This is a genomic window from Streptomyces sp. NPDC051907 (assembly GCF_040681075.1).
Taxonomy (GTDB): Bacteria; Actinomycetota; Actinomycetes; order Streptomycetales; family Streptomycetaceae; genus Streptomyces.
This window is the reverse complement of sequence record NZ_JBFAYB010000028.1, coordinates 1-83,141: the sequence shown is the minus strand read 5'-3', so window position 1 is coordinate 83,141 and position 83,141 is coordinate 1. Positions and strand designations below refer to the sequence as shown.

At 71.3% G+C, this 83,141-nt stretch carries 71 protein-coding genes, 2 pseudogenes and 1 riboswitch; of the genes and pseudogenes, 20 read left to right on the top strand and 53 right to left on the bottom strand.

Features of this window, described 5'->3' with window-relative positions; genetic code table 11:
* From AB0M39_RS17545 to AB0M39_RS17510, 8 genes are all read right to left on the bottom strand, one after another.
* The coding region (locus tag AB0M39_RS17545; RefSeq protein ID WP_365365132.1) for a flavodoxin-dependent (E)-4-hydroxy-3-methylbut-2-enyl-diphosphate synthase at nt 1-231 on the bottom strand (231 nt) is incomplete at its 3' end.
* Between the two features lie 164 nt (nt 232-395).
* Nucleotides 396-1,697 carry a site-2 protease family protein gene (locus AB0M39_RS17540; protein WP_365365130.1) on the bottom strand — a complete coding sequence of 434 codons (1,302 nt, stop codon included), beginning with the start codon at nt 1,695-1,697 and terminating at the stop codon, nt 396-398.
* Nucleotides 1,694-2,956, bottom strand: a complete 1,263-nt coding sequence (gene dxr, locus AB0M39_RS17535) for a 1-deoxy-D-xylulose-5-phosphate reductoisomerase (RefSeq protein ID WP_365365128.1) — start codon at nt 2,954-2,956, stop codon at nt 1,694-1,696. Before dxr ends, AB0M39_RS17540 begins: the two co-directional genes overlap by 4 nt.
* Before the next feature lie 46 nt (nt 2,957-3,002).
* Nucleotides 3,003-3,770, bottom strand: a complete 768-nt coding sequence (locus AB0M39_RS17530; protein WP_365365126.1) for a hypothetical protein — start codon at nt 3,768-3,770, stop codon at nt 3,003-3,005.
* 188 nt (nt 3,771-3,958) lie between these two features.
* Nucleotides 3,959-5,905 (bottom strand): acyl-CoA dehydrogenase family protein, encoded by a 1,947-nt coding sequence (locus AB0M39_RS17525; protein WP_365365124.1) that lies wholly within the window; start codon nt 5,903-5,905, stop codon nt 3,959-3,961.
* Nucleotides 5,906-6,101: 196 nt separating this feature from the next.
* Nucleotides 6,102-7,547, bottom strand: a complete 1,446-nt coding sequence (locus AB0M39_RS17520) for an aldehyde dehydrogenase family protein (protein ID WP_365365121.1) — start codon at nt 7,545-7,547, stop codon at nt 6,102-6,104.
* A 156-nt stretch (nt 7,548-7,703) separates the two neighbouring features.
* On the bottom strand, nt 7,704-9,269 hold the full coding sequence (locus AB0M39_RS17515) for a PucR family transcriptional regulator (protein WP_365365119.1): 1,566 nt from the start codon (nt 9,267-9,269) through the stop codon (nt 7,704-7,706).
* A gap of 261 nt (nt 9,270-9,530) precedes the next feature.
* A complete protein-coding gene (locus AB0M39_RS17510; protein WP_365365117.1) occupies nt 9,531-11,933 on the bottom strand; it encodes an ATP/GTP-binding protein in 2,403 nt (800 codons plus the stop codon).
* A 308-nt stretch (nt 11,934-12,241) separates the two neighbouring features.
* Here AB0M39_RS17510 and gabT point away from each other — a divergent pair, with 308 nt between their 5' ends.
* Nucleotides 12,242-13,576 carry a 4-aminobutyrate--2-oxoglutarate transaminase gene (gene gabT / locus AB0M39_RS17505; RefSeq protein ID WP_365365114.1) on the top strand — a complete coding sequence of 445 codons (1,335 nt, stop codon included), beginning with the start codon at nt 12,242-12,244 and terminating at the stop codon, nt 13,574-13,576.
* A 101-nt stretch (nt 13,577-13,677) separates the two neighbouring features.
* On the top strand, nt 13,678-14,508 hold the full coding sequence (locus AB0M39_RS17500) for a phosphatase PAP2 family protein (protein ID WP_365365112.1): 831 nt from the start codon (nt 13,678-13,680) through the stop codon (nt 14,506-14,508).
* Nucleotides 14,509-14,539: 31 nt separating this feature from the next.
* Here the strand turns inward: AB0M39_RS17500 and AB0M39_RS17495 are convergent, their stop codons facing one another.
* The 6 genes from AB0M39_RS17495 to AB0M39_RS17470 form a co-directional block, all read right to left on the bottom strand.
* Nucleotides 14,540-15,952, bottom strand: a complete 1,413-nt coding sequence (locus tag AB0M39_RS17495) for an FAD-dependent oxidoreductase (protein WP_365365110.1) — start codon at nt 15,950-15,952, stop codon at nt 14,540-14,542.
* A 23-nt stretch (nt 15,953-15,975) separates the two neighbouring features.
* Nucleotides 15,976-16,770, bottom strand: coding sequence for an ABC transporter permease (locus AB0M39_RS17490; RefSeq protein WP_365365108.1), 795 nt, complete (start codon nt 16,768-16,770; stop codon nt 15,976-15,978).
* On the bottom strand, nt 16,770-17,687 hold the full coding sequence (locus tag AB0M39_RS17485) for an ABC transporter permease (protein ID WP_365365106.1): 918 nt from the start codon (nt 17,685-17,687) through the stop codon (nt 16,770-16,772). The genes AB0M39_RS17490 and AB0M39_RS17485 overlap by 1 nt, the downstream gene beginning before the upstream one ends.
* Nucleotides 17,684-18,850 (bottom strand): ABC transporter ATP-binding protein, encoded by a 1,167-nt coding sequence (locus tag AB0M39_RS17480; RefSeq protein ID WP_365365104.1) that lies wholly within the window; start codon nt 18,848-18,850, stop codon nt 17,684-17,686. Before AB0M39_RS17480 ends, AB0M39_RS17485 begins: the two co-directional genes overlap by 4 nt.
* A gap of 135 nt (nt 18,851-18,985) precedes the next feature.
* Nucleotides 18,986-20,233, bottom strand: a complete 1,248-nt coding sequence (locus tag AB0M39_RS17475; RefSeq protein WP_365365102.1) for a spermidine/putrescine ABC transporter substrate-binding protein — start codon at nt 20,231-20,233, stop codon at nt 18,986-18,988.
* A gap of 46 nt (nt 20,234-20,279) precedes the next feature.
* The gene (locus tag AB0M39_RS17470) at nt 20,280-21,794 is read right to left on the bottom strand and encodes a gamma-aminobutyraldehyde dehydrogenase (protein WP_365365100.1); all 1,515 of its coding nucleotides are present in this window, start codon (nt 21,792-21,794) and stop codon (nt 20,280-20,282) included.
* A gap of 175 nt (nt 21,795-21,969) precedes the next feature.
* On the opposite strand from AB0M39_RS17470, the gene AB0M39_RS17465 reads away from it, so the two are divergent.
* Complete coding sequence (locus AB0M39_RS17465; protein ID WP_365365098.1) at nt 21,970-22,518, top strand: NADAR family protein; 549 nt, start codon at nt 21,970-21,972, stop codon at nt 22,516-22,518.
* A gap of 429 nt (nt 22,519-22,947) precedes the next feature.
* Here the strand turns inward: AB0M39_RS17465 and AB0M39_RS17460 are convergent, their stop codons facing one another.
* Nucleotides 22,948-23,691 (bottom strand): DUF4190 domain-containing protein, encoded by a 744-nt coding sequence (locus AB0M39_RS17460; protein WP_365365096.1) that lies wholly within the window; start codon nt 23,689-23,691, stop codon nt 22,948-22,950.
* 112 nt (nt 23,692-23,803) lie between these two features.
* On the opposite strand from AB0M39_RS17460, the gene AB0M39_RS17455 reads away from it, so the two are divergent.
* From AB0M39_RS17455 to AB0M39_RS17440, 4 genes are all read left to right on the top strand, one after another.
* Nucleotides 23,804-24,832 carry an adenosine deaminase gene (locus AB0M39_RS17455; protein ID WP_365365094.1) on the top strand — a complete coding sequence of 343 codons (1,029 nt, stop codon included), beginning with the start codon at nt 23,804-23,806 and terminating at the stop codon, nt 24,830-24,832.
* A gap of 169 nt (nt 24,833-25,001) precedes the next feature.
* Nucleotides 25,002-25,703, top strand: coding sequence for a glycerophosphodiester phosphodiesterase (locus AB0M39_RS17450; RefSeq protein ID WP_365365092.1), 702 nt, complete (start codon nt 25,002-25,004; stop codon nt 25,701-25,703).
* Nucleotides 25,704-25,759: 56 nt separating this feature from the next.
* On the top strand, nt 25,760-26,584 hold the full coding sequence (locus tag AB0M39_RS17445) for an SAM-dependent methyltransferase (protein WP_365365090.1): 825 nt from the start codon (nt 25,760-25,762) through the stop codon (nt 26,582-26,584).
* 150 nt (nt 26,585-26,734) lie between these two features.
* Entirely contained in the window at nt 26,735-27,988 is a 1,254-nt protein-coding gene (locus AB0M39_RS17440) for a serine hydrolase domain-containing protein (RefSeq protein ID WP_365365088.1), read from the top strand.
* 53 nt (nt 27,989-28,041) lie between these two features.
* On the opposite strand, the gene AB0M39_RS17435 is transcribed toward AB0M39_RS17440, so the two are convergent.
* A complete protein-coding gene (locus AB0M39_RS17435; RefSeq protein ID WP_365365086.1) occupies nt 28,042-28,599 on the bottom strand; it encodes a hypothetical protein in 558 nt (185 codons plus the stop codon).
* Between the two features lie 140 nt (nt 28,600-28,739).
* On the bottom strand, nt 28,740-29,900 hold the full coding sequence (locus AB0M39_RS17430) for a spermidine/putrescine ABC transporter substrate-binding protein (protein WP_365365140.1): 1,161 nt from the start codon (nt 29,898-29,900) through the stop codon (nt 28,740-28,742).
* Between the two features lie 176 nt (nt 29,901-30,076).
* Here AB0M39_RS17430 and AB0M39_RS17425 point away from each other — a divergent pair, with 176 nt between their 5' ends.
* Both AB0M39_RS17425 and AB0M39_RS17420 read left to right on the top strand, forming a co-directional pair.
* On the top strand, nt 30,077-30,439 hold the full coding sequence (locus AB0M39_RS17425) for a DUF1304 domain-containing protein (RefSeq protein ID WP_365365084.1): 363 nt from the start codon (nt 30,077-30,079) through the stop codon (nt 30,437-30,439).
* Entirely contained in the window at nt 30,436-31,014 is a 579-nt protein-coding gene (locus AB0M39_RS17420; protein ID WP_365365082.1) for a TetR/AcrR family transcriptional regulator, read from the top strand. The genes AB0M39_RS17425 and AB0M39_RS17420 overlap by 4 nt, the downstream gene beginning before the upstream one ends.
* Nucleotides 31,015-31,694: 680 nt before the next feature.
* On the opposite strand, the gene AB0M39_RS17415 is transcribed toward AB0M39_RS17420, so the two are convergent.
* Complete coding sequence (locus AB0M39_RS17415) at nt 31,695-33,134, bottom strand: gamma-aminobutyraldehyde dehydrogenase (protein WP_365365080.1); 1,440 nt, start codon at nt 33,132-33,134, stop codon at nt 31,695-31,697.
* Between the two features lie 166 nt (nt 33,135-33,300).
* On the opposite strand from AB0M39_RS17415, the gene AB0M39_RS17410 reads away from it, so the two are divergent.
* The 6 genes from AB0M39_RS17410 (at nt 33,301) to AB0M39_RS17385 (ending at nt 39,965) form a co-directional block, all read left to right on the top strand.
* A complete protein-coding gene (locus AB0M39_RS17410; protein WP_365365078.1) occupies nt 33,301-33,822 on the top strand; it encodes an Lrp/AsnC family transcriptional regulator in 522 nt (173 codons plus the stop codon).
* A complete protein-coding gene (locus AB0M39_RS17405; protein WP_365365076.1) occupies nt 33,807-35,186 on the top strand; it encodes an aspartate aminotransferase family protein in 1,380 nt (459 codons plus the stop codon). Before AB0M39_RS17410 ends, AB0M39_RS17405 begins: the two co-directional genes overlap by 16 nt.
* Before the next feature lie 457 nt (nt 35,187-35,643).
* Nucleotides 35,644-36,372 (top strand): ATP-binding cassette domain-containing protein, encoded by a 729-nt coding sequence (locus AB0M39_RS17400; protein WP_365365074.1) that lies wholly within the window; start codon nt 35,644-35,646, stop codon nt 36,370-36,372.
* The gene (locus tag AB0M39_RS17395; RefSeq protein WP_365365072.1) at nt 36,354-37,478 is read left to right on the top strand and encodes a hypothetical protein; all 1,125 of its coding nucleotides are present in this window, start codon (nt 36,354-36,356) and stop codon (nt 37,476-37,478) included. The genes AB0M39_RS17400 and AB0M39_RS17395 overlap by 19 nt, the downstream gene beginning before the upstream one ends.
* A gap of 192 nt (nt 37,479-37,670) precedes the next feature.
* The gene (locus tag AB0M39_RS17390; RefSeq protein ID WP_365365070.1) at nt 37,671-38,807 is read left to right on the top strand and encodes an LOG family protein; all 1,137 of its coding nucleotides are present in this window, start codon (nt 37,671-37,673) and stop codon (nt 38,805-38,807) included.
* Between the two features lie 225 nt (nt 38,808-39,032).
* Nucleotides 39,033-39,965, top strand: coding sequence for a hypothetical protein (locus AB0M39_RS17385; RefSeq protein WP_365365068.1), 933 nt, complete (start codon nt 39,033-39,035; stop codon nt 39,963-39,965).
* Nucleotides 39,966-39,968: 3 nt separating this feature from the next.
* Here the strand turns inward: AB0M39_RS17385 and AB0M39_RS17380 are convergent, their stop codons facing one another.
* From AB0M39_RS17380 to rpsB, 9 genes are all read right to left on the bottom strand, one after another.
* On the bottom strand, nt 39,969-40,997 hold the full coding sequence (locus tag AB0M39_RS17380; RefSeq protein WP_365365066.1) for an ABC transporter ATP-binding protein: 1,029 nt from the start codon (nt 40,995-40,997) through the stop codon (nt 39,969-39,971).
* The gene (locus tag AB0M39_RS17375; protein ID WP_365365064.1) at nt 40,997-42,613 is read right to left on the bottom strand and encodes an iron ABC transporter permease; all 1,617 of its coding nucleotides are present in this window, start codon (nt 42,611-42,613) and stop codon (nt 40,997-40,999) included. Before AB0M39_RS17375 ends, AB0M39_RS17380 begins: the two co-directional genes overlap by 1 nt.
* A gap of 56 nt (nt 42,614-42,669) precedes the next feature.
* Nucleotides 42,670-43,767, bottom strand: a complete 1,098-nt coding sequence (locus AB0M39_RS17370; RefSeq protein ID WP_365365062.1) for a thiamine ABC transporter substrate-binding protein — start codon at nt 43,765-43,767, stop codon at nt 42,670-42,672.
* 68 nt (nt 43,768-43,835) lie between these two features.
* A riboswitch (TPP riboswitch) is annotated at nt 43,836-43,957 on the bottom strand.
* A gap of 30 nt (nt 43,958-43,987) precedes the next feature.
* Entirely contained in the window at nt 43,988-45,094 is a 1,107-nt protein-coding gene (rlmN, locus tag AB0M39_RS17365) for a 23S rRNA (adenine(2503)-C(2))-methyltransferase RlmN (RefSeq protein ID WP_365365060.1), read from the bottom strand.
* A 338-nt stretch (nt 45,095-45,432) separates the two neighbouring features.
* The gene (locus tag AB0M39_RS17360) at nt 45,433-46,545 is read right to left on the bottom strand and encodes a phosphatidate cytidylyltransferase (RefSeq protein ID WP_365365058.1); all 1,113 of its coding nucleotides are present in this window, start codon (nt 46,543-46,545) and stop codon (nt 45,433-45,435) included.
* Nucleotides 46,545-47,102: a ribosome recycling factor gene (gene frr / locus AB0M39_RS17355; RefSeq protein WP_365365056.1), complete on the bottom strand. Its 558-nt coding sequence runs from the start codon at nt 47,100-47,102 to the stop codon at nt 46,545-46,547. The genes AB0M39_RS17360 and frr overlap by 1 nt, the downstream gene beginning before the upstream one ends.
* 137 nt (nt 47,103-47,239) lie before the next feature.
* The gene (pyrH, locus tag AB0M39_RS17350; RefSeq protein ID WP_365365054.1) at nt 47,240-48,022 is read right to left on the bottom strand and encodes a UMP kinase; all 783 of its coding nucleotides are present in this window, start codon (nt 48,020-48,022) and stop codon (nt 47,240-47,242) included.
* 159 nt (nt 48,023-48,181) lie between these two features.
* A complete protein-coding gene (gene tsf, locus AB0M39_RS17345) occupies nt 48,182-49,018 on the bottom strand; it encodes a translation elongation factor Ts (RefSeq protein WP_365365052.1) in 837 nt (278 codons plus the stop codon).
* Nucleotides 49,019-49,126: 108 nt separating this feature from the next.
* Nucleotides 49,127-50,047: a 30S ribosomal protein S2 gene (rpsB, locus tag AB0M39_RS17340; protein ID WP_365365049.1), complete on the bottom strand. Its 921-nt coding sequence runs from the start codon at nt 50,045-50,047 to the stop codon at nt 49,127-49,129.
* Nucleotides 50,048-50,303: 256 nt separating this feature from the next.
* Between rpsB and AB0M39_RS17335 the strand changes: the two are divergent.
* A pseudogene (locus AB0M39_RS17335) lies at nt 50,304-51,029 on the top strand (M23 family metallopeptidase); the annotation flags it as partial.
* 295 nt (nt 51,030-51,324) lie between these two features.
* On the opposite strand, the gene AB0M39_RS17330 reads toward AB0M39_RS17335, so the two are convergent.
* From AB0M39_RS17330 to proS, 18 genes and pseudogenes are all read right to left on the bottom strand, one after another.
* Nucleotides 51,325-51,882 carry a helix-turn-helix domain-containing protein gene (locus tag AB0M39_RS17330; protein ID WP_365365138.1) on the bottom strand — a complete coding sequence of 186 codons (558 nt, stop codon included), beginning with the start codon at nt 51,880-51,882 and terminating at the stop codon, nt 51,325-51,327.
* A 70-nt stretch (nt 51,883-51,952) separates the two neighbouring features.
* The gene (gene whiG / locus AB0M39_RS17325) at nt 51,953-52,789 is read right to left on the bottom strand and encodes an RNA polymerase sigma factor WhiG (protein ID WP_365365047.1); all 837 of its coding nucleotides are present in this window, start codon (nt 52,787-52,789) and stop codon (nt 51,953-51,955) included.
* A gap of 243 nt (nt 52,790-53,032) precedes the next feature.
* Nucleotides 53,033-54,235, bottom strand: a complete 1,203-nt coding sequence (dprA, locus tag AB0M39_RS17320) for a DNA-processing protein DprA (RefSeq protein ID WP_365365045.1) — start codon at nt 54,233-54,235, stop codon at nt 53,033-53,035.
* A complete protein-coding gene (locus AB0M39_RS17315) occupies nt 54,232-55,848 on the bottom strand; it encodes a YifB family Mg chelatase-like AAA ATPase (RefSeq protein ID WP_365365043.1) in 1,617 nt (538 codons plus the stop codon). The genes dprA and AB0M39_RS17315 overlap by 4 nt, the downstream gene beginning before the upstream one ends.
* A complete protein-coding gene (locus AB0M39_RS17310) occupies nt 55,849-56,220 on the bottom strand; it encodes a YraN family protein (RefSeq protein WP_365365042.1) in 372 nt (123 codons plus the stop codon).
* A gap of 118 nt (nt 56,221-56,338) precedes the next feature.
* On the bottom strand, nt 56,339-56,647 hold the full coding sequence (locus AB0M39_RS17305) for a DUF2469 domain-containing protein (RefSeq protein ID WP_003965949.1): 309 nt from the start codon (nt 56,645-56,647) through the stop codon (nt 56,339-56,341).
* A gap of 55 nt (nt 56,648-56,702) precedes the next feature.
* On the bottom strand, nt 56,703-57,215 hold the full coding sequence (locus AB0M39_RS17300; RefSeq protein ID WP_365365040.1) for an NUDIX hydrolase: 513 nt from the start codon (nt 57,213-57,215) through the stop codon (nt 56,703-56,705).
* A gap of 127 nt (nt 57,216-57,342) precedes the next feature.
* Entirely contained in the window at nt 57,343-58,107 is a 765-nt protein-coding gene (gene lepB / locus AB0M39_RS17295) for a signal peptidase I (protein WP_365365038.1), read from the bottom strand.
* Between the two features lie 71 nt (nt 58,108-58,178).
* Nucleotides 58,179-59,102, bottom strand: coding sequence for a signal peptidase I (gene lepB, locus AB0M39_RS17290; RefSeq protein WP_365365136.1), 924 nt, complete (start codon nt 59,100-59,102; stop codon nt 58,179-58,181).
* A pseudogene (lepB, locus tag AB0M39_RS17285) lies at nt 59,023-60,076 on the bottom strand (signal peptidase I); the annotation flags it as partial. The gene lepB (AB0M39_RS17290) and the pseudogene lepB (AB0M39_RS17285), both read right to left, overlap by 80 nt.
* Nucleotides 60,069-61,040, bottom strand: a complete 972-nt coding sequence (lepB, locus tag AB0M39_RS17280; RefSeq protein WP_365365036.1) for a signal peptidase I — start codon at nt 61,038-61,040, stop codon at nt 60,069-60,071. The pseudogene lepB (AB0M39_RS17285) and the gene lepB (AB0M39_RS17280), both read right to left, overlap by 8 nt.
* Nucleotides 61,041-61,097: 57 nt before the next feature.
* On the bottom strand, nt 61,098-61,448 hold the full coding sequence (gene rplS / locus AB0M39_RS17275; RefSeq protein ID WP_365365034.1) for a 50S ribosomal protein L19: 351 nt from the start codon (nt 61,446-61,448) through the stop codon (nt 61,098-61,100).
* 131 nt (nt 61,449-61,579) lie between these two features.
* Nucleotides 61,580-62,401: a tRNA (guanosine(37)-N1)-methyltransferase TrmD gene (trmD, locus tag AB0M39_RS17270; protein WP_365365032.1), complete on the bottom strand. Its 822-nt coding sequence runs from the start codon at nt 62,399-62,401 to the stop codon at nt 61,580-61,582.
* On the bottom strand, nt 62,401-63,030 hold the full coding sequence (gene rimM / locus AB0M39_RS17265; protein WP_365365030.1) for a ribosome maturation factor RimM: 630 nt from the start codon (nt 63,028-63,030) through the stop codon (nt 62,401-62,403). Before rimM ends, trmD begins: the two co-directional genes overlap by 1 nt.
* Before the next feature lie 89 nt (nt 63,031-63,119).
* On the bottom strand, nt 63,120-63,359 hold the full coding sequence (locus AB0M39_RS17260; RefSeq protein WP_003980229.1) for an RNA-binding protein: 240 nt from the start codon (nt 63,357-63,359) through the stop codon (nt 63,120-63,122).
* A gap of 2 nt (nt 63,360-63,361) precedes the next feature.
* Complete coding sequence (rpsP, locus tag AB0M39_RS17255) at nt 63,362-63,802, bottom strand: 30S ribosomal protein S16 (RefSeq protein ID WP_365365027.1); 441 nt, start codon at nt 63,800-63,802, stop codon at nt 63,362-63,364.
* Between the two features lie 284 nt (nt 63,803-64,086).
* Nucleotides 64,087-64,680 carry a hypothetical protein gene (locus AB0M39_RS17250; RefSeq protein WP_365365024.1) on the bottom strand — a complete coding sequence of 198 codons (594 nt, stop codon included), beginning with the start codon at nt 64,678-64,680 and terminating at the stop codon, nt 64,087-64,089.
* Nucleotides 64,681-64,981: 301 nt separating this feature from the next.
* Entirely contained in the window at nt 64,982-66,394 is a 1,413-nt protein-coding gene (gene proS, locus AB0M39_RS17245; protein ID WP_365365022.1) for a proline--tRNA ligase, read from the bottom strand.
* Nucleotides 66,395-66,612: 218 nt separating this feature from the next.
* On the opposite strand from proS, the gene AB0M39_RS17240 reads away from it, so the two are divergent.
* Entirely contained in the window at nt 66,613-67,491 is an 879-nt protein-coding gene (locus AB0M39_RS17240) for a methyltransferase domain-containing protein (protein WP_365365020.1), read from the top strand.
* A 218-nt stretch (nt 67,492-67,709) separates the two neighbouring features.
* Here AB0M39_RS17240 and ffh read toward each other — a convergent pair whose 3' ends face one another.
* The 5 genes from ffh to AB0M39_RS17215 form a co-directional block, all read right to left on the bottom strand.
* Nucleotides 67,710-69,260, bottom strand: coding sequence for a signal recognition particle protein (ffh, locus tag AB0M39_RS17235; protein ID WP_365365018.1), 1,551 nt, complete (start codon nt 69,258-69,260; stop codon nt 67,710-67,712).
* A gap of 238 nt (nt 69,261-69,498) precedes the next feature.
* Nucleotides 69,499-71,958, bottom strand: a complete 2,460-nt coding sequence (locus AB0M39_RS17230; RefSeq protein ID WP_365365016.1) for a [protein-PII] uridylyltransferase — start codon at nt 71,956-71,958, stop codon at nt 69,499-69,501.
* 24 nt (nt 71,959-71,982) lie between these two features.
* Nucleotides 71,983-72,321, bottom strand: coding sequence for a P-II family nitrogen regulator (locus tag AB0M39_RS17225; protein WP_365365014.1), 339 nt, complete (start codon nt 72,319-72,321; stop codon nt 71,983-71,985).
* Nucleotides 72,318-73,685: an ammonium transporter gene (locus tag AB0M39_RS17220; RefSeq protein ID WP_365365011.1), complete on the bottom strand. Its 1,368-nt coding sequence runs from the start codon at nt 73,683-73,685 to the stop codon at nt 72,318-72,320. The genes AB0M39_RS17225 and AB0M39_RS17220 overlap by 4 nt, the downstream gene beginning before the upstream one ends.
* A 314-nt stretch (nt 73,686-73,999) precedes the next feature.
* On the bottom strand, nt 74,000-75,496 hold the full coding sequence (locus AB0M39_RS17215; protein ID WP_365365009.1) for a hypothetical protein: 1,497 nt from the start codon (nt 75,494-75,496) through the stop codon (nt 74,000-74,002).
* Between the two features lie 422 nt (nt 75,497-75,918).
* Between AB0M39_RS17215 and AB0M39_RS17210 the strand changes: the two genes are divergently transcribed.
* Entirely contained in the window at nt 75,919-76,584 is a 666-nt protein-coding gene (locus AB0M39_RS17210) for a bifunctional DNA primase/polymerase (protein ID WP_365365007.1), read from the top strand.
* Nucleotides 76,585-76,753: 169 nt separating this feature from the next.
* Here AB0M39_RS17210 and ftsY read toward each other — a convergent pair whose 3' ends face one another.
* Nucleotides 76,754-77,950, bottom strand: coding sequence for a signal recognition particle-docking protein FtsY (gene ftsY, locus AB0M39_RS17205; protein WP_365365134.1), 1,197 nt, complete (start codon nt 77,948-77,950; stop codon nt 76,754-76,756).
* A gap of 150 nt (nt 77,951-78,100) precedes the next feature.
* On the opposite strand from ftsY, the gene AB0M39_RS17200 reads away from it, so the two are divergent.
* Together AB0M39_RS17200 and AB0M39_RS17195 are read left to right on the top strand one after the other, a co-directional pair.
* Nucleotides 78,101-79,546: a cytosine permease gene (locus tag AB0M39_RS17200; protein WP_365365005.1), complete on the top strand. Its 1,446-nt coding sequence runs from the start codon at nt 78,101-78,103 to the stop codon at nt 79,544-79,546.
* Nucleotides 79,547-79,604: 58 nt separating this feature from the next.
* Nucleotides 79,605-80,576 carry an LLM class flavin-dependent oxidoreductase gene (locus tag AB0M39_RS17195; protein ID WP_365365003.1) on the top strand — a complete coding sequence of 324 codons (972 nt, stop codon included), beginning with the start codon at nt 79,605-79,607 and terminating at the stop codon, nt 80,574-80,576.
* A gap of 39 nt (nt 80,577-80,615) precedes the next feature.
* On the opposite strand, the gene AB0M39_RS17190 is transcribed toward AB0M39_RS17195, so the two are convergent.
* Entirely contained in the window at nt 80,616-82,037 is a 1,422-nt protein-coding gene (locus AB0M39_RS17190) for a sugar porter family MFS transporter (RefSeq protein ID WP_365365001.1), read from the bottom strand.
* A gap of 271 nt (nt 82,038-82,308) precedes the next feature.
* On the bottom strand, nt 82,309-83,141 hold an 833-nt coding region (locus tag AB0M39_RS17185; RefSeq protein WP_365364999.1), incomplete at its 5' end, for an AAA family ATPase.

Below are 83,141 nucleotides of genomic sequence, written 5' to 3'. Positions count from 1 at the left end.
GTCGTCCTGCGTCGGACACGCCACCCGCACGATCTGACAGCCCGACGCCGTCAGCTCCGCGATCTGCTGCAACGTCGCACCGATGTCCGACGTCCTGGTCGTCGTCATCGACTGCACGGACACGGGAGCGTCCCCGCCCACCGCCACCGAGCCGACCTGGATCTTCCGGCTGACCCTCCGGTCGGCGAGCTTCGTCGGAACGGACGGCATTCCGAGAGAAATTGCAGTCATCTGCTGTGCAACCCCAAGGTGTGGATCGTGGTCCCGAGATCGGCGGGCTCCAGCCTTCGAGGTTACGGCACCGGCCGGGGCGGGATCACATCGCGCCCGGTGAGTCCACCCAAAGGAGAGCGGCCGGACACCCAGGGCGCCCGGCCGCTTCGCTTGGCGTACGCCTATGAGATCTTCACCGGGTTGACGATGTCCGCGACGAGCACGAGCAGCGTGAAGCAGATGAAGATCCCCGCCACCACATAGGCGACCGGCATCAGCTTGGCCACGTCGAACGGGCCCGGGTCGGGGCGCCGGAACAGCTTCGCCACATTTCGGCGTACGGACTCCCACAGCGCGCCCGCGATATGGCCGCCGTCGAGCGGCAGCAGCGGCAGCATGTTGAACAGGAACAGCGAGAGGTTGAAGCCCGCGAGCAGCATCAGGAACGTCGCGATGATGTTCTGCGTGGGGACGTCGAGGTTGAGCACCTCGCCGCTGATCCGGGCCGCGCCGACGACGCCGACCGGGGAGTCGTCCTTGCGCTCGCCGTCGCTGAAGGCCGCGTTCCACAGGTCGGGGACCTTGGCCGGCAGCGCGATGATCGACTCGGCGCCGTTCTCGAGCATGTCGCCCATGCGGTCCACGGACTGGGGCACGGTCAGCGGCAGGATCTCCGTCTTGGCCTCGAATCCGAGGTAGCCCGCCTCGACGAACTTCTCGGGGACGACCTCGCCGTCCGAGTCCTTCCGGGCCACCATGTTCTTGGCCAGGGTGGCCTTGAGGACCTGCTCCTGTCCGTCGCGCTCGACCGTGATCGTGGCCGGGCCGATGGTGTCGCGGATGTGGTCCGACAGCGAGGCCCAGTCGGCGACGGGCTCGCCGTTGAAGGCGACGATCTTGTCGCCCTTCTTCAGGCCGGCGGCCTGGGCGGGCGAGACCGGGTCGGACTTCTTGCAGGTGCCGCGGTTCTCGCTCTGTGCGATGACGCACTTCTGGACGCCGGCCACCTCGGTGGTCTGCGTCGGGAAGCCGAAGGACAACGCGACGCCGAGGAAGATCGCGACGGCGAGGACCAGGTTCATGAACGGTCCGGCGAACATCACGATGACGCGCTTCCACGGCTTGCGCGTGTAGAAGAGCCGCTTCTCGTCGCCCGGCTGGAGCTCCTCGTAGGCCGCCGAGCGGGCGTCCTCGATCATCCCGCGCCAGGGCGAGGTGGAGCGCGCCTCGATCTTGCCGTCCTCGCCGGGCGGGAACATCCCGATCATGCGGATGTAGCCGCCCATGGGGATGGCCTTGACGCCGTACTCCGTCTCGCCCTTGTGCCGCGACCACAGAGTCGGGCCGAAGCCGACCATGTACTGCGGCACGCGGATGCCGAAGAGCTTGGCCGTCGAGAGATGGCCCAGCTCGTGCCAGGCGATGGAGAACAGCAGTCCCACGGCGAACAGCGCTATGCCGAGGACCGTCAAGAGAATCGTCATGCGCGCGCCTCCGCCGGCCGTACTTCACTGAATTTCGCAGCCGTCTCGCGAGCCCTGGCCCGAGCCCAGGTCTCGGCCTCCAGGACGTCGGCCACCGTGAGCGAGGTTCCCGCGGCGGGCACTCCGTGCTCGGCGACGACTTCCGTGACCGTATCCATGATTCCGTTGAACGGCAGCCGACCGGCGAGAAAAGCCTCCACGCACTCCTCGTTGGCGGCATTGAACACCGCCGGAGCCGTCCCGCCCAGCTCCCCCACTCTCCGGGCGAGTCCCACCGAGGGGAACGCCTCCGTGTCGAGCGGGAAGAACTCCCAGGCGGAGGCCTTCGACCAGTCGAAGGCGGGCGCCGCGTCCGGGACCCGCTCGGGCCAGCCGATGCCGATGGCGATGGGGCCGCGCATGTCGGGCGGGGTGGCCTGGGCCAGGGTCGAGCCGTCGGTGAACTCCACCATGGAGTGGACGTACGACTGGGGGTGGACGACGACCTCGATGCGGTCGAAGGGGATGTCGTACAGCAGATGCGCCTCGATCACCTCGAGGCCCTTGTTGACGAGGGTCGCGGAGTTGATCGTGATGACCGGGCCCATGGCCCAGGTGGGGTGGGCGAGGGCGTCCTTGGGGGTGACGCCCGCCAGCTCGGCTCGGGTACGGCCCCGGAAGGGGCCGCCGGAGGCCGTGACGACGAGCTTGCGCACATCGGCCCGCGTCCCCGCCGCCAGCGCCTGGAAGAGGGCGGCGTGCTCGGAGTCGACCGGGATGATCTGGCCGGGCTTGGCGAGGGCCTTCACCAGCGGCCCGCCGACGATGAGCGACTCCTTGTTGGCCAGCGCCAGGGTGCGGCCGGCCCGGAGCGCCGCGAGGGTGGGGGCGAGGCCGATGGAGCCGGTGATGCCGTTGAGCACCGTGTGGCAGGGGGAGGCTGCGAGGTCGGTCGCGGCGTCGGGGCCGGCGAGGATCTCCGGGAGGGGCTCGGCGCCGTACTGGGCCGCGAGGGCCTCGCGCAGGGCGGGGACGGCGTCCTCGCGGGCGACCGCGACCGCCTCGACGCGCAGCTGCCTCGCCTGCTCGGCGAGGAGTCCGACGCGTCCGCCGGCGGCGGAGAGCGCGGTGACGCGGAAGCGGTCGGGGTTGCGCAGAACCAGGTCGACGGCCTGCGTGCCGATGGATCCGGTGGCGCCGAGGACGACGACGTCCCGGCGGCCTTCGGCCGGATCGAAGGCGATGTGCGGGTCCGCGAGGGGGGATGGGCTGTCGCTCATCCCCCCATTGTGGCCGTTGCCGCCGTCCGGCCGGACAGTGCGCCCCCTATGCGCCGCCGTCGCGGCCCGCGTCGAACTTCTTCCACTGGGCCTCGACGACCTCGTCCGGGACGGCGCCGATGTCCTCCGTGCCGAGGAAGTCGGCGCGGAAGGAGAGCGTCGTCGAGCCGGAGCGGATGACGGTCAGATACTCGTAGAGCCGCAGCCTGCCCTTCACGTCCAGGACGGTGTAGCGGTACGACTGCGCCTCGTCGCCGAGGTCGGGCGCGGGGACCGGCTCGACCTTGAGGATCTTCGCCTTCGCGATGGCGCGCTCTTCGAAGTAGCCTCCGGCGCACCGGGCGCCGGCGGTGGAGAGGCCCTTCATGACGTCGGCGGCCCGACCCTTCTCGTACGAGCGCAGCTGGACGAGCACCCTGAGGCCGAGGAGCTCGTCGGCGACGTCGACCTCGCGGTTCGCCTCGGCGGCCGGGTCGTGCGCGGTGAGGCCCTCGGCGACGCTGACGAGGGGCTGACAGCGTCTGGGGTCGGCGGTGTAGTCGTCGCCGAGCGGCACGCCGTCCGTGCGCGTGACGGTATATGGGCCGATCGTCTCCCCGGCGCTCAATGCCAGGGCGTCGAGCTGCTCCTCGGTCATCGCCCCGGAGCCGGAGGCCGGGGCGGTGGGCTTGTGGTCGCTCGTGCCGTCCCCGCCCCCGCACCCGCCGGCGCCGACGAGCAGCGCACCGGCGAGGCCGACGCTCGCCGCCCCGCGCCATGGGCGCCTCCTCCCCGCTCCGAACCTCTTCTCCGCCGGCCTCCGCGCCCCGTGCATCGCCGCCCCGCCTCTCGTGAACCGTCGTCGACGAACCGTGATCATCGAACCGGAGTCCGATTCTGCGGCATGAGAGGACGGCGAGGGGTGCTTTCGCCGGCAAGAGCGTTGCGATCGGAAAGATTGGCGAGATGGGAGTCGCGGAAGGGAGTCCTGGGGCGCACCCAGCGGGTGCGCCCCAGGCGGCGTCAGTGGATGGGCCGGTGGACGTTCTCCCGGACCGCGGGGCCCGGGGTCGCGTCGGCGATCCAGGGGCCCTCGCCGCTCGGGTCGACGATTCCCTCCTCCAGCCAGGTGTACGTGCCCGACAGGACGCCCTTGACGATCTTGCGGTCGACGTCGTCGGTGTTGGTCCACAGCCGGTTGAAGAGCTCCTCGACCCGGACGCGGGACTGCCGGCAGAAGGCGTCGGCCAGCTGGTACGCCTCGCGGCCGTGGCCCTCGGAGGTGCGCAGCAGCTCCGCTCGCACGCAGGCCGCGCTCATCGCGAAGAGCTCCGCGCCGATGTCGACGATCCGGCCCAGGAAGCCCTGCTTGGTCTCCATCCGGCCCTGCCAGCGGGACATCGCGTAGAACGTCGAGCGCGCCAGCTTGCGCGCCGAGCGCTCGACGTAGCGCAGGTGTCCCGAGAGGTCCGCGTGGCCGGCCGGGTGGAACTCGTTGTAGGTGCGCGGGAGCTGACCCGGTCCCGCCACCAGCTTGGGCAGCCAGCGGGCGTAGAAGGCCGCCGCGTTCGCGCCCGCCTTCGCCTTCGCCTTGAGCGGCTTGTCCGGGTCGATGATGTCTCCGGCGACCGCGAGGTGCGCGTCGACGGCCTCGCGGGCGATCAGCAGATGCATGATCTCGGTCGAGCCCTCGAAGATCCGGTTGATGCGCAGGTCGCGCAGCATCTGCTCGGCCGGCACGGCCCGTTCGCCGCGCGCGGCCAGCGAGTCCGCGGTCTCGAAGCCGCGTCCGCCGCGGATCTGGACCAGCTCGTCGGCCATCAGCCAGGCCATCTCGGAGCCGTACAGCTTGGCCAGCGCCGCCTCGATGCGGATGTCGTTGCGGTCCTCGTCGGCCATCTGCGACGACAGGTCGAGCACGGCCTCCAGGGCGAACGTCGTCGCCGCGATGAAGGAGATCTTGGCGCCGACCGCCTCGTGCTGGGCGACCGGCTTGCCCCACTGCTCGCGCACCGCCGACCACTCGCGGGCGATCTTCAGGCACCACTTCCCCGCGCCCGCGCACATCGCGGGCAGCGAGAGCCGGCCGGTGTTGAGCGTGGTGAGCGCGATCTTGAGGCCCGCGCCCTCGGCGCCGATGCGGTTCGCGGCGGGGACGCGCACCTGGTGGAAGCGGGTGACGCCGTTCTCCAGGCCGCGCAGGCCCATGAACGCGTTGCGGTTCTCGACGGTCACGCCCTCGCTCGCCGCCTCGACGACGAAGGCGGTGATCCCGCCCTTGCGGCCCTCGGACTTCGGCACCCGGGCCATCACGACCAGCAGGTCGGCGACCACGCCGTTGGTGGTCCAGAGCTTGACGCCGTCGAGGATGTAGTCGTCGCCGTCCGGGACCGCCGTGGTGGCCAGGCGGGCCGGGTCGGAGCCGACGTCGGGCTCGGTGAGGAGGAAGGCGGAGATGTCGGTGCGGGCCAGGCGCGGGAGGAAGGCGTCCTTCTGCTCCTGCGTGCCGAAGATCTTCAGCGGCTGCGGCACGCCGATCGACTGGTGCGCGGAGAGCAGCGCGCCGAGCGCGGGGCTCGCGGAGCCGACCAGGGCCAGCGCCTTGTTGTAGTACACCTGCGTGAGGCCGAGGCCGCCGTACTTGATGTCGATCTTCATGCCGAGCGCGCCGAGCTCCTTGATCCCGTTGATCACCTCGTCCGGGATCTTGGCCTCGCGCTCGATGAGCGCGCCGTCGATCTTCGTCTCGCAGAACACCCGCAGCTTCGCGAGGAACTCCTCGCCGCGCTGGGCGTCCTCGAGGGCGGGCAGCGGATGCGGATGGATCAGGTCGAGCCGGAAACGGCCGAGGAAGAGCTCCTTCGCGAAGCTGGGCTTGCGCCAGTCCTGCTCGCGCGCGGCCTCGGCGACCTGTCGTGCTTCACGCTCTGTGACCTTCGGGGGCCGGGTCTTGTCGAGTGGTGCGGTCATGAGGCTCACCTCGCCGCGAGTCGGGAAATTCCGGGCGTCCGGCCAGTGCGCACAGATCGTCGTACCGGCCGGTGCTACTCGTCCGTACTACCCGATTCCAGGCCGCTCCACCAGTCTCCGTACGGCAGTGGAGCGACGGAGACGGCCGGAGCCCCCGCACAGCGGGCTCCGGCCGTCTCTCCTGTGGTACAGGCGTCTACAGCGCGAGGCCGGTCAGGACCAGCACCCGCTCGTAGGTGTAGTCGTCCATGGCGTAGCGCACGCCCTCGCGGCCGACGCCGGACTGCTTGGCGCCGCCGTACGGCATCTGGTCCGCGCGGTACGAGGGCACGTCGCCCACGATCACGCCGCCGACCTCGAGCGCGCGGTGGGCGCGGAAGGCGGTCTGCACGTCGTGCGTGAAGACGCCCGCCTGCAGGCCGTACTTGGAGTCGTTGACCGCGGCGAACGCCTCGGCCTCGCCGTCGACCTTCGTCACCGTCAGGACCGGTCCGAAGACCTCCTCGCAGGCGAGGGTGGTCTCGGCGGGGACGTCGGCGAGGACGGTGGGCGCGTAGGACGCGCCGTCGCGCTTGCCGCCCGCGAGCAGCTTGGCGCCGGCCTGCACGGCCTCGTCCACCCAGGTCTCGACGCGCTTGGCGGCGTCCTCGCTGACCAGCGGGCCGACGTCGGTGGCGGAGTCGGACGGATCGCCGGTGACCTGGGCCTCGACGGCCGCGACGATCTTCGGCAGCAGGCGGTCGTACACCGACGCGTCGGCGATCACGCGCTGCACGGAGATGCAGGACTGGCCGCCCTGGTAGTTGGAGAAGGCAGCGATGCGGGTCGCCGCCCAGTCCAGGTCCTTCTCGCTGGAGAAGTCGGGCAGGACGACGGCCGCGCCGTTGCCGCCGAGCTCCAGGGTGCAGTGCTTGCGCGGCACGGAGTCCATGATCGCGTAGCCGACCTTGTCCGAGCCGGTGAAGGAGATGACCGGCAGCCGCTCGTCCTGGACCAGGGCGGGCATCTGGTCGTTCGGGACCGGGAGCACGGACCAGGAGCCGGCCGGCAGCTCGGTCTCGGCGAGCAGCTCGCCGAGGACCAGGCCGGAGAGCGGGGTCGCCGGGGCGGGCTTGAGGATGATCGGCGCGCCGACCGCGATGGCCGGGGCGATCTTGTGCGCGCACAGGTTCAGCGGGAAGTTGAACGGCGCGATGCCCAGAACCGTGCCCTTGGGGAAGCGGCGGGTGAGCGCGAGGCGGCCCTGGCCGCCGGCGTCGGTGTCCAGGCGCTGGGCCTCGCCGCCGTTGAAGCGACGGGCCTCCTCGGCCGCGAAGCGGAAGACGGACACGGCCCGGCCGACCTCGCCGCGGGCCCACTTGATCGGCTTGCCGTTCTCGGCGGAGATCAGCTGGGCGATCTCCTCGGTGCGCTCGGCCAGGCGCCGGGACACATGGTCGAGGGCGGCGGCGCGCACATGCGCCGGGGTGGCGGCGAACTCGTCCCGTACGGCGTGGGCGGCCGCGACGGCCTCCTCGACCTGCGCCTCGGTGGGGACGGAGACCTGTCCGACGAGCCGGCCGTCCCAGGGGGAGGTGACGTCGAAGGCGGTCTCGCCGGTCGCCTGACGGCCGGCGAGCCAGAAGGCGTGGGTGGAAGTCATCAGTCCCCGGCCCTTCCGAAGTAGTGGGGTTGTCTGGCCCCACCGTAGGACCGCCGAGCCGTCTGTGTGGTTGTCCGCGATGGAGCGTAGGAAACCGGGGCCGCGCCCATTTGTCGTACGCGCGCCCCCCGCTTGTCGTACGCACGCCCCCCGCGGCTACTCCTGCGTCGTCGCCGACGTCGTCTTCAGCGCCAGCCACAGCTCCATCCGCACGTCCGGATCGTCCAGGGAGCGGCCCAGGATCTCCTCGACCCTGCGCATCCGGTAGCGCAGCGTGTGCCGGTGCACGCCGAGGTCGGCGGCGGCGGCGTCCCACTGGCCGTGGCGGGAGAGCCAGGCGTGCAGGGAGGCGACGAGGTCGCCGCGGCCGGTCGCGTCGTGCTCGTACAGCGCGCGCAGCATGCCGTCGGCGAACGCGCGCACCGCGTCGTCCGCGAGCAGCGGCAGGATCGAGCCCGCGGCCAGCTCCTCGTGCTCGACCAGGGCGCGGCCGCGGCGCCGGGCGACCGAGAGGGCCTGCTCGGCCTGCTTGTACGCGCCCGCAGCGGCTATGGGGCCCGTCGGCGCGGAAAGCCCGACGACGATCGCGGCGTCCTCGGCCTCCTTCGCGCCGTACTCGGCGGCGCAGGCCGCGACGACCGCCCCGCCGTCGGCGGCGAGCACGACCTGCCGCTCGTCGCTGTCCGGCACGACCAGCACGGCCTCGCCGGCCCGCGCCGCCGCCGACTCCATGGCCTCGGCGAACGCGTGCAGCGGGGCTTCGGCCGCGGGGTCCGGCTCGGAGGCGGGCTCGGCGATCAGCAGCCGGAAGGGGGCGTCGAGCAGCCCTCCGTACAGATCGCCTGCGACCGCGCGGGCGTGGTCCTGCTGGCCGGAGAGCAGCATCCGCAGCACCGCGGCGCCGAGCCGCTGCTCGGCGGCCTGGAGGGAGCGCGAGCGCTCGGTGGTCAGCGTCAGCAGGGCGACGGCGGAGTGCACGGCGTACCGCTCGGCGGTGCCCAGCGGCGCGCCCGTGCCGACGGCCAGCGCGCCGCGGACCCGGCGGCCGGTGCCCAGGGACTGCAGCTCGACCCGGTCGTCGTCCGTGTCGCCGACGACCGCGCTGGCGGGCGCGGACCGCTCCCGCAGCCGCTCCACGTCGCCGCTCAGCCGTGCGGCCCGGCGGGCGGCCCACTCCGGGGAGGCGGCGACGACGGCGCCGGACGCGTCGTACAGCGCCGCCCAGCCGTCGACATGGGCGGCGAGGCGGACGACCACCCCGTCCGGGCCCTCGGCGAGCGCGGCGCGCGTCAGCTCGCGCTGGGCCTCGAATCCTGCGGTCACCGCGCGGTACTGGTCGGCGGCGTTCGCGGCCGAGACGGCCTTGCTGATCGCGAGGAAGGGCGTGCGGCGCGGGACGGCGAGCAGCGGGAGCCCCTCCTCCTTCGCCGCCTCGACGAGCGCGTCGGGGACGTCCTCGTAGTAGACGCCGACCGCGAAGCCGAGCCCGACCACCCCGGCGCCGACCAGCCGCCGCACATAGCGGCGCATGGCCTCGCGGTCCTCGGCGTCCAGGGTCATGGCGGTGACGAGCAGCAGCTCGCCGCCCTCCATGTACGGGACGGGGTCGGCGAGCTCGCTGACGTGCGCCCAGCGCACGGGGGTCTCGAGCCGGTCCTCCCCGGCGCGCACGGTGAGTTTGAGCGCCGAGTGCTGGACGAGCGAGGCGAGCGTGGGCGGCATGGGGACCGGGGGCCCTTCGAGCGAGGTGCGGAGGCAGAAGCGCGAGTGGTGCGCCGTCTTGTGGGACGAGGTGTCGCCGTCCTGCGGGACGGGTCTTCGCCGCCTACGGGACGAGGTTTTCGCCGCCCTCCAGGGCGAGGATTTCGCCGTCCCGTATGAACGGCCTACGTCGATTCTGCCATCGCGTAGCAGTGCGGGCCCCGGCCCGGCGCCCTCTCCCCCGCACGCCCCGCCTCCGGCCCCCCGCCCGACCGGGTCTCCTCAGGTCCGCAGATCGACCAGCAGGGGCGGCGCGTGCTCCCCTCGTACGCTCGTCAGCGAGAGCACCGCATGCCCGGCGGGCACCCCGTGCGCCAGGTCGGAGGCGGACCAGCGGGCGCGCTCGACCTCCCGCACGGTCACGGCCTCGGCCGTCGCCGCCTTGCCGGTGACCAGCCTGCGCATCAGGTGCAGCGCCTTGGTCAGCGGCTCGTCGGAGATGATCTGCCGGTTGGTGACGTCCCGGGTCTGCACCCATTCGGTGCCCCAGGTCTCGGCGAACCGGCCGCCGTCCCAGGGAGCGAGCCCGGCGAACGCCATCCGGCAGCCGACCGCGCCCAGCAGCGGCCCGCGCAGCGGCTCGGGCACGTCCTCCAGGGTGCGCAGCGCCAGCACCACGCCCGCGTTGGCGGAGCGCAGCCGCTGCATCGCGCGCACCGAGTCGGCGGTGACGGTGTACGTCGCGTCGTCGAGGACCAGCGCGGCGAACAGCGACCGGTCGGAGCGGGTGAGCGCGGCCTCGGTGAACTGGGCGAGCACCAGCCTCGCGACGATCCGCGAGGCCTCGGCGTGGCCGCGCTCGGGCAGGTCGACGCGGACCCGCAGCGGATGCTCGATGGCGCGCAGCGAGAACTGCCGTCCGCCGCCGTCGGTGCGGAAGAAGTGCGCGAACGCGGGCCGGTCGAGGAAGGCGATCCGCTCGGCGAGCAGCACGCCGATGTCGTCGCCGCGCGCGGACTGGCGCTCCCGGGCGTCCAGTTCGCGCAGCTGGGCGGCCGCTCCGGGATCGTCGGAGGCCTCCAGGGCGGTGCGCAGCGCGCCGACGGCGGCCGGTGCGCCGCTGAGCAGCTCGCGCAGCTCGGGCACGGCGGGGAAGCGGCCGTGGACGCAGTCGTACGGGCCGATGAGCTGGGCCAGCGCGGTGGCCGCGCGCCGGCTGTCGCCGCCGGGGAGCGTGGCGGCGAGGTCGCCGACGAGCGCCTCGGCCAGCATCCGGGCGGCCTCGTCGGGGTCGTCGGCGCCGCCGTACAGGTCGAGGTCGTGGGTGGAGTCGGCGCGGCCTACGGAGACGACGAGGTCGAAGTCGTCGTCGGGGGCTGCGGCCGCGCCCTGCGGGGTGACGGCGACGACGGCGGCGCGGTTGGCGAGGGCCTGGAGGCACAGGGACTCGACGACGGGACGTACCAGCCGCACGCTCTTGCCGGCCCCGGAGGGTCCGACGGCGAGCAGCGAGGTCCCCAGCAGCGCGGGCTCCAGGGCGACGCCGGTGGTGCGGCGTGCGTAGGGATTGCGCGGGTCGTCGACCGCGGTGCCGATCTTGACCTGTGCGGTGGCGAGGTCGTGGGTCGCGCTGCGCACGGGCAGGTCCCGCACGCCCGACGGGTGGGCGCAGGCGGCCGCGCCGTGCTTGCGGACGGTCTCGGCGAAGGCGGCCAGCCGCTCGGGCCTGGCGTGCACCCCCTGCCAGGCGCGTCGGATCCGGGCGTAGTCCACGTCCCCGAGCGTTCCGCGTGCCGTGGCGTCGGCGAGCCGGTCGGCGGCCGCGCCCAGACCGGCGGCGCGCAGCTCGGGCCAGTCGGCGGGGTCGGCCTCGGAGGGAGGCTGCGGCGCTGTCGCGGGCTCGGCGGCGCCCAGTCGGCGCCGTACGGGAGGCCATGAGCCGATGCGTCCCACGGCCGCGATCACGGCGGCCACGAGCAGCACGTAGTAGATATTGGACACCCAGGTGGTCCAGGTGACGGTGCGGGGCATGTCGCGCCACACGCCGGGCAGCAGCACGAAGAGCGGCCATACGGGCACTCCGTAGCGCTGCCAGACCTCGCGCCAGTTGCCGATCCGCCCGAAGCCGACGGCGAGCAGCACCAGGACGAGTGCGTAGTAGACGTAGATCGCGGCGACGAAGAGCTCCGCGTCGTCGCTGCCCGGGGCCTTCCAGTCGTCCGGGACCAGCCACAGCATCGGCAGCAGCCACCAGTCCTTGACGAAGATCCACCAACCGCTCAGATAGCCGTTCCACAGCAGCGACCACAGCAGCCAGCCGCAGAGATAGGCGATGAAGGCCCCGCTGAACAGCTGGCGGGCGGGCACGACGTCCGGCGCCTCCAGCGGCCGCTCGCGGTGGCCGAGCCGCCAGATGCCGGGGGCTGCCGCGGGCCGCGGGGTGCGCAGCCACTCGACGACGGCGGGCCGGGTGACCGGCGCGTGCTCAGGCAGCGCGGGGGTCCCGAACGGCACGGAGGGCGGCGGGCCGGGCGGCGGCCCGGCGGGGCGTGGCACGGACGGGCCGTGCGCGTCGGGCGCGTGTCCGGCCCCCGCGGCCCCGGACGTCGAGGCCGCGCCCGCCGCTCCGGACGCCCCGGACCCGCGTCCCGTGCCGCGTGCATCGAATGTGCCTTCGGATTCCATGAAACCGCTGCCCCCTGACCAGCCAGGCCCGCTCTGTGCACCCGTCAATCTAGTGCCACGGCTATGGGAGTTCGGTGATGCGCGCCCCCTCGGCGGCGGTGTTCTACCGCGTCCTGGCCCGTTGTCCCCGCCGGAGGCACAGCGCCCCCCGCACGCCTGGCTCACCACCGCCCCGAGCGCCGTTGTCCGTCGGGGACAACGACACGCCCCCAATACTCCCGAACGGAGCATGCCCGGGCCTTGTCCCCGCGCCTAGCCTGCGGAGAAAGAGAAGCAGCGTCCGTTTCACCCACCCCCAGGAGCCCCTCATGACCGCAATCCCGCAGGAGCGCCGCGTCGTCACCGCCATCCCCGGCCCGAAGTCGCAGGAGCTGCAGGCCCGCCGCCTCAACGCGGTGGCCGGCGGCGTGGGCTCCGTGCTTCCCGTCTTCACGGCCCGCGCGGGCGGCGGCATCATCGAGGACATCGACGGCAACCGCCTGATCGACTTCGGCTCCGGCATCGCCGTGACCTCGGTGGGCGCGTCCGCCGAGGCCGTCGTACGCCGTGCGTCCGCGCAGCTGGCGGACTTCACCCACACCTGTTTCATGGTCACGCCGTACGAGGGGTACGTCGAGGTCTGCGAGGCGCTCGCCGAGCTGACCCCGGGCGACCACGCGAAGAAGTCCGCGCTGTTCAACTCCGGCGCCGAGGCCGTCGAGAACGCGGTCAAGATCGCCCGTGCGCACACCAAGCGCCAGGCCGTCGTCGTCTTCGACCACGGCTACCACGGCCGCACCAACCTCACGATGGCGCTGACCGCCAAGAACATGCCGTACAAGCACGGCTTCGGCCCGTTCGCGCCCGAGGTCTACCGCGTCCCGGTCGCCTACGGCTACCGCTGGCCGACCGGCCCGGAGAACTGCGGCCCCGAGGCCGCCGCCCAGGCCATCGACCAGATCTCCAAGCAGGTCGGCGCGGAGAACGTCGCCGCGATCATCATCGAGCCGGTCCTCGGCGAGGGCGGCTTCATCGAGCCCGCCAAGGGCTTCCTGCCCGCGATCTCGCAGTTCGCCAAGGACAACGGCATCGTCTTCGTCGCCGACGAGATCCAGTCCGGCTTCTGCCGCACCGGCCAGTGGTTCGCCTGCGAGGACGAGGGCGTCGTCCCCGACCTGATCACCACCGCCAAGGGCATCGCCGGCGGCCTCCCGCTCGCCGCCGTCACGGGCCGCGCCGAGATCATGGACGCCGCGCACGCGGGCGGCCTCGGCGGCACCTACGGCGGCAACCCGGTGGCCTGCGCCGCCGCGCTGGGCTCCATCGAGACGATGAAGGAGCTCGACCTCAACGCCAAGGCCAAGCGCATCGAGGAGGTCATGAAGGGCCGCCTCGCCGCGATGCAGGAGAAGTTCGACATCATCGGCGACATCCGCGGCCGCGGCGCGATGATCGCGATCGAGCTGGTCAAGGACCGCGCCGCCAAGACGCCGAACCCGGAGGCGACCGCCGCGCTGGCCAAGGCGTGCCACGCCGAGGGTCTGATCATCCTGACCTGCGGCACCTACGGCAACGTGCTGCGCTTCCTGCCCCCGCTGGTGATCGGCGAGGACCTGCTCAACGAGGGTCTGGACATCATCGAGCAGGCGCTCGCGAACGTCTGACCGAGTGAACGGTGAGGGCCTGTGAAGAAGCTGTGGGGGGCCGATGGCGGGATGGAGATCCGCCTGTCGGTCCCCCAGCCCCTGCCGTACGGTTTCTGCAGATGAGAGAAACACCCCGCTCGCAGGGGACTGCGAGCGACCCCAGGGCGGAGCCTCCCCAGCCTCGTCTTGGTCGTGCCCTCGCGCACACCACTGGAGCCCATGGCTCCGGAACTCCTCACCGATCGGATGGCCGCCCGCCCCAAACCCCCCGGGGCGCGCGGCACACCGGTCCGGCCGGCCTTCTCGGAACCACCCCCCCTGTTCCGGGAAGGCCGGCTCCTCCTTTTCTCCTCTCTCTTTCCCTGCTGGCGCTGTGCGCCGTTCTCTTCGCGCTGATCACCTGGCAGACGGCCGCCGACGGTCCGCTGCGCGCCCTGGACGAGCGCGCCGGCCGGGCGGCGATCGGGCGCGGACCGGTCCCTCTGGCGGAGCTCTTCGCCGACCTCGGCAACCTGGCCGTCGCGCTGCCGGTGCTCGCGGCGGCGATCGGGTACGCGGTGTGGCGACGGTGCCGCCGCGACGCGCTGGCGTTCGCGCTGGCCATGGCGCTCGTCCCGGCGCTGGTCGCCCCGCTCAAGGCGTGGGTGGACCGGGTGGGCCCGCTGACCGCCGAGACCGGCTACTACCCCTCGGGGCACGCGGCGACCGCGATGGTGGCGTACGTCGGCGCCGCCCTGCTCGTCGGCGGAGCGCTGGGCAGACGGCTGATGCCCGTCGCCGTGCTGCTGACGGCGGCGACGGGCATCGGGCTGGTGCTGCGCGGCTACCACTGGCCTCTCGACGTGGTGGGCAGTTGGTGCCTGTGCGGGATGCTGCTCCTGGCCTGCTCGAGCCATTCGCGTCGACGTTCTTCGACAACTCCCTGCTCTTCGACGACTGCCGCTGACTGAAGGTCGTCAGCCCGCGCAGCGCCGGCCGCGGCTAGCTGTCGAAGCCGAGGCCGAGCCGGTCCATCGCCTTCAGCCACACATTGCGCCGCCCGGCGTTGGCGTCCGCCCTGGCCAGGGACCGCTTGGTGAACTCGATGCCGGCCCAGGCGAGCGGCTCGGGCGGGAACGGCAGGGGCTTCTTGCGCACCATCTCCAGCTCCGTGCGCTCGGTCTGCTCGCCGGACAGCAGGTCGAGCATCACCTCCGCGCCGAAGCGGGTCGCGCCGACGCCGAGCCCGGTGTACCCGGCCGCGTAGGCGACCCGGCCGCCGTGGGCGGCGCCGAAGAAGGCGGAGAACCGCGAGCAGGTGTCGATCGCGCCGCCCCAGGCATGGCTGAAGCGCAGGCCCTCCAGCTGGGGGAAGCAGGCGAAGAAATGGCCGGCGAGCTTCAGATACGTCTCCGGCCGGTGGTCCATCTCGGCGCTGACTCTGCCGCCGTACGGATAGATCGCGTCGTAGCCGCCCCAGAGGATGCGGTGGTCGGCGGTGATACGGAAGTAGTGGAACTGGTTGGCGACGTCGCCGAGCCCCTGCCGGCTCTGCCAGCCGATCGAGGCCAGCTGCTCGGCGCTCAGCGGCTCGGTCGTCAGCGCGTAGTCGTAGACCGGGACGGTGTACGGACGCACCCGCTTGACCAGCGAGGGGAAGACGTTGGTGCCGAGTGCGACCCGCTCGGCGAAGACCCTGCCGTACGGCGTGCGCACGACCGTCTGCGCGCCGGAGTCGGCGAGCTCGAGGCCGGCGGTGTTCTCGTAGACGCGCACGCCCAGATCCAGGCAGGCCTGCTTGAGGCCCCAGGCGAGCTTGGCCGGGTGCAGCATGGCGACCCCCCGGCGGTCCCACAGGCCGCCGAGGAAGGTCGGCGAGTTCACCTCGGCGCGCACCTGGTCCTGGTCGAGGAGTTCGAGGCCGGTGAAGCCGAGCTCGGTCGCCTGCTCGTACATCTCGCGGATCTCGTCGACCTGGTACGGCTCGGTGGCGACGTCGATCTCGCCGGTGCGCTCGAAGTCGCAGTCGATGCCGTACGCGGCGACCGCCGCCTCGATGGCGTCGAGGTTGCGCGCGCCGAGCTCCTCCAGCTTGACGAGCTCGCCCGGCCAGCGGGCGAGTCCGTTGCCGAGGCCGTGGGTGAGGGAGGCGGCGCAGAAGCCGCCGTTGCGGCCCGAGGCGGCCCAGCCCACCTCGCGCCCCTCGATCAGTACGACGTCCCGGCCGGGGTCGCGCTCCTTGGCCAGCAGCGCGGTCCACAGTCCGCTGTAGCCGCCGCCCACCACGAGGAGGTCGCAGCGCTCGTCGCCGGTCAGCGCCGGCAGCGCGCCCGGCTTTTCGGGGTCGTCCAGCCAGAAGGAGACGGGCTGGGCGTCGGAGAGTGATGAGGCAAAGGTCATGGCAGCTGGGGCCATGGTTTCCACTCCTTCAAGGGGGTCTAGGGCTGTGCCTTCTGCTTCCGCCGGCTGCTGACGACCTGGCCGGCGACGACGATCAGTACGGCGATGGCGAACATGGCCGTGCCGATGACGTTGATCTGGACGGGCGTGCCGCGCTGGGCCGAGCCCCACACGAACATGGGGAAGGTGACGGTGCTGCCCGAGTTGAAGTTGGTGATGATGAAGTCGTCGAAGGAGAGCGCGAACGCGAGCACCGCGCCCGCCGCGATGCCGGGGGCGGCGATCGGCAGCGTGACCCGCAGGAACGTCTGCACAGGCCCCGCGTACAGATCGCGCGCGGCCTCCTCCAGACGCGGGTCCATCGACATCACGCGCGCCTTGACGGCGACGACGACGAAGCTCAGACAGAACATCGTGTGGGCGATCAGGATGGTCATATAGCCCAGCTGCGCGCCCAGGTTGAGGAAGAGGGTCAGCAGCGATGCGGCCATGACCACCTCGGGCATCGCCATCGGCATGAAGATCAGCGAGTTGATCGCGCCACGCGCCCGGAAGCGGTAGCGGACCAGCGCGAACGCGATCATCGAGCCGAGCACCGTCGCTCCGACGGTCGCCCAGAAGGCGATCTGGAGGGAGAGCGTCAGCGAGCCGCACAGGTCGGCGACGCCGCACGGGTCCGTCCATGCCTCGGTGGAGAACTGCTGCCAGCGGTAGTTGAACCGCCCGGCCGGCTTGTTGAACGAGAACACCATCACGACGATGTTCGGCAGGATCAGATACGCGAGCGTGAGCAGGCCCACGATCACGACGAAGTTGCGCCTCAGCCAACGCATCAGACGAGATCCTCCGTTCCGGCCCGGCGGATGTAGACGGTCACCATGATCAGAACGACCGCCATGAGGATGAAGGACAGCGCGGCCGCGGTCGGGTAGTCGAGCACCCGCAGGAACTGCGACTGGATGACGTTGCCGACCATGCGCGTGTCGGTGGAGCCGAGCAGTTCGGCGTTCACGTAGTCGCCGCTGGCCGGAATGAAGGTCAGCAGCGTCCCGGAGACGACGCCCGGCATGGAGAGCGGGAAGGTCACCCTGCGGAAGACCGTCCTCGGCTTGGCGTACAGATCGCCGGCCGCCTCGTGCAGGCGCGGGTCGATCCGCTCCAGCGAGGTGTACAGCGGAAGCACCATGAACGGCAGGAAGTTGTACGTCAGACCGGTGACCACCGCCAGCGGCGTGGCGAGCACCCGGTCGCCCTCGGTCATCCCGAGCCAGCTGGTGACGTCGAGGAAGCCGATGGTGTTGAGGACCTCCACCACCGGTCCGCCGTCCGCGAGGATCGTCTTCCAGGCGAGGGTGCGGATCAGGAAGCTGGTGAAGAACGGCGCGATGACCAGGACGAGCAGCAGATTGCGCCAGCGGCCCGCCTTGAAGGCGATCAGATAGGCGAGCGGATAGCCCAGCAGCAGACACAGGACGGTGGCGGTGCCCGCGTACAGCAGGGACCGCAGGAAGTGCGGGTAGTACTCGGCGATGGCGTCCCAGTAGGTCTGGAAGTGCCAGGTGACCTCGAAGCCCTGCTCCAGAGAGCCGGTCTGCACGGAGGTCGACGCCTGGTAGACCAGCGGCAGGGCGAAGAAGACCAGCAGCCACAGGATGCCGGGCAGCAGCAGCCAGTACGGCACGAGCTTGCGCCGCACGGACGGCTTGCGGAGCACCGGCTCGGCGACCGGCGGGGTCTCGGTGGCGGTCATGCGCCCTCCTTGACCGTCTCCACGCCCGCGTCGCCCATCGTCCCTGCAAGCATGGACTGTGCGGCGTCGAGTCCAAAGGTGTGCGCAGGGTTCCAGTGCAGGACGACCTCGGCGCCGGGGGTCAGGCTCGCGTCGCGCTCGATGTTCTGTACGTACACCTCCAGCTCGGGGCAGACCGGGCTGTCGACGATGAACTGCGTGGAGACTCCGATGAAGCTGGAGTCCACGATCCGGCCGCTGACGGTGTTGCGGCCGTCGGCGATGGCGCCCGCGTCGGCGGCGTGCGCCAGCGAGACCTTCTCGGGACGGACGCCGACCAGCAGCTTCCCGCCGGTGCGGGGCTCGGTGGCGCAGCGGTCGGCGGGCAGCCGCAGCTTGGCCCCGGCCGCCGTGACGATCACGTCGTCGCCGGTCCGCTCGGCCACCTCGGCCTCGATGAGGTTGGAGGTGCCCAGGAAGTTGGCGACGAAGGTGGTGTGCGGGTGCTCGTACAGCTCGGCGGGCGCGCCCAGCTGCTCGACCCGTCCGCCGTTCATGACCGCGACCGTGTCGGCCATCGTCATGGCCTCCTCCTGGTCGTGGGTGACGTGCACGAAGGTGATGCCGACCTCGGTCTGGATGCGCTTGAGCTCCAGCTGCATCTGGCGGCGCAGCTTGAGGTCGAGGGCGCCGAGCGGCTCGTCGAGCAGCAGCACCTGCGGGTGGTTGATGAGCGCGCGGGCCACGGCGACGCGCTGCTGCTGGCCGCCGGAGAGCTGGTGCGGCTTGCGCTTGGCGAAGTCGCCCAGCTCCACGAGGTCGAGCATGTCGCCGACCTGCTTCTTCACCGACGTGACGCCGCGTCGGCGCAGCCCGAAGGCGACGTTCTCGTAGACGTCGAGATGCGGGAAGAGCGCATAGCTCTGGAAGACGGTGTTGACCGGGCGTTTGTGCGGCGGCAGGGAGGTGACGTCCGTGTCGCCGAGGAACACGGCGCCGGTGGTGGGCTCCTCCAGACCGGCGATCATGCGCAGGGTCGTCGTCTTGCCGCAGCCGGACGCGCCCAGCAGCGCGAAGAAGGAGCCCTGCGGAATGGTCAGGTCGAGCGGCTGTACGGCGGTGAAGGAGCCGTAGGTCTTGCTGATACCAGCGAGGCGGACGTCGCCGCCGGTGGTCTGTGTCATTGATGGCTCCCGGGTTGGGGGCGAAGGGGCTTACGTCGTGGCGGCTCTGCGGCGCCGAGAGGGCGGCGCCGCTCGCCCGGCTTCGTCCGGTGAACTGCGCGGCGCCCCGCTCCTCGGGGGCTTGGCCGCGAGGGGCTACGCGCCGATGAGCTTGGCGAACTTCTCTTCGTACGCCGTCTCTTCCTCGGAGCTGAGCGAGCGGAAGGAGTGGGACTTGGCCGCCATGGCCGCGTCCGGGATGATCAGCGGGTTCGCGGCCAGAGCCGGATCGATCTTGGCGAGCTCGGGGCCGACGCCGTTGACCGGGCTCACGTAGTTGATGTACGCGGCGAGCTGGGCCGCGACCGGGAGCTCGTAGTAGTAGTCGATCAGCCTGGTGGCGTTCTTCTGGTGCCTGGCGTTCGCCGGGACCAGCAGGTTGTCGGTCGCCGTCATATAGCCGGCGGCCGGGATCGAGAACTTGACGTCCGGGTTGTCGACCTGGAGCTGGATGAGGTCCCCGGCCCAGGCCACACAGGCGGCGATGTCGCCCTTGTCGAGGTCCGAGGTGTAGTCGTTGCCGGTGAAGCGGCGGATCTGCTTCTTGTCGACGGCCTTCTGGAGCCGGTTGATGGCGGCGTCGTAGTCGGCGTCGTCGACCTTGGCCGGGTCCTTGCCCATGTCGAGCAGGGTCAGTCCGACGGTGTCGCGCATCTCGGTGAGGAGGCTGACCCGGCCCTTGAGGGTGGGGTCGTCCAGCAGCTGGGTGATGGAGTCGACCTTGCGGCCCTTGGTCGCCTTGACGTTGTAGGCGATGACGGCCGGAATGCCGGTCCAGGGGTAGGAGTAGGCGCGTCCCGGGTCCCAGTCGGGGCTGCGGAACTGGGAGGAGAGGTTGGCGTACGCGTGCGGCAGCAGCGAGGCGTCGAGCTTCTGCGCCCAGCCGAGCCGGATCATCCGGGCGGCGAGCCAGTCGGTGACGTTGATCAGGTCGCGGCCGGTGTCCTGGCCGGCCGCCAGCTGCGGCTGGATCTTGCCGAAGAACTCGACGTTGTCGTTGATGTCCTCGGTGTACCGGACGGCGATCCCGGTGCGCTTGGTGAACGCCTGGAGGGTGGGACGGGTCTTGCCGTCCTCGCTGATGTCCATGTACTCGGTCCAGTTGGAGAAGTTGATCTGCTTCTCCTGGTCCGAGTGGTCGTCGGAGGCCGCCGCGCCCTCCTCCCGCTTGGCGGGCGGGATGCCGCAGCCGCTCAGAATGCCGGCGCCGCCGACCGCGAGCGCGCCGACGCCCGACGCACGCAGCAGCGAGCGGCGGGAGAGTGCGCCTCGCCCGTTCGTCAAGCTGCGTCGCACGGCGGCCAGTTGGGCCGCGGAGAGGCGGTCGGGCTCGTTGTGCTTCATGCGCTGTGCCCTTTCGGGATGGTGCCGCCGGTCGGGCGGCTACTGGCTATCGGTCCCCGAAGATCGTGCGGTGCCAGTCCTTGGCCGCCACCGCTGTGTTGTCGAACATCACGTGCTTGACCTGCGTGTACTCCTCGAAGGAGTAGACGGACATGTCCTTTCCGAAGCCCGATGCCTGGTAGCCGCCGTGCGGCATCTCGCTGATGATCGGGATGTGGTCGTTGACCCAGACGCAGCCCGCCTGGATCTCGCGGGTGGCGCGGTTGGCGCGGTAGACGTCGCGGCTCCAGGCGGAGGCGGCGAGGCCGTAGGGGGTGTCGTTGGCGAGGGCGATGCCCTCGTCGTCGGAGTCGAAGGGGACGACCACGAGGACCGGCCCGAAGATCTCGGACTGGACGACCTCGCTGTCCTGCGCGGCGCCGGCGATCAGGGTGGGGAGGTAGTACGCGCCGTCCTTCAGCTTGCCCCCGGGGGCCTCGCCGCCGGTGACGACGGTGGCGTAGGCCCGGGCCCGGTCGACGAAGCCCGCGACGCGGTCGCGCTGGAGGTGCGAGACCAGCGGGCCGAGGTCGGTCGACGGGTCGAAGGGGTCGCCGAGCCGGACGGTCGCCATCAGATCGGCGACGCCGCTGACGAAGGCGTCGTACAGCGGGCGCTGGACGTAGGCGCGGGTGGCGGCGGTGCAGTCCTGGCCGCTGTTGATGAGCGAGCCGGCGACCGCGCCGTGCACGGCGGCCTCCAGGTCGGCGTCGTCGAAGACCACGAAGGGCGCCTTGCCGCCGAGCTCCAGGTGGAGGCGCTTGACGGTGGCGGTGGCGACCTCGGCGACGCGCTTGCCGACGGGGGTGGAGCCGGTGAAGGAGGTCATGGCCACGTCCGGGTGGCCGACGAGGTGCTCGCCCGCGTCGCGCCCCGCGCCGGAGATCACGTTGACGACGCCGTCGGGGATCCCTGCCTCCTGCGCCGCCTGCGCGAACATCAGCGAGGTCAGCGGGGTGATCTCGGCGGGCTTGAGCACGATGGTGTTGCCCGCGGCGATGGCCGGCAGGACCTTCCAGGCGGCCATCTGGAGCGGATAGTTCCAGGGGGCGATGGAGCCGACGACGCCGATCGCCTCACGCCGTACGTACGAGGTGTGGTCGCCGCTGTACTCGCCGGCGGACTGCCCCTGGAGATGGCGGGCCGCGCCGGCGAAGAAGGCGGTGTTGTCGACGGTGCCGGGCACGTCGAACTCGGTGCTCAGCTTGATGGGCTTGCCGCACTGGAGGGACTCGGCGTACGCGAGGTCGGCGGCCTGGTCGGCGAGGACCGAGGCGAAGGCGTGCAGGGCGTCGGAGCGCTCGCCCGGCGTCGCGCCCGCCCAGCCGGGGAAGGCCGCGCGGGCGGCGGCGACGGCCGCGTCCACGTCGGCGGCCCCTGCGAGTTCATAGGTGTGGACCGTCTCGCCCGTCGCCGGGTTCACGATGTCCTGTGTGCGTCCTGCGGAACCGGGCCGCAGCCGCCCGTCGATGTACTGTGCGCCGGCCGCGAAGCGGTCGTGCACCTGGAAGCGGTTGCCCATGGCGCTCTCCGTTGTTCCCGCTCGATTTGAGTGCCGATCCTGACAGAGGGCTACTTCCTCAACAAGTGATTCCGTTGTTGCCTTTTGGTTACGCAACGGAATCGGTCGACCATGTGTCGCGTCCCGCGGGAAATACCCGTACGGAGTGTCAGTGGTGGATGTCAGACTCGCGTGCATGGGGATGAAAGAGCTGATGAAGCAGGTCAGCATGGATCAACGCATCAAGTATCTGCATTTTTGGGGCCATGCGCCGCGCCGGGACGGCACTATCGGCTCAAGCTGCCTCAGCCAGTGGTGGCCGTCGCCGTTCGTGGTCGACGGAGTGCGCTATGCCACCGCCGAGCACTGGATGATGGCGTCCAAGGCACGCCTCTTCGGCGACGCGGAAGCCGAGCAGAAGGCCCTGGAGGCGCCGAACCCGGCTCTGGCGAAGAGGGCGGGCCGCCTGGTGCGCGGCTTCAAAGACGAGACCTGGGTCCGCGAGCGCTTCGCGATCGTGCGCGAGGGCAGCATCCACAAGTTCGGCCAGAACGAGGAGCTGCGGACCTTCCTGCTCAACACTCAGCAGCGCGTCCTGGTCGAGGCGAGCCCCCTCGACCGCATCTGGGGCATCGGCCTGGCAGCAGACGACCCCCGCGCCCAGGACCCCACCCGCTGGCGCGGCCAGAACCTCCTGGGCTTCGCCCTGATGGAGGCGAGAGAGGCGCTCAGGGAGGGGGCGTGAGGGTGGGGGCGCCGGGCGCGGCCGGGTTCTGAGTCGCGGCCCCTCGGGCCCGGCTGGGGCTTGGGGCGCCTACCGGCCCGGCCGACGACAGAGGAGCCATCCCTTGAACCCGGCCGAGCTCTGAGGCGCGAACCCCGGCACCCGGCTGACGCTGGGGGCCCACCCAGCCTCGCCGGCGTTTGAGGCGCAACCCAGCCCGGCCGGCGCCTGAGGCGCAACCCAGCCCCGTGGGGGTCCCCCCGGACGAAGTCTGGGGGAGCTTGAGGCGCGGGGGTCCCGGGGGCAGCCCCCGAATCCAGCCCCGCCAGCGCTTGAGGCGAAACCCAGCCCCGTGGGGGTCCCCCCGGACGAAGTCTGGGGGGAGATTGAGGCGCGGGGTCCGGGGCAGCGCCCCGCAGGAGACCCGCACCCGCTCCACCCCCGCCCCGCCTACCCCCGCCGCTCGACGACCAACGTGTTCGAGTAGTCGTCGTACCGGCTCTTCCGCCGCTCCTCCCTCTTCTCCTCCTCGTCGATCGCCATCGTGATCCCCCACGCCAGCAGCACGATCACCACCGCGCCGATCACGATCCCGATCGTGCCGAGGATGATGCCCGCCAGCGCCATCCCGCCGTTGGTCGCCTCCCCGCGCTGAGCGCGCTTACGGCCGAGGATCCCGAAGATCAGGGCCAGTACGCCGAGGACGACGGCGACGACTCCGTAGAGGCAGAACAGGCAGACGGACAGGATGCCGAGCACCAGCGCGGTGATGCCCATGCCGTTCGCGGGGCCGGGCTGCCAGGCGGGCTGGGCGTAGGAGGGGTACCCGGGGTAGCCCGGGTAGCCGGCCCCGTACGCACCGCCGTAGGAACCGCCCGGCGGCGGGGTGGGCTGAGGGGCCACGGGGGCCGCGGGGTAGCCGTACGGACCGGGCGCCGGCTGGGCCGGTCCGCCCGGGGCTATCGGGGGCGGCGGCACCGCGCCCGCACCCACGTCCGGCGTCGACCCCGGCATCGAGGTCACCGTCAGCTGGTCGTGCACCCCCGCACCCGATCCGCCCCCCGGCGCGGCCGCGGGCGCGTCCGTCGGCGGCTTGTCCAGCGGCACCCTGCTCTGCGCCGCGCTGCTCGCCGGCGGGGCCCACGGATCGCGCGGCTCCGGCCCGCCGGACGGCTGGGCCTGATTGTCAGACATGGATCTCCCCCATCAGGTCGTCCGGTCATGCTACGGCCTGCGTCCCAGGCCGGACCTGGGCGGCCTACGATGATCCCCTGACCCGAACGGCTTACCGCACACGGAGGACCCGATGACCGATCTGAGCCCCTTCATCGCCGGGCTTCCCAAGGCGGAGCTCCATGTCCACCACGTCGGCTCGGCCTCGCCGCGCATCGTCGCGGAGCTGGCCGCCCGCCACCCCGACTCGAAGGTCCCGACCGACCCCGACGCGCTCGCCGACTACTTCGTCTTCACGGACTTCGCGCACTTCATCGAGGTCTACCTCTCGGTCGTGGACCTGGTCCGCACCCCGGAGGACGTACGGCTGCTCACCTTCGAGGTCGCGCGCGACATGGCGCGGCAGAACATCCGCTACGCCGAGCTGACCGTCACCCCGTTCTCCTCGACCCGCCGCGGCATCGACGAGAAGGCGTTCATGGACGCCATCGAGGACGCCCGCAAGGCGGCCGAGGCCGAGCTCGGAGTGGTGCTGCGCTGGTGCTTCGACATCCCGGGCGAGGCCGGACTCGAGGCCGCCGAGGAGACCGTGCGGCTCGCGGTGGACCTGCGCCCCGAGGGCCTGGTCTCCTTCGGGCTCGGCGGTCCCGAGATCGGGGTGCCCCGGCCGCAGTTCAAGCCGTACTTCGACCGCGCGATCGCCGCGGGCCTGCACTCCGTGCCGCACGCCGGCGAGACGACCGGTCCGCAGACCATCTGGGACGCGCTGAACGACCTGCGCGCCGAGCGCATCGGCCACGGCACCAGCGCCACACAGGATCCGGCGCTGCTCAAGCACCTCGCGGAGAACCGGATTCCGCTGGAGGTCTGCCCCACGTCGAACCTCGCCACCCGCGCCGTCCTCGACCTGGACGAGCACCCCATCAAGGAGATGGTCGCGGCGGGCGTGCTGGTGACCATCAACAGCGACGACCCGCCGATGTTCGGCAGCGACCTGAACAACGAGTACGCGGTGGCCGCCCGGCTGCTGGAGCTGGACGAGCGCGGCGTCGCCGAGCTCGCCAAGAACGCCGTGGAGGCGTCCTTCCTCGACGCGGCCGGCAAGGCGCGGATCACGGCGGAGATCGACGCGTACACCGCCGACTGGCTGGCGGCCCGCTGAGCCCGGCGCGGTAGCGCTGCCGAGTTCGCCATAGCGCTGCCGAACTCGCCGTAGCAACGCCGTAGCACCGCCGAGCTCGCCGTCGTACGCCCTGGTGTACACCCCGCCGAGCAAGCGCCGCGGGCACGGCGCGTCGCGCCGCGGCCTCTGCGCCGCAGACAATGACCCCATGCGCACTCCTACTGCCGTGGGCCACCGCGGTGACCCCTACCGCATCCGCGAGAACACCCTCCCCTCGATCCGCTCGGCGATCGGACTGGGCGCGGACGCGGTCGAGATCGACGTACGCCTCACCCGCGACGGCGAGCCCGTGCTGCTGCACGACGACTCGCTGAAGCGGCTGTGGGGCCATGACCGGCCGCTCTCCGGGCTCACCCTCGCCGAGGTCCGCGCGCTCAGCGGCGAGGGGGTGCCGACGCTGCACGAGGCGCTGGCCGCGGCCGGATCGCACCGGCTGATGCTCGATCTGCCGGGGGCGTCGAAGGCGTCCGTGCGCACGATCGTCGGCGCCGTGCGCGAGTGCGGCGCCGCGGAGCGGGTGTACTACAGCGCGGGCGCGACGACCATGCTCCACGTACGGGCCGCGGACCCGTCCGCCGAGCTCGCGCTGACCTGGACGACGCTCGCGCCGCCGCGCCCGGTGCTGCTGGAGGCGGTACGGCCGCGCTGGCTCAACTACCGCTTCGGCCTGCTCAGTCCGGAGCTGACGGACCGTCTGCACCAGGACGGGCTGCTGGTCTCGGCCTGGACGGCGGACACCCGGCGCACGATGCGCCGTCTGCTCCGGTACGGCGTCGACTCGATCACCACGAACCGGGTGGCCGCCCTCCACGCGATCCTGGGCGACTCCGCCCGCGGCACGGCCCCTTGACCACAGCTCCTTGACCAAAGGCCACTTGGCCACGGCCTCTTGATCCTTCCGGCAAGATGGGCCGTACGCAGCCGCCCGTCGAGGAGCGAGAAGTGAACGACAGGATCCGCACGGACATAGCCCACAACGCCCGGGTCTGGAACCACTGGCTCGGCGGCAAGGACAACTACCCCGTCGACCGCGAGGTCGGCAACCACGTCACCGGCCTCTACCCGAGCATCGGCCTGGTGGCGCGGGCGGACCGGGCGTTCCTGGGCCGTGCGGTGACGCTGCTCGCCGGCGAGCTGGGCATCCGGCAGTTCCTCGACGTCGGCACGGGTCTGCCGACCGCCGAGAACACCCACGAGGTCGCCCAGCGCATCGCGCCCGACTCCCGGATCGTCTACGTCGACAACGACCCCATCGTGCTGGCGCACGCGCGCGCCCTGCTCACCGGCACGGCGAGCGGCGCGACCGAGTACATCGACGCGGACGCCCACGAACCCGAGGCGATCGTCCGGTCGGTCTCGCCGACGCTGGACCTGGAGCGGCCGGTGGCGGTGATGATGCTCGGCATCCTCAACTTCGTCCTCGACACGGACCACGCCCGGTCGATCGTGCGGACCCTGATGGACGCCGTTCCGTCCGGCAGCTACCTCGTTCTGACGCATCCGACGCTGGAGCTCGGCGGCGAGGGCAACGCAGAGGCCATGCGGTTCTGGAACGAGAACGCGACTCCGCCGATCAGGACGCGCAGCCGGGAGGAGTTCGTCTCGTTCCTGGACGGCCTGGAGGTGCTGGAGCCGGGGGTCGTCTCCTGCGCCCGCTGGCGGCACGACCCGGCGACGGAGGGCCAGTCGCCGACGGTCGCTCAGTTCGGCGCTGTGGGCCGCAAACCCTGAGACGCGAGGGGCGGGCGGGGCGGGGAACCCTCAGGGGATCACCCTGACAACACCGGGGCAGCTGTTGGTACTTGACGACGATCCGGGTCGGCGCGGAGATCAACAGGATGGGTGGCGTCGCAGAGAAACGCTCATCCCCTGGAGTCAGCAGTGAACACTCGTACCCGCACTGTCCTCGCCGCGGCCCTCGTGCTCGGCATCGCTGCGGGCCCGGCCGCCCCGGCTTTCGCCGCTGCCTCACCCGCTTCCCACGGGGGCGCCGCTGTCTCCGCCTCTCAAGGAGCAGCCTCGCAAGGAGCAGCCGACCGTCGCGCCCCCGTCCCCGAGCCCGTGGCCAAGGCTCTGCGCGACGCGATCAACGGGCTGCCCGACGACAAGGCGACCGCCGCGCTGGTGCGGGTCTCCGGCACGGACGGCCAGTGGCGCGGCAGCTCCGGCGTCCACGACCTCCCGTCGGGCCGCGGCGCCGACCCCCGGGCCCGCTTCCGGGCGGGCTCGGTGACCAAGGTCTTCGTCGCCGCGATGGTCCTCCAGCTCGCCGCCGAGAAGAAGGTGGACCTCGACGCGAGCGTCCGGGACTATCTGCCGGACGTGATCCCGGCGGCGTACGAGGACGTCACCGTACGGCAGTTGCTCAACCACACCCATGGCATACCGTCTGCCGACTTCCCGGGGAAGGACGTCGGCGACTGGTACGACCTCCGCTTCCAGATCCACGACCCGCACGCCATAGTCGCCTCGGCCACCTCCCCCGCGAAGAAGAAGGAGAGCACGGTCCCGGGCGAGCGGCAGCGCTACAGCAACATCGGCTACACCATCGCCGGGCTGCTGATCGAGAAGGTCACCGGCGACTCGTACGAGAACCAGCTCGCGCAGCGCATCACCAAGCCGCTCGGCCTGTGCGACACGTACGCCCCGGGCGAGAGCCCCCGGATCCGCGGCCCGCACAACCGCGGCTACCAGGTCTTCCCGCTCCCCGGCGGCGGCTCCGAGCTGCGCGACGTCAGCGTCTGGAGCGTGACGGACGGCTGGGCCGCGGGCGACCTCGTCTCGACCACGGCCGATCTGGAGCGCTTCACGCACGCGCTGTTCGCGGGGAAGGTGGTGCGCGGACCGCTGCTGGAGGAGATGTTCACGCGGCCGGAGGTCAAGGAGGGCTCGGCGGACTACAGCGTGGGAATGACCAGGTGGGAGGTGGGCGGCAAGGAGGTCTGGGGCAAGACCGGCGGCCGCTGGGGCTACAACGCGGGCATCGGCGCCACCCGCCCCACCCGCGACGCCCATGGTCTGTCGTCCCGGACCCTCGTCTACAGCATCAACTCCACGGACGCGAAGGGCCAGGGCTCCAATGCGATCGTGATGCGTCTGGTGAACGCGGCGTTCGAAGCCCCCAAGCAGCCCTGACGCCCGGCCTCGGCCGTCGCTGGGCCTCGGCCGTCGCCAGGCCGCGACTGTCGCTAGGCCGCGCTCGGCGCCGGATCCCGCGTGGGGTCCGGCGTCGTCAGCCGCTCCAGCTGCTCCAGCTGCTTGATCTTGCGGCGTACGACGTAGAGCGGGATGACCCCGAAGACGCCGAACGACATGTCGATCACCGACCACCAGAAGGGGATGCCCCGGATGGGACCGCAGATCAGCGCGAGCGGGATGATCCCGGCGCAGGCGATCATGCCGAACTCGATGACCCAGATGTTCCGCACGGGATCGCGGTACGGGCCGTAGAAGGCGACCGCGATGACCAGGTGCGCGAAGGCCAGCCAGTCCGTTCCGTACAGCACGAAGGGGTACTTCGCGTCGGTGGCGTCGAGACCGTCCCGTACGCGCTGGATCCACTCCATCAGGCCCGGGAGGGCGTCGGCGACCGGGGACGCCCAGGACGTCAGGGCGTCCTCGAGCAGGTGCAGTTCGGTGACGAGCGGGAAGGCCGTCACTCCGCTCAGCACCAGGCAGACGATGAAGACGACCAACCACACGCGGATGCGCCGCAAGAGGGCCGCGGGCCCGTTCTTCTCGCTCATATCCGCAGCGTACGCCCGGGTTTTCGGCTCCTTCGGCGGGCCCCCGGCGACGGTGCGCGCGCAGGCGTGCGGGACAATGGCGGCGGCTATGGCCGCCTCCGGAAGCGGCGCTTTTCGCGCTCCTGTGACGCGGGCCGGGGTCACAGACCGACGATCGCGTTCCACCGCTTGGCGAACGGGCTGCGCTCCGTCGAGGTGATGTCGCGGGAGATGGCCAGTCGCTCGCGCATCGCGTCGTCGGGAAAGATCAGCGGGTCCTCGGCCAGCGCCGCCAGCTCCTCGTCGTCGGAGTCGGCGAGCACGTCGCGGGCGGCGGGCACCGGGCAGACGTAGTTCACCCAGGCGGCGAGCTCGGCGGCGACCTCGGGGTCGTAGTAGTGGTCGATCAGGGCCTCGGCGTTGCGCTTGTGGCGGGCGAGGTTGGGGATCATCAGGCTCTCGGCCCAGAGCTCCGCACCCTCCTCCGGCACGACGAACTCGATGTCGGGGTTGTCGGCCTGGAGCTGGATGACGTCGCCGGAGTACGCCTGACAGGCCAGCACGTCTCCGGTGGACAGGTCCTTGATGTAGTCGTTGCCGGTGAAGCGGCGGATGTGCCTCTTGCGCACCAGCTTCTCCACCTGCTCGCACATGGCGTGGAAGTCGTCCTCCTTCCAGCGGGTGACATCGACGCCGTTGCCCTGCATCAGCAGCGCGAAGGACTCGTCGAGGCCGGAGAGGAGGGTGACCCGGCCGCGCAGGTCGTCGGCCCACAGATCGCCGGTGGACTTGATCTCCCGGCCGAGCTTCCCGCGGTTGTACGCGATGCCGGTGATGCCGGACTGCCAGGGCACGCTGTGGCGCCGGCCCTCGTCGAAGGCGGGCGAACGCAGCTGCGGATCCAGGTACTTGGCGACGTTCGGCTGCCGCGCGCGGTCCATCTCCTGCACCCAGCCGAGGCGGGTGAACCGGGCGGCCATCCAGTCGCTGACGACGATCAGGTCCCGGCCGGTCTCCTGGTGGTTCATCAGGGCCGGGCTGATCTTCCCGAAGAACTCGTCGTTGTCGTTGATCTCCTCCGTGTAGTGGACGGAGATCCCGGTGCGCTCGGTGAACGCGTCGAGGGTGGGGCGCTTGGCGGCGTCCTCGTCGTCGGTGTCGATGTAGAGCGGCCAGTTGGCGAAGTCGAGGGTCTTGTCGCGCCCGGACTCGTCGCGCCGAGCGCGGTCGCCGGGCTGGACGTACGCCGCCGGCACTCCGCAGCCGGCGAGCGCGGCGCCGGCGCCGACCGCGAGGCCGAGCAGAAGGGACCGCCGGGACATGGGGTTCATCCGGATCGCTGACACGTCGGAAGGATGCCGGGCTGGGCGGGGGCGCGGCAATGGACGCTGCGTCGATCCGTACGCGGTGCGGGCGACACCCTGTCGATCATGGACATGTGTCTATACTTCACAGACACCTGTCCATGAAATCATGCTCCATGAAGTGAGGGACCCTCGTGACCGCGACGGCGAACGTGCTGGTCGGCCTGGTGGCCGCGCTGCATGTGTACATCCTGGCTCTGGAGATGTTCCTGTGGGAGCGGGCGCCCGGTCGGGGCCTGTCCGGCTTCGACGCGGAGATGGCGCGCGCGACGGCGCCGCTCGCGGCCAACCAGGGCCTGTACAACGGTTTTCTGGCGGCGGGGCTGATCTGGGGCCTGATCGCCGCGGACCCGACGGGGTACCGGGTCCAGGTCTTCTTCCTGTGCTGCGTGGTGGTCGCGGGCCTGTACGGAGGCCTCACCGCGAACCGCCGCATCCTCGTGGCGCAGGCGCTTCCGGGCGCGCTGGCCCTGACGGCGGTCGTGGTGGCGGGATGACGGACCGGACGGCCGACCGGATGAGCGACCCGCGCGCGGAGCGCACGAGGGCGAAGCTCCGTCAGGCGCTGCTCGCGGAGTGCGAGGAGCGCCCGTTCGAGGAGGTCAGCGTGGCGGCGCTGGTCCGGCGGGCGGGGGTGGGCCGGGCGACGTTCTATCTGCACTACGCGGACTTGAGAGCGCTGGCGGTCGACGCGTGCGCGACGGTGGTACGGGACGCGGTGGAGGCGCTCCACGCCTGGCGCGGCACCCCCACCCCGGCAAACGTCCCCCCGGCCCTGACGGACTTCTTCGCCTCGCTGCCCGCCCACGCCGGCCTCTACCGCACCCTCCTCCACGAGGGCGGCAGCGGCCCCCTCGGCGACCTCCTCCACCAACGACTCCGCACCCGCAGCCACCACGAACGCGCCCTAGCGGGCGCCCCGGCCCCGGAGCTGATCGCCTCGGCGGTGGCCTCGACCTTCGCAGGCGTCCTGGCGGACTGGCTCCACGCCCGCATCCCCGCCACCCCAGAGGAAATCGCGACCCAGACCTGGCGCCTGCTCTTGGCGCTGCACGGGACGCGGTTGTCGTGAGGGGGACGGGTGGATGCGGGGTCGCGCACGATCCCCGACAGCCACCACACTCTTGGCACCGCGCCCGAAGCACCACGTTCAAGGGGGCCCGGAAAGGCCGGGGCGCCCCGGGGAACCGCGCGCGCAGCGCCGCGCACAGGGTGCGCGGCGCCAGCGACACCGGCTCAAGGAACAAGCGCGCAAAGCGCCACGGTCAAGAAGGCCCGGAAGTCCGGGCCGAAGCCCCGACGCGCAGGCGCACATCACCACTGCGCGCAGCGCGGCACCCCAGAGGGCCGAGCCCCACGGCCTACGCACACACGAAGTGCAACGCTCAAGACCGCTCAAGGACCCGGAGCCCGAGCCCGACGAACACCCGCCACCCGGGCCAAGCCCCACCCAGCACGCGCACGCGCATGCGAAGCGCCACGCTCAATACCACCCGAGGACCGGGGCCGAGCCCCAACGAACACCCACCGCACCCCAAGGCGCGCATCGCCGCGACCAAGACGCCGGGATACCCGGACACCCGCCCCGCCCCGGCCACCGGCCGGGGCAAGGGCGCACCGGACACCCCGTCACCACCGCGCGCGCAGCGCCGCGCCCCCCAAGCTCGGGGCCCGGGGCCCGGGGCCCGGGGGCATCGCCCCCGGTTACGGGAAGGGGCGGGGCGGGGAGAGAGACCCCCACCCCACCCACCCTCACCCGTCCAGCGACGTCATCACGTGCTTGATCCGCGTGTAGTCGTCGAACCCGTACGACGACAGGTCCTTGCCGTAGCCCGACTTCTTGAAGCCGCCGTGCGGCATCTCGGCGACCAGCGGGATGTGCGTGTTGATCCACACGCAGCCGAAGTCCAGCGACTTCGACATCCGCATCGCCCGGCCGTGGTCCTTCGTCCACACCGACGACGCCAGCGCGAACTCGACGCCGTTCGCCCACTCCAGCGCCTGGGACTCGTCCCGGAAGGACTGGACCGTGATGACCGGGCCGAAGACCTCGTTCTGGATGATCTCGTCGTCCTGCTTGAGGCCGGAGACGACGGTCGGGGCGTAGAAGTACCCCTTCTCGCCGACCCGGTGCCCGCCCGCCTCGACCTTCGCGTGCGCGGGCAGCCGCTCGATGAAGCCCGACACCTGCGCCAGCTGGTTCGCGTTGTTCAGCGGGCCGTACAAGACGTCCTCGTCGTCCGGCGCGCCCGTCTTCGTGTCCGTCGCCGCCTTCGCCAGCGCCGACACGAACTCGTCGTGGATCGACTCGTGCACGAGCACGCGCGTGGCCGCCGTACAGTCCTGGCCCGCGTTGAAGTACCCCGCGACCGAGATGTCCTCGACGGCCTTGGCGATGTCCGTGTCCTCGAAGACGACGACCGGCGCCTTGCCGCCCAGCTCCAGGTGGACCCGCTTGACGTCCTTGGCCGCCGACTCCGCGACCTGCATGCCGGCCCGTACGGAGCCGGTGATCGAGGCCATCGCCGGGGTCGGGTGCTCGACCATCGCGCGGCCCGTCTCGCGGTCGCCGCAGATGACGTTGAAGACGCCCTTGGGCACCACGGAACCGATGATCTCGGCGAAGAGCACCGTCGACGCCGGCGTGGTGTCCGACGGCTTCAGCACGACGGTGTTGCCCGCCGCCAGCGCCGGCGCGAACTTCCACACCGCCATCATCATCGGGTAGTTCCACGGCGCGACCTGCGCGCAGACGCCGACCGGCTCACGCCGGACGATCGAGGTCATGCCCTCCATGTACTCGCCGGCCGAACGGCCTTCGAGCATGCGGGCCGCACCCGCGAAGAAGCGGATCTGGTCCACCATCGGCGGGATCTCTTCGGTACGGGTGAGGCCGATCGGCTTGCCCGTGTTCTCCGACTCCGCCGCGATGAGCTCCTCGGCCCGCTCCTCGAAGGCGTCCGCGATCTTCAGCAGAACCTTCTGGCGCTCGGCCGGAGTGGTGTCCCGCCAGCCCGGGAAGGCGGCCGCGGCAGCGTCCATGGCGGCGTCGACGTCAGCCTGCCCGGAGAGCGGCGACGTGGCGTACACCTCGCCTGTGGCCGGGTTGACCACGTCGATGGTCCGGCCGTCGGCGGCGTCCCGGAACTCCCCGTTGATGTAGTTGCGCAGACGACGCAGCTCGGTGGTCACTGTTGCCACCCCTCCTGTCAGATGTCCGATGGGTGAGACACTCCAACCCTAATCGCTCAGGTAACGCTTTCGACAGGTCCAACCCTCCACAACTTCGGATTCAGTGAGATCTTGACCCTTGAACAACGAATTTCATTGAATAGGGCTTGCGAGACTGTCAGTCCCGGTGCAGAGTGAGCCCGTGGCCAGTCGTAGCGCAGACCCCAGGATCGGAATCAGTCCGTCCGCATCGTCATCGTCCCCGACGATCGACGCCGTGTCCCTCGCGATCATCGAACAGCTCCAGGAGGACGGGCGCCGCCCGTACGCCGCGATAGGCAAGGCCGTCGGCCTCTCCGAAGCGGCCGTGCGGCAGCGTGTCCAGAAGCTGCTCGACCAGGGCGTCATGCAGATCGTCGCCGTCACCGACCCGCTCACCGTGGGTCTGCGACGCCAGGCGATGGTCGGCATCAGCGTCGAGGGCGACCTCGATCCGGTGGCCGAAGCGCTCACCGCCATGGCCGAATGCGAGTACGTGGTGATCACCGCGGGCTCCTTCGACCTCATGGTGGAGATCGTCTGCGAGGACGACGACCACCTGCTCGAAGTGATCAACAAACGGATCCGCACGCTCCCCGGCGTGCGCTCCACCGAGAGCTTCGTCTACCTCAAGCTCAAGAAGCAGACCTACATGTGGGGAACCCGATAGCCGTGAGCAAGGACCTCTCGCAGACCGCCTACGACCACCTGTGGATGCACTTCACCCGCATGTCGTCGTACGAGAACGCACCCGTGCCCACCATCGTGCGTGGTGAGGGCACCTACATCTACGACGACAAGGGCAAGCGCTACCTCGACGGTCTCGCCGGCCTCTTCGTGGTCAACGCCGGCCACGGCCGCCACGAGCTCGCCGAGACCGCCTACAAGCAGGCCCAGCAGCTCGCCTTCTTCCCGGTGTGGTCCTACGCCCACCCGAAGGCCGTCGAGCTGGCCGAGCGGCTGGCCAACCACGCCCCCGGCGACCTCAACAAGGTCTTCTTCACCACCGGCGGCGGCGAGGCCGTCGAGACCGCCTGGAAGCTGGCCAAGCAGTACTTCAAGCTCAAGGGCCAGCCCACCAAGTACAAGGTCATCTCCCGCGCGGTGGCGTACCACGGCACCCCGCAGGGCGCCCTGTCCATCACCGGGCTGCCGGCCCTCAAGGCCCCCTTCGAGCCGCTGGTCCCGGGCGCCCACAAGGTCCCGAACACCAACATCTACCGCGCCCCGCTCTTCGGCGACGACCCCGAGGCCTTCGGCCGCTGGGCCGCCGACCAGATCGAGCAGCAGATCCTCTTCGAGGGGCCCGAGACGGTCGCGGCGGTCTTCCTGGAGCCGGTGCAGAACGCCGGCGGCTGCTTCCCGCCGCCGCCCGGGTACTTCCAGCGGGTCCGCGAGATCTGCGACCAGTACGACGTGCTGCTCGTGTCCGACGAGGTCATCTGCGCCTTCGGCCGCCTCGGCACGATGTTCGCATGCGACAAGTTCGGCTACGTCCCGGACATGATCACCTGCGCCAAGGGCATGACCTCGGGCTACTCCCCGATCGGCGCGTGCATCATCTCGGACAAGCTCGCCGAGCCGTTCTACAAGGGCGACAACACCTTCCTGCACGGCTACACCTTCGGCGGCCACCCGGTCTCCGCCGCGGTGGGCCTGGCCAACCTCGACATCTTCGAGAAGGAGGGCCTCAACCAGCACGTCCTGGACAACGAGGGCGCCTTCCTCTCGACCCTGCAGAAGCTCCACGACCTGCCGATCGTCGGCGACGTACGCGGCAACGGCTTCTTCTACGGCATCGAGCTGGTGAAGGACAAGAACACCAAGGAGTCCTTCACCGACGAGGAGACCGAGCGCGTCCTCTACGGCTTCCTGTCCAAGGCGCTCTTCGAGAACGGTCTGTACTGCCGTGCCGACGACCGCGGCGACCCGGTGGTGCAGCTGGCGCCGCCGCTGATCGCCGACCAGTCGACGTTCGACGAGATCGAGGGGATTCTGCGCCACGTCCTGACGGAGGCGTGGACGAAGCTCTAGGCCTCGGGCGCGGTCTGAGTCTCGCGTGTGCCTGAGTCTCGCGTGTGCCTGAGCCTTGCGCGTGCCTGCGCCTCGGGCGCGCCTGAGCCTCGGGCTTCGCGAGGCTCGCGGCTTCAGCCTCGCGTGCGCCTGAGGCTCGCGCTTCTGAGCCTTCGCGCCCTTCAGCCTCGCGCCACGATCCGTACGTCCGGGCCGCCGCACGGCCGCCCGGACTCCTGGTCGCCGCCATGCGTGCGTCCCGGTCGCCACACGGCCGGGACTTCCGGTCGCCACACGGCCGGAACGCCTGGCCGCCACACGGCCCGGATACGCCCATCCGAGTGAGATGGGGGTATCCGGGCCGTGTGCTTCCCAGGACCCCGGTTCTGGCTGCCTAGCGTGCCGAGTGACCGATCGGCCCCGCCTTCGTTCCCCCGTACGGGGGAGGGGCAATCTGATCAGAACCGAGGTGTACGCCATGGTGGCTCCGCCGGACAACGACGTGCTGTGGGCGCGCTCCCTGCACCACTCCCACTGGGGTTCGCCCGCCCTGGTCGGCGTCTCCCTGGGGGTGCGGGAGGGCGAGATCCTCGCCGTGAGCGGACCGCGCGGCAGCGGCAAGACCACGCTGCTGCGGTGCCTGTCGGGGCAACTGGTCGCCCAGGAGGGCGAGGTCTGGTTCAACAGCGCCCCCGTGCACACGATGAGCCCGGTGCTGCGGGAGCGGCTGCGGCGCGACCGCTTCGGCTGGATCGACCCCGCGCCCACGCTGGTGCCCGAGCTGACGGCCTGGGAGAACGCGGCGCTGCCGCTGATGCTGCGCGGGGTCTCCCACCGGGCCGCGAAGAAGGCCGCTATGGAGTGGCTGGAGCGGCTCGACATCGGCGCGTGCGCCCGACTGCGTCCGCACGCGCTGCTCCAGGCGCAGCGGCAACGCGTCGCCACTGCGCGGGCGCTGGTCACCACTCCGTCCGTGCTCTTCGCGGACGAGCCGACCGCGTCCCTCCACCAGGCCGACCGGGCCCATCTGCTGCGCACGGTGACGGCTGCGGCGCGCTCGCACCGGATCACCGTCGTACTGGCCACCCATGACGCCGAGGTGGCCGCGCTCGCGGACCGTACGCTCACGCTCGTCGACGGCCGCCGCGTCAGCTCGCTCACCGGCGCGGACGCGGAAGGCCAGGCGGCGTGCTCGCTCTCCGCCTAGCCCTCGGCACCCACCCGCTGGTCCAGCTGCGCCGGCTCATGGTCGCGGCCGCTTCGGCAGGGGTCGGCTTTCTGCTGCTGTGCACGCTGACGTACGCGCTGGCCCATCCGACGGACTCCGGGGCGTCCACCCTGCGGCTGCTGTGGTGCGCGATCCCGCTGGCCACGACGGTGTACTTCGCGGTGGCGGTGGCGCGTACGGACCCGAGTACGCGACCGCGCACCGGGCTGTCGGCGGTGGGGCTGGGGCCGGCGCGGATGGCGGTGCTCGCGGCGAGCTCCACTGCGGTGTCGGGAACGCTCGGCAGCATGGTGGCGCTGCTGTTCTTCCTGCATCTGCGGGGCGATCTGACGGGGTTTCCGTTCGACGGGGCAGCGGCGGGACTGCTCGCGGCGGAGCAGCAGCTGCCGCTGGCGGGACTGCTGACGCTGCTCGCGCTGACGCCCCTGGCGGCGACGACGGCCGTCGCGGTGGCCATGAGGCCCCACCGCGAGCCCCAGCAGCCGAGCGCGCCCAGCGCGGAGCCGTCGGGGCTGCCGTGGGGCGTCGCGCTGATGGCGGCGGGCCTGGCGGCGGAGACGTACGCGAGCAGCGGCCCGGTGGACTCGCCGCTGTCGGTGCCGACGGGCGTGCTGGTCAGCGGCGCCCTGACGACGGTGGGCCTGGCGCTGGCGGGCCCGGCGATCACCCATCTGTGCGGCCGCCTCCTGCAAGCCTTCCGCCCGGGACCGACCCGACTCCTGGCAGGCCGCGCCCTGATGGAGGAGTCCCGCCGCATCGGCCGCCCGCTGGGGGTCCTGTGCGCGGTGGCCTCGGCGCTGCTGACGGCGTCCATGCTCTCCACGGCGACGAGCCAGCGTCCGCTGGGTCCGCTGACCGGGCTGGGCGCGACGCTGGTCATCGCGTGCACGACGGCGACGCTGCTGACGGCGGTCCTCGAGTCCAAGCACGCCCGAGCGGCGACGACGGAGGAACTCCTCCGGCTGGGCACCCCGTCGTCGATGCTCCACAACGCGATGGCGCTGCGCATGACGACACTCCTACTGGTCTTCGCACCGCTGACCTGGGCGATCTCGACACTGGCAGCCATCCCCCTGACCCGCTGAAGTCGGGGGGGCGGCCTACAGCGCGAAGCCGCCGCGCCGGTGCGGGGTCGGGGGCAACTTGAGCCCGTCCTGGGGGCGCCTCTCAGCGGTAGCCGGGGGAGATTGAGGACAGGCCGAAGGCGTACGGGTACGGCAGCCGCGCAGAACCACCCGCCCTGCCTGCTCCCCCCGCCCAGGCCCTATCGTGGCCGCATGGTGCACGCAGACGGACACGGACACGGACCGCAATCCCCCGCCGAGGACTTCGAGATCGAGACCCTCGAGGAGTTCGATCGCGTCGTCTCGCGGGGCTCCCTGTCCGGGTACCGCGTGCAGTCCGTCGACCTCGCCGACCGGACCTTCGCGCTGTTCTCCGTCGACACCTCCACCACCGTGTTCCTCGGCTGCCGCATGGAGCCCGACGCCGCCGCGAAGATCCGTACCGACGGCGCGCTCGTCTTCCCGCCGGTGCCCGACCTCCCCTTCGACCCGTATCGCGGGCTGCTGTACTCCCCCGCCGAGCTGTTCGACGGCCTCTCGCACGGCGGTTACGAGGCAACCCTCGACGCCCGCGCCTACGAGTGGTTCCAGGAGACCAAGTCGGACGGCGACATCTTCGCGTCGATGCTCCGCTCGATACACGACGACGCCATCTCCGACGCGCTCGACGAACTCCTCGTCGGCGCACGCGTCGTGGGCGTCATGGGCGGACACGCCATGGCCCGCGGCACCGACGAGTACGCCGGCGCCGCCCGCCTCGGCCGGGCTCTCGCGCGCGCCGGGTTCACCGTCGCGACCGGCGGCGGACCCGGCGCCATGGAGGCCGCCAACCTCGGCGCGTACGCCGCCCCGCACCCGGACGAGATGCTCGACGAGTCGCTCGAACTCCTCGCCAAGGCACCGTCGTTCACCCCGTCGATCTCCGACTGGGCGAGCGCCGCCTTCGAGATCCGCGACCGCTGGCCCGGCGGCGGCGACTCCGTCGGCATCCCCACCTGGTTCTACGGCCACGAGCCGCCGAACGCCTTCGCGGGCCATATCGCCAAGTACTTCGCCAACGCCGTCCGCGAGGACGGCCTCCTCGCCCGCTCCAACGCCGGCGTTATCTTCCTGCCCGGCGCCGCAGGGACGGTCCAGGAGGTCTTCGACAACGCGACGCCGAACTACTACGAGTCCCGTGGCGAGCCGACGCCCATGGTGCTCGTCAACCGCTGGCACTGGACGGAGAAGCTCCCCGCCTGGCCGCTGCTCCAGTCCCTCGCCGCGGGCCGCTCCATGGAGTCCCGCATCGCGCTCGTCGACTCGGTCGACGAGGCGCCCGCGGCGCTTCAGCGGCTGATCGGCGCATAGGCCCGACTGCCGGCCGACGGGGGCGTCGACCTCCGTCGGCCGAGCCCTGGCCGATCCGCACCGGCGGCCCCAGCGGAACACGCCCCGGCTGACGGAATCGCACCCGCGGCCCCACCGGAAGGCCCCCGCCCCATGCTCATCTCGCCCATGAGGCAACTTCTCGGGCCGAACTCACGTCTGGCAGTCAGTCGGAGCGAAACTGCCTATCTGTGAACGGAGCCCCGCGTGCTCATCGGCCTACTGACCGCTGTCGCGGCCTCGATCTGCTACGGCACGGGGTCGGTGCTGCAAGCTGTCGGATCCCGTAAGTCCGCCCGCCGCGAGGCCGCCGCGACCGGAGTCACCCAGCACGGCGGGCCGAGTCTGTCCTCCACCGCCAAAGCCGCGATGACCTGGGAGTTCATCGTCGGCACCATCCTCGACTTCGTCGGCTTCGGCCTGGGCGCGCTGGCCGCGCGGATGCTGCCGCTCTTCCTCTCGCAGACCGTGATCAGCGCCAACCTGGTGATCACGGCGGTGCTGAGCGTGCGGATGCTGGGCATCCGGCTGACCCGCGCGGAGTGGACCTCTATAGCCGTCGTCTGCTCCGCCCTGGTGCTGTTGGCGACCGCCGCCGGTCCGGAGGGCAGCGGCCACACGCCGATCTCCACGCACTGGTGGCTGCTGGCGATCTCCGTGCTGCTGATGGTCGGCGGCACCTTCGTCGTACGCCGCCTGGGCTCGCGGGCGGCGATCCTGGCGGGTCTGCTCTCCGGCCTCGGCTTCGGCGCGCTCGGCGTGGGCGTACGCATCCTCAACGGCATCGACCCCTTCGACCTGGGCGCTCTGCTGTCCGACCCGGCGCTGTACGCGATCCTGGTCGCGGGCTTCGGCGGGATGTACCTGCACACCGTCGCGCTGCAGATCGGCTCGGTGAACGGCGCCACGGCGGCTCTGGTGGTCGGCGAGACCGTGCTGCCGGGCATGATCGGCGTCCTGTGGCTGGGCGACACCTCGCGGCCCGGATTCGCCTGGGTGGCGATCCTCGGGTTCCTGATGGCGGTGGCGGGAGCGGTCGCGGTGGCCTGGTTCGGCGCGCCGGAGGCCCACGGCTCGGGGGCCGAGCCGGAGGCGGAGCCGCAGCCGGAGGAGCGGGAGAAAGCCGTCTCCCTCAGCTGACGGCTATAGCGAGTCCAGCACCACCACGTCGTCCGCCGCGAACACGACGCCCACGTCGGCCCCCTCGTGCGGAGCGTCCCGCAAGGAGCACTCCGCCTCCAGGGGCGGGCCGTCGAGGGGGCGCAGCCGTACGGCGACGTGGTTGCCCCGGAACGTACGCCCCTCGACCGTGCAGGGCAGCCCGTCGGCCACGCCGACCAGCCGTACGCCCGCCGGCCTGACCAGCACCTCGCGCCCGCCCTGCGGCGAGCCGTCCGGGACGGGGATCTTGCCCCAGACCGTGTCGGCGGCCGTGCCGCTGACCGTCGCCGCGACCACGTTGTCGAAGCCGAGGAAGCGGGCCACGAACGCGGAGGCGGGCCGCTGCCAGACCTCCAGCGGCGTGCCCGCTTGGGCGATGAGGCCGTCCCGCATCACGACGACGCGGTCGGCGAGGGCGAAGGCCTCGCCCTGGTCGTGGGTGACGGCGAGCACGGTCGTGCCCAACCGCCCGAACAGGGAGCGCAGTTCGACCACGAGCCGCTCCCGCAGTCCCCGGTCCAGTTGGCCGAGCGGCTCGTCCAGCATCAGCAGCCGGGGCTCGGGGGCGAGCGCCCGGGCCAGCGCGACGCGCTGCTGCTCGCCGCCGGAGAGCGAGGCCACGGCCCTCTTCTGCGCGCCGGGCAGGCCGACGAGGTCCAGCAACTCCCCCGTGCGCGCCGACTGCCCGGCCCTGGACACACCGCGCATGCGCAGCCCGAAGGCGACGTTGCCGCCCACGTCCCGCTGCGGGAAGAGCTGGTGGTCCTGGAACATCAGGCCGACCCCGCGACGGTGCACCGGCACACCGGCCTGGTCCGCGCCGGACAGGAGCACGCGGCCGCTATGGACGTCCTGAAGGCCCGCGACGACCCGCAGCAGCGTGGACTTGCCGCTGCCGCTCGGCCCGAGCACACAGACGATCTCGTGCTCGGCGACCTCCAGGTCCACCGAGTCGAGCGCCGCCCGCGCCCCGAACCGCACGGTCACGTCCTCCAGTCGCAGCAAGGCCATCAGAACTCCCCGGAGGTCTTGTCGGTGCGGATCCGCTCCAGCAGCAGCAGCGCCGCCGCGCAGACGGCCATCAGGATCGTGCTCAGTGCCATCGCCTGCCCGTAGTTGAGCTCGCCGGGGCGGCCGAGCAGCCGCGCCACGGCCACCGGCAGCGTGGGATTGTCGGGCCTGGCGATGAAGACCGTCGCCCCGAACTCGCCCAGGGACACGGCGAAGGCGAACCCCGCGGCGATGAGGACGGCCCGCCGCACCAGCGGCAGATCGACCTCCCGCCAGGCCCGCAGCGGAGACGCGCCGAGGACCGCGGCCGCCTCGCGCAGCCGGTCGTCGACCGCCCGCAGGACGGGCAGCATCGTCCGTACGACGAAGGGGACGCCGACCAGCGCCTGTGCCAGCGGCACCAGGATCCAGGTCGCCCGCAGATCCAGCGGCGGCTCGTCGAGCGTGATCAGGAAGCCGAAGCCTACGGTCACCGCGGAGACGCCGAGCGGCAGCATGAGCAGCGCGTCGAAGCCGCGTACGAGCCGGCCGGCCCGCCGGGTCAGCGCTGCCGCGGCCAGTCCGCCGACGACGAGCGCTATAGCGGTCGCGACCAGCGCGTACTCCAGGGAGTTCCACACCGCTTCGATGGGCGGCACCAGGAACGCCCCGCCGCTCACGTCCATCTCGCCGAGCGCCCGGTAGTAGCCGAGGCCGTACCCGTCGGGCCCGTCGAAGGAGCGCTCGACCAGGACGCCCAGCGGCACGAGGATCAGCAGCACGATGGTGAGCAGCACCCCGCCGAGCAGCGCCCACTGGCCCGGGCCGCGCGGCCGGCGCGCGGTCTGCGCCGGGTCGACCAGCCGCAGTGCGCTCTCTCGGCGCCGCACGGTCCACGCGTGCACGGCGAGGATCGCGCCCACCGCGGCGAACTGCGCGATCGTCAGCACGGCCGCCGTGGACAGGTCCAGCAGCTGGGCGGTCTGCCGGTAGATCTCCACCTCGAGCGTGGAGAACGTCGGTCCGCCGAGGATCTGCACGATGCCGAAGGAGGTGAAGGTGAAGAGGAAGACCATCAGGGCGGCGGCGGCCACGGAGGGCCCGAGCGCGGGCAGCGTCACCCGCCGCCAGGCCGCCAGGCGCCCGGCGCCCAGCACGCGGGCGGCCTCCTCCTGACGTGGGTCGAGCTGCGACCACAGGCCGCCCACGGTCCGTACGACGACGGCGTAGTTGAAGAAGACGTGGGCGAGCAGGATCGCCCACACCGTGGTGTCCAGCCGTACGCCCCACATCTCGTCGAGCAGCCCGCCGCGCCCGAGCAGCGCGAGGAACGCCGTGCCGACGACGACGGTCGGCAGGACGAACGGCACGGTGACCACCGCCCGCAGCAGCTGCTTGCCGGGGAACTCCAGCCGGGCGAAGACGTACGCGCCGGGCAGGGCGATCAGGAGGGTGAGCGCGGTCGAGGCGAGCGCCTGCCAGGCGGTGAACCACAGGACGTGCAGGATGTCGGAGCGGCCGAGCACCTCGCCGATCCGGCCGAACTGCCATACCCCGTCGATCTGGAGGCCGCGGGCGACGATCGCCGTGACGGGGTAGGCGAAGAAGACCGCGAAGAACGCGACGGGCCCGGCCATCAGCCCGAGCCGCGCCGCGCTCCCGCGCGGGGATCTCGTCCCTCGGGGGGACTTCGTTACTTCAGGACGAGCGAGGACCATGACTGGATCCACTGCTCACGGTTCTTGGCGATCTTCTCCGGGTCCACGGTCTCCGGCTGGTCGACGACCACGCCGTGCTTGGCGAACAGCGCGGGCAGCTTCGCGTCCTTGAGCACCGGGTTGACGAACATGTTCAGCGGCATGTCCTCCTGGAACTGCTTGCTCACCAGGAAGTCCAGCAGCGCCTTGCCGCCCTCCTCGTTCTTCGCGCCCTTGAGCAGGCCCGCGAACTCGGTCTGGCGGAAGCATGTGCCGGTGGCGACGCCCGTGGGCGCCTCGGCCGGCTGCGGCTCGGAGTAGAGGACCTCGACCGGCGGGCTGGAGGCGTAGGAGACGACCAGCGGGCGGTCCCCCTTGGCCTTCTTGCCGCCGGCGGAGCCGGAGAACTCCTCGTTGTACGCCTGCTCCCAGCCGTCGACGACCTTGACGCCGTTGTCCTTGAGCTTCTGCCAGTAGCCCTCCCAGCCGTCGTCTCCGTAGGCGGCGACGGAGCCGAGCAGGAAGCCGAGGCCGGGCGAGGAGGTCGCGGCGTTCTCGACGACGAGCAGGTCCTTGTAGGCGGGCTCGGCCAGGTCGTCGAAGGTCTTCGGCGGTGCGAGCTTCTTGTCGGCGAAGTACTTCTTGTCGTAGTTGACGCAGACGTCGCCGGTGTCGACGGGCGTGACGCGGTGCTGTCCCCTGTCCAGCTGAGCCGCGTCGGCGACCTGGTCCAGGCCCTTGGCCTCGTACGACGTGAACAGGTCGTTGTCGAGGGCGCGCGAGAGCAGGGTGTTGTCGACGCCGAAGAAGACGTCGCCCTGCGGAGAGCCCTTGGTGAGGATCTCCTTGTTGAGGGCTTCGCCGGCGTCCCCGCTCTCGAGGACCCTGACCGTGTAGCCGGTCTCCTTGGTGAAGGCCTTCAGCACGGCGGGGGAGGCGGCGAAGGACTCGTGGCTGACCAGGGTCACGGTCTTGGACTTCGTCGAGGAGCCGGCGTCCGACGAGTCCTTGGACTCGCCTCCGCAGGCGGCGAGCGTGCTCACGCCCAGCGCCGCGGCCAGCGCGGCGCCGACGATCTTCTTGGTACTGCTCACTGAGATTCCTCCTGGAGTGACCAGGAAGAGACGCGGCCCTGCTCACGGAAGTGAGCAGGGCGCAACAGCTTGAGTGGTGACCGAACTTCCTACCCAGAATGACCTGGGCAAGGTTCAGAGGGTCTGCGACCAGTGCTCTTTCAGAGCTGTGCCGCACTCTCAGCGCTGTGGCGCTCCCCTGTCGGAATATGCAGATGTTCGAGCCCAGATTACATGGGCCCTACCTCTCCGAAGCGGCCAGCTGACCGCACGCTCCGTCGATCTCCTGGCCACGGGTGTCACGGACGGTGACCGGCACTCCGTGCGCGGCGATGGCCTCCACGAAGGCCTTCTCGTCCTCGGGCCGCGAGGCGGTCCACTTCGACCCCGGCGTGGGGTTGAGCGGGATGAGGTTCACATGGACCCTCTTGCCCTTGAGCAGCCGGCCCAGCAGGTCGCCTCGCCAGGCCTGGTCGTTGATGTCCCTGATCAGCGCGTACTCGATGGAGATCCGGCGGCCGGACTTCTCGGCGTACTCCCACGCGGCGTCCAGGACCTCGCGGACCTTCCAGCGGGTGTTGACGGGGACCAGGGTGTCGCGCAGCTCGTCGTCCGGGGCGTGCAGCGAGACGGCGAGACGGCACTTGAAGCCCTCGTCGGCGAACCGCAGCATCGCCGGGACCAGACCGACGGTCGAGACGGTGATCCCGCGCTGGGAGAGCCCGAGGCCGTCCGGCTCGGGGTCGGTGAGCCGGCGGATGGAGCCGACGACCCGCTTGTAGTTGGCGAGCGGCTCGCCCATTCCCATGAAGACGATGTTGGAGAGCCTGGCGGGCCCGCCGGGGACCTCGCCGTCGCGCAGGGCGCGCATGCCGTCGACGATCTGGTGCACGATCTCGGCGGTGGACAGATTGCGGTCGAGCCCGGCCTGCCCGGTGGCGCAGAACGGGCAGTTCATCCCGCAGCCGGCCTGCGAGGAGATGCACATGGTGACCCGGTCCGGGTAGCGCATCAGCACGGACTCGACGAGCGTGCCGTCGTGCAGCCGCCACAGGGTCTTGCGGGTGGTGTCGTCGTCGCACGAGATGTGCCGGACGACGGACATCAGGTCGGGAAGCAGCTCGGAGGCGAGCTTCTCGCGCGAGGCCGCGGGGATGTCGGTCCACTGGGCCGGGTCGTGGGCGTACCGCGCGAAGTAGTGCTGCGACAGCTGCTTGGCGCGGAACGGCTTCTCGCCGATCGCGGCGACGGCGTCCTTGCGCTCGGCGGGCGTGAGGTCGGCGAGGTGCCGCGGCGGCTTCTTGGCTCCGCGGGGCGCGACGAAAGTGAGTTCTCCGGGCTTGGGCATGGTGGTACCAGTGTCGCAGAAGGATTCTCGTGGCCTGGGGCTGCGGTCCGGCGGGGTGGGCGTCCGGGCGGGCCGGCCGTTCTCGAGGGGCCGGCAGTGGGCCCAGCCCCGGAGCGGTTCTGGCTGGCCAGCGGGCCGGACGCCCGATGCGGCCAAGCCGAGCCGGCTCGGCTGCCGGCTGCGCGGGCGTGGCCAAGCCCTCATCCGCACTGGCCGGAACGAGCCCATGGGGTCGCCGATGTTGCCCGCGGGGCTTCCCCGGTGACTCGTCCTGGGGAAGCCAAGAAGCCCTCTACCGGCAGAGACGCTGGTAGAGGGCTTCGCGACAGCGTGCCGGATCAGCCCGTGCCGACGAAGACCACCATCAGCAGCCACACCACCGGCGCCGTCGGCAGCAGCGAGTCCAGCCGGTCCATGATCCCGCCGTGGCCCGGCAGGAGCGTGCCCATGTCCTTGATGCCGAGGTCCCGCTTGATCATGGACTCGCCCAGGTCGCCGAGCGTCGCGCTGACCGCCACGGCGAGGCCGAGCAGCAGGCCCTGCCACCAGGCGCCGTCGTCGATGAGGAACTCCATGCACAGCGCGCCCGCCGCCATGGCGAACGCCACCGCGCCGAGCAGGCCCTCGCGGGTCTTGCCGGGGCTGATGCGGGGGGCGAGCTTGTGCTTGCCGAAGCGCCAGCCGACGGCGTACGCGCCGGTGTCGCTGACCACCGTCAGCACCAGGAAGGTCAGCACCCGCCATGAGCCGTCGTCCGCCGTGAGCATCATGGCGACGAACGTCGCCAGGAAGGGGACGTAGAACGCCGCGAAGACGCCCGCCGTGACGTCCTTCAGATAGCCCTCGGGCGGCTCGGTCATCCGCCAGACCAGCACGGCGAGCGCCGTGAGCGCCATAGCGACCCACGCGCCCTCGGCCCCGCGCACATAGCCGGCCACGACCATCGCCGCGCCGCCGACCGCGAGCGGTACCAGCGGCGCCTTGATCTGCTTGCGCTCGTCGAGCCGCGAGGTGAGCTCCCAGAGCCCGACCACCACGGCGACCGCGATAACGCCGACGAACACCGCCTTGACGATGAAGAGCGATGCGACGATGACCGCACCGAGCCCTACGCCGACCCCTATGGCTGCTCGCAGGTCGCGGCCGGCCCGCTTCTTCTGCGGCGGCTCGGGGGCCGCCGGCGGCGGGGTTGCCATGGGCTCCTGGGGCATCTCATCCCGGAACAGGGGGCCGCTCAGCCGAGCAGCCCCCTGGTCGCGGTCGTTTCGGTCGTCGCCGTCACTCGGTTCATCGGCGTCTCTACCTGCGTCGGGAAAGTCCGGCACGATGGGCATGGGCCGAGTCTGCTGTGCCTCATGCCCATCGTATGCGGGACCCGCCGGGGCAGGCCCCTGGTCGGGCGGTCCCCAGAAACCGGCTCTCGGCGGGGCCCCCCACGAAGAGTCGTTCATCAGACCTCGAGCAGCTCGGCTTCCTTGTGCTTCAGGAGCTCGTCCACCTGCGCCACGTACTTCGCGGTGGTGTCGTCGAGCTCCTTCTCGCCGCGGCGGCCCTCGTCCTCGCCGACCTCGCCGTCCTTGATCAGCTTGTCGATGGTCTCCTTGGCCTTGCGGCGCACGGAGCGGATCGAGATCTTGGAGTCCTCGGCCTTGGTCTTGGCGACCTTGATGTACTCCTTGCGGCGGTCCTGGGTGAGCTCGGGGAAGACCACCCGGATGATATTGCCGTCGTTGCTCGGGTTGACGCCGAGGTCGGAGTCGCGGATCGCCTGCTCGATGTTGCGCAGCGCGCTCTTGTCGAACGGAGTCACCACGGCCATCCGCGGCTCGGGCACCGAGAACGACGCCAGCTGGTTGATCGGAGTCAGCGCGCCGTAGTAGTCCGCCACGATCTTGTTGAACATCGCCGGGTGCGCACGGCCGGTGCGGATCGCGGCGAAGTCCTCCTTGGCGACCACGACGGCCTTCTCCATCTTCTCCTCGGCCTCGAGGAGGGTCTCTTCGATCACCACTTGCTCCTGCGTGTCTTGAGTAGGCCCGGCGTGCAACAGGGCCGGCGGAACCTGCGTCGCGTCTTCCCTGCACGGTGTCCGACCGGCAGGACTTTGTCTATCCCTCGAGGCATGCCCCTGAGGGACGCCCCGAGTCAGGCCCGGGTGCCCTGGTCGCTCACGAGAGTGCCGATCTTCTCACCCTTGACTGCCCGAGCGATATTGCCTTCGGCGAGCAGTTCGAAGACGAGGATCGGCAGGGCGTTGTCGCGGCAGAGAGTGATGGCGGTGGCGTCGGCGACCTTGAGGTTGCGGGAGAGCACCTCGCCGTACTCGAGCGCGTCGAACTTGACCGCGTCCGGGTTGGCCTTGGGGTCGGAATCGTAGACCCCGTCGACGCCGTTCTTGCCCATCAGCAGGGCTTCCGCGTCGATCTCCAGCGCGCGCTGCGCCGCGGTGGTGTCGGTGGAGAAGTACGGCATGCCCATACCGGCGCCGAAGATGACGACGCGGCCCTTCTCCAGGTGCCGCACGGCGCGCAGCGGGATGTACGGCTCCGCGACCTGGCCCATGGTGATGGCGGTCTGGACGCGGGAGTCGATGCCCTCCTTCTCCAGGAAGTCCTGGAGAGCGAGGCAGTTCATGACCGTGCCGAGCATGCCCATGTAGTCGGAGCGGGCCCGGTCCATGCCGCGCTGCTGGAGCTCGGCCCCGCGGAAGAAGTTGCCGCCGCCGATCACGACCGCGATCTGAGCACCGTCGCGCACGACCGCGGCGATCTCGCGCGCGATGGCGTGTACGACGTCGGGGTCGACGCCGAGTCCGCCGCCGCCGGCGAATGCCTCACCGGACAGCTTCAGCATGAAGCGCCCGGCGTTCTTGCCGTCGTGGTCGCTCTTGTCGTCGGCAGCCTTGTTGGCGTCCGCGCCCTTGTTCATGGAGATCTCCTCGTACACATACGAAGAAGGCCATTGCCGTTGGGTCTGGTGTCCCTGTCGGCAATGGCCTCCTCGTCAGATCTGCGGTCGTCCGGCGCGAGCGCGACCGGCGACTGCGTAAGGAACCCTAGCGGGCTCCCGGGTCGATCGCTTACCGGGTCAGATGCCGACCTTGATGCGCGAGAAGCGCTTCAGCGTGACACCGGCCTCGTCCAGGACCTTCTGGACGGACTTCTTGTTGTCGAGCGCGTAGGGCTGGCCAAGGAGCGTGGCCTCCTTGAAGAAGCCGTTGACGCGACCCTCGACGATCTTCGGGAGGGCGGCCTCGGGCTTGCCCTCGGCGCGCGTGGTCTCCTCGGCGACGCGGCGCTCGGACTCGACGACCTCGGCCGGGACGTCCTCGCGGGAGAGGTACTTCGGCGCGAAGGCGGCGATGTGCTGCGCGATGCCCTTGGCGACCTCGGCGTTCGGCTTGTCGAGCTCGACAAGGACACCGATCTGCGGCGGGAGGTCGGGCATGGTGCGGTGCATGTACGCCGTGACGTAGGCGCCGGAGAACTGCGCGAAGCGGTCCAGGACGATCTTCTCGCCGAGGTTGGCGTTGGCCTCGTCGACGTACGCCTGAACGGTCTTGCCGGCCTCGATCTCGGAGCCGAGCAGCGCGGCGATGTCGGCCGGGGAGGTCGCGGCGACGTGCGCGGCGAGCGAGTTGGCGACGGCCTGGAACTTCTCGCCCTTGGCGACGAAGTCCGTCTCGCACTTCAGCTCGACGATGACACCCGAGGTGTTGTCGTCGGCGATGAGGGAGACGACGGCGCCGTTCTCGGCGGAGCGGCCCTCGCGCTTGGCGACGCCCTTCTGGCCCTTGATGCGCAGCGCCTCGACGGCCTTGTCGACGCTGCCGTCGGCCTCGTCCAGGGCCTTCTTGCAGTCCATCATGCCGGCGCCGGTGAGCTCGCGGAGCTTCTTGACGTCAGCGGCGGTGTAGTTCGCCATGTCCTTGAATCTCTCTCGAAAGTCGAAAGTCGAAGATCTACGGGTGAGCGGCGGGGGCCGGCGCTTGTGGCGCCGCCCCCCGCCGTTTCACCTACCGAACCTGTGCGGTCAGGCCTGCTCGGCGTCCGCGGCCGGAGCCTCGGCGGCCGGGGCCTCGGCGGCGGGAGCCTCGGCCGCGGGGGCCTCAGCGGCCGGAGCCTCGGCAGCAGGAGCCTCGGCCGGCTTCTCGGCCTCGGCGTCGTCGGCCTTCTTCTCGCCCTCGAGCAGGTCGCGCTCCCACTCGGCGAGGGGCTCGCCGGCGGCCTTCTCGCCCGGCTTGGAGTCGCCGGTGGCGACGCCGGAGCGGGCGATGAGGCCCTCGGCGACGGCGTCGGCGATCACGCGGGTGAGCAGGGTGACGGAGCGGATCGCGTCGTCGTTGCCCGGGATCTTGTAGTCGACCTCGTCCGGGTCGCAGTTGGTGTCCAGGATCGCGACGACCGGGATGTGGAGCTTGCGCGCCTCACCGACGGCGATGTGCTCCTTCTTGGTGTCGACGATCCAGACGGCGCTCGGCACCTTCTGCATCTCGCGGATGCCGCCGAGGGTCTTCTCCAGCTTGGCCTTCTCGCGGGAGAGGACCAGCAGCTCCTTCTTGGTGAGGCCAGAGGCGGCCACGTCCTCGAAGTCGATCTGCTCGAGCTCCTTGAGGCGCTGCAGACGCTTGTAGACGGTGGAGAAGTTGGTCAGCATGCCGCCGAGCCAGCGCTGGTTGACGTAGGGCATGCCCACGCGCGTCGCCTGCTCGGCGATCGCTTCCTGCGCCTGCTTCTTGGTGCCGACGAACATGATGGAGCCGCCGTGCGCGACGGTCTCCTTGACGAACTCGTAGGCGCGGTCGATGTACGACAGCGACTGGAGCAGGTCGATGATGTAGATGCCGTTGCGCTCCGTGAAGATGAAACGCTTCATCTTCGGGTTCCAACGACGGGTCTGGTGACCGAAGTGGACGCCGCTTTCCAGCAGCTCCCGCATCGTGACGACGGCCATGGCCGTATCTCCTTGGATTCTCGGTTACGTCCTGACGCCCCGACGCGCCGTGCCACAAGGGACCGAGGAGCGCGGCCACCGACTGCTGAGAGTCTGATGGCGGGGCGTGCGAAGTCGACCCGGTGACCCGGATCGCCAGAAGAAGTGTACGGGACCCAGGCAGTGCCGGGTGACGGAGCTGTCCACAACCGGCCGGTTGTCCACAGATCCGGACCTTGATCCACTCTCCTGCGCAATGTGCGGGACGGTCGTGGCCATGTACCTCGTCCCGCACCGCGGACTCCGCGGACCCGCGCTCTCGCCGTCGTCGGCACGCTTTCCCGTGCGCTTCCTGGGGCTTCCCCGCGGGCTCCTGCTCGTTCTGGGGGTCGCTCTGGGGGTCGTTTTCGGGCTGATTCTCGTGCTGGTTCTCGGGCTCGGGCCGATCCCGGCCTCGGCGGCACGGGCATTGTCGGCGGCTCCGGCGGCTCGTGCGGCTTCGGCGGGCGGCGACCAGGGCGGCGCCCGTGGCGATACGGGCCGAAGCTGGCCATTGGGGCCACCGCGTCCCGTGGTCGTACGGGGCTGGGAGCCGCCGCTCTCGCCGTATGGGCCAGGACACCGGGGCGTCGACCTCGCGGCGCCCCCGGGCAGCCCGGTGCGGGCGGTCGCGGCGGGCAAGGTCCTGTTCGCGGGACGGGTCGCGGGCCGCGGGGTGCTCTCGCTGAGCCTCACCGGTACGGGTGACCCGCCGCTGCGCACCACGTACGAACCCGTGAGCTCCCTGCTGCCCGAGGGCGCGGAGGTGCTGGCCGGCCAGGTGGTGGGGCGGGTCGAGCGGGGCCCCTCGCACTGCCAGGGCGACGGCTCCTCGGGGTGCCTGCACTGGGGACTGCTGCGGGGTACGGAGTACCTGGATCCGCTCTCCCTGCTGCCGCCCTGGATGCTGCGTCGCGCCCCGTCGCGCCTGCTGCCGGTCTTCGGAGTCCCGGAGCCGCCAGCCGAGCCGCCAGCCGAGACGACGGGGGAAGCGGCGGCGCAGACGCCTGCTGCCCGGGCGGAGGCGGGCATCGGCGGTCAGGCGGGGTTCGGTCTGGCGGCGGGCACCGGTGCGGGGTCGCTCCCGTCGGTACTTTCCTCGGCACTCCACACGGCGCTGCTCGTCGCGACCGCGGTTGCGGCCCACCGCGGAGTCGGCGGCGGGCGCGGCCGCGGACAGCCGGGCGACCGGGTCGGGCGCGGGCGCGCGTCACCGAGGGGAGGAGTGGGCTGGGCAGCGTGAGTCCGGCGGGCCGGGGTCAGCCCCGGACGCCTCGCAGCGCCATCGCCACAGCCGTCTCGGCGATGGCCTCCGGGTCCTCCGCCACGCCGAGCTCGATACGGCGGACCGCGGCGTCCACCACGCCCTGCAGGAGCATCGCCGCCAGCCGGGGCTGCTCCTGGCCTAGCTCGCCGAGCGCCTCGACGATCATCGCGATGAGCCCGCCGTGCGCGGCACGGATCTTCTCCCGCGCCCCGGCGTCCAGCTCGCTCGCCGAGATCGCGACGACCGCCCGGTGCCGCCGGTCGCCGACGAGCGCCAGCTGCTGCCGTACGTACGCCTCGACCTTGCCCTCCGCCGTGTCCGCGCGCTCCATCGCGGCCTCGACCTCCGCCGCCCAGACGGGGAAGTCGACGGCGCAGAGCTCCTCGACGACCGCGGCGCGCGAGCGGAAGTACTCATAGACCGAGGACCTGGCCAGGCCCGTTCGCTCGGCGAGGGCGGGGAAGGTCAAAGCCTCCGTACCGCCTTCGGACAGCAGGGAGCGCGCAGCGTCCAGCAGGGCGCCGCGCTGCATGGTCCGGTGCTCGGCCACGGAGGCCGCTCGAATCCTGGGCACGCCTCCACTTTACGGATGTCGCCCCCGGGGCAGGCAAGATTCGCGGTCAACGACCGACGTCGGCCAGCTTCGCGCGCAGCTGCAGCACGGACTTCGTGTGGATCTGGGAGACCCTGCTCTCGGTGACGCCGAGGACGTTTCCGATCTCGGCGAGGGTGAGGCCCTCGTAGTAGTAGAGGGTGACGACGGTCTTCTCGCGCTCCGGCAGGGTGTTGATGGCGCGGGCCAGAAGCCGCCGCAGCTCGCGGTCCTCGGCGACCTCGACGGGGTCGTCCGCGGCGGTGTCCTCCAGGGTGTCCATCAGGCTGAGCCGGTCGCCGGCCTCGCCGCCGGCGTGCAGCAGCTCCTCCAGCGCGACGACGTTCGCCAGCGACAACTGGCTGAAGACGGAGTGCAGTTCCTCGAGGCCCACGCCCATCTCGGCGGCGACCTCGCTCTCCGAGGGGGTGCGCCGCAGCTGCGCTTCGAGCGTGGCGTAGGCGCGCTCGACGGCCCTGGCCTTCTGCCGCACCGAGCGCGGGATCCAGTCCAGTGCGCGCAGCTCGTCGATCATCGCGCCGCGGATCCGGGTGATGGCGTACGTCTCGAACTTGATCGATCGTTCGATGTCGAACTTCTCGATGGCGTCGATCAGTCCGAAGACCCCGGAGGAGACGAAGTCCGCCTGCTCGACGTTGGCCGGCAGACCGACGCTGACCCGGCCCGCGACGTACTTCACCAGGGGCGAGTAGTGCAGGATCAACTGCTCGCGCAGCCGCTCGTCACCCGTGGCCTTGTACGACCGCCATAGCTCGTCGAGCGACGAGGGAGCGGGGGGCCGCACGGTGCCACGGGCAGCGGGGGGCACTGCCGCGCGGTCAGACCCGGAGGTGTGCTGGGGCATGCGTTGCCTTGAGCCGTTCTGCTGTGATGCGGGAGGGGACGAGCGGTCTGGTCCGGAATTCTGGTGAGCGTAGCGTGACTGCAGTGTTGCGGTGGGCGAAGGACGAGGGAACGAACCTGTGCGAGTGCCTGCCCTCGGCCACACCTTCGAACGAGGACCGACGCCGCGCGCGTCGGCCCCGCGGGCGCCGCCGACAGGATCGCCGATTTCGTCGCCAACACCTTTTCACCCGAATGCGCCAGGTCAAGTACCGCCTCGCCGCGCGTTCGAGCCCTGAATCACACGCTGCGTCAACTGCCAGTGGCTGCCGTGCCGTTCGACGAACCCCAAGGAGTGCAGTTCGTACAGCCTGCCGAGTGTCTCGTCGGGGGTCACCCCGGCGGTGCGCGCGATGCGCTCCGCCGCTGCCGCGCCCCGGGCGGGCAGGGCCTCGAGGACACGGGCGCTGACGGGATCCAGCAGGTCCTTGGGGAGGACCGGGCCTCGGCGGTCCGGGGCGAGGTCGCCCATGTCCCCGACCAGCTCCGCGACGTCGGACGCGTCGGTGACCAGGACCGCCTCGCCGCGCAGGAGTTCGTGCACGCCGGCTGAGAGGCCGCTGGTCACGGGCCCGGGCACGCCTATCGTGAAGCGGCCCAGCTGTGCCGCGGCCCTCGCCGTGACCAGCGATCCGCTGCGGTACTCGGCCTCCACGACGACGGTCCCCCGGGTAAGGGCGGCGATCACGCGGTTGCGGAGGATGAACCTGCTGGGCGTGGGATGGTCGCCGGGGGCCAACTCGGCGACGATCAGGCCCTGTTCCGCGATCCGGCCGATCAGTTCGCAGTGCCCCCTCGGATAGACGACGTCGACCCCGCAGGCGAGCACGGCGACCGTGGCCCCGCCCGCGCCCAGCGCGCCGCGGTGAGCGGATCCGTCGACCCCGAACGCCGCGCCCGACACCACGACCCACCCCCGCTCGGCGAGCCCCGCCGCGAGGCTGGCCGCCATATGCGCGCCGTAGGGCGTGCACGCCCTCGCGCCCACGACGGCGACCGATCGCAGCACCCATTTCCGCAGGTCAGGGCGGCCTCGCAGCCATAGCCCGATAGGGCGGGCATCGCCGAGGTCGTCGAGCTGGGTCGGCCATTCCGCGTCGCCGGGGCAGATGAACCGGCCTCCGGCGGCCGCCACCGCGGCCAGATCGCCGTGCGGCTCGGCCGCCTCCGCCCGTATCCGGTAGCCGGCGAGCCGCTTGGCGGTTGCTCCGGGGAGGGCGGGCTCGTCGCCGGGCGGGCAGGTGAGCCTCGCCATGAGCTCGCGGGCCCCGAACTGCCGCAGCCACTGGCCGGCCCGCCGGTCGCCGGGCTCGATCACCCGGGTCAGCGCCGCCCGCGCCGCCCGTTCGTCCTCAGCGGCTCTCCCCTCCGCCGCCGCTCCCGTGTCCGCTCCCCCGTCCGGCTTCACAGCACTCCCCCAGCCGCTGCCATGGGCGCGCCCCGGGAGACGCCGGTGCGCAGCTCCAGGGCGAGGTCCACGTCGTACGCCTGCGGCCGGTCCCGTCCGCCGAGGTCCGCGATCGTCCAGGCCACCCGCAGCACGCGGTCCAGTCCGCGTGCGGTGAGCAGCCCGCGCTCCAGGTCCCGCTCGGCCGCGGCGAGGGCTCCGGGCGCCACCAGCCAGCGCGTACGCAGCTCCTGGCCGGGAACCTCGCTGTTGACGGTCCACGGGGTGTCCCGCAGCCGTGCGGCCGCCCGCTCCCTGGCCTCTCTCACCCGCAGCGCGACGGCCGCCGTCGACTCGCCCCGGCCGCCCTGGCCCAGCAGATCCCCGCGGTTGACCGGCTCCACCTGGACCCGCAGGTCGACCCGGTCGAGCAGCGGCCCGGACAGCCGCGCCTGGTATCTGCGGATCACCGACGGCGGGCACTCGCACCCGGCTCCGTGCAGGGTGTGCCGCCCGCAGGGGCAGGGGTTGGCGGCGAGCACCATCAGAAAGCGTGCCGGCAGCCGCACCACTCCGGCGCTCCGCGCCACCACCACATGCCCGGACTCGAGCGGCTGGCGCAGCGCGTCCAGTGCCTTGCCCGAGAACTCGGGTGTCTCGTCGAGGAACAGCACGCCCCGGTGCGCCAGGGACACCGCTCCCGGCCTCGGCAGCCCGTTCCCCCCGCCGACCAGCGACTGCATCGTCGCCGAGTGGTGCGGCGCGCAGTACGGCGGCGTGCGCACCAGGGGCTGGCCCGGTGGCAGGATGCCCGCCACCGAGTGGACCGCCGTGACCTCCAGGGACTCCTGCCTGGTCAGCGGCGGCAGCACGCCGGGCAGCCGCTCCGCCAGCATCGTCTTGCCGGCGCCCGGCGGGCCGTGCAGCAGCAGATGGTGGCCGCCCGCCGCCGCCACCTCCAGCGCCGTGCGCGCCGCGCCCTGCCCGGCCACGTCGGCGAGGTCCGGGCCCTCCGCCGCCGAGGGCGCGAGCCCGGTGCCGACTCCCGCGCCGGGCAGCATCAGCCCGGCCAGCATGGGGTCGGGGCGGCCCTCGGGCGCGGGCTCCTCCTGGGGCACGGGCTCATTGCTCAGCACGGCGATGAGCTGGCGCAGACTCCGGACGCCCAGCACGGACACCCCTGGCACCAATGAGGCCTCCCCCGCCGTCTGCTCGGGGACCACCACCTGCCGGTACCCCGCCTCCGCCGCGGCGAGCACCGCGGGCAGCACCCCGCGCACCGGCCGCACCCGGCCGTCCAGCCCCAGCTCCCCGATCAGCACCAGGTCGGCCATGGCCCGGGGGTCGATGCGCTCCGAGGCGCCGAGCACCGCGATCGCCACGGCCAGATCGAAACCGCTGCCGCTCTTGGGCACGGACGCCGGGCTGAGCCCCACCGTGAGCTTCTTCTGCGGCCACTGGGCGCCGGAGTTCACCACGGCGGCCCTGACCCGGTCCCGGCTCTCCACCAGGCTCTTGTCCGGCAGCCCGACCAGCGCGAACGCGGCCACTCCCGGCTCCAGGTCCGCCTGGACCTCGACGACGACCCCTTCGACGCCCACCAGCGCCACGGAACACGCGCGAGCGAACCCCATTCAGGCCACCCCCCTGGCGTGCTCCACGACCGGGGCGCCCACGCGGGGCACGACCACGCCCACGAGGTCGATGCGCGCCCCGCCGGCGGGCGGGCCGCCGTGCCGGTCCAACCAGCACTCGGCGAGCCGTCTCAGCCGCTCCGCCTTCGCCGGCGTGATCGCGGCCATCGGATGCTCGAACGGTCCGTGCACGCCCGCTCTGCGGGTCTTGACCTCGCAGACGACCACCGCGTCGCCGTCCCTGGCCACGATGTCGATCTCGCCGGACCGTCCACAGCGCCAGTTCCGCGCCAGCACCGTCATACCGGCCTCGGCCAGCAGCCGTGCCGCCAGCGCCTCGCCGAACCGTCCCAGTGCCCCCGTCGCGTTCATATCGGCACCACCTCCGGCACCGACTGTGACGCGTCAGACCCCCACGTGTGGATCTTGGTGGAAAACCTGTCGACTGTGGACAACTCCGCCACCCGCGAGGGTGACCCCCGCGGGGCGATCAGCCGCCCGGCAGCTCGAGATCGCTCTTGTTGAGCTCCTCGATGTTCACGTCCTTGAACGTGAGCACCCTCACCTGCTTGACGAACCTGGCCGGGCGGTACATGTCCCAGACCCAGGCGTCCGCCATCGAGACCTCGAAGAAGACCTCGCCCTGGACCGAGTGCACCTGCATCTCGTAGTCGTTGGTGAGGTAGAAGCGCCGCTCGGTCTCGATCACGTATTTGAACAGCCCGACGACGTCTCGGTACTCCCGGTAGAGCTTCAGCTCCATCTCGGTCTCGTACTTCTCGAGGTCCTCGGCGCTCATGGCATGTTCCCCTTCAGCCGTGCGTCCCCCTATTGTGCGCCAGCCCCGTCAGCCCCTAGGCGATTTCGGGAGCCAGGACCACCGGTGCACTCGGAGGACCCTCGTCGAGCAGCGTGCGCAGCAGCTCGGCGAGCTTGGTCGGATACACCGTCTCACGCGCCGCCGACAGTTCGGCGGAGGTCCACCACCTCAGGCCCGCGACGCTTCGCCGCTCCAGCTCGGTCAGGCCGTGCTGCGCGGTCGCGGTCTGCGCGGTACGTGCCAGGAAGTACCACTCGTCCTGCTCCCAGCGGCGGCCGTCGAAGGGGAACGAGCAGTGCCGCTGCCACAGCACCGGCCCGAGCTCCACCTCGGTGATGCCGGTCTCCTCCGCCAGCTCGCGCAGCGCGGCCTCCGCCCGGCTCTCGCCGCCCTCCAGGCCGCCGCCGGGGGTGAACCACCAGTCGTCGGAGGGGTCGTCGGGCTCATGGCCGTGCAGCAGCAGAACGCGGTCCTGCGGATCGAGCAGCACGACCCGCGCGACCTGCCGCAGCCCGCCCTCGTACCTGTCCCCGGCCCCGCCACTCACACCGCCGGGCGAGCTGGGAGCGGCGTCGGACGCGCTGTCGGACGGCGCCGCGAAGCGAGCCCCCGAGGCAGCTCCGACAGGACCTCCCAAGGGCCCCTCAGAGGAGTCGTCGGACGGCCCGCCGCGCTCAACCGACATGGGCAGCCGTCTTGCTCCGGTCGCCGTCCGCAGCCCCGCGCCGCGACCTCGTCAGCAGCCGCGCGACGGGCCCGTACGCGGCTCCGCCCACGATCAGCAGCGCGCCGGCCGCCACAGCGCCCACGATCAGCACCACCGGCCCCGGCTGCGACACCCCGCCGGGCAGCTGTGCGAAGCCCTCCGGCCGCTCCACCAGTCCGCCGTCCAGCGGCCAGGCCACGGCGTCCAGGCGCGCCGTCACCGCCGAGCGCGGCACCGCGCCCTGCCCGGCGTCCTGAAGGTGCGAGCGGGAGTCCAGCGACCCCATGCGCTCGTCGCCGAGCAGGAACAGCTGCCCCTCGGGCACGGTCGCGGTGAAGTTGTTCGAGGCCGGGCCCTTGGTCCGCAGATACGGTTCGTCAATGGGCTTGCCGTTAATCGTCAGCTTGCCGCCGTCGCCGCAGCAGGCGACCGTGTCGCCGCCCACCCCGACCACGCGCTTGACCATGGGCGTATCGCCGCCCCACTGCTTGTCGCGGAAGACGACGATGTCCCCGCGCCGCACGTCGTCGCCGTCGATCCGCTCCGCCAGCACCCGGTCGTCCACATTGACGGTCGGGGACATCGAGTCGGTCGGCACGGTGTACGGCTGGTAGACCACGGCCCCCCAGATGAACCCGCCGAGGAAGAGCACACAGCCGACGGCCACGGCCAGCCCCGACAGTGCGCTGCCCAGGCGGCCGTGGCCGTCGTCCGTACGTCCTGTTCCGCTCATCCCAGCGCTCCCCTGCCTCGGAGACTCGTCCCCGGGAGACATCCCCGGGGATCGCGATCTGGGACGGCACCCTACCCGGCGGTACGGGCGCCGGTCAGCCTCCTCCTGCGCCACAGGACGATCGGCAGCGCGCCCGCCAGGCCCAGCGCCGGAGGCACGACGGCCCCGGCGGCGTTGAGTCCCGGCTGGTCGAAGGTGTCAGGCACCGGCAGCGTGGACCAGCGGCCGATCGGCCAGGCGACCACGACAGCGCGTCCGACGACCTTGTCGACCGGCACGAATCCGCCGTTCACGTCCTCCTGGTGGTACCGGGAGTCCTGGGAGTTCTGGCGGTGGTCGCCCATCACCCAGATCTTGTCGTCCGGCACCTTCAGCGGCCCAAAGGGCTGGTCGTCGCAGGGGGTGTCGCCCGGGTAGATGTACGGCTCGTCCAGCGCCTTGCCGTTGACCTTGACCGGGCCGCCCTTCTTGCACTCCACGGTGTCGCCGCCGACCGCGATGGTCCGCTTGATCAGGTCCTTCTCCTCGGCCGACGGCATCAGGCCGATGAAGCTCAAGAACTCCTGCACGATGTTGGGCTCGGGGACGGCCTCGTCCTCCAGCCAGCCGCCCGGGTCGTGGAAGACGACGACCTCGCCGCGCTCCGGCTCGGAGCCGAACCACGGGGTGAGCTTGTCGACCAGCACCCGGTCGCCGCGCTGCAGGGTGTTCTGCATCGAGTCCGAGGGGATCGAGAACGCCTGCACCAGGAAGGTCTTGATCAGGAGCGCCAGAAGCAGCGCGATACCGATCAGGAGCGGCAGCTCCTTCCAGAAGGAACGCTGCTTCTTCTGTCCCGTACCGCTGCCGTGCGAGGACTCGCCCGGACCGGACGCGTCCGATGTGCCGGACTCGCCGTCCGTCTCCGCCGACCCCGTCACGGCCGGGGACGACTCGGCGAGCTGCCTGGGCCTCTCCTCGGGCTCGTCGTGTCCGGAACGTGCGCCGACCGCCACATCCCCCACATCCACTCCTCACTCCGTGCGAACCGCCTGCCCCGTAGAAGACGCAGGCCCACCACTCCCATAACGAGCGGGAGTTCCGCAGGGCTCGGGAGCAGGATCAATCCGTTTCGACCCTGAGGAGACACACTATTCGACACGGGGAGCGCGGCGGCCGTCCCCGCGGGCGCGTCCGGCACGGATCCGTACGTCTCCGGCTCCTCCAGTTTGCTCCAACGATTCAGCGGCCACGCGATGACGACGGCCCGCCCGACGACCTCCTCCTCCGAAACGGTCCCGCGGTCCTTCTCGTCCAGGTGGAAACGGGAGTCGGCGGAGTCCTCGCGGTGGTCCCCCAGCACGAAGATCCGCCCGGCGGGCACCGTCACCTCGAAATTGATCTTGGAGGGGGCGTTTCCCGGGTAGATATAGGGCTCGCTGAGCGGCACGCCGTTGACGGTGACCTTCCCGCTGGCGTCGCAGCACCGCACGGTGTCCCCGCCGACCGCCACGACCCGCTTGATGAGGTCCTGCTCGTCGTCGGACGGCAGCAGGCCGATGAAGGTCAGCCCCTGCTTGATCTGCTTGATCCCTACCGGATCGTCCTTCTGCTTCTCCTCCGGCGGCAGCCAGCCTCCGGGGTCCCTGAAGACGACGACGTCGCCGCGCTGCGGCTTGGAGCCGAACCACGGCGTGAGCTTGTCGACCAGAACGCGGTCCTGGATCTGGATCGTCTGCTCCATAGAGCCCGACGGGATGACGAAGGCCTGCACCAGGAACGTCTTCAGCACCAGGGCGATCATCACCGCCACGCCTATCAGGAGGGGTATCTCCTTGACGGCGGACCGGCGGCGCTTGCGCTTCACCTTCAGGGCGAGCTTGCGCCGCTCGGCGCGCCCCGGCAGCGTCCGGGCCCCGTCGGTCGGGCGGGTCCCCGTAGGCAGCCGGGTGTCCGCCCGGTGGCTCGCCCGACGCCCGCGGTTACCCATGGGCGCCGCCCGGCGTTCGCGCGGGCTCCGGCACGCGGGAGAAGGCGTCGCCGGGCTCCAGCGAGGACCAGCGGCCCACGGGCCAGGCGATCCAGTCGGCGCGCCCGATCACCTCGTCGACGGGCACCATGCCGCCGCCCGGCTCGCCGAGGTGGTCGCGAGAGTCGCGCGAGGCGCTCCGGTGGTCCCCCATGACCCATAGCGTGCCCTGAGGCACCACGATGTCGAAGGCCACCTCGGAAGGGGCGTCGCCGGCGTGCAGGTACGGCTCGTCGACCGCTACCCCGTTCACCTCGATCCTGCCCCCCTTGTCGCAGCAGACGACACGGTCGCCGCCCACACCCACCACGCGCTTGACGAAGTCGGTCTCGGCGGGCTCGGACAGCCCGAGTGCCGAGAGGACCCCGCGTGTGAACGCGCTGACGGGATTCTCCCGCACGGTCTCCTGCACGAAGGAGCCCGTTCCGTCGAAGACGATCACGTCTCCGCGCTCCGGCTCGGACCCGAAGCTGTACGCCAGCTTGTTCACCAGCACCCGGTCCCCGACCCTCAGAGCCGGCTCCATAGAGGTGCTGGGGATCTGGAAGGGCTGCACCACGAACTGGCTCAGCAGCAGCAAGAAGACCGTGCAGGCGGCGCCGAGCAGCCCTGCCGAACGCCATGACAGCACAGACAGGCGTGAGAGAGGCGTAAAGGGGCGCCGAGCAGAACGCGCGGCGGAGCGGGACGAACGCCCTGTAGAGCGCGCCGAGTCCGCGCTGGTGCGAGCCTCGTCCCCGCCGGACTGATCGGCTTCCCTGGCGGATCGATCCGCCTCCCCGCCTGTACGAACGGCCTCCGCGCCCGTACGACCGGCTTCCGCGGCGGAGCGGGACGAACGCACAGAGCGCGACCCCTCTCCCTCAACCCCGGCTCCGGGGGCGGAAGAGCGGTCGCGCTCTGTGTGCTGTGCTTCGGTGTCCATCGGGGCCAGAGCCTATCCGGCGGCCCCTGTGGCCCGTGCGCGAGTGTGAGCCGAAGCTCAGTTGTCGCGCTTCTCCTTGATCTTGGCAGCCTTGCCGCGCAGCTCGCGCAGGTAGTAGAGCTTGGCGCGACGGACGTCACCGCGGGTGACGAGCTCGATCTTCTCGAAGATCGGGCTGTGCACCGGGAAGGTGCGCTCGACGCCGACGGAGAAGGAGACCTTGCGGACCGTGAAGGTCTCGCTGATGCCCGAGCCCTGGCGGCGGATGACGACGCCCTTGAACTGCTGGATACGGGAGCGGTTGCCCTCGATGACGCGAACGTGGACGTTCACGGTGTCGCCGGGGCGGAAGGCGGGAACGTCGCTGCGCAGCGAAGCGGCGTTGACGTCGTCGAGCAGGTGAGCCATGTTGGTCTGCTTCCTCGCCGATGCCACAGGTCATCAGCGGAATGATCGAGATGAGTTCCAGAGTGCTGTCCGCGTCGAGCGGGCGTCGTACCCCCTGTGGCAGGGGCGCCAGCCGGACGTACAGCAGCCGCCTATTCTTCCACGGCCTGCGGCCTGCGCCAAAATCGGCCCCCGGGCTCCGGCGCCCAGCCCAGGATGGAGAGGGTCTCGCGGTCCTTCTTGTCGAAGGCCGCGGGATCGCAGCGCTCGATCAGATCGGGCCTGTTGAGGGCGGTACGGCGGAAAGCCTCGTCCCGCCGCCAGCGCGCGATCTTCCCGTGGTGGCCGCTGGTGAGCACCGGCGGGATGTCCCGCCCGCGCCACTCGGGCGGCTTGGTGTAGACGGGCCCCTCGAGGAGGTTCGCCATCGCGCCGGGCGCGAAGGAGTCGTCGCGGTGGGACTCGGCGTTGCCCAGGACGCCGGGCAGCAGCCGGGCCACGGCCTCGGTGATCACGAGGACGGCGGCCTCGCCGCCGGCCAGGACGTAGTCCCCGATGGACACCTCGTACACCGGCATCCGGGTCGCGTACTCGTCCATCACCCGGCGGTCGATGCCTTCATAGCGGGCCGGAGCGAAGATCAGCCATGGACGCTCGGAGAGCTCGACGGCGAGCTCCTGGGTGAAGGGGCGGCCGCTGGGGGTGGGCACCACCAGGACCGGGCCGTGCGCGCCCGTCTCGTATCCGCTCGCCATGACGTCGTCGAGGGCGTCGCCCCAGGGCTCGGTCTTCATGACCATGCCCGGACCGCCGCCGTACGGGGTGTCGTCGACGGTGTTGTGCCGGTCGTACGTCCAGCCGCGGAGGTCGTGAACGTGTACGTCGAGCCGGCCGCGCGCGCGTGCCTTGCCGACGAGGGAGACGTTCAGCGGCTCCAGGTACTCGGGGAAGATCGTGACGACGTCGAGCCGCATCAGCGCGCGTCCTTCGACGACTCGTCCCCGGCGTCACTGTCCTCGGCGTCCTCGGCGTCCGCAGCCTCGGCGTCCGCAGCCTCGGCCTCGGCGTCCCTGGCCGACGCGATCTCCGCCTCGGCCTCGTCCAGGAGCCCGGGCGGCGGCGTGATGACGGCGCGCTGCTCCTCCAGGTCGATCTCGGACACGATCTCCGCGACGAAGGGGATCATCACCTCGCTGCCGTCGGGGCGCTCCACGATGAACAGGTCCTGCGAGGGCAGGTGGCTGATCTCGGTGATGCGGCCGACCTCAGTGCCGTCGGCGAGGACCACGTCGAGGTCCATCAGCTGGTGGTCGTAGTACTCGTCGGGGTCGTCGGGCAGCTCCTGCGGGTCGACCTCGGCGATCAGCAGGGTGTTGCGCAGGGTCTCGGCCGTGTTGCGGTCCCGTACGCCCTCGAAGCGCAGCAGCAGCCGGCCGCTGTGCACCCGGCCGGTCTCGATGGTCAACGGTCCGCGGGCGGCGGGGTCGGTGGCCAGCACGGCCCCGGGCCCGAGCCGCAGCTCCGGCTCGTCCGTGCGCACCTCGACGCTGACCTCGCCCTTGACCCCGTGGGCGCGGCCGATCCGCGCGACTACCAACTGCACTTCGCACTCTCTCCTGTCGAGCCTGTCGACGACTACGGGCCGGGGACGGCCCTAAGGCCCTCCCCGGCCCGTTGCCGGTGTTGCTTGTGTCAGCGAACCTGGTCCACGTCGACGAGGTCGACGCGGATGCCACGGCCGCCGATGGCGCCCACGACGGTGCGCAGGGCGCGCGCGGTGCGGCCGTTGCGGCCGATCACCTTACCGAGATCGTCGGGGTGGACCCGGACCTCCAGCACGCGGCCGCGGCGCAGAGTGCGCGAGGCCACCTGCACGTCGTCCGGGTTGTCGACGATGCCCTTCACGAGGTGCTCGAGAGCCTCCTCGAGCATGCTCAGGCCTCGGTCGACTCGGCGGGAGCGGCCTCGGCCTCGTCCGCCTTCTTCTCGGCCTTCTTCGCCTTCGGGGTGATGGCCTCACCCTTGGCGTCGTCGCCCTCGAGAGCCTTGGCGAAGGCGTCGAAGGAGGCGCGCTTGTCTTCCTTCGTCGCCGGCTGGAGCAGCGGCGCCGGGGCCGGGAGGCCCTTGTGCTTCTGCCAGTCGCCGGTGAGCTTCAGGATCGCGAGAACCGGCTCGGTCGGCTGGGCGCCGACGGACAGCCAGTACTGGGCGCGGTCCGAGTCGACCTCGATGCGCGACGGGTTGTACGTCGGGTGGTACAGACCGATCTCCTCGATGGCCCGGCCGTCACGGCGGGTACGGGAGTCGGCGACGACGATGCGGTAGTGGGGCTGGCGAATCTTGCCGAGACGCTTCAGCTTGATCTTGACTGCCACGGGAGTGGTGTCTCCTGGTCTTGACGTGGTTGGGCACAACGAGATGCCACGTGGGGTTGCGGTACTCGGGGTGCCCGATGGACGCGTCAGCCGGAGGCGAGAGGGTTCCTATGCGGCTGTCGAGTACAGCTAGACATTGTGCCACACGCCTGAGGCGCACCTCGCCCGCGGGGCGCCGCACACCGCCCCCGTCGGCGGGCAGGCACCCGGGCGGGGCCGCTCAGCCCGCGGCTGAGCGGCTGCGCAGTCGCCCGTCGGCCGGCCTGCGCTCTCGGCCCCGACGCTCAGCTTGCCGCGCCCACGACTTCCGGGATGCGGAAGGGCTTGCCGCAGCCGCCGCAGACGATGGGCGCCTGGGCGAGGACCGAGGGCACCACCCGGACGTTGCGCCCGCAGTCGCAGACCGCCTTGACCCGCACGCCGCCGCCGGAGGAGCCGTGCCGGGCGGCCGGTCCTCTGAAGGAGCGCTTGGTGTCCGACGCGGTGGCCACGGTGTGCGCCTTGAGAGCGCGCTGCAGTCTCTCGATCGTGGGGCGGTAGCGGCGCTTGGCCTCGGGATTGAGCGCGACCAGGGAGAAACCGCTGCTGGGATGCGGCTCCTCCGCGTGGTCCAGGCCCATCTCCTCGGCGATCGCCAGGAACCGGCGGTTGTGATAGCGGCCGGCGCGTGAGGTGTCGCGGACACCTCGGGCGGCGGCGATGCCATGGACTGCTTCGTGAAGCAGTCGCTCGAAGGAGAGCTCCGCGCCGCATGCGGACGAGGACTCTCCGATCAGGGACTCTGGCGCGGCAAGATCGGGCAGCTCGGGGTGGTGCCGCTGAATATCGGCCCACGCCTGTGCCAGCTCTGCGGCGAGAACAGGTGGTGTCGTGCTCACGTCGTGATAACGAGCCGAGGCGCTCGCGGGTTCCATTCCGGGGCATCACAAATATTTTGCACGTACCCGTCAGTTGCCATTGATGTGTCCTGACGAGGGCGGGTGCGCTGATCTGCGGAGAAGCATCGCAGCTCATCACAAGCTGGTACGTAGTGGCGCGTACGCCCCAGCGCGTAGACGAACACCGCGCGCCGGGGCGGGCGTTGACCGGGGCCGCGGGTCGGCGGCCGCCGGTCGGCGTCCACGGCGCCCGGGGGGTCCAGAGCGTTCAGAGCAGGGTCCCAGGGGCGCCGCGAAGACGTCAGTAGGCGCGGGCCACGATCGCGACAGTACCGGGAGCGTCGTCGGCGTCGGGCACCGACCCGTCCTCGGCCACCAGACAGCGCACGGACACGGACTGCTCGGCCAGCTTGGTCTCGCCCTCCTGGCCCAGCGTCGCCCACGGGATGCGGGCCCAGCCGCCGGCGACCGCTGCCTCGGCGGCCTCCTCGATCGTCGCGACGTCGCTGGTACGGGACTCGCGGCGGTCGCGCGACTGCTGCAGCAGCAGCGCCTGGTCCTCTTCGAGGACCTTCGGCAGCAGCTCCTCCAGCGCGTCGATGCGCACGGGCTCCTTGCCCCCGGGGATGCGGCGGGCCAGCATCGCCGTGCCCGCCTCCAGGTCGCGCGGGCCGATCTCGATCCGCACCGGAACGCCCTTGAGCTCCCAGTCCACCGCACGGCGGCCGAACGGCGTGTCGGTCCGGTCGTCGACGTGGACGCGCAGGCCGGCGGCCTTCAGCCGGTCGCCGATCTCACGGACCTTGGCGACGGCCTCGTCGCCCTTGATGGCCATGACGACGACCTGGACGTGCGCGAGCCTCGGCGGCACGCGCAGTCCGTCGTCGTCGCCGTGCGACATGATCAGCCCGCCGACCATCCGGGTGGAGGTGCCCCAGGAGGTCTGCCAGACCAGTTCCTGGCGCCCCTCCTTGGAGAGGTACTGGGTGTCGAAGGCCTTGGCGAAGTTGGTGCCGAGCTCGTGGCTCGTGCCCATCTGAAGGGCCTTGCCGTCGCCCATCATGCCTTCGAGCGTGAGGGTGTTGATGGCGCCGGCGAAGCGCTCCCTGGGCGTCTTGCGGCCGAGGACGACGTCGATGCCGAGGACGTTTGCCATGAAGTCCGCGTAGACCTCCTTGTGGATGTACGCGGCATAGTCACGGGCGTCCTCGTACGTGGCGTGGGCGGTGTGCCCCTCCTGCCAGAGGAACTCCGTCGTACGGAGGAAGACCCGGGGGCGCATCTCCCAACGGACCACGTTCGCCCACTGGTTGATCAGCAGCGGCAGATCGCGGTAGCTCTGCACCCACTTGGAGAAGTAGTCGTTGATGATCGTCTCGGAGGTGGGGCGTACGACGACGGGCTCCTCGAGCTCCTTGCCGCCACCGTGCGTGACCACCGCGAGCTCCGGCGCGAAGCCCTCGACGTGCTCAGCTTCCCGGGTCAGGTAAGACTGGGGGATGAAGAGCGGGAAGTAGGCGTTCTGAGCGCCCGCGTCCTTGATGCGGGCGTCCATCTCCTGCTGCATCCGCTCCCACAGGCCGTAGCCGTACGGCCGGATGACCATGGTGCCGCGCACCGGGCCGTTGTCCGCCAGTTCGGCCTTGTTGATCAGGTCCTGGTACCAGCGCGGGAAGTCTTCCGCCTGGGGCGTGAGAACGGGTGCCTTTGCCATGGCGCGCATCGTACGGCGACAGGGGTCCTATCCGTGAATCGATCAGCCCCGTGGGGGGCGCACGCCCCGAGCGCACAAGCAAAGCCATACAACCCCTGGACGGGAGGACGCATGCGCAGTTCTCTGGCATACGGGGGAGCGCATGCGGATGCACGCGGGGGACACGGGGGCGGACCTTCAGAGCACAACCCACCTCTCGGCGGATTGGGGCGCTTTCGATGACACCAACGCTCGTCCAGCACCGGCCGCACGCCATGTCCGCGACTCCAGATCCGGCGGCTTCGGCGTCCTCGGCTGCCTCCGCGCCCTCTGCGCAGGCGTGTGCGCGGGCGCGGGACTGGGCGGAGATCCAAGAACGCATGCTCGTCCCCCTGTACGAGGCGGTGTACGAGCGCTTGGAGGTCGGTCCGGGCACCCGGCTGCTGGGCCTGGACTGCGGTTCGGGGCTCGCGCTGGTGCTGGCCGCGGCGCGCGGGGCGCAGGTGACCGGGGTCGACGCCGACCCTGAGCGCCTGGCGCTGGCGCGGGAGCGGATGGCCTCGGACACGGCCCCGGACGCGGTGTTCGCGCAAGGCGACGCGGCGGCTGCCGCTCAGCCGGCGGGCGGGCTCTACAACCTGGTCACGGCGTTCTCGCCGATCGGCTGCGCGGCCGGCGACGCCGAGGGGCTCGGGGCGGAGCTGGCGGCCGCGGTCGCGCACTCGGAGCGCGGAGGCGCGGTGGTGCTGACGGGCTGGGGTCCGCCGGAGCGCTGCGCGACGTCCGGGGTGCTGCGGGTCGCGGGCAAGCTGACGGAGCGGCTCCGTACGGGCGGCGGCTGGCGTGCGGCCCTGCGGGACGACCTGGAGGACGTGGCGGCGCAGGCGGGCCTGAAGCCGGACGGCTCGGGCCGGGTGTCGTGCCCCTTCGGCTACGCCGACATGGAGAGCGCGGTGCGGGGGCTGCTGTCGACGGGCCTGTACGCGGCGGCGATCGAGGCGTCGGACGAGTCGCAGGTGGAGAAGGAGATCACCGAGGCGCTGCATCCGCACCGGCGGAGCGACGGGACGGTGTGGATGCCGAACGTCTTCCGGTACCTGATCGCGCGTACGCCCTGAGCCTGCGGACACGTACGACGTACGCCCTGAGCCGACGGGCGCGTACGACGTACGCCCTGAGCCGGCGGACACGTACCGCGTACCCCCGGAGCCCTGCGGACACGTACCGCGTACGCCCCCAGCCGGCCGGGCGCGGGAAGGGCCCGCGACCGGTGCGGTCGCGGGCCCTTCCTCCGTGGGTCCGTGGGTCCATGCGCCCTGGGGCGCGGGGGCCCAGGTCAGCCCATGAACTTCTTGAACTCGTCCGGCAGCTCGAAGTCCTTGCCCGGCTCGCCCGCCGGGAGGCCGAACGCCCCGCCCTGCGCCGCCTGCTCGCGACGGGCCGCGGCCGCCTGCTCCTCGGCCTTGCGCTTCATCGGGTTGCCGCTCTTGCGCTTGCCCTTGGCGACCTTCTGCTGCTTCTTCTGCCGGCCGGGGCCGCCGCCCATGCCGGGGATGCCCGGCATGCCCGGCATCCCGCCGCCCTGGGCCATCTTCGACATCATCTTGCGGGCCTCGAAGAACCGCTCCACCAGGCTCTTGACCGAGCTGACCTCGACGCCCGAGCCCTTGGCGATACGGGCGCGGCGCGAGCCGTTGATGATCGTCGGGTCGTGGCGCTCACCAGGGGTCATCGACTTGATGATCGCGGCGGTGCGGTCGACCTCGCGCTCGTCGATGTTGTTGATCTGGTCCTTGATCTGCCCCATGCCGGGCAGCATCCCGAGCAGCTTGGAGATGGAGCCCATCTTGCGGACCTGCTCCATCTGGGCCAGGAAGTCGTCGAGCGTGAAGTCCTTGCCCTTGCTGCTCGCCAGCTTGGAGGCCATCTTGGCGGCCTCTTCCTGGCTGAAGGTCTGCTCGGCCTTCTCGATCAGGGAGAGCATGTCGCCCATGCCGAGAATGCGGGACGCCATGCGGTCCGGGTGGAACGCGTCGAACTCGTCGAGCTTCTCGCCGTTGGAGGCGAACATGATCTGGCGGCCGGTGACGTGCGCGACCGACAGGGCGGCGCCGCCTCGGGCGTCGCCGTCCAGCTTGGAGAGCACCACGCCGTCGAAGCCGACGCCGTCGCGGAAGGCCTCGGCGGTGTTGACCGCGTCCTGGCCGATCATCGCGTCGACGACGAAGAGGATCTCGTCGGGAGAGACGGCGTCGCGGATGTCCGCGGCCTGCTGCATCAGCTCCTGGTCGATGCCGAGGCGGCCGGCGGTGTCGACGACGACGATGTCGAACTGCTTGGTCCGCGCGTACTCGACGGAGTCCTTGGCGACCTGGACCGGGTCGCCGACGCCGTTGCCCGGCTGGGGCGCGTAGACGCCGACGCCGGCGCGCTCGGCGACGACCGCGAGCTGGTTGACGGCGTTGGGGCGCTGGAGGTCGCAGGCGACCAGCAGCGGGGAGTGGCCCTGGCTCTTGAGCCAGAGGCCCAGCTTTCCGGCGAGGGTCGTCTTGCCGGCGCCCTGGAGGCCGGCGAGCATGATCACGGTGGGAGCGGTCTTGGCGAACCGCAGACGGCGGGTCTCGCCGCCGAGGATCGTGATCAGCTCTTCGTTGACGATCTTGATGACCTGCTGGGCGGGGTTCAGCGCCTGGGAGACCTCGGCGCCGCTCGCGCGCTCCTTGACCTGCTTGATGAAGGCCCGGACGACGGGGAGGGCGACATCCGCCTCGAGCAGGGCGATACGGATCTCACGGGCCGTGGCGTCGATGTCCGCCTCGGAAAGCCTTCCTTTGCCCCGAAGGGTCTTGAAGGTGTTCGCCAAGCGGTCGGAGAGAGTATCGAACACTGCGCTCGTCGGTCCTCAAGGTCGGGGGCGGGGCGGTCAACGCCCTCCAGGGTATCTGCCCGGGAAAGCTCGGTGGCCCCTGCCCGGTGGAAATACCGGACGGGGGCCGCAAATCCCCGCGTCCTCGCCCGTGTGGGCGCGGGGACGCGGTGCGTGCGGGGACACGGTGCGTGCCCGGGCCCGGTGCATGCCCGAGCCCGGTGCATGCCCGGTCGCGGTGCGGGCGCGGGCGCCGCGGTCAGCTCAGCGCCCGCTCCAGCTCGCGCGCGAGCTCTGCCGCCGCCGTCTGAGGCAGCGGAGCGCCCTGCTCGTCCGTCACGTACACCGTGTCCACCGCGTTCGCGCCCAGCGTCGAGACGTGCGCGCTCCTGACCCGGACCTTCGCGCCCTCCAGCGCGCGGCCGATCCGGTGCAGCAGGCCGGGCGCGTCCTGGGCGCGTACCTCGATGACGGTCGCCAGCCGCGAGCCGGCCGGGGCGACCGTCACCCGCGGCGGCGGGGCCTTCACACCGCGCCGCCGGGGGTAGGCGGCCTCCCGCTCGGCGAGCTTCGCGGGGACGTCGAGCGATCCGTCCAGGGCGCGTACGAGATCGGAGCGCAGCCGCGCGGCCTGCGGCAGGGAGCCGTACTCCGCGGCGACGCGCCAGCTCAGCAGCAGGACGCCGATGGGCTCGCCGAGCTCGCTGGGCAGGTCGACGGCGCGCAGGTCGGCCGCGCGGACGGTGAGGCGGTGCAGGGCCAGGACGCCTGCCGCGGCGGGCAGCACCCCCGGCTGGTCGGGCAGGGCGATCAGCAGCTCGACGCCGACGGGCTCGGGCTGGTCGGGGTCGGGGTCCTGGGGAGGCTCGCCGTGGGCGTGCAGGGCGAGGACCGGCTCGCCGGTGCGCAGCGCCTCGATCGCGAGCCGCTCCTGCTCGGCGCTGGGCTCGGTGGGCTCGGGCTCGGGCGGGGCGTCGCCCGCGAGGACCGACGCGACGCGTTTGACCAGGTCGGCCACGAGCGAGCCGCGCCAGGTCGACCAGGCCGCGGGCCCGGTGGCGAGCGCGTCGGCCTCGGTGAGGGCGTGCAGCAGCTCCAGCGTGCCCGCGGCGCCGACGACCTCGGCGACGGAGGCGACGGTGGCCGGATCGTCCAGGTCGCGCCGGGTCGCCGTCTCGACGAGCAGCAGGTGGTGGCGTACGAGCGTGGCGATCACGCCCACGTCCGCCTTGTCGAAGCCGATCCGGGCCGCGACGTCGCGGGCGATGGTCTCGCCGGCCACGGAGTGGTCGCCCGGCCAGCCCTTGCCGATGTCGTGCAGCAGGGCGGCGACGAGGAGCAGGTCGGGGCGGCCCACCCGGCGGGTGAGCGAGGAGGCCCTGACGGCGGCCTCGACGAGGTGGCGGTCGACGGTCCAGGTGTGCACGGGGTTGCGCTGGGGCCGGCAGCGCACCCGCTCCCAGTCCGGGATCAGCCGGGTGATCAGCCCCTCGGCCTCCAGCGCCTCCCAGACCTCGACGGTCGACTCCCCCGCGCCGAGCAGAGTGACGAGCTCCTCGCGGGCCTCGGCGGGCCAGGGCACGGGCAGCGGGCGTGCGGTGGCGGCCAGGCGGCGCACGGCGTGCAGGGAGAGCGGCAGGCCCGACTGCGCGGCCGCGGCGGCCGCCCGCAGCGGGAGGACGGGGTCGCGCTCGGGTTTGGCGGTGCGGGCGAGCATCGCCTCGCCGTCCTGCTCGACGACGCCCTCGGCGAGCGGGGTGCGCTCGGGCTGCGGAGTGCGGCCGCCGCCGAGGATGGCGCGGAGCCTGGGGCGTGCGGAGCGGGCTCGCAGGACGCGGTTGACCTCGCGCCAGGTGACGTCGGCGGCGTACGAGACGGTCCGGGCCGCTTCGTACACCTGGCGCAGCAGCGCGTCGCCGTCCAGCAGCCCGAGCTCGGCTGCGACCTGGTCCTGCTCCTGGAGCGCGAGCCGGTCGGTGGCCCGCCCGGTGGTCAGGTGCAGGGCGTCCCGGGCGTCGAAGAGTTGCCTGCGGGCCTCGGCGAGCCCTTCGCGCGGGGCGTCGGCGAGCCAGGAGGCGGCGACGGCGCGCAGCGCGGTGGCGTCCCGCAGTCCGCCCCTGGCCTCCTTCAGGTCGGGCTCCAGCAGGAACTGCAGCTCGCCCTGGCGCTCGGCGCGCTCCCGGCACAGCTCATGGAGCTCGGGGAGCCGCTTGGGGGCCTGGTTGCGCCAGTCGGCGAGCACGGAGGTGCGCAGGGCGGCCGCGAGCCCCAGGTCGCCCGCGACGGGACGGGCGTCCAGCAGCCCGAGGTGCACCTTGAGGTCTTCGCCCGCGGTCTTGCGGGCCTCGCCGACGGTGCGCACGGAGTGGTCGAGCGCGAGGCCCAGATCCCATACGGGGTACCAGACCCGGTCGGCGAGGGCGGCGAGCGCGCCCGCGTCGGCGCGCCCGTCGTGCAGGAGCAGCAGGTCGAGGTCGCTGCGCGGGGAGAGCTCGCCTCGTCCGTAGCCGCCGACGGCGACGAGCGCCGCGCCGCGCACGCCGGCCTGCTCGCAGGCCGCGGCGAACAGCGCGGACAGCCACCCGTCGGTCAGCTTGGCCAGCGCCGCACGGCGCGGCGGCCCGGACTGCGCCTTCTCGGTGAGAAGGCGCAGCCGGGCCGCCGCATAGCCGCTGGGTCCCGAGTCTTCCGCTTCGGTCGTCGTCTCAAGGCTCGTCACGCCAGCGGCTCCTTGTCGTCTGCGTCAGAGGGCGTCGGGGCCGCGCTCGCCCGTTCGGACGCGTACCGCCGTGTCCACCGGGACGCTCCACACCTTGCCGTCGCCGATCTTGCCGGTCCTGGCCGCCTTGACGATGACCTCGACGAGCTGCTCCGCGTCGTCGTCGTCGACGAGCACCTCGATGCGGACCTTGGGCACCAGGTCGACGGTGTACTCCGCGCCCCGGTAGACCTCGGTGTGGCCGCGCTGGCGGCCGTATCCGCTGGCCTCGGTGACCGTCAGCCCCTGGACGCCGAAGGCCTGGAGGGCCTCTTTGATCTCGTCCAGCCGGTGCGGCTTCACGACTGCGGTGATGAGCTTCATGCGTCCACCTTCTTCGTCTGTGCTGTGGCGACCGCGGCCGGGGCGGAGCCGCTCGGCGCGGCCACGGCCTTGCGGGAGCCGGAGCCGCCGCCCGCTCCGCTGAAGTCGTACGCGGTCTCGGCGTGCTCGTCCTGGTCGATGCCCGAGACCTCGACGTCCTCGTCGACCCGCATCCCGATCGTCTTGTCGAGGACGAAGGCGAGGACGGCCGACACCACCAGAGAGTAGGCCAGGACGGCGAAGACACCGATGGCCTGCTTGCCGAGTTGCTCGAATCCGCCGCCGTAGAAGACGCCCTGGACCTTGTTCTGGACGCCGCCGGTGGCGAAGAAGCCGACCAGCAGGGAGCCGATGACACCGCCGACGAGGTGGACGCCGACGACGTCGAGGGAGTCGTCGTAGCCGAACTTGAACTTCAGGCCGACGGCCATGGCGCACACCACACCGGCGATGGCGCCGATGGCGATCGCGCCGAGCGGGGAGCAGGAGCCGCCGGAGGGGGTGATGGCGACGAGGCCGGCGACCGCGCCGGACGCAGCGCCCAGCGTGGTGAACGCGCCGTGGCGGATCTTCTCGTAGGCGAGCCAGGCGAGCATGGCCGCGGCCGTGGCGACCTGGGTGTTGACGAACATGACCGCGCCGACGCCGTCGTCGTTGCCGAGCCACGAGCCGGCGTTGAAGCCGAACCAGCCGAACCACAGGAGGCCGGCGCCGAGCATGACCAGCGGCAGGCTGTGCGGCCGCATCGGGTCCTTCTTGAAGCCGACGCGCTTGCCGATGACGAGGATGACGCCGAGGGCCGCCGCGCCCGCGTTGATGTGGACGGCGGTGCCGCCGGCGAAGTCGATGACGCCCATCTCGAAGAGCCAGCCGCCGGTGCCCCATACCCAGTGCGCGACCGGGAAGTAGACGGCCGTGGCCCACAGCGTGATGAACAGGGCCCAGGCGCTGAACTTCACGCGGTCCGCGAGTGCGCCGCTGATCAGCGCGGGCGTGATGACCGCGAACATCAGCTGGAAGACCGCGAAGACGTAGATCGGGATGGTGTAGCCGTCCCACAGCTGGTTGATCCCGATGCCGCTCAGTCCGACGTAGTCGGAGGACCAGCCGATCACCGAGCCGACGTCGGTCCCGAAGGCGAGGCTGAAGCCGTACAGCACCCACAGGATGGTGACGATTCCAAGGCTGATGAAGCTCATCATCAGCATGTTCAGGGTCGACTTGACCCGGACCATGCCTCCGTAGAAGAAGGCCAGGGCGGGCGTCATCAGCATGACCAGGGCGGAGCAGATGAGCATGAAGCCGGTGTTGGCTGCGGACAGAGTGGGTGTCTCTGCGGCAAGCGTCGAGATGCCTGGGGGCATCGGCGTCTCCTCGTCGTCGGTGCGGCCGCGTGCGGGCGGTGCCTGAGCGGATGGGCGGGCCGGTTATGCGCCCTGAGATTGGCGCAGCGCGGTTTCCGCCGATGCCGCACGATGTTTCGCAGCAGTGACGAAGGGGTCGTGCGTGTTACGCCCCCATGAACTGTCGGGCGGGGGCTTCGGCCGCCGTTACCATGCCGCAACCTTTACGGGCGCGGACATGAGCCGGCCGCGGCGCTCACCCGGCTGACCTGGCAGGGGGAGCCGAGTCGGGCTGTTCGGGGTGAGCGTCGCGGCCGGGGTCTGGGAGTCCGCCCTCAGACCGCCTCGGCGGTCTCGGGCAGCTGGGCGGTGAGCCGGTCGGTGAACTGGGCGACCTCGGCGACGTCGCCGTAGTCCCTGGCCACCGTGTCGAGGGTCTTGCGCAGCCGGGTGTTGACGCGCTCGGAGCGGACCTTCTTGGCGATCGCGAGCGCCTGGCCCGCGAGCATCGTGGACTGCTCGGGCTCCCTCTTCAGGAGATGGACCGTGGCCATGCCGATCAGGTTCAGTGCGTACGACCGCTGGTGCTCCTCGTCCTTGCCGAAGAGGTCGACGGCGCGCTCCATGACGGGCTCGGCGAGCGAGGCGTACGTGGGGCTGCGGCCGGCCATATAGGCCAGGTCGCGGTAGGAGTGCGCGTTCTCGCCGTTGAGCTCGGCCTCGGAGAAGAACCGGATCCAGTCGGGCTCGGGCTCGCCGTCGAGGCCGGCGTCGGAGAAGGTGTCCTCCGCCATGCGCACGGCCCGCTTGCACTTGCTCGGCTGGCCCATGTTGGCGTAGGCGCGGGCCTCCATCGCATACAGCATCGCCTGGGTGCGGGGGGTGGCGCAGTCGCGGCTGCCGTACTGCGCGAGATGGATGAGCTCCAGGGCGTCGTCGGGGCGGCCGAGGTGGATCATCTGGCGGCTCATCGAGGAGAGCACATAGGAGCCCAGCGGCTTGTCGCCGGCCTCCTTGGCCGCGTGGAGCGCGAGCACGAAGTACTTCTGGGCGGTGGGCTGGAGGCCCACGTCGTAGCTCATCCAGCCGGCCAGCTCGGCGAGCTCGGCCGCGCATTTGAACAGGCGCAGGGCGGTGGCGTGGGGCTGCGGCTCCTGCAGCAGGTCGGTCACCTCGTGGAGCTGTCCCACGACCGCCTTGCGCCGCAGTCCGCCGCCGCACTGCGCGTCCCACTGACGGAACATCGCGGTGGTGGACTCGAGCAGGTCGAGCTCGGGTTTGGAGAGCCGGGACGCCCTGCGCAGCGCGGCGGGCGACGCCGGCTGCCCGGAGTCGCCGACCGGGGAGGGCACCAGCCAGCGCTGCATCGGCTCGATGAGGGCGGGGCCTGCGGCCAGCGCGAGCGAGGTGCCGAGGAAGCCGCGCCGCGCGAGCATCAGGTCGCTGCGGGAGAACTCGCTGAGCAGGGCCACGGTCTGCGGGCCCGCCCAGGGCAGGTCCACTCCCGACACCGAAGGCGACTGGTGGGCCGAGCGCAGCCCGAGGTCCTCGATCGCCACGACGCTGCCGAAGCGCTCCGAGAACAGCTCGGACAGGATGCGCGGGATCGGCTCGCGCGGCTGTTCGCCGTCGAGCCAGCGGCGCACCCGAGAGGTGTCGGTGCTGATGTGGTGTGCGCCCATCTGGCGCGCCCGACGGTTCACTTGCCGGGCGAGCTCGCCCTTGGACCAGCCGCTGCGCACGAACCACGAGCTCAACTGCTCGTTCGGGCGCTTGCCGGTATGCGTACCGCCTGCGCCGGTGCCGCCGTCCACTGGAACGCCCCCATCCACGGATGCCTCTATGTCGCCTCGTACCCCGCAAAGCCCTACCAGAATGCCGTCGTTCACGGCCGTCTGTATGGAAGTCGGGCCCCATCGAACAGGAATGCGAGTTGCCTCCGGCATACCCGCGTGCACACGAACCTCCAGGCTCTGTGTACCGAAAGTAATCCTACGATCACTGGTCTAGCGAGGGCGATTGCGGAATCGCCACCATTCGCCACCCCTTCGAATGAACTCACTTATCGCCGGGCGCGATTCACTTGACATACGACGATCAGGAGGCGGCGAAGCGGTGCACATGCAGGCGCGCGCCACGGTTCGCACTCCCCCTCTCGCCACCGTGCGCCGCCGGAACCTCACCGGTTGCGACGCAGTGTCACAGGGAGACTTCGGGTCGTAACCACCGGTGAATTCGACCCGTTGGAGGGGGCATGGGCTTCACTATCGGCGGCAGCCGGGGGATCAGGGAGATCAGGCCCGGCTCACGGCGCCGCGGCCGCACCACCGAGTGCACGGCGGCGGCCGAGTACACAGGGCTGTGGGGCTGGGCGGTGGCGCCGGGAGCTCGAGCGGCGTCCGGTCGGTGCTCCTGCGGGGACGCGGGGTGCGCGGCCCCCGGCGCCCATCCGCTCGACTTCGCTGGCGAGATCCCGGCGGGCGCGACGCTGGACGAGGTCGGCACGGCATGGGCCGAGGTGCCGGGGGCGTCGCTGATGCTGCCGGTCGGGCACGCCTTCGACATCCTGGACGTCGCCGCCCCGGCGGGCCGTCGCGCGCTGGTGCGGCTGGAGCGGATGGGACTTCCGCTCGGCCCGGTCTCGGCGACGCCGGACGGGCGCTGCCAGTTCTTCGTCGCCCCGGGGGCGTCGGCCGAGCTGCCCGAGCTGCTGTACCGCATGGGCTGGGACGACGCGGACCTCGATCTGCACTGCCTGGGCCCCGGGACGCACATCACCGCGCCGCCCTCGGACCGCGGCGGGCTGGGCCCGGTCCACTGGCTGCGCCCGCCGTCGCTGGACACGGCGACGCCGCCGCAGGCGCGGCTTCTGCTGGGGACGCTGGCGTACATCTGCCACCGGTCGCACTGGGGCCACTGAGGCGGGGCGCCGCCTCCTGGAGCAGGCGACCGCCATAGAGAACGCGACAGAGCGCGACCGCCATAGAGAACGCAATCGCCGGACGGGCTGCGTGTGCAGCCGGTCCGGCGATGTGTGCGGCGGGGTCCGGGGCAGCGCCCCGGCCGGCCCCTAGTCTCCGATCAGCCCGTCAGTCTCCGATCAGTGCAGCCACGAACGCCTCGGGCTCGAAGGGCGCCAGATCGTCCGCGCCCTCCCCCAGCCCGACCAGCTTCACCGGGACGCCCAGCTCCCGCTGGACCGCGACCACGATGCCGCCCTTGGCCGTGCCGTCGAGCTTGGTCAGCACGATGCCGGTGATGTCCACGACCTCGGCGAAGACGCGGGCCTGCACCAGGCCGTTCTGCCCGGTCGTGGCGTCCAGCACCAGCAGGATCTCGTCCAGCGGGCCGTGCTTCTCCACGACGCGCTTGACCTTGCCGAGCTCGTCCATCAGGCCGGTCTTGGTGTGCAGCCGGCCCGCCGTGTCGATGAGGACGACGTCCGCGCCCTCCGCGATGCCCTCCTTGACCGCGTCGAACGCGATCGACGCCGGGTCGCCGCCCTCGGGGCCGCGGACCGTGCGCGCGCCGACCCGCTCGCCCCAGGTCTGGAGCTGGTCCGCCGCGGCGGCGCGGAAGGTGTCCGCCGCGCCGAGCACGACGGAGCGGCCGTCGGCGACCAGGACGCGGGCCAGCTTGCCGGTGGTCGTGGTCTTGCCGGTGCCGTTGACGCCGACGACCATGACGACGCCCGGGGTGTCCGACCCGCTGTGGGTCTTCACGGCGCGGTCGAAGTCGGTGCCGACCAGGGTCAGCAGCTCCTCGCGCAGCAGGGTGCGCAGGTCGTCGGGCGTACGCGTGCCCAGCACCCGCACCCGCTCGCGCAGCCGCTCGACCAGCTCCTGGGTCGGCGCGACGCCGACGTCGGCGGTGAGGAGGGTGTCCTCGATCTCCTCCCAGGTGTCCTCGTCGAGGTTGTCCCGGGACAGGAGCGTGAGCAGCCCCTTGCCGAGCGAGTTCTGGGAGCGGGCGAGGCGGGCGCGCAGCCGGACCAGCCGGCCGGCGGTCGGCTCCGGGACCTCGATCTCGGGGGCCGCGGGCTCCTCGACCAGCACCGGGGCTGCGGCCTCGGGGAGGTCGACCTCCTCGATCGTGCGGCGAGGCTCTTCGACCGTCGGCGCGGCGTCCTCGCCGACCTGTGGTTCGGCGGGCGGGGCAGTGATGGTCGGCGTGCTCGACGGCGCCGAGGGCGGCAGCTGCTTCTTCTTGCGGCTGCTGACCACGAGCCCGCTGATCGCGCCGACCGCGACCAGAGCGATGACGACAACAAGGATGAGGATTTCGATTCCCATAACCCACCCAGTATCAGTCACGGCCGCCATGGTCGACGGACACGGAGGACCGCACACGGACCAAGATTCTTTATTTGGCGCTTTCGGGCAGATGATCGAGACTGGGTCCTCGACTCCCCCATCCCCTTCCTCGACGGAGCACGTATGTCTGCCGAGCCCGACGGCGCTATAGAGACCCGCGGCCTGGAGCCCGTTCCCGACGACGAGCGCACGGGCCGTGTCCGTGAGCTCTTCCCGACCTGGGTGGCGGCGAACATCAGCGTCCTGCTGCTGACCATGGGCGCGGGCCTGGTCGTCTTCAACGGACTGAACTTCTGGCAGGTGCTGGTCGTCGCGGTCGCCGCGCCCGTCCTGTCGTACGGAATCGTCGGCCTGATCTCCATCGCCGGAAAACGCGGCGGCTCCCCGGGCATGGCGCTGTCGCGGGCCGTCTTCGGGCAGCGCGGGAACCTCTTCCCCGGCTCGCTCATCTGGGTCGCCCGCTGGGGCTGGGAGACGATCAACGCCGTCACCGGCGCGTACGCCGTGCTGACCGTGCTGAGGCTGCTCTTCGACGTCGAGAGCAGCACGCCGCTGATCGTCGTCACCCTGCTGGCCTTCGTCTCCGCCACCTTCCTGGTCTCCGGGCTCGGCATCAACGCCCTGCGGGTGTGCAGCACCTGGTCGACGTATCTCTTCGGCGCGTTCAGCGTGCTGGTGCTGGTCTATCTGGTCGCCGACACCGACTGGTCCGCGGTCTTCGCCCAGCCCGCCGGGTCGAACGCGATGATGATCGCGGGCATCGGCACCATCGCGGCGGGCGGCATCAGCTGGGTCCCCTCGGGCCCCGACTTCACCCGCTATCTCCCCCGGACGGCGTCGTCGAAGGCGATGGTCGGCTCCACCGTCGGCGGCGCGGGCATCGTCGTGCTGCCCATGGTGCTGATGGGCGCGGTGATGGCGGTCGCCACGCCGGACCTGGCGAGCGCCAGCGACCCGGTGGCCTTCATCGGCGAGATCCTGCCGCTGTGGATCGCGGTCCCCTATCTGCTGATCGCCCTGGTGGGCATGCTGCTGATCAACTCGATGTCGATGTACTCCGCCGGATTCACCGCGCAGACGCTGGGCATCACGGTCCCGCGCGCCTGGGCGGTCAGCGTCAACGCCGTCATCAGCCTGGTCTTCGGCTTCCTGCTGATGGTGGTCGCGACCAGCTTCATCGGCTCGTTCGTCTCCTTTCTGACGCTGCTCGCGGTGGCGTTCTCGGCGTGGATCGGCGTCTTCGGCGTCGACATGCTGCACCGGCGCGCCTACGACGCCGGGGCGCTGATGGACACGGGCCGCACCAGCGCGTACTGGTACCGGGGCGGCTTCGCCTGGCAGGCGATGGCCTCCTGGGGCGTGGCGCTGGCGGCCGGGCTGCTCTTCACGAAGGTCGACTGGTTCGCCGGGCCGCTCGCCTCGTCCTGGATCGGGCGGCACGGCCTGGGCTGGGCGGCCACGATCGTGGTCGCGGCGGCGCTGTACGCCGTGCTGCCTCGCACGAAGGGCGCTGACGCGCCGGCGGGGGCGCCGGCCGAGGAAGCCGCGCCCGCGGGCATTTCCATCTGACGCTGCGTCAACTACGGTCCCCTCGCCATGCTCACACCCGGCGGAGGGGGACGTTCCCATGGCCATCACAGTGGCCCGCTTCAATCTGGTCGAGCCCGACGCGACGCCCGAGAATCTCGCGGCCCGCTACCGCGCGGCGCTGGAGATGGCCGCGTACGCGGACGACCGCGGCGTGGACACCGTCCAGACGGAGGAGCACCACGGGGCCGGCAACAACTGGCTGCCCTCCCCGTTCGTGTTCGCCGGCGCGGTCCTCGGCTCGACGCGGCGGATCTCGGTCACCGTCTCCGCGATCATCGGCCCGCTCTACGATCCGCTGCGGCTGGCCGAGGACATCGCCGTGCTCGACCTGATCGGCAGGGGACGGCTGGTCACGGTCGCCGGCATCGGCTACCGGCCCGAGGAGTACGAGCAGCAGGGCGTGGAGTGGCGCCGGCGCGGCCGGATCCAGGACGAGCTGCTGGAGACGCTGCTGAAGGCGTGGACGGGCGAGCCGTTCGCGTACCGCGGCCGCACGGTCAGGGTGACCCCGGCGCCGTACACCCGGCCGCATCCGCTGCTGCTGGTGGGGGGCTCCTCGCGGGCGGCCGCCCGGCGCGCGGCCCGGCTGGGGCTGCCGTTCTTCCCGAGCGCGCATCTGCCGGAGCTGGAGGCGTACTACCGGGAACAGCTGGCGGAGTACGGGACGGAGGGCTGGACCATGATGCCGGCGGAGGTCACCCCGCTGCTGCATCTGTCCCAGGACCCGGACCGCGCGTGGGCCGAGTACGGCGGGCACTTCCTGCACGAGGCGCGGACCTACGCGTCCTGGCAGTCCGCGGACATCCGCTCCGCGGTGCGGTCGAAGGCGACGACGGTCGAGGAGCTGCGCGAGGAGGGCGTGTACCGGATCGTCACGCCCGACGAGTGCGTGGCGCTGGGCTCGGAGTCCCTGGTCCTGCATCCGCTGTGCGGCGGGATGCCGGTGGACGAGGGCTGGCGCAGTCTTCAGCTGCTCTGCGAAGACGTACTGCCCCGGCTCAACGGGTGAGCCGGGGCAGTGTCGCTGCGAGGAGAGGGGCAGCGGGGATTAGCCCATCTCCTCCAACGCCTTGCCCTTGGTCTCCTTGACGTACCTGAGCACGAAGGGGATCGAGAGCACGGCGAAGACCGTGTAGATGATGTACGTCCCGGAGAGGTTCCAGTCCGCGAGGCTCGGGAAGCTCGCGGTGATCGCCCAGTTGGCGATCCACTGCGCGGAGGCGGCGACGCCGAGCGCGGCGGCGCGGATCCGGTTGGGGAACATCTCGCCGAGGAAGACCCAGACCACGACGCCCCAGGAGAGGGCGAAGAAGAGGACGAAGACATGGGCCGCGATCAGGGCGACGAGGCCCTGGGTGTCGGGCAGCTTGCCGTCGACGAGCTCGGCGGAGAAGGCCCATGCCTCGAAGGCCAGGGCGACGGCCATGCCGGCGGAGCCGACGAGGGCGAGCGGCCTGCGGCCGACCCGGTCGACCAGGACCATCGCGATCACGGTGCCGATGATGTTCACGATCGACGTGGTGAACGAGTAGAAGAACGAGCCGCTCGGGTCGATGCCGACGGACTGCCAGAGCGTCGCGGAGTAGTAGAACGCGACGTTGATGCCGACGAGCTGCTGGAAGACCGAGAGGCCGATGCCGACCCAGACGATGGGCAGGAAGCCGAAGCGCCCGCCCAGCAGGTCCTTGAACGTCGACTTGTGCTCCCTGCGCATCGCCCGGTCGATCTCGGCGACGCGGGCGTCCAGGTCGATCTTCGTGCCCTCGACCTCGGAGAGGACCTCCTTCGCCTTGTCGACCTTGCCGACGGAGATGAGGAAGCGGGGCGACTCGGGGATCGCGAAGGAGAGCAGCCCGTAGAGCACGGCCGGCACGACCATGACGCCGAGCATCCACTGCCAGGCCTCGAGGCCGCCGATCTCGCCGCGCTGGTCGCCGTCGGCGAGCTGGAGGATGCCGTAGTTCACCAGCTGGGAGACGGCGATGCCGATGACGATCGCGGCCTGCTGGAAGGAGGCGAGCCGGCCTCGGTAGGCGGCCGGGGAGACCTCGGCGATGTAGGCGGGGCCGATGACGGAGGCCATGCCGATGGCGAAGCCGCCGACGATCCGCCAGAAGGCGAGGTCCAGCAGCGAGAACGGGACCGCGGAGCCGACGGCGCTGACCGTGAAGAGCACGGCGGCGATCTGCATGCAGCGGATGCGGCCGATGCGGTCGGCGATCCGGCCGGCGGTCGCGGCGCCGACGGCACAGCCGATCAGGGCGATGGCGATGACCTGGGCGAGCGTGCCGGAGCCGATGTCGTAGCGGTCCCGGATCGCCTCGACGGCGCCGTTGATGACGGAGCTGTCGTAGCCGAAGAGGAAACCGCCCATCGCGGCGGCGGCCGTGATGAAGATGACATGCCCGAGGTGCTCGGGGTGGGCCTGGCGGGCTCCCGAGTCCGGCGGGGGCTGCTCAGTGCTGGTCACGTGTACTCCTGGGGCCGTCCGGCAGCATCGCCGGGCCGGGCGTGGGGGCGAGCCCTTCAAGTGGCGCACAGCCTGCGGACGCCCACCACTTGAAGGTAAAAACAACGTTGCAGAGACTATGCCTTCAAGTTTCGAAGTCAATACCCTGTTGCAAAGTCGTTCCCCAGCGTGCTCGATTCAGTTGTGTTCAACCTTTGAAGATCTGAAGCTGGCGCGGTGAGTAAGAGGTGATGAGCAGTGGTGGCCGGCGACGGGAGGTGACGGGGGGCCGTCAGCGCAGGCGCTGGCTGATGACCTTGGACACGCCGTCGCCCTGCATCGAGACGCCGTACAGCGCGTCCGCGACCTCCATGGTCCGCTTCTGGTGCGTGATCACGATGAGCTGCGAGGACTCCTGGAGCTCCTGCATGATCCGGATCAGCCGCTGGAGGTTGGTGTCGTCGAGCGCCGCCTCCACCTCGTCCATCACATAGAACGGGCTGGGCCGGGCCTTGAAGATCGACACCAGCATCGCCACCGCGGTCAACGACCGCTCCCCGCCGGAGAGCAGCGAGAGCCGTTTGACCTTCTTGCCCGGAGGGCGCGCCTCGACGTCCACGCCGGTGGTGAGCATGTTGTCGGGGTCGGTCAGGATCAGCCGGCCCTCGCCGCCGGGGAAGAGCCGGGAGAAGACGCCCTCGAACTCGCGGGCGGTGTCCCGGTACGCCTCGGTGAAGACCTGCTCGACGCGCTCGTCGACCTCCTTGATCACCTGAAGCAGGTCGGCCCGGGTCTTCTTCAGGTCTTCAAGCTGCTCGGAGAGGAATTTGTGCCGCTCCTCCAGCGCCGAGAACTCCTCCAGCGCAAGGGGATTCACCTTTCCGAGCTGTTGGTACGCCCGTTCGGCCGACTTGAGGCGTTTCTCCTGCTCAGGGCGAACGAAAGGTTTCGGCTGATTGCGCGGGTGCTCGGGGTCGTCGGGCAGCTCCTCGCCCTCGGCGGGCGGCGAGGGCGGCACGAGCTGGTCGGGGCCGTACTCGGCGACCAGTCCCGCCGGCTCCACGCCCAGCTCCTCCAGGGCCTTGGTCTCCAGCTGCTCGATGCGCAGCCGCTTCTCCGCGCCGA

Bases quoted from the DNA above. Each gene is read 5' to 3' on its own strand.
- AB0M39_RS17260 (WP_003980229.1), bottom strand. From the start codon at position 63,359: ATGCTCGAGGAGGCTCTCGAGCACCTCGTGAAGGGCATCGTCGACAAC.
- AB0M39_RS17310 (WP_365365042.1), bottom strand. From the start codon at position 56,220: ATGAACGCGACGGGGGCACTGGGACGGTTCGGCGAGGCGCTGGCGGCA.
- AB0M39_RS17475 (WP_365365102.1), bottom strand. From the start codon at position 20,233: ATGAAGCACAACGAGCCCGACCGCCTCTCCGCGGCCCAACTGGCCGCC.
- proS (WP_365365022.1), bottom strand. From the start codon at position 66,394: ATGGCAAAGGCACCCGTTCTCACGCCCCAGGCGGAAGACTTCCCGCGC.
- whiG (WP_365365047.1), bottom strand. From the start codon at position 52,789: ATGCCCCAGCACACCTCCGGGTCTGACCGCGCGGCAGTGCCCCCCGCT.
- AB0M39_RS17435 (WP_365365086.1), bottom strand. From the start codon at position 28,599: ATGAGCGAGAAGAACGGGCCCGCGGCCCTCTTGCGGCGCATCCGCGTG.
- AB0M39_RS17430 (WP_365365140.1), bottom strand. From the start codon at position 29,900: ATGTCCCGGCGGTCCCTTCTGCTCGGCCTCGCGGTCGGCGCCGGCGCC.
- AB0M39_RS17315 (WP_365365043.1), bottom strand. From the start codon at position 55,848: ATGGGGTTCGCTCGCGCGTGTTCCGTGGCGCTGGTGGGCGTCGAAGGG.
- AB0M39_RS17455 (WP_365365094.1), top strand. From the start codon at position 23,804: ATGACCGATCTGAGCCCCTTCATCGCCGGGCTTCCCAAGGCGGAGCTC.
- AB0M39_RS17420 (WP_365365082.1), top strand. From the start codon at position 30,436: ATGACGGACCGGACGGCCGACCGGATGAGCGACCCGCGCGCGGAGCGC.
- AB0M39_RS17390 (WP_365365070.1), top strand. From the start codon at position 37,671: ATGGTGCACGCAGACGGACACGGACACGGACCGCAATCCCCCGCCGAG.
- AB0M39_RS17240 (WP_365365020.1), top strand. From the start codon at position 66,613: ATGACACCAACGCTCGTCCAGCACCGGCCGCACGCCATGTCCGCGACT.
- AB0M39_RS17525 (WP_365365124.1), bottom strand. From the start codon at position 5,905: ATGACCGCACCACTCGACAAGACCCGGCCCCCGAAGGTCACAGAGCGT.
- rplS (WP_365365034.1), bottom strand. From the start codon at position 61,448: ATGGCTCACCTGCTCGACGACGTCAACGCCGCTTCGCTGCGCAGCGAC.
- AB0M39_RS17515 (WP_365365119.1), bottom strand. From the start codon at position 9,269: ATGCCGCCCACGCTCGCCTCGCTCGTCCAGCACTCGGCGCTCAAACTC.
- lepB (WP_365365038.1), bottom strand. From the start codon at position 58,107: ATGAGCGGAACAGGACGTACGGACGACGGCCACGGCCGCCTGGGCAGC.
- AB0M39_RS17480 (WP_365365104.1), bottom strand. From the start codon at position 18,850: ATGACACAGACCACCGGCGGCGACGTCCGCCTCGCTGGTATCAGCAAG.
- AB0M39_RS17210 (WP_365365007.1), top strand. From the start codon at position 75,919: ATGGGCTTCACTATCGGCGGCAGCCGGGGGATCAGGGAGATCAGGCCC.
- AB0M39_RS17540 (WP_365365130.1), bottom strand. From the start codon at position 1,697: ATGACGATTCTCTTGACGGTCCTCGGCATAGCGCTGTTCGCCGTGGGA.
- AB0M39_RS17195 (WP_365365003.1), top strand. From the start codon at position 79,605: ATGGCCATCACAGTGGCCCGCTTCAATCTGGTCGAGCCCGACGCGACG.
- AB0M39_RS17375 (WP_365365064.1), bottom strand. From the start codon at position 42,613: ATGGCCGGGCCCGTCGCGTTCTTCGCGGTCTTCTTCGCCTACCCCGTC.
- trmD (WP_365365032.1), bottom strand. From the start codon at position 62,401: ATGCGGCTCGACGTCGTCACGATCTTCCCCGAGTACCTGGAGCCGCTG.
- AB0M39_RS17485 (WP_365365106.1), bottom strand. From the start codon at position 17,687: ATGACCGCCACCGAGACCCCGCCGGTCGCCGAGCCGGTGCTCCGCAAG.
- AB0M39_RS17445 (WP_365365090.1), top strand. From the start codon at position 25,760: ATGGGCCGTACGCAGCCGCCCGTCGAGGAGCGAGAAGTGAACGACAGG.
- AB0M39_RS17490 (WP_365365108.1), bottom strand. From the start codon at position 16,770: ATGCGTTGGCTGAGGCGCAACTTCGTCGTGATCGTGGGCCTGCTCACG.
- AB0M39_RS17200 (WP_365365005.1), top strand. From the start codon at position 78,101: ATGTCTGCCGAGCCCGACGGCGCTATAGAGACCCGCGGCCTGGAGCCC.
- AB0M39_RS17380 (WP_365365066.1), bottom strand. From the start codon at position 40,997: ATGGCCTTGCTGCGACTGGAGGACGTGACCGTGCGGTTCGGGGCGCGG.
- AB0M39_RS17465 (WP_365365098.1), top strand. From the start codon at position 21,970: ATGGGGATGAAAGAGCTGATGAAGCAGGTCAGCATGGATCAACGCATC.
- AB0M39_RS17470 (WP_365365100.1), bottom strand. From the start codon at position 21,794: ATGGGCAACCGCTTCCAGGTGCACGACCGCTTCGCGGCCGGCGCACAG.
- rpsB (WP_365365049.1), bottom strand. From the start codon at position 50,047: ATGGCCGTCGTCACGATGCGGGAGCTGCTGGAAAGCGGCGTCCACTTC.
- AB0M39_RS17520 (WP_365365121.1), bottom strand. From the start codon at position 7,547: ATGACTTCCACCCACGCCTTCTGGCTCGCCGGCCGTCAGGCGACCGGC.
- AB0M39_RS17510 (WP_365365117.1), bottom strand. From the start codon at position 11,933: ATGGAATCCGAAGGCACATTCGATGCACGCGGCACGGGACGCGGGTCC.
- rlmN (WP_365365060.1), bottom strand. From the start codon at position 45,094: ATGCCCAAGCCCGGAGAACTCACTTTCGTCGCGCCCCGCGGAGCCAAG.
- dxr (WP_365365128.1), bottom strand. From the start codon at position 2,956: ATGAGCGACAGCCCATCCCCCCTCGCGGACCCGCACATCGCCTTCGAT.
- pyrH (WP_365365054.1), bottom strand. From the start codon at position 48,022: ATGAACAAGGGCGCGGACGCCAACAAGGCTGCCGACGACAAGAGCGAC.
- AB0M39_RS17225 (WP_365365014.1), bottom strand. From the start codon at position 72,321: ATGAAGCTCATCACCGCAGTCGTGAAGCCGCACCGGCTGGACGAGATC.
- AB0M39_RS17530 (WP_365365126.1), bottom strand. From the start codon at position 3,770: ATGCACGGGGCGCGGAGGCCGGCGGAGAAGAGGTTCGGAGCGGGGAGG.
- AB0M39_RS17220 (WP_365365011.1), bottom strand. From the start codon at position 73,685: ATGCCCCCAGGCATCTCGACGCTTGCCGCAGAGACACCCACTCTGTCC.
- lepB (WP_365365036.1), bottom strand. From the start codon at position 61,040: ATGGACACCGAAGCACAGCACACAGAGCGCGACCGCTCTTCCGCCCCC.
- AB0M39_RS17460 (WP_365365096.1), bottom strand. From the start codon at position 23,691: ATGTCTGACAATCAGGCCCAGCCGTCCGGCGGGCCGGAGCCGCGCGAT.
- AB0M39_RS17495 (WP_365365110.1), bottom strand. From the start codon at position 15,952: ATGGCCCCAGCTGCCATGACCTTTGCCTCATCACTCTCCGACGCCCAG.
- AB0M39_RS17500 (WP_365365112.1), top strand. From the start codon at position 13,678: ATGAGAGAAACACCCCGCTCGCAGGGGACTGCGAGCGACCCCAGGGCG.
- AB0M39_RS17360 (WP_365365058.1), bottom strand. From the start codon at position 46,545: ATGAACGACTCTTCGTGGGGGGCCCCGCCGAGAGCCGGTTTCTGGGGA.
- tsf (WP_365365052.1), bottom strand. From the start codon at position 49,018: ATGGCGAACTACACCGCCGCTGACGTCAAGAAGCTCCGCGAGCTCACC.
- AB0M39_RS17305 (WP_003965949.1), bottom strand. From the start codon at position 56,647: ATGAGCGCCGAGGACCTCGAGAAGTACGAGACCGAGATGGAGCTGAAG.
- gabT (WP_365365114.1), top strand. From the start codon at position 12,242: ATGACCGCAATCCCGCAGGAGCGCCGCGTCGTCACCGCCATCCCCGGC.
- AB0M39_RS17400 (WP_365365074.1), top strand. From the start codon at position 35,644: ATGGTGGCTCCGCCGGACAACGACGTGCTGTGGGCGCGCTCCCTGCAC.
- AB0M39_RS17450 (WP_365365092.1), top strand. From the start codon at position 25,002: ATGCGCACTCCTACTGCCGTGGGCCACCGCGGTGACCCCTACCGCATC.